This is a genomic window from Collimonas sp. (assembly GCF_035566375.1).
Lineage (GTDB): Bacteria > Pseudomonadota > Gammaproteobacteria > Burkholderiales > Burkholderiaceae_D > Collimonas.
Genome location: NZ_DATMRK010000012.1, coordinates 1 through 115,343, shown reverse-complemented (window position 1 = coordinate 115,343; position 115,343 = coordinate 1). Strand labels below are relative to the sequence as shown.

The 115,343-nt window shown below is 56.3% G+C and carries 74 protein-coding genes and 1 pseudogene (1 of these 75 running past the window's edge); 17 read left to right on the top strand and 58 right to left on the bottom strand.

Annotated features, from left to right (window positions below; all coding sequences use genetic code 11):
* From VNZ60_RS02975 to VNZ60_RS02945, 8 genes and pseudogenes are all read right to left on the bottom strand, one after another.
* Positions 1-320 carry the 5' end (the start) of a TolC family protein gene (locus VNZ60_RS02975; protein WP_325656935.1) on the bottom strand. It extends 919 nt beyond the left edge of the window, so only the first 320 of its 1,239 coding nucleotides appear in the window; the start codon lies at positions 318-320; its stop codon lies off the left edge, out of view.
* Positions 321-516: 196 nt separating this feature from the next.
* Entirely contained in the window at positions 517-1,860 is a 1,344-nt protein-coding gene (locus tag VNZ60_RS02970) for an HlyD family type I secretion periplasmic adaptor subunit (RefSeq protein WP_325656934.1), read from the bottom strand.
* Positions 1,857-4,055: a type I secretion system permease/ATPase gene (locus VNZ60_RS02965; protein WP_325656933.1), complete on the bottom strand. Its 2,199-nt coding sequence runs from the start codon at positions 4,053-4,055 to the stop codon at positions 1,857-1,859. Before VNZ60_RS02965 ends, VNZ60_RS02970 begins: the two co-directional genes overlap by 4 nt.
* A gap of 97 nt (positions 4,056-4,152) precedes the next feature.
* Positions 4,153-11,538 carry a hypothetical protein gene (locus VNZ60_RS02960; protein ID WP_325656932.1) on the bottom strand — a complete coding sequence of 2,462 codons (7,386 nt, stop codon included), beginning with the start codon at positions 11,536-11,538 and terminating at the stop codon, positions 4,153-4,155.
* 216 nt (positions 11,539-11,754) lie between these two features.
* Positions 11,755-11,943, bottom strand: a pseudogene (locus tag VNZ60_RS25230) (hypothetical protein); the annotation flags it as partial.
* 1,332 nt (positions 11,944-13,275) lie between these two features.
* Entirely contained in the window at positions 13,276-13,770 is a 495-nt protein-coding gene (locus VNZ60_RS02955; RefSeq protein ID WP_325656931.1) for a hypothetical protein, read from the bottom strand.
* Between the two features lie 88 nt (positions 13,771-13,858).
* Positions 13,859-14,332 carry a hypothetical protein gene (locus VNZ60_RS02950; protein WP_325656930.1) on the bottom strand — a complete coding sequence of 158 codons (474 nt, stop codon included), beginning with the start codon at positions 14,330-14,332 and terminating at the stop codon, positions 13,859-13,861.
* Positions 14,333-14,461: 129 nt separating this feature from the next.
* Positions 14,462-14,971 (bottom strand): hypothetical protein, encoded by a 510-nt coding sequence (locus VNZ60_RS02945; protein ID WP_325656929.1) that lies wholly within the window; start codon positions 14,969-14,971, stop codon positions 14,462-14,464.
* Positions 14,972-15,575: 604 nt separating this feature from the next.
* Here VNZ60_RS02945 and VNZ60_RS02940 point away from each other — a divergent pair.
* Positions 15,576-16,796, top strand: coding sequence for a glycosyltransferase family 4 protein (locus tag VNZ60_RS02940; protein ID WP_325656928.1), 1,221 nt, complete (start codon positions 15,576-15,578; stop codon positions 16,794-16,796).
* 160 nt (positions 16,797-16,956) lie between these two features.
* On the opposite strand, the gene VNZ60_RS02935 is transcribed toward VNZ60_RS02940, so the two are convergent.
* The 4 genes from VNZ60_RS02935 to VNZ60_RS02920 all read right to left on the bottom strand — a co-directional run bounded on the left by VNZ60_RS02935 (position 16,957) and on the right by VNZ60_RS02920 (position 28,620).
* Entirely contained in the window at positions 16,957-18,192 is a 1,236-nt protein-coding gene (locus VNZ60_RS02935; protein WP_325656927.1) for a glycosyltransferase, read from the bottom strand.
* Positions 18,189-18,434 (bottom strand): cysteine peptidase family C39 domain-containing protein, encoded by a 246-nt coding sequence (locus VNZ60_RS02930; protein ID WP_325657026.1) that lies wholly within the window; start codon positions 18,432-18,434, stop codon positions 18,189-18,191. Before VNZ60_RS02930 ends, VNZ60_RS02935 begins: the two co-directional genes overlap by 4 nt.
* A 128-nt stretch (positions 18,435-18,562) precedes the next feature.
* On the bottom strand, positions 18,563-27,916 hold the full coding sequence (locus VNZ60_RS02925) for a calcium-binding protein (protein WP_325656926.1): 9,354 nt from the start codon (positions 27,914-27,916) through the stop codon (positions 18,563-18,565).
* 140 nt (positions 27,917-28,056) lie between these two features.
* Positions 28,057-28,620 (bottom strand): hypothetical protein, encoded by a 564-nt coding sequence (locus VNZ60_RS02920; protein ID WP_325656925.1) that lies wholly within the window; start codon positions 28,618-28,620, stop codon positions 28,057-28,059.
* Positions 28,621-29,153: 533 nt separating this feature from the next.
* Between VNZ60_RS02920 and VNZ60_RS02915 the strand changes: the two genes are divergently transcribed.
* Positions 29,154-30,374, top strand: a complete 1,221-nt coding sequence (locus tag VNZ60_RS02915; protein ID WP_325656924.1) for a glycosyltransferase family 4 protein — start codon at positions 29,154-29,156, stop codon at positions 30,372-30,374.
* A 201-nt stretch (positions 30,375-30,575) separates the two neighbouring features.
* On the opposite strand, the gene VNZ60_RS02910 is transcribed toward VNZ60_RS02915, so the two are convergent.
* From VNZ60_RS02910 to VNZ60_RS02885, 6 genes are all read right to left on the bottom strand, one after another.
* Positions 30,576-40,970: a beta strand repeat-containing protein gene (locus VNZ60_RS02910; RefSeq protein WP_325656923.1), complete on the bottom strand. Its 10,395-nt coding sequence runs from the start codon at positions 40,968-40,970 to the stop codon at positions 30,576-30,578.
* 59 nt (positions 40,971-41,029) lie between these two features.
* Positions 41,030-41,680, bottom strand: coding sequence for an energy-coupling factor transporter transmembrane component T family protein (locus VNZ60_RS02905; RefSeq protein ID WP_325656922.1), 651 nt, complete (start codon positions 41,678-41,680; stop codon positions 41,030-41,032).
* A 29-nt stretch (positions 41,681-41,709) separates the two neighbouring features.
* The gene (locus VNZ60_RS02900) at positions 41,710-42,468 is read right to left on the bottom strand and encodes a hypothetical protein (RefSeq protein ID WP_325656921.1); all 759 of its coding nucleotides are present in this window, start codon (positions 42,466-42,468) and stop codon (positions 41,710-41,712) included.
* Positions 42,465-42,938 (bottom strand): GNAT family N-acetyltransferase, encoded by a 474-nt coding sequence (locus VNZ60_RS02895; protein WP_325656920.1) that lies wholly within the window; start codon positions 42,936-42,938, stop codon positions 42,465-42,467. The genes VNZ60_RS02900 and VNZ60_RS02895 overlap by 4 nt, the downstream gene beginning before the upstream one ends.
* A 12-nt stretch (positions 42,939-42,950) precedes the next feature.
* Positions 42,951-43,526, bottom strand: a complete 576-nt coding sequence (locus VNZ60_RS02890; RefSeq protein ID WP_325656919.1) for a DUF6817 domain-containing protein — start codon at positions 43,524-43,526, stop codon at positions 42,951-42,953.
* A gap of 64 nt (positions 43,527-43,590) precedes the next feature.
* Complete coding sequence (locus tag VNZ60_RS02885) at positions 43,591-44,334, bottom strand: 2OG-Fe(II) oxygenase (protein ID WP_325656918.1); 744 nt, start codon at positions 44,332-44,334, stop codon at positions 43,591-43,593.
* Positions 44,335-44,961: 627 nt separating this feature from the next.
* On the opposite strand from VNZ60_RS02885, the gene VNZ60_RS02880 reads away from it, so the two are divergent.
* The 4 genes from VNZ60_RS02880 to VNZ60_RS02865 all read left to right on the top strand — a co-directional run bounded on the left by VNZ60_RS02880 (position 44,962) and on the right by VNZ60_RS02865 (position 48,406).
* Entirely contained in the window at positions 44,962-45,489 is a 528-nt protein-coding gene (locus VNZ60_RS02880; protein ID WP_325656917.1) for a GNAT family N-acetyltransferase, read from the top strand.
* Positions 45,482-46,384: a LysR family transcriptional regulator gene (locus tag VNZ60_RS02875; protein ID WP_325656916.1), complete on the top strand. Its 903-nt coding sequence runs from the start codon at positions 45,482-45,484 to the stop codon at positions 46,382-46,384. The genes VNZ60_RS02880 and VNZ60_RS02875 overlap by 8 nt, the downstream gene beginning before the upstream one ends.
* A gap of 224 nt (positions 46,385-46,608) precedes the next feature.
* Entirely contained in the window at positions 46,609-46,956 is a 348-nt protein-coding gene (locus VNZ60_RS02870) for a zinc ribbon domain-containing protein YjdM (RefSeq protein WP_325656915.1), read from the top strand.
* A gap of 151 nt (positions 46,957-47,107) precedes the next feature.
* On the top strand, positions 47,108-48,406 hold the full coding sequence (locus VNZ60_RS02865) for a TAXI family TRAP transporter solute-binding subunit (RefSeq protein WP_325656914.1): 1,299 nt from the start codon (positions 47,108-47,110) through the stop codon (positions 48,404-48,406).
* A 27-nt stretch (positions 48,407-48,433) separates the two neighbouring features.
* Here VNZ60_RS02865 and VNZ60_RS02860 read toward each other — a convergent pair whose 3' ends face one another.
* Positions 48,434-49,462 carry an aldo/keto reductase gene (locus VNZ60_RS02860; protein ID WP_325656913.1) on the bottom strand — a complete coding sequence of 343 codons (1,029 nt, stop codon included), beginning with the start codon at positions 49,460-49,462 and terminating at the stop codon, positions 48,434-48,436.
* A gap of 281 nt (positions 49,463-49,743) precedes the next feature.
* On the opposite strand from VNZ60_RS02860, the gene VNZ60_RS02855 reads away from it, so the two are divergent.
* The gene (locus VNZ60_RS02855; protein WP_325656912.1) at positions 49,744-50,967 is read left to right on the top strand and encodes a hypothetical protein; all 1,224 of its coding nucleotides are present in this window, start codon (positions 49,744-49,746) and stop codon (positions 50,965-50,967) included.
* A gap of 25 nt (positions 50,968-50,992) precedes the next feature.
* On the opposite strand, the gene VNZ60_RS02850 is transcribed toward VNZ60_RS02855, so the two are convergent.
* From VNZ60_RS02850 to VNZ60_RS02840, 3 genes are all read right to left on the bottom strand, one after another.
* Complete coding sequence (locus tag VNZ60_RS02850; protein ID WP_325656911.1) at positions 50,993-51,286, bottom strand: hypothetical protein; 294 nt, start codon at positions 51,284-51,286, stop codon at positions 50,993-50,995.
* A 187-nt stretch (positions 51,287-51,473) separates the two neighbouring features.
* Positions 51,474-51,704 carry a hypothetical protein gene (locus VNZ60_RS02845; protein WP_325656910.1) on the bottom strand — a complete coding sequence of 77 codons (231 nt, stop codon included), beginning with the start codon at positions 51,702-51,704 and terminating at the stop codon, positions 51,474-51,476.
* Between the two features lie 233 nt (positions 51,705-51,937).
* Positions 51,938-52,705, bottom strand: coding sequence for an alpha/beta fold hydrolase (locus VNZ60_RS02840; protein WP_325656909.1), 768 nt, complete (start codon positions 52,703-52,705; stop codon positions 51,938-51,940).
* A 434-nt stretch (positions 52,706-53,139) separates the two neighbouring features.
* Between VNZ60_RS02840 and VNZ60_RS02835 the strand changes: the two genes are divergently transcribed.
* Positions 53,140-53,496, top strand: coding sequence for a hypothetical protein (locus tag VNZ60_RS02835; protein WP_325656908.1), 357 nt, complete (start codon positions 53,140-53,142; stop codon positions 53,494-53,496).
* A 34-nt stretch (positions 53,497-53,530) separates the two neighbouring features.
* Here the strand turns inward: VNZ60_RS02835 and VNZ60_RS02830 are convergent, their stop codons facing one another.
* The 12 genes from VNZ60_RS02830 to VNZ60_RS02775 all read right to left on the bottom strand — a co-directional run bounded on the left by VNZ60_RS02830 (position 53,531) and on the right by VNZ60_RS02775 (position 67,265).
* Entirely contained in the window at positions 53,531-54,193 is a 663-nt protein-coding gene (locus VNZ60_RS02830; RefSeq protein ID WP_325656907.1) for an energy transducer TonB, read from the bottom strand.
* Positions 54,194-54,375: 182 nt separating this feature from the next.
* Positions 54,376-54,705, bottom strand: coding sequence for a DHCW motif cupin fold protein (locus VNZ60_RS02825; RefSeq protein ID WP_325656906.1), 330 nt, complete (start codon positions 54,703-54,705; stop codon positions 54,376-54,378).
* A gap of 40 nt (positions 54,706-54,745) precedes the next feature.
* Positions 54,746-55,747, bottom strand: coding sequence for an XdhC family protein (locus VNZ60_RS02820; protein WP_325656905.1), 1,002 nt, complete (start codon positions 55,745-55,747; stop codon positions 54,746-54,748).
* Between the two features lie 108 nt (positions 55,748-55,855).
* The gene (locus VNZ60_RS02815) at positions 55,856-57,133 is read right to left on the bottom strand and encodes a c-type cytochrome (protein WP_325656904.1); all 1,278 of its coding nucleotides are present in this window, start codon (positions 57,131-57,133) and stop codon (positions 55,856-55,858) included.
* Positions 57,133-57,684 (bottom strand): (2Fe-2S)-binding protein, encoded by a 552-nt coding sequence (locus VNZ60_RS02810; RefSeq protein WP_325656903.1) that lies wholly within the window; start codon positions 57,682-57,684, stop codon positions 57,133-57,135. The genes VNZ60_RS02815 and VNZ60_RS02810 overlap by 1 nt, the downstream gene beginning before the upstream one ends.
* On the bottom strand, positions 57,681-60,509 hold the full coding sequence (locus VNZ60_RS02805) for a xanthine dehydrogenase family protein molybdopterin-binding subunit (protein WP_325656902.1): 2,829 nt from the start codon (positions 60,507-60,509) through the stop codon (positions 57,681-57,683). The genes VNZ60_RS02810 and VNZ60_RS02805 overlap by 4 nt, the downstream gene beginning before the upstream one ends.
* 262 nt (positions 60,510-60,771) lie before the next feature.
* Positions 60,772-61,623 carry an ABC transporter permease gene (locus VNZ60_RS02800; protein ID WP_325656901.1) on the bottom strand — a complete coding sequence of 284 codons (852 nt, stop codon included), beginning with the start codon at positions 61,621-61,623 and terminating at the stop codon, positions 60,772-60,774.
* Positions 61,624-61,911: 288 nt separating this feature from the next.
* A complete protein-coding gene (locus VNZ60_RS02795) occupies positions 61,912-62,721 on the bottom strand; it encodes an ABC transporter ATP-binding protein (protein ID WP_325656900.1) in 810 nt (269 codons plus the stop codon).
* Between the two features lie 141 nt (positions 62,722-62,862).
* Positions 62,863-63,900, bottom strand: coding sequence for an ABC transporter substrate-binding protein (locus tag VNZ60_RS02790; RefSeq protein WP_325656899.1), 1,038 nt, complete (start codon positions 63,898-63,900; stop codon positions 62,863-62,865).
* Between the two features lie 178 nt (positions 63,901-64,078).
* Positions 64,079-64,675 (bottom strand): recombination mediator RecR, encoded by a 597-nt coding sequence (gene recR, locus VNZ60_RS02785; RefSeq protein WP_325656898.1) that lies wholly within the window; start codon positions 64,673-64,675, stop codon positions 64,079-64,081.
* 55 nt (positions 64,676-64,730) lie between these two features.
* The gene (locus VNZ60_RS02780) at positions 64,731-65,051 is read right to left on the bottom strand and encodes a YbaB/EbfC family nucleoid-associated protein (RefSeq protein ID WP_014006791.1); all 321 of its coding nucleotides are present in this window, start codon (positions 65,049-65,051) and stop codon (positions 64,731-64,733) included.
* A 111-nt stretch (positions 65,052-65,162) separates the two neighbouring features.
* Positions 65,163-67,265 (bottom strand): DNA polymerase III subunit gamma/tau, encoded by a 2,103-nt coding sequence (locus VNZ60_RS02775; RefSeq protein ID WP_325656897.1) that lies wholly within the window; start codon positions 67,263-67,265, stop codon positions 65,163-65,165.
* A 278-nt stretch (positions 67,266-67,543) separates the two neighbouring features.
* Between VNZ60_RS02775 and VNZ60_RS02770 the strand changes: the two genes are divergently transcribed.
* The gene (locus VNZ60_RS02770; RefSeq protein WP_325656896.1) at positions 67,544-69,190 is read left to right on the top strand and encodes an isovaleryl-CoA dehydrogenase; all 1,647 of its coding nucleotides are present in this window, start codon (positions 67,544-67,546) and stop codon (positions 69,188-69,190) included.
* 114 nt (positions 69,191-69,304) lie between these two features.
* Here VNZ60_RS02770 and VNZ60_RS02765 read toward each other — a convergent pair whose 3' ends face one another.
* The 13 genes from VNZ60_RS02765 to VNZ60_RS02705 form a co-directional block, all read right to left on the bottom strand.
* Positions 69,305-71,731, bottom strand: a complete 2,427-nt coding sequence (locus tag VNZ60_RS02765; protein WP_325656895.1) for a penicillin-binding protein 1A — start codon at positions 71,729-71,731, stop codon at positions 69,305-69,307.
* Between the two features lie 127 nt (positions 71,732-71,858).
* Positions 71,859-72,662, bottom strand: a complete 804-nt coding sequence (locus VNZ60_RS02760) for an alpha/beta hydrolase (RefSeq protein ID WP_325656894.1) — start codon at positions 72,660-72,662, stop codon at positions 71,859-71,861.
* 188 nt (positions 72,663-72,850) lie between these two features.
* Complete coding sequence (locus VNZ60_RS02755) at positions 72,851-74,932, bottom strand: TonB-dependent receptor domain-containing protein (protein ID WP_325656893.1); 2,082 nt, start codon at positions 74,930-74,932, stop codon at positions 72,851-72,853.
* A 195-nt stretch (positions 74,933-75,127) separates the two neighbouring features.
* Positions 75,128-75,934: a 2,3-dihydro-2,3-dihydroxybenzoate dehydrogenase gene (locus VNZ60_RS02750; protein WP_325656892.1), complete on the bottom strand. Its 807-nt coding sequence runs from the start codon at positions 75,932-75,934 to the stop codon at positions 75,128-75,130.
* Positions 75,934-76,791 (bottom strand): ABC transporter ATP-binding protein, encoded by an 858-nt coding sequence (locus VNZ60_RS02745; RefSeq protein WP_325656891.1) that lies wholly within the window; start codon positions 76,789-76,791, stop codon positions 75,934-75,936. Before VNZ60_RS02745 ends, VNZ60_RS02750 begins: the two co-directional genes overlap by 1 nt.
* Positions 76,791-77,864, bottom strand: coding sequence for a FecCD family ABC transporter permease (locus VNZ60_RS02740; RefSeq protein ID WP_325656890.1), 1,074 nt, complete (start codon positions 77,862-77,864; stop codon positions 76,791-76,793). The genes VNZ60_RS02745 and VNZ60_RS02740 overlap by 1 nt, the downstream gene beginning before the upstream one ends.
* The gene (locus VNZ60_RS02735; protein WP_325656889.1) at positions 77,861-78,907 is read right to left on the bottom strand and encodes a FecCD family ABC transporter permease; all 1,047 of its coding nucleotides are present in this window, start codon (positions 78,905-78,907) and stop codon (positions 77,861-77,863) included. The genes VNZ60_RS02740 and VNZ60_RS02735 overlap by 4 nt, the downstream gene beginning before the upstream one ends.
* Positions 78,908-78,954: 47 nt before the next feature.
* Positions 78,955-79,830, bottom strand: a complete 876-nt coding sequence (locus VNZ60_RS02730) for an iron-siderophore ABC transporter substrate-binding protein (protein ID WP_325656888.1) — start codon at positions 79,828-79,830, stop codon at positions 78,955-78,957.
* 53 nt (positions 79,831-79,883) lie between these two features.
* Positions 79,884-80,771 carry a siderophore-interacting protein gene (locus VNZ60_RS02725; protein ID WP_325656887.1) on the bottom strand — a complete coding sequence of 296 codons (888 nt, stop codon included), beginning with the start codon at positions 80,769-80,771 and terminating at the stop codon, positions 79,884-79,886.
* Entirely contained in the window at positions 80,764-84,783 is a 4,020-nt protein-coding gene (locus VNZ60_RS02720; protein ID WP_325656886.1) for an amino acid adenylation domain-containing protein, read from the bottom strand. The genes VNZ60_RS02725 and VNZ60_RS02720 overlap by 8 nt, the downstream gene beginning before the upstream one ends.
* On the bottom strand, positions 84,784-85,668 hold the full coding sequence (locus tag VNZ60_RS02715) for an isochorismatase (RefSeq protein WP_325656885.1): 885 nt from the start codon (positions 85,666-85,668) through the stop codon (positions 84,784-84,786).
* Between the two features lie 231 nt (positions 85,669-85,899).
* Positions 85,900-87,615, bottom strand: a complete 1,716-nt coding sequence (locus VNZ60_RS02710) for a (2,3-dihydroxybenzoyl)adenylate synthase (protein ID WP_325656884.1) — start codon at positions 87,613-87,615, stop codon at positions 85,900-85,902.
* On the bottom strand, positions 87,612-88,856 hold the full coding sequence (locus tag VNZ60_RS02705) for an isochorismate synthase (protein WP_325656883.1): 1,245 nt from the start codon (positions 88,854-88,856) through the stop codon (positions 87,612-87,614). Before VNZ60_RS02705 ends, VNZ60_RS02710 begins: the two co-directional genes overlap by 4 nt.
* 317 nt (positions 88,857-89,173) lie before the next feature.
* Between VNZ60_RS02705 and VNZ60_RS02700 the strand changes: the two genes are divergently transcribed.
* Together VNZ60_RS02700 and VNZ60_RS02695 are read left to right on the top strand one after the other, a co-directional pair.
* On the top strand, positions 89,174-90,292 hold the full coding sequence (locus VNZ60_RS02700) for a 3-deoxy-7-phosphoheptulonate synthase (RefSeq protein WP_325656882.1): 1,119 nt from the start codon (positions 89,174-89,176) through the stop codon (positions 90,290-90,292).
* 7 nt (positions 90,293-90,299) lie between these two features.
* Positions 90,300-91,493 carry an MFS transporter gene (locus VNZ60_RS02695; RefSeq protein ID WP_325656881.1) on the top strand — a complete coding sequence of 398 codons (1,194 nt, stop codon included), beginning with the start codon at positions 90,300-90,302 and terminating at the stop codon, positions 91,491-91,493.
* A 13-nt stretch (positions 91,494-91,506) separates the two neighbouring features.
* Here the strand turns inward: VNZ60_RS02695 and VNZ60_RS02690 are convergent, their stop codons facing one another.
* From VNZ60_RS02690 to VNZ60_RS02660, 7 genes are all read right to left on the bottom strand, one after another.
* A complete protein-coding gene (locus VNZ60_RS02690; RefSeq protein WP_325656880.1) occupies positions 91,507-93,483 on the bottom strand; it encodes a DNA internalization-related competence protein ComEC/Rec2 in 1,977 nt (658 codons plus the stop codon).
* Between the two features lie 874 nt (positions 93,484-94,357).
* Positions 94,358-94,795, bottom strand: coding sequence for a hypothetical protein (locus tag VNZ60_RS02685; protein ID WP_325656879.1), 438 nt, complete (start codon positions 94,793-94,795; stop codon positions 94,358-94,360).
* Positions 94,779-96,422 (bottom strand): hypothetical protein, encoded by a 1,644-nt coding sequence (locus tag VNZ60_RS02680; RefSeq protein WP_325656878.1) that lies wholly within the window; start codon positions 96,420-96,422, stop codon positions 94,779-94,781. Before VNZ60_RS02680 ends, VNZ60_RS02685 begins: the two co-directional genes overlap by 17 nt.
* A 389-nt stretch (positions 96,423-96,811) precedes the next feature.
* Entirely contained in the window at positions 96,812-98,524 is a 1,713-nt protein-coding gene (locus VNZ60_RS02675) for a site-specific integrase (protein WP_325656877.1), read from the bottom strand.
* Positions 98,517-99,803: a site-specific integrase gene (locus VNZ60_RS02670; protein WP_325656876.1), complete on the bottom strand. Its 1,287-nt coding sequence runs from the start codon at positions 99,801-99,803 to the stop codon at positions 98,517-98,519. Before VNZ60_RS02670 ends, VNZ60_RS02675 begins: the two co-directional genes overlap by 8 nt.
* A 22-nt stretch (positions 99,804-99,825) precedes the next feature.
* The gene (locus VNZ60_RS02665) at positions 99,826-99,996 is read right to left on the bottom strand and encodes a hypothetical protein (RefSeq protein WP_325656875.1); all 171 of its coding nucleotides are present in this window, start codon (positions 99,994-99,996) and stop codon (positions 99,826-99,828) included.
* A 284-nt stretch (positions 99,997-100,280) separates the two neighbouring features.
* Complete coding sequence (locus VNZ60_RS02660) at positions 100,281-100,715, bottom strand: hypothetical protein (RefSeq protein WP_325656874.1); 435 nt, start codon at positions 100,713-100,715, stop codon at positions 100,281-100,283.
* 609 nt (positions 100,716-101,324) lie between these two features.
* On the opposite strand from VNZ60_RS02660, the gene VNZ60_RS02655 reads away from it, so the two are divergent.
* A complete protein-coding gene (locus tag VNZ60_RS02655) occupies positions 101,325-106,625 on the top strand; it encodes a P-loop NTPase family protein (protein ID WP_325656873.1) in 5,301 nt (1,766 codons plus the stop codon).
* Positions 106,626-106,869: 244 nt separating this feature from the next.
* Positions 106,870-107,565: a peptide arginase family protein gene (locus VNZ60_RS02650; protein WP_325656872.1), complete on the top strand. Its 696-nt coding sequence runs from the start codon at positions 106,870-106,872 to the stop codon at positions 107,563-107,565.
* Between the two features lie 188 nt (positions 107,566-107,753).
* Here the strand turns inward: VNZ60_RS02650 and VNZ60_RS02645 are convergent, their stop codons facing one another.
* The gene (locus tag VNZ60_RS02645; protein ID WP_325656871.1) at positions 107,754-107,978 is read right to left on the bottom strand and encodes a helix-turn-helix domain-containing protein; all 225 of its coding nucleotides are present in this window, start codon (positions 107,976-107,978) and stop codon (positions 107,754-107,756) included.
* A 340-nt stretch (positions 107,979-108,318) separates the two neighbouring features.
* Here VNZ60_RS02645 and VNZ60_RS02640 point away from each other — a divergent pair, with 340 nt between their 5' ends.
* On the top strand, positions 108,319-108,945 hold the full coding sequence (locus VNZ60_RS02640; protein WP_325656870.1) for a hypothetical protein: 627 nt from the start codon (positions 108,319-108,321) through the stop codon (positions 108,943-108,945).
* A 462-nt stretch (positions 108,946-109,407) separates the two neighbouring features.
* Here VNZ60_RS02640 and VNZ60_RS02635 read toward each other — a convergent pair whose 3' ends face one another.
* The 3 genes from VNZ60_RS02635 to VNZ60_RS02625 form a co-directional block, all read right to left on the bottom strand.
* On the bottom strand, positions 109,408-111,558 hold the full coding sequence (locus tag VNZ60_RS02635) for an SEC-C metal-binding domain-containing protein (RefSeq protein WP_325656869.1): 2,151 nt from the start codon (positions 111,556-111,558) through the stop codon (positions 109,408-109,410).
* Between the two features lie 281 nt (positions 111,559-111,839).
* Positions 111,840-112,325, bottom strand: a complete 486-nt coding sequence (locus VNZ60_RS02630) for a hypothetical protein (RefSeq protein ID WP_325656868.1) — start codon at positions 112,323-112,325, stop codon at positions 111,840-111,842.
* 283 nt (positions 112,326-112,608) lie between these two features.
* Positions 112,609-113,526, bottom strand: a complete 918-nt coding sequence (locus tag VNZ60_RS02625) for a LysR family transcriptional regulator (RefSeq protein WP_325656867.1) — start codon at positions 113,524-113,526, stop codon at positions 112,609-112,611.
* 127 nt (positions 113,527-113,653) lie between these two features.
* Between VNZ60_RS02625 and VNZ60_RS02620 the strand changes: the two genes are divergently transcribed.
* Genes VNZ60_RS02620 through VNZ60_RS02610 form a run of 3 tightly spaced genes read left to right on the top strand, consistent with a single transcriptional unit; the run spans position 113,654 to position 115,307 of the window.
* A complete protein-coding gene (locus VNZ60_RS02620) occupies positions 113,654-114,397 on the top strand; it encodes an SDR family NAD(P)-dependent oxidoreductase (protein WP_325656866.1) in 744 nt (247 codons plus the stop codon).
* Positions 114,398-114,438: 41 nt separating this feature from the next.
* A complete protein-coding gene (locus tag VNZ60_RS02615; RefSeq protein ID WP_325656865.1) occupies positions 114,439-114,660 on the top strand; it encodes a 4-oxalocrotonate tautomerase family protein in 222 nt (73 codons plus the stop codon).
* Positions 114,657-115,307 (top strand): DsbA family protein, encoded by a 651-nt coding sequence (locus VNZ60_RS02610; RefSeq protein ID WP_325656864.1) that lies wholly within the window; start codon positions 114,657-114,659, stop codon positions 115,305-115,307. Before VNZ60_RS02615 ends, VNZ60_RS02610 begins: the two co-directional genes overlap by 4 nt.
* Positions 115,308-115,343 lie beyond the last annotated feature (36 nt).

The window sequence follows — 115,343 nt, the reverse complement described above, 5'->3', positions numbered from 1 at the left end:
TGCAGGGTCGCGTCGTGACTGGCGAGGGCTGCGTTAAGCAGATCCGTCGCTGACCTGTTATTGGCCGCCCGTCCACCAAAATCAAACAAACGCCAGCTCACGCCAATGTTTTTTGAATTGTCGCGGACGGCAGTAGGCTGCAGCTTGGAACCAGGAAAGGTCGTACGGTCGTTGACGCGACTCAAACCGGCCGCGACCGTCGGCCAGTAGGTTGCCCTGGCTTCACCCAACGCGGCAGCCTGTACCTTAATCGCGGCCCAAGTGCTTTGCACTTGCGGATTGGCGCACAAGGCAATGTCGACAGCCTCCGCCAGCGCCAACGGCCGGTCTCTTAACTCCTGGCCGGCGCACTGTACCGGAGCACCGTCACCGGGCAAGGTCGCCCCAGTCACCAATTCCGGGGGGCGGGTCAGCAATGGGTCTTGAAGCAGGTTGCTATAGGTGATGGTTCGGCTTTGCCCCTGCACACTGCAACTGACACACCACAACAACAGAAGCAGGCCCAGACTTTTGTTTCTAGCGCTCATGCAAAGCCTCATGCTGATGCTGGACCAGGGGCGACAGTACGTATTCAATCACCCGCCGTGTACCGGTCTTGATTTCGGCATTGATCGACATGCCTGCAGACAAGGGCATATCGCGCCCTTCCACATCGATGCTCGATTTATCCAGCGTGATCTTGACGGCGTAGATCAAGCCCTTCTTTTCATCCTGGATGGCATCGCGCGACACATGAGTGACATGAGCCGGAATAGTGCCGTACTTGGTGTATTCGAATGCATCGATCTTCACTTGCGCGCTCTGGCCTTCCTGCACAAAGCCGACATCTTTATTCTCCAGAAATGCCTCGACTTCGACTTGCTTTTCCTGGGGAACAATCAGCATCAAGGGTTGGGCTGCCGGCACAGCGGCGCCCACGGTGTGCACCGTTAGTTGTTGTACCGTGCCATCCACCGGGGTGATCAGCTTTAACAACTTGCTATGCTCTCCCGCCCGTCGCTCGTCCTGGCGGCTGGCAGCACCTGTCTTGTCGCCATTGGTCAACGCGTCGTGCGCTTCTTTGCGGGTCTGGGCGATCAAGGCCTGCCGCTGATGGCTGGCGTCCGCCAGTTGCCCTGTCAGGTCAATGCGTGCTTGCTCTTTCTCCATCCAGGCGTGTTCGGAAACATCATGGTCGTGCGCCAGAATCTTGTAGTCGCTGGCACGCTGAGTAGCCAACGGCAAGTCCTGCGCATACTGCGCCATATCGCCATCCAGACGTGCCAGCTTGGCATGAAAGTCCTGCCACTGCCCCTCCAATTGGCGCTGAGCAGCTTGCCATTGCTCTGGACTGACGCCATCAACCTTGGGCATATGGGGAGCTTGCAAGCGGTCAACAGCCACAATCATGGCCTGTGAACGCGCTACCTCTAGCGCGGCCATTGCCGCGTCGCCTTGTGCCTTGTCATGCTCAGCGTCGGTGGCGCTGGCGTCCAATTCCATCAAGACCTCGCCGGCCTTGACTAATTGCCCTTCCTGCACATGCAAGGTGCGTACCACTGCGACATCTACCGAGGTGATGGTCTTGGTACGATTGGACGGCACGATCTTGCCGGTGGCCGTCACAATGATGTCGATCTTTCCCAGGATCGACCAGATGATGGCAATGGCGACCAAGGCCATCAAAATGCGCCCGGTCCAACGTGCCGTGGCTGACAGTGGCTTCTCTTGCAAGGAAAGCGCCGCAGGCAGGAACTCAGCTTCGTCCTCATTCAGCAAACCGCCGCCCATATTTTTACGCTCTTTCCAGGCATGCGCAAAGACAGCACGATAGTGTTGCCACAAGGCCGCCCACGCGGCCAAACGATGACGTGCGCTCACGCAGCTACCTCACTGACGTTATGGACTGCCGTCAGCATCGGCGTCGCCAACTGTGCCTGGCTACCCTGCTGCAATTGATACAGGTGGTGATAGATACCGTCTGGATTGCGCAGCAACTCATCGTGGCTACCAATCTCGGCAATTTGTCCACGTTCCATGACGACGATGCGATGGGCTTCGCGCACTGCTGACAGACGATGCGCAATGATGAGCACGGTGCGTCCTACACAAATGCTGCGCATGTTGTCCTGAATGATCTTTTCCGACTCGTAGTCGAGGGCGCTGGTCGCCTCGTCAAAGATCAAGATGCGCGGATTGGTGATCAGGGCGCGGGCAATGGCAATGCGTTGGCGTTGGCCGCCTGACAATCCCGTGCCGTGCTCGCCGACCTGGGTATCGTAGCCCTCGGAGAGTTCGCTGATGAACTCATGGGCGCCGGCCAGCTTGGCGGCCTGGATGATGGCTTCGATAGGCAATGCCGGATTAGATAGCGCGATGTTGTCTCGTATCGAGCGGTTAAAAAGATTGTTCTCTTGGAGTACCACGCCGATTTGATGTCGCAGCGAGGTGGTGTCGACGATGCCGATGTCCTGGCCATCGACCAGCACGCGCCCGCGATCTGGCACATACAAGCGTTGTACTAGTTTGGTGAGCGTGCTTTTACCGGAACCGGATCGGCCAACAATGCCGATGACTTCGCCTGGCTGTATCGCCAATTTCACTGTCCGCAGCACATCAGGAGTGTCGGGACGATAGCGAAACGATACCTGGTCGAATTCGATGGCGCCTTCAATTCTTGGGATCCGACTCTTCTGTCCGACGACTTCGGTACGGGTGTTCAAGATATCGCCCAACCGACTCATGGAAATACCCACTTGCTGAAAATCATTCCACAGTTGCGCCAAGCGCAGAATCGGTGACGAAACCTGCCCTGCCAACATGTTGAAGGCAACCAGTTCGCCGACCGTCATTTTGTTATCCACGACCAGGGTGGCACCTAACCACATGATGCCAGCTGTCACCAGTTTGCTCACCAGCGTCACGCCACCACTGGCAACCATCGCGATGTTATTGGTGGATAAGCCTGCGGCCACATAGGCGGCCAGTTGTTTTTCCCACTTGGCCTGCCAGCGTGGCTCCACCGCCATGGCTTTGACGGTGTCGATACCACTAATCGTTTCCACCAGAAAGGACTGATTTTCCGCGCTCTTATTGAATTTGTCGTTCAGACGCGCGCGCAAGATAGGCGTAAACACCAGCGACAGAATCAGGTACAGCGGAATCGAGGCCAATACGATCAGGGTCAGCCACACGCTGTACCACAGCATCACCGCCAAAAACACAACAGAGAAGAGCACGTCCAGTACGAGCGTCATCGCGTTGCCAGTCAGGAAGGAGCGAATATTCTCCAGTTCGCGGATGCGAGCAACTGAGTCGCCTACGCGACGTGCCTGAAAATAACTGATGGGGAGATGGAGCAGATGCCGAAACAAGCGTGCGCCCAACTCGACATCGATCTTGCTGCTGGTGTGAGAAAAGACATAGGTCCGCAGCGCCGTGAGCACAGCTTCAAACATCGTCGCGCAAATCAAACCTATGGCAATCACGTTCAAGGTTTTCATCGCATGATTGACCAATACCTTGTCCATCACCACCTGAAAGAACATGGGAGTGGCCAGGCCAATCAGTTGCAATACGAAAGAGATGAGTAGCACCTCTGTCAGGAGCTTGCGGTACTTGACCACGGCGGGAATAAACCAACTGAAATCAAAGCGTGCAATTTCTCCCGCGTAGCTGGCTTTGCTGGTGAAGAAAATGAGTTGGCCATTCCAGGTTGCCATAAAGTCGGCCATGGAAAGCACGACCGGCGGCTCGCCCGGGCGCTGGATCAGGACGCGAGGAGATTCCTTGTTGCTAGCATCTACGCGGGCGGCAATGAAGAAGCGGTCTTCATTATCAATCGCGATTGCCGGCAAAGGTGCCAGGGCCAAACGCTCTGGACTCTGCCGCACCAGTTTCGCCGACAGGCCTAACTGCTTGGCAGCAAGCAAGATCGTTTGAGCACTAAAGACTTGGCCGCCGTGCTCGTGGTGCAGTTGAGCGGCATCGGCGGCGACCCCGTGCAAGCTGGCCATCATCAGGAAAGTTTCCAGCCCACTATCGATATTTTCTTGGGTATTTCTTGGTTCGGTCATCAGAGTCTGCATGGGTTATGCCCACAACAATGCAGCCCCGTAAAGGGGCTGCATCACCGCGGGCGATTTTGCTATTTTTTCTTGTACTAAAACCTGATCAATGCCAGTTAGCCGCAATCACCGGTTGGAGTTGACTCTGGTAAGTATCCGGCAACACGGTGGCACCAGACGCCGGCGGATTGAATGACGCCATCGCGCTCACCAACGCATCAACGTTGCCGTCGGTCAGCGTCTTACCATCTGCGGCGACGATGGATTGCACATGGTTCGAAGAAGATCCATACCAGCCAGATACATCGAGCTGAAACGACGTGCCGATCACACCAATATCGAGATCATTGCCGGAACGCTGGAACCACAGCTGATCGCTATTGGCATTGGCAAACAGCAGTTCGCTTGTCCCTGCCGGAGATGCCACAACGGTCGCCTGTCCGGTGTTGGACAAGTCGCCAGCAGGAATTCCAATCACCACCGTGTCGACACCACCGCCCAGCTGAAGCGTATCAGTTCCATTGCCCAGGACGACCCGATCGATACCGCTGCCGAGCGTGACATTATTAGTGCCGCTACCCAGCGTAACCAAATCGTCACCGTTGCCAACCACGATTGAGCTGCCGCCGCTGCCGACTGTCACACTATCGGTACCGTCACCCAGCGTGACATTGTTGTGGGCGTGGTCGGCCACCACAGTCTGACCAGTCAAGACTCCAGTAGGCGAATAATTGTTGGTCGTGATATCGCCCTGACCATCGTTGGTATAGTCAGTAGCAAGGCTGCCATCTGATCTATAGCTTGTACCTCCGCTGGAGCCATCGATGTTGAATATATCCTCTCCATGGCTTCCGTCGGCATGACCCCAATCGCTGCTCAACTTAATGCCATTGGCGTCATAGTACACATCGAGGGAATTACCTTGTGCATCAAGGGTCCAGTCATAAGATCCCGTCGCACTGCCATCAGCTGCAAAATCCAGCTCAGCATAGTTGTTGCCTGAAGCATCTTGAGTGTAGGTGTAATAGCTACCGTCAGAGTTGTAGCTTATGCCGGTGCTGCTGCCGTCGGTGCTGAACGCGTCGGTGCCATGACTGCCGTCGGAGTTTGTCCAGCTATCGCTGATCATGCTGCCGTCGGTGCCGAACGCGTCGGTGCCGTGACTGCCGTCGGAGGTGGTCCAGCTATCGCTGATCTCCTTGCCGCGAACATCGAAGGTCGTCGTGAAGATGTTTCCCCTGACACCGTCAGCATAGTTGCTCGACGTGCCGTCGGCGTTCAACGTCGTACCTGAGCTGGAGCCGTTGGCGTTGTACGTGTCGCTGCCGGTCGAGCCATCGACTTTGCTCCAGCTATCGCTGATTTTGTTGCCATTGGCATCGAAGTTCGTCGTAGTAACGTCGTTCTTGCCGTCGTTGACAATGCTTCTTGACGTGCCGTCAGCGTTGAACGTGTCGCTGCCGGTCGAGCCATCGGCTTTGCCCCAGCTATCGCTGATCTTGTTGCCATTGGCATAGAAGTTCGTCGTGGTAACGTCGTTCTTGCCGTCGTTGACAATGCTGCTTGACGTGCCGTTGGCGTTGAACGTGTCGCTGCCGGTGGAGCCATCGGCTTTGCTCCAGCTATCGCTGATTTTGTTGCCCTTGGCATCGAAGTTAGTCGTAGTAACGTCGTTCTTGCCATCGTTGACAATGCTGCTTGACGTGCCGTCAGCGTTGAACGTGTCGCTGCCGGTGGAGCCATCGGCTTTGCTCCAGCTACCGCTGATCTTGGTCAAGTTCACCGTTGCCGGTTTGCTCCATACCTCGCCATTGAACGCGCTCACGCTGAAGTTGGCATGAAACCCAGCACTGGTGAACTGCAAGTTCTGCAATTGCGCTGCACTGACCAACTGGGTGTTGCCAACCGCGGGCTTGAAGTCAGAGCCACTGAGCCAGCCTCCATTCATCCCGCTAATTTTGTACCAAGTGACCGCATTGCCGCTGCTATCGGTCGCTGTGAACAGACTCGATGCTGCCACGGGTTGGCCGACATTCAGAATCGGGTCGGCTGACGTTACCGTCGTCGTGAACGGATTTTGCACCACGGTAGCGAGCTTGAGCAAATCGCCGCGCGTGAGCGTTTTCCCATCCGCGAACTGGAATTGTTCCACTCCGGCATTCGACGCGGTATCGTTCGGGCCGATCGTGTCGGGATAGACGATCAACACATTCGCCGTGCCGTAATTGAGCTGCAATACCTGGCTTCCCGGGTATTGCGGATCCGTGAACAAGCTGCAGCTCAGGTTGTCTAGCGTCACGCCGGGCGGCAACACTAGCGTATCGCTCGTTAATTTGCCGCCGTACATCACCGCCAGCGGGTCCGGGGATCCCGTGTCGTTAATGACGTCGGTGGCATCGCCCTGCAGGTTGACGTAATAAGTGTCGCCGCCGTTGCCGCCATCGATGAAATTAAAACCGGTGCCGGCCGAAATCACGTCGCTGGCATCGGTGCCGATCAGAGTGTCATTGCCGTTGCCGCCCTGGATGAAGGCGCCCAATCCCAGGCCCAAATTCAGATTGGGTGGAAGCCAGAGACCCGGAGTTGCGTCAAAGCTCGCCCAATCGGGGGCGGTATTGCTGGACGTGCCGAGATTGACATAATCGTTACCGTCGCCGGTGACGACGGTGCCGCGGAACGCGCTGCTGTAAGGACCATTCACATCCTGGCCGGTCGCCGCTGCAACGTTGATCGAGATATCGTCGTTGGTACCGGTAACGTTCTGGATCGTGAAGTTGCGCCCGACAGTCGCGGTATTGGTGGCAATCGTCTGGGTCTGGGTGACCACCCCGGTCTGGACGCGATGATAAGTTGCCGTGCCCGGCACATCGATCACCACGTCCGGGTTGAATACAACGTTACCGTTCTGGTCCGTTTTCGGCGGCATATCGACGACCGAGGCACCCGGCGGCAGCGGTACACCACTGGTACCCGGCGGCAAATGGATCGTGAACGTATAGTCGGCGCTGGCGTTGCCTTGCACCTCCTTGTACACCGGCAGCGTCGTAGTGACGGTGGTGTTGGTCTGACTGATGCTGCTCTGTTCGGACTCGGACGACGTCAGCGTGGTATTGCCATCGGCGCTCAGATCGACGCTCTTGACCCCGCCGAAGGTGTAGTCCGTGCTGTTGGCATTGCCGAATTGTTGGCCGATTCTCAGGTCAGGCAGCGTGCCGAGCGATTCACCGGCAGTGCCGCGCTTTTTAAGATCGGCGCCCAGCGCGTTGCCGAATGCCGCCCGCAAGGTGTCGATTTGGTCGTTATAAGTGCTACTGGCCTGGCTGGCCGCCACCCAGCTCGACAAGGATTGCGGCTGGTCATTCTCCGCCAGCAGCATCCACTGCGCCGGCTGTCCGTTCGGGCTGAAGAAGTTCTTGACGATGGCCGTGGTATCGCCACTTTGCGAGTTCAGGTACAAGTCGGTTCCGACCTGCACCGGCGTGAAATCGGCGAAGCTCATACCATGCGGCAGCCAGATCGCTTGCGCGCCGCTGACGTTGTCATTGCCGATCTCGGCGGTGGCGCCTTGCGTCAGCATATACGTATCGGCGCCGTGGCCGCCGTGCATCACGGTATAGCCAGTGCCGCCAACCAGCGAATCGTTGCCGTCCAGCGCCGCCAGCGTATCGTTGCCAGGGCCGCCGACCAGCAGGTCATAACCACCGCCGCCGATCAAGGATTCGTTACCGCTGCCGGCCAACAGGATTTGGTGTCCACCCATTTTGCTGATGGTGTCGTTACCGCCACCTCGAGTATTACCGGTACCGGGATGGACGCCGACGCCAGACACAGGCACCGCTGCCGCCGTCAATTGGTCCAGCGTCGCGCTGCTGCCATCGGCAAAGTTGACCGCCGTCATGTTCGACACCGCACCCCGTGCGATGGTCAGCACACTACTGCCGTCGGCGATCACGACATCGTCGTTGCTATTAAAGCTGACCGCCAAATCGCTCGCCGCGATGCCGCTGCCGAATTGCAAGGTGTCCAGGCCCTGGCTATCGGCAATCGTTGTCTGGCCGAAGCCTTGGTTGAAGACAAAGGTCGCATTGCCGGTGCCGCCGGTGAGGGTGGCATTGCCGGAACCTGCCACCATCACATCGCTACCGGAACCGCCGGCGATCACCGTGTTACCCGTGCCACCGATCATGGTGGTGGCGCCGCTACCGGCGATGAAGGTGTCATTGCCGCTGCCGCCCACCAGCGTATCGTTGGCAGTGCCGGCGATCAGGGTATCGTTGCCGCTATTGGCGGTGATCACGTCGGGCAATGCGTTGCCGGTGGCCGTCAGGTCGGCGCTGCCGGTCAGCGTCATGTTCTGTATGCCATTAGGCAAGGTGACACTCGTCGCCGAGGTGGCTGCGGTAATCCCGGTGGTCGCTTGCGCCAGCAATGTGCTGAGCGAGCCGCTGCTGCCGTCGGCAAAACTGATCTGGTCGAGCAAAGTGCTATTGGCGCCACCGCTTGCGCCGCTGCTTTTGCCTCCATTGATAATAACCGAGCCACCCTGATTATTTTGCAGCGTGACGATCAAGCTGCCGTCGGCGGCAGCCGCGGTGCTGGCACTCAAATTGGCGAGGCTGACCCCGGCCGCGAAGCTCAAGGTGTCCGCGCTGCTGCTTTTGTTGATGGTGGTCACGGTGCCAGCACCAGCGCTCACAACATATTGCGCCGATGCGCCGCCGCCGATCAAGGTGTCGTTGGCAGTTCCTGCAATCAACGTGTCGTTGCCGGCATTGGCCGTGATCACGTCGTTGACGTTGTTGCCGGTGCCACTCACATCGGCGGTGCCGGACAGCGTAAGGTTTTGTGTTGCGGGTGAACTACTCGTCGTATTCGCGAGCGTCCCATTCACCGACGAGTAGGTCGTGTTGCCCAGTGTGAATTGGGGCGACAGCAATTGCGACAAGCTGGCGACGGCGCCGTCGGCAAACGTCGCTGTGCTCAAGCCGCCTGGTGCGATAGTAACGGATCCGCCGCCGTTGAGCTTCAGGATCACGCCCGTGGTGCCGTCAGCATAGGTCCCCTGAGTCGCCGTGATATCCGCAATACCGATGCCGGCACCGAACTGCAAGGTGTCGCCGGCGCCGCTATTGGTAATACTCAGGCTGCCGCTAGCATTGTTGATTTGGTAGGTGGTGGGGCCGCTCCCGCCGAAAAAGGCATCCGTACCGGCGCCGGAAACCAGTGTGTCGTTACCGCTGCCTCCCGTGACCGAGGTGGCGTTGTCTGCGGTTCCGCCGTCGCCGGCGTAGATCATGTCGGCACCCGCCCCGCCGACCAGATTGTCGATACCAGCACCGCCGTAGATGGTCGTGTTGCCGGCCCCTGCGCTGACCTGGGTTGACATGCTGGCGTTGCCGCCGTCACCGGCGTACAGGACATTGGTTCCCGCACCACCGAAGATGTGGTCGACACCGGCACCGCCGTAGATGGTGGTGTCGCCGCTGCCAGCGTGCGCCTCGCTGTAATAGCCATTGCCACCGCCGTCGCCGACATAAATCACGTCCTTGCCATCGCCGCCGAACAGCACGTCGACGCCAGCACCGCCATGGATCGTGGTGTCGCCTTTACCAGCGACCACCTGGGTATAGTTGGTGCCTTGGCCACCGTCGCCGGCATACAGCACGTTGTTGCCCTTGCCACCCCAGATGCTGTCAACGCCGGTGCCGCCGTAGATCGTGGTGTCGCCGTCGCCGGCCTGCAGCGTGTCGTTACCGGCGCCGCCGAGCAGCGTATCCTTGCCCGTGCCGCCGATCAGCAGGTTGGCGCCGCTGCCGGCCTGCATATTTTCGTTGCCGGCGCCGCCGCGTAGCGTCTCCTGTCCAGCACCGCCGATCAGGGTGTCGTTGCCGCCTGAACCGTACACGACGCTGGCGCCGTCACCCGATTCGACATAGTTGTTGCCGGTTTCGCCGCTGGCCCAGGGATCGCCATAGGCGCCGGCGAAAATGGTGTCGTTGCCGCTGCCACCGATGATGTTGTTGTTGCCGCCCTGCCCCACTATCAGGGCATTGCCGCTACCGGCCACCACATTGTCGTCGCCAGCACCACCGCGCATCGTGAGTGTGCCGCTGCCTCCGAACACAGTACTGTTGCCCAGGCCGGAGTATATCCAGTCATTGCCACGGCTGGCATCGACGTAGTTATCGCCATTGGACAGCATCATAAAGTTGTTTCCGCTGCCGGCGTAGATCGTGTCATTGCCAATGCCTGAGATCGGGATCGTGGGTGTGGTGCCGGGACTAGCCGCCGGTTCCAGATATAACGAAGTAGCTTCACTAGTAGCAGCGGTCATGGCGGAACCTTCACCCTGAAACGTGACACCGGTTTCCTTGTTGGCGAGATTGACACCTTTGATCCAGCTATCGCTGGTCGGATTTATACCCCAGTTGGATGTGTTGTCGACCGGAATTTCGTGAGCGTTGCTGACGACGCCGTTGACGACGAAGTTAGTGCCGGCGCCCAGCACGATGGTGTTGTTACCCGAGCCGGTCAGAATCAGGTCGTTACCGTTACCGCCGACCAAGGTATTGTTGCCATCGCCTACCGCCAACAGGCTGCCTTGCTGACCGGTGGCGGTGCTGTTCTTAGATTGCGTTAGTGCGGTTTCGAGATCGACCTCGGTGTTGGCGTAGAGTTTGTTGTTGCCGTCGCCAGCTGATAGCAGGTCGTGGCCGCCGTTGCCGACGATGAGATTGTTGCCGTTGCCTGCGGTGACGAAGTCGTTAGCGCTACTTCCGGCGATATTGTTGTCGCCGCTCCCTGCGTTGGCGCCGCTTCCCGGTGCGACCAAGATAGGCTTGCCGTTGGCTTGCACTAGGTCGTTGGTCCCGTCCAGTGTGAAGAAGGTGGAGTTGATTGGGGGACTAGTGGGGTCGTTACCCCAGAAGGGGCCGTCAGTGCCGGTCAGGGCTGTTGTGTTCTTAGGGTCGGCATTTGATGTCCCATTGTAGGTAATGCTGAGCGTATTGCTTGCCGATGAACTCTCTGCTGCACCGTTCGCATCGACCAGTGTCGAGGTCAATTGCACCGCCGGTTTTTGCGATGGATCGCCGAGGTAAACCAAGCCGACCATGATATTGTCTTGACCGGCTGGGATGGTCAGCTTGACACTGCCGTTGCTGAAATCGAGCACGCCGGTGCCAGTATCGAGCTTGAATTGCGAGGCGTCGGCACCTGCCAGGGCCAGCGTTACAGTTTGCGGCTGATCGCTGACTGCCGAAACAAAGATCGTCATCCCTTGCGCGTCGCCTTGCGCTGCGACAGAGGTATTGACTGAACCGAAGTCCCCCGTGACGAATGGATCGTTCGTACCACCTGCTTCAACCGCCAACTGAGAGTTAAAGTGGATACCAAGAAAGCCAGTCCCTAGATGATTTTCTGCTTGGGCAAGGTTGAAATTTTCAATGACTAACTGATCACCGGAAGCCAAGGCACCATTGGTAATGGTCATTGTGCCGGTCTGCTGCAATACACCATTCGTTAGGCCAGGAACAAATGTGTAAGTTGTGCCATCACCGGCAGTCCACGTAAAGTTCACACCATTTCCGCTTGCGCCAGTCAGTCGCGTATCGCCAACAGAAATCGTTCCTACTCCACTACCGTCTATGATTGTGTCTTTGCCGACAGTAGCAGTTCCAGAATTATAAATTTCATATGTGTCATATGTTCCAGAAGCTGAAAGCGTGTCACCGGCGAACCCTGCTTGCAAATAATTTTGGCCTTTACCCCCCACCAAAGTATCGTTGCCAGCACCTGCAATCAACACATCATTGCCGTTTCCTCCCACCAAAGAATTATTTGTTCCACCCCCAATCATCACGTCGTTGCCGGATCTACTTTGCCCATCAGCCGACATTCCGTTTGTACTAGTCTGAACGTACCAGTTGTTGGCACTGTTGATAATGTTTGCTGCAGTAGAATAGTTACTGCCACCAAGAAGGCTGTCGACAGCGCTCTCAAGATTAGGTATAGCTCTAGATGTAAGCGACGTAGGGAGTGCAATATTACCCAAGTTAAAATTTACGCCACCATTGACGCTCGTAAGAAACTCAGCGAAAGAACCTCCTGGCTTGGCGTTTGAAAGAGAGTAATAATAATACTCAATTACGGAGGAAATGACTGCGTTTACCAAAGGAGAAGGAGCGACAGCTGATCCCTTGCTGATATGCGACAGATCGTCCGCAAATTGAATCACTGCGGCAGATGATTGATTATTCGAAGCAGCTGATGGGATACCATTCACCAGCAAGGACATAAAGTCATGGTTACTTGTTTGCAGGGACGCGGCATATAAACTTGGATCAAAGAGCGATGCTATGAGAGTGGGTAAATTGACGGTATCTTTTAAAAATTGATTTGAACCAGACTGCCTCGAAATCATGATGGCGGCATGCAGCAAAATCGAATGCAGTGTCACCGAACTGACGGCCCCACCTCCGCCAATTGACAATGGATTGTTTGTCCCATAGACGCTCAATGCTTTGCCTGCCCAGCCGAACAACTTATTTAACACCTCGCCTTGAACGTAGTAAGCAGTGACTTTAGATTCACGAGCAGCAACCACGGCAGCGTCATATATCGGCGAAATGCTGAGAGCAGAATTACCGATAAAATCTGGGTCTGAGATGTTAGCCGACGCTAACATTGCTGCGACAGCCCCAATGAAAATCGGATTTACCGCCGACGGTGCAAATGGCGCATCTGCAAAGATCGTCGTTGATTGGTTAAACCACACTCCCATGAGAGAAGCCAAGCCTGCTCCTAGCGAGTGCCCCGTGAAGGAAATCACGGTTCCCTTGGGAGCCGCCGCTTTAACTTGCTCATAATATGCGACCGCCTGAAGCAATTGCTGAGAGCCCAATCCAGATCCGAGCCCCAAGTCGGCAAGGCCATCGGACGCAGTTTGTCCTTTGTTTTGTCCCTCACCCGGGTCAGTGAGGAAATCTGTGCCCTCAAAAGCGATAACAATATTATCTCCGTTGCGAAACGAGCTTGCTGAAAATCCGCTACCGAAAGGATTGCTTGAAGTATCAGATACACTAGTGATAAATTTGGTCCATCCTGCAGGGAGATTAAGGCGATTTCCGCTCCCGCGATTATCGTTATACACTGCGGCTGACAAAAGCGCGTAATCTGCTGGAGTTACAAGTATTGCTGACATGCTCTATCCTGATCTACAACTAAAAGGTTAATAGAAATTACCCGTAGCATTTGCATCGATGCGTTTCTGCCACCATGAATATCCCCCCAGCGCATTTTTTTCCTTCTGCGCCAGTGTCACAAGTTTCGTGTGTGCAGGCGGAAGTCCCTCCAAGAGCATGTTGGCATCGTAAATTGCTACTGGGATTTCCGAAAACTGTAATCGTTTCCATTGACCGCCTCCCCAGATATAACCAAGATATGGCGGTCGAGGACTGCCAAGCTGCTCAAACTCACGTTGAGTAGGTGGCATCCCGACCACGTATAACTTTCCTTCGTAAATATTAAGTACCATAGGATCCAAATGTCCGTGCCATACAATCGGCTGAGGGCTTAACTCGGGAAGATTGATCGTAAGCCACGCCTCGCGAGCCATGCCGCCATCTACGTGCTTCTTTTGGGTAACTGTAATGACTCGCCCATCATTAAATTTCACTTCTTCCTGCCAAGTGACAAAATCGCTTGAACATGCATTGAGACTCATGAGGCCCCCTAGGATTAACATGCATTTTGATAGTATTTTTAACACAGCGCATTCCTTATTCTGAGGAAAATAGAACATCTTAAATTTGTCACTTACTAGAAACGGGAGCGTCCTGCTGTTTTGAGCCAAAAAGACGAATTACTTCAAATAACACGACCCCCAGAAATCCTGCACCGGATATCAAGTACAGAAATACTCCCGTTACAAAGAAGGCAATTCCGTTGTCACCAGGTTGACTAAAAATGGCAATTGCAATTGGTCTCAAAAACAGGATTGCTACCGAAGCCAGCGCTCCTAGCAGCATTAAAAAAATACTGAATAGGCGAAGCGCTTTGACAAATTTTCCGGTGACGATGGCGTCAAGCGCATCTGGATTGCGCACCACCACGAAAATTCGCCAAACAAAAATAGGGAGCCATAGAATGACCCCGCCAGGCAGCAATCCCCCACCAGTAACCAGTGCTGTCCAACCATTTGCGCCCTTCAGTCCAGATGGAAAAATTATCGCCACCAAGGTTAGGCAATATAGCCACTTGAGCGGCTTGCTAGCAGAGAGTTTCATTACTATCTTTCATTCTTTATGAAATATTTGAGGATAAGACACACGCCAGCCTGGACAGCGACCATTTTGTATATGGTCCGAATTCAAGATGGCCGTTGTAGTCATGTCATTCCTCTGGAGTACTGAGTATTATGGTTTGCTTTGATCTGGATAAAGCGTCGTGATTTTCTGGGATGCGTACATGCGCGGCCCAATCGGCGGTGTACCAGGAAGACGTTTTTCTGGCGCGATTAGGTATACGTACAACTGCGCTCCCTTGATCATGAAATAGACCGTTTGGTCATTCATATCGCGAGGCAAACTGCGATGTAGATCGACTTTGTCCTCATATACTTGTCCGTTGGTAGTACTGCGCCATTTCACATATAGAAAATCAATACGATATTGGAAATTACTCATACTCTGAAAATACATTCCCTTGCCTTCTTTAATGATCTGTTCGGGCGCTTGTGTAAAGTACTTATCGTTTCCATAGCGATAATTCAAGACAACTGCATCCTGCTGATCTTTTCCCATATCAAAACCGAAGGATGAATAAGAGCCTAATGTCAACGACGATGCACACGCTATGAGCGCGCTGCACATTGCAACAGCGAGTATCCATCGGACTAGTACTTGGTTTAGATGTTTCATATTCAATTTTTTCTCCTCTGTAATTCCGTTCGAAGTTGTTCTTGTTGTATTTCACCTGCCGCGCTCAACGCAGTTTGCCGCTTGCGTCGGCACCTTCTTCGGGTTACTGCCATTGCGGCGGTTCTGGCTCACCTCCGCCATTAATTCGTGTTCGAAGGAGATTTTTTAAAGTGGTAGAGATACACCGGCTCGAAACTAATGGGAGCCTTTGTACACAATTCAGACAACTGCACATCTCCGTTATTTTGATAGCTTCATCGAACATCAATATCTTCAGTTGTTTGAACAAGGCCTGGTGCACAAAATCTCAATTTTGCCAAATTACCTCATTGGCCAAAAACGTATGAGTCAAAGCAGATTGTTTGCCCCCCTCAGCAAGATCTGTTGAGACAAACTTTAATATTTGACAACGCATTATCATCATTAATAAATCAACTTACCAATATTCTAGAAAAATTCCATTTGTTTCCGCAGAAAAATTATACTTTGCCTTTTGCAAAGAAAAATAAATATCTTCTTGACGCTAAGCAATAGCTCAAAATAGAGACGAATTACTCATGATTAATATTTACCTGCCGTTTCAAGTCAAAAAAATCGGTGATCGACACGCATGAAAATTCTCTTCGTTCATCAAAATTTCCCTGGCCAATATCTCCACCTCGCCCGGCATCTGGGCGCCTCGCCAAACAACGAAGTCATCTTCATCACTCAACGCCAGGACGCGATGATTCCAGGCGTGAAGAAGATCATCTACAAACCGAAAAGGATTGTGACGCCAGGCATCCATCACTATCTGGGCGGCACAGAAGCCGGCATATTGAATGCGCAGGAGGTCGCGCGAATTGCCCTGGATTTGAAGGGATCCGGCTTCGTGCCAGATGTGATGCTAGGTCACAATGGCTGGGGTGAAATCTGGTATCTGAAAGATGTTTTTCCAAACACACCGCTGCTGGGTTATTTTGAATTTTTCTATCGCAGTCAAGGTGCCGATGTCGGTTTTGATCCGAAGGAACAGCTCACGCCCGATACGCGACCGCGATTGAGAACCAAGAATCTCGGTAATCTACTAGCGCTGGAAGCCGTTGACTGGGGACAATGTCCCACCCAGTGGCAAAGATCGGTTTATCCCTTACGGTACCAACCGATTCTAAGCGTGGCTCACGAAGGCATCAATACACAGGTAGTGGCACCGAATCATGCGGCACACTTTACGATCCCAGGTACGGACTTCACGCTGAAATATGGAGATGAAGTCGTCACTTACGTCGCACGTAACCTGGAGCCATACCGTGGCTTCCCCAGTTTCATGCGGAGTCTTCCTGCAATTTTGGATCGCCGTCCAAACGCACATGTATTAATTGTCGGTGGCGATGAAACCAGCTATGGACCGGGATTGCCCGACGGGCTCACGTTTCGACGGCGCTTGCTGGACGAATTGGGAGATGCTATCGATCTCCGGCGCGTGCATTTTCTTGGCAAAGTGCCGTATTCATCCTTTCTCACAATTCTGCAGATATCACGCACCCATGTCTATCTCACTTATCCGTTCGTCTTGTCGTGGTCAATGCTAGAGGCAATGTCAGCAGGATGTCTGGTGATTGGCTCCAGGACTCCACCCGTGGAGGAAGTCATTCAGGATGGCGCGAACGGCATACTCGTGGATTTCTTTTCTCCAAACGATATTGCGCAACGTGTCGTCGAAGCGCTTGAAGATGTCCGCAGACATGATGAGATCAGGCGCAACGCGCGTCGCACAATCGTCGACAGATACGATTTACGGACGATTTGTTTGCCGGCACAGTTGAGCTTGGTTGAAAAATTAGCGTTATAAATTGCAATGTGAAAAATATCTGACCTGCGTCATCCGAGGAGGCATCTTGTAGACCGACGCACCGAATTCATATAAAGAGATTGGACGACTAATCAACTGCAACCGTCAAAAGGCAATGCGTGGGTTATCTTCTGTATTTTCTCCGGGCATCCGCGTGCCTTTAAATAGCTGATCGCGCCGAGTCATTCGGCATATCGCGTCGCCCCGCGCAACTCAACAAAACCCCTTCCACCACATCTGTCACCGCATCCGCCCCGCGCTCCGCATCGAACCCTCGGTACTGATCCGAGAACGCTAGCGCACGCAATTTGTAGTGTGTGTCTGCTATCAATCGATTTAAGCAGATTCCTACACTCTCCACCGTCTGCGCACCACGCAGCACCAGCCCCGCGCCCCACTCCTCAATCCGTTTGGCTGCCGCCTGCGCTTCCACATAATGCGGCGCTAACAACTGCGGCACCCCAGCCAGCAGGAAATGCGCCACCGTCCCTTCCGCGCCATAACTGACGCACACATCCGCATCGGTCAAATACTGCAAATCGAGCGGTTTGGCGCTGAAGCGTATGCGCTCCTGAAACGGTGCCAGCCGCTCCGCCTTGAAGCCTGGCGCAAAACACACGACGGCAGCGCCGTTCGCCGCCAGGGCGTTCAAAATCATGTCCACGTTTTGCGTGTCGGGCCGCACGCAGGCGAAGATGCGCTGGCCGTTGCCTGGTGGCCATTCGATTTTTTCGCACGGCATTTTCCCTAACAACGGTCCGACATAGCGGCCGGTGCCACGCGCGCTGTAGTGGTCCAGCTCCTGAAAAGTGGCCAGCAGGCACGCTTCCACCTCGAACAATTCGCGCAGAGCCGCTAGCGGCGCCACCTGGTATGCGGCACACACAACGCCGGCGCTATCGAGTGCCAGCGCTTCTGATGCCTCGGCTTGCTGCTGCAACGCTGGTCCGTAGCCGGGGAACGCTGGTAACGGCGCGCTTGTTGGCGGCAGTTCGAAGCCATTGCCGATCATCACCACTGGCAGTCCCATGATGCGTGCCGCCAGGCGGGCAGTCGGCGCATAGTCGAGCACCACGATGTCGGGCTGGAACAAGCGGAACAAGTTGCACCAGGCATGTACCAAGCCCCACAAGGCATTGCGATCACTCCAGCCTTGCGACAACAAGATGTCGGCATAACCGCTCGGCTGGCGCCCCAGCGCGATTCCCTGAGGGAAATACGGCGCGGCGACGAAGGAAACACCGACCGGCCCGAACACGCTAGCCGCGGCCGGCACGTCGCGTACTGCGGCCAGCACGGCATGACCGCGTTCCTTCAGGCGTACCGCCACGGGCAGCAAGCGTCCGAGGTGTCCCAGATTCAAGCCCAGTTCCCACGCCAGCAAGATCCGACTCATGCCGCTCCGCTCTGGTTCGACTGGTGGCTATCATGCGGCTTAACTGCCGCCAACGATGCCAGAGCCAAACGCTCTGGGCTTTGCTGCACCAGTTTCGCCGACAGGCCTAACTGCTTGGCAGCGAGCAAGACGGATTGGGCGCTAAAAACTTGGCCGCCGTGTTCGTGACGCAGTTGAGCGGCATCGGCGGCGACCCCATGCAAGCTGGCCATCATCAGGAAAACCTCCAGGCCGCTATCGATATTTTCTTGAGGTTTCTCGGTTCAGTCATCAAAGTCTACTTGGGTTATGCCCACAGCAATACAGCCCCGTAAGGGGCTGCATCACCATCGGTGAATTTGTTTCTTTTTCTTGTACTAAGAAAGTCCGATCAATGCCAGTTAGCCGCAATCACCGGCCGAAGTTGATTTTGGTAAGCATCCGGCAACACGGTGGCACCAGACGCCGGCGGATTGAATGAAGCCATAGCACTCACCAATGCATCGACTTGACTGTCGATCAGTGTTTTACCGTCGGCCGCAACGATGGATTGCACATGGTTCGAGGAAGAGCCATACCAACTCGATACATCGAGCTGAAACGACGTACCGATCACACCGATATCGAGGTCATCGCCAGAACGTTGGAACCACAGTTGATCGCTATTGGCATTGGCAAACAGCAGTTCGCTAGTTCCCGTCGGCGACGCCACAACGGTTGCCTGACCGGTATCGGACAACTTACCGGCATTAGCGCCGATAACCACCGTGTCGACGCCACTACCCAACTGAAGCGTATCGACTCCATTGCCCAGCACGACCCGATCGGTGCCGCTGCCTAGGGTGACACTGTTAGAGCCGCTGCCTAGCGTTATCAAATCGTCGCCATTGCCCACCTGGATTGAGCTGCCGCCATTTCCGACTGTCACGCTATCGGTACCGTCGCCTAGCGTGACATTGTTGTAGCCGTGGTCGGCCACCACAGTCTGGCCGTTCAAGATACCAGAAGACGAATAATTGTTGGCCGTGATATCGCCCTGACCATCGTTGGTATATTCACTATAGCTGCCATCCGGGTTGTAGTTTGTGCCGCTGCTAGAGCCGTCGGCGTTGAATACATCCTGTCCCGAGCTTCCATCGGCATCATACCAATTGTCGCTCTGTTTATCGCCATTGGCGCCATAGTCCAGTTCAGCATAGCTGTTACCTGAAGCATCTTGAGTGTAGGTGTAATAGCTGCCGTCAGAGTTGTAACTTATGCCGCTGCTGCTGCCGTCGGCGTTGAACATGTCGGTACCGTGGCTGCCACCGGAATAGCTCCAGCTATCGCTGATCTTGCTGCCATTCGTATCGAAATTAGTCGTAGTGACATCGCCATGTCCATCAGCGGCGTAGCTGCTATAACTGCCATCAGCGCTCTTTGTTGTACCTGAGCTGGAACCGTCGGCGTGGAACGTATCGCTGCCGGTCGAGCCATCTGGCTTGGTCCAAATGTCGTCGGTTTTATTGCCGCTGGCATCGAAGCGCGCCGTTGTGACGTTGATGACATCACCGTGCGAGCCATAAGTCGTACTAATAATATCGTCGAGGATATGATTGACGTCATTGCGGCTATAAATATCGGTGCCGTGCGTGCCGTCCGCTTTCTGCCAGGAATCACCAGCTATATTCCCATTGACGTCGTACTTCACCGACCTAGCATTACCCAGCCCATCGTTGGTATAGGCGTTGCGGCTTCCATCCAAGTTGAAAGTGTCATTACCATATGTCCCGTCAGCTTTGGTCCAGCTATCGCTCACTTTATTGTTGATAACATCGTAATTTGTCGTGACAATATTTCCCATTCCGTCATTGGTATATTTGCTGTAACTCCCGTCGGTTCGATGCGTCGCCCCGCTGCTGGAGCCGTTGGCGTTGAAGACGTCCTGGCCCGATGTACCATCTGCTTTAAGCCAGCTATCACGGAGCTTGTTGCCGCTAGCATTGAAAAATGTTGTAGTGACGTCTCCCTGGGTATCAATGACATAACTGTTGTGACTGCCGTCTGCGGCGTAGCTTGTCCCTGCACCGGAACCATCGACGTTATGAGTGTCGGTGCCGTGCGTGCCGTCCGCATTTTGCCAAACATTATTCTGGTTGCCATTCACATCGTCGCTCAACGAAATGTTACCGAGCACAGTTGCATTAGCACGATAGGTCGTCAGCGTAGTCTTACCCTGTCCGTCATTGGCATAAGTGGTATAGCTGCCGTCGGCAAAAGTGATTTTGCCGACGGCCATCGGATTTTTGACAAGGATACTGTCGCCACGAGTGCCATAGGTAATCAACAGATCCGTTCCCTGAATTTTGAATTTCAGACTGGATGCGCTAATGCCGTTTTCGAATGCGATCACATCCGTGCCGGTGACAGCTCTTGTCTTGGCAGTTTCATCGATCGTATCTTGACCATCTCCAGATGAAAAATTAAACACGTCAATCCCGGCCCCTGCGATCAGCACGTCATTGCCTTGACCACCGACCAAGGTGTCATTGCCGTTGCCAGCATGGAGCCGGTCATTCACGCTGGTACCATTCAATATTTCATCGCTATTCGTGCCATAGATGTCAAAACCACCCGCCAGCAATTGGTTCAGGCTCAACGTCGTGCCATCGGCAAAACGAAAGGTCGAAACGCCGCTGCTACCAAGCACATTAGATGGGTCGAACCCGTCAATGTAAATCGTGTCTCCATTATTGCCTACCTTCAGTATCAGCGAGCCGAGATTGGATTCGAGATTGAGTGAAATCTGATCCGCCGTGATCCCTACGCCGAACTGAATCGTGCCTGTATCGCTGCTATCAGTGATATGGACGGCGCCAGCCCCGGCATTAAACCGATAGAGATCATTCCCGCTACCGCCGCCGATCAGGGTGTCATTTGCTCCCGCAATAAACGTATTCGCATAACCAGTCAGTCCATGAAGTGTTTGGTTGCCGGAGCTGCCATCTTGAATCAGGCCCTGCTGCGTCAGGAATTGCTCACTCCAATTCGTGCCGTCGGCGAAAGTCGCAACTGCTTTAATATACGCATTGGGATTGCCGTACCATGCGGTCAAGCGAACTGAATCGCCCGTGTTGCCAATGGAAAGAATGAGGTCTGTCCCGTCCCGTGCAATCGTCACAAGCGAAGGAGCGATGCCCCCAAACTGTATCTGTTTGGTCGGTTGATTGAGCACCTGTTCACCTGCACCGGATTGGAATACATAATCCTTCAATTGTGGATCGAACGAGGGAGCAAGTGGCGCCAGCGCGACGATGTCCGCCATGCTGATCTTGCTTCCGTCAGCGAAGTCAAACTCCGAGATACCGGACCCAATCGGGTCGTCGAAATGCGGGATTAACACCTCAACCACACCTGTCGTTCCCCAAGAAATATTGAGCGTGGCATGGGTCGAAACACTTCCGGTTCCTGACATGGATGCATTCGCTGTCCCCCAGGAAAACCGCAGATCGGACAAAGAAACGCCAGCATCGAAGACAAGCTTATGCACGGGAAGAAAATTTTGATAGGGTGCCAACGCCGGAAAATCGTTGGCGGAGAGAGCCACGACAGCCACATCGGCTGTCGCATAATAGTTCGACAATTGTAAATTAAGCGAATTGTCATTGAGCTGTACCAGAACAGGCAAAGGGGCAACATAGAGAGCCGAGCCGTCCTTCAGCGCTTGCTGCAAAGTTCTTCCCGTTCGGCTTAATTCTGCCTCCGCACCTTGCGCGTCATAGTAGCCATTTTCAACAAGGTCATACTTGCCCCCGTGCCGATAGCGATCCCGCCAACCGCTAACGCCCATTGATTGATAATAGGCATCCAGAAACGCCATCGAATTCCCATCTCCTCCAATCAGGTCGGCACCCGCTTTCATCGGATCGATCACAATCGCGGCGTTACTCGGTCCTGCGAAGATTTGATCGGAACCACTACCGGCGAGCATGGTGCTACCGCCAATAAGCAGGTCGTCGCCCAATCCCGCTATCAACGTCTCGCCGCCAATCATCGTGTCGTTACCAGCTCCGCCGTAGACAGTCTGCGCGTTGGAAACATAATTATTGCCCGTACTCAGGTAGACAAGGCCAGCGTCAAAGATCTGACTATTACCAGCGCCACCGACCACCATCGTCAGCGCATTGGCGTAAACCGTGTGATCACCCGCCCCTAGCTGTACCTCTTGAATCTTGTTGGTCTCCTGATTTTGAACGTACTGCGCAGCAACCGCCTGTGGCAATGTGCCGCTCGTTGATAAAATTCCCGGCGCGGTTAAGACAACTCCATTACTAACGCCATCATAAAAACTGGTCGTATAAGTATTGACGGATACCCACGAACGCCAACCGACGATGTTATTGGAATCGGACGCAGTGCTGCCGTAAATAGGGTCTGAACCCGACGTTTGGTTGGTGTAGCTCGACCCACGGTAAGGCATGACTGTGGCGCCCCATACCATTCCCAGCCACCTGGTTCCGATGTTTTGGCTCTGGCCCAATGAAGGATCTACAACGACCACCTGATCATCTGAGGTAGTAATTGCTGCATAGATTGCGGCTGAGTGGTCAACAATGCTCACACCGTAAGAGTAACTATCTACCGGATTCCAACTTGAGCTGACGGTCGTCCGCGTTCCTAGATACGTGTCGGTTATTACCTGGGAAGTACTATCGTCGCGAGCCGTCAGCCAGTCGTGGTTCGCGTAACCCGGCAATTGGTATGACTGGTACAGCGAACCATCCGCTTGCATAACATACCCGCGCTCAAGGTAGCTATTAATGAGTTGGCCCTTTGTTCCCGCGTAAAAAGCATTCCATAACTGTCCAATCTGATCGGTAGATGCTTGCGCAGTAGCATCCAACAGCGCCTGCGGTGTCGTGCTATCGCCGCTGGCGTTGTCGACGTTCCAGTTCTGCGAACCCAGGTAGTAATCCTGCAGACGCATGCTGGCGCCGCTACCGTGTAGATTAAGTAGCAGGTCGTTCCCAAGGCGTGTCGCCGACAGGTCGCTAAAGCCGACACCATCCTCCAATTTGATAGTGCCGCCCTGCGATGATGTATCGATGACGGTACTCTCCCCCATATCAAAACCCATGAGGAATGTGTCATGCCCCGCACCGCCGATCAGGGTGTCATGGCCGAATCCACCGAACAGCGTGTCGTTACCGTCATTAGCGGTGATGACGTTATCGAGCGCGTTGCCGGTCGCCGTCAGATCAGTCGTTCCAGTCAAAGTCAGGTTAGCCACATTGCTCGCTAACCCATAGCTCACCGACGAAACAACAGTATCAATCCCCTGATTTGGTTGACTGACGATGGTGTCGGCTGCATTGTTCACAACAAACGTGTCGTTGCCGATTCCGCCAATCAAAGTGGCAATGCCATTGCTGGCAATGAGTGTGTCATTACCATGGTTGGCCGTGATGACGTTGGCAAGATCGTTACCGGTCAGCGTCAGATCGGCGCTGCCGATACCGGTCAAATTTTGTACATTGCTCGGAGCAACATAGTTGACCGATGTCAGTACCGTATTTATCCCGCCAGCCTGCGCATTCACCACGTCAGCGACATTATTGATCACGAACGTGTCGTTGCCCGAGCCGCCCACCAGCGTTGCCACGCCGCTGCCTGCAATCAACGTGTCGTTGCCACTGTTGGCAGTGATGACGTCGTTCAGATCATTGCCGATCAGCGCCAGATCAGCGCTACCGATACCGGTCAGTTTATCGACATTGGCTGGCAAAACATAGCTCACCGTCGATTCTACGGTGTTGTTGGCACCAGCTTGCGCAACGATGGTGTCGGTGTTGGTATGTACCCTGAAGATGTTATTGCCGCTGCTACCTATCAGGGAATCATTGCCCACATAGGAAATTAAAGTGGCAGTGCCCGATCCAGCCTGCAGTGTTTGATTTTTCGACCAGCCGTAGAGAGTGTCGTTGCCGGCTCCGCCAACGAGTACATCGCCGTTCGTGGCGCTAAATATCAGATTTCCATTAACGCCCGGAAGATCGGTCGGATTACTATTGGCGAGTGCCATCAACTGCGCGAGCGTCGCCGTTGAACCATCCGCAAAAGAAAATTGATTGATGGCGCCATCAAGGCCGCCATCAATAGTGAGTTCGCCGCCGGCGCCATCGTCAATGATCAGGGCCGGACCGCCATCGCGGCCAAAACCGGCTGTAACGGTAAGATCCGAAACATGGATACCTGTCCCGAATCGCACGATATCGCTACCTGAACTACTTTGAATCTCGACATTGCCACTATCGGCGCCAATTTGATAGATATTTGAACCGCCCCCACCTTTGAGAAGATCGCTGCCGCTCCCTGCAATCAAGGTGTCGTTTCCACCACCGCCAACGAGGGTGTCAAATCCGCCGCCAACTAGATACGCACTGCTGGCTGCACTGGCGTCAATATTGGCGATACCATTTCCACCATAGACAGTCGTCGCACCGCTGCCTGCGATGATTTGAGTTGGAGCAGCGGTTGTACCGCCACCGCCGGCATAAATGACGTTCTTGCCTGAGCCACCGTTGATGATATCAAAACCGCTGCCGCCGGTGATGGTCGTGTCACCGCTACCCGCAAATACCTGAGTACGCTTATCTGCCGTACCACCGTCGCCGGCTTCAATAACCGTCGTACCCGTCCCACCATAAATGGTATCCACGCCGTTCCCACCGTAGATAAAATCGGTGCCCTGACCACCATAGATCGTAGTGTTACCGTCGCCAGCAACCAAAGTGTCACTGCCATCGATATAGTTCGTACCACTGTTACTATGGAGTTCGTTCTGACCGCTCCCACCTTCGATATATTCATTGCCGGAACCGCCATAGATGGTGGTTTTACCGCTACCACCTATCAAGGTATCGTTGCCACCAGCGCCGAAGACAATAGTATTGCCGGATCCCGCCTCGACATAATTGTTGCCGGCTTCCGAGCGGGCCCAATCCGCTCCGCTACGGCCGGCAAACAACCTGTCATTGCCGCTCCCCCCAATGAGCGTATTGTTGCCACTTCCGCCTTGTGCGCTGTCGTTACCCGATTCACAATCGATATAGTCGTCGCCGCCGCCACCGGAAAGGGTGACATTGCCTGTCCCACCGAAAATCGTGTCGTTGCCCATTCCGCCGAAGATACTGCTGTTGCCGCTACCGGCATCCACATAGTTGTTGCCGTTCGAAGTTTCAATCAAGTCGTTGCCGCTGCCGCCGAAGATTGTGGCGTTACCCAAGCCGGACGGCACACCGGTAGTGTCGACGTTACCTTCGTAATGAGGCGGTGCAGTGTAAGCTAGGGACGCAAACGAAACGTCATTGGGTTGAATCACGTTGTTTATGACAGCAACGCCCCAATCCAATTTGGCGTAACTAGCATACAGTCCACCCAGCACCGTATCGTTTCCGGGACCGCATACGATCACATTGTTACCCGCACCGGCGAAGATGGCATCATTGCCGTTGCCACCGACAACGGTATTGTTACCGTTGCCGACAGCAATCAGATCACCTTTCTGGCCCGTAGCGGTAGCTGTCTTTGCATTAGTAATGGCGGTAGCTAAATCGACTTGTGTACCTGCGTATACGCCGCTGTTGCCGTTGCCGGAAAAAATAATGTTCTGCTCGCCATTGCCGATTACGACGTTATTACCAGTTCCTCCCTCGATCACATTAGGGCCGGGGCCGGTGACGACCAGATCGTCTTTGTTGTCTCCCATGCCATAGACGTAGTCAACATCAGTTGCGGTTCCATAGTAGTGTCCGGAGTCCAATACACCGCTGACAGTGTTGGTGGAGTCTTTGGGCGCATGAGAGTTGTCATACGTGACGGTAAGCTTGTTGCTTACTGACGAATTATTGGATGAATTTGACGGATCTACCAAAGTCGAGGTGACTTGCACGGTCGAACTCTGTGTTATATCGCCGACATATGCCAAGCCTACGGTGACGCTGTCCTGCCCTGCCGGAATTGTAAGCGTGACCGTTCCGTTGCCAAATGAGAGCATATCTGCCCCGGTATTGACGGAGTATTTTGACGGATCTCCACCGGACAGAGCCAATGTCACTGTTTGGGCCGCAGTGCTTGTCGCCGAAGCATATATCGTCAGCGCTTGTATCGCACCTTGTGCCGTCACCGAAGCGTCGGTCGGGTTGTAGTTAAAAGGAGCACTGGCATTGCCGATTCCAGCAACAATTGCAGACTGCTCCCTTAAGTGAATACCCAGATAACCGTTCGTGCCCGTTTCTGCTTTATTGAGATCGAAATCGTCGATAACAATTTGACCGCCATTCGACCCAAGCAAGCCTAGGCTGATCGTCAATGTCCCGGTATTGCTACCTTTCGCATGTTCATTGAATTGATACAGGGTCTGACCGTCCAGATTATCAGTCCAGCTGAAATTCTGCCCTTTAACTGCGGTGGTGTGCGCACCAATCTGCTTGTCGTTGATCCACACCGTACCTTGGCCGCTGGTATCAAGGATATGATCCACGCCTGCACCTCGACCGACATACACAAACGTATCGTTACCGTTGGTATAACCTATCATCGTATCATTGCCGGTACCGCCAACCAAGGTTTCGTTACCGGAACCGGCAACGAGAGAAGCATTACCACTGCCGCCAATCAGAAGGTCACTACCCGCCCCGCCGATCAGCATGTCATTTCCGCCGCCCCCTATTAGCAAATTTGTAGCACCTTGCGCAAAGCTCCCAGTTTGGTATGGCCTGACATCGAGGATCTGGTCTGTATCACCTGCAGCGTAAATATTGGTAGAGTTAAAAGCAGACACAAGCAATGATTGAGTGATCTCAGAATCACCTAGATATTGTTGTTTCAAATAATCGAATAGTGGAGCTTCACCGTACCCAAGTTCGACAGTCAATGTATCGACTGAAGGCAGAGCAACTTGTGCAGTGAGAGTCGCTAGTGTTTGACCAATTGCGTGCATGTCAGCATTTGCAAGACCAATTTCTTGGGCGTGAGTTGTATCCCATTGCGCGTTCATGGCGTCACCACGATGACGCGTGTAGACCTTGAATACAGCAAGCGCGTCTTGCGCACTGATGTTGTTCTGATTTTGATAGAGACCGAAAAGGGCTGATTCTTCGTAACGGCGCTTGTACTGATTACCGCTGTTGTAACGCAATTGATACCATGCTTCGGCGCGTGCTTCAGCTGGATCGGATAGCTTAAGCGCTCTGAGCAATCCTGGGCCGATTAGTCCTTTAGGATTGCCGGGTGCATATTTGCTGTTGTATTCCAATGAGGCTAACACCGCACGTTCGAATGATGGAGCGACGATACCTGTAGCATTCTGAGCAGTCTTGTCCTTACCGTCCACAATTCCATTGAATACTTGGAGCATGGTACTGTCTGTCATTGCAAATGTTGACGTTCCGACGGTCTGTGCTAGAAGACTACTAAGAGCCCCGTCCCGTGCCTTTCCCGGTGCCATTGAGCGAATATTGGCTAAAGCTACCGAATCCCAAAGTGTATTAACCGCGCTCTGTTGGGTTGATGTAAGACCCATAGCGCTCATTACAGCAGCCCTGGTATTAGCATTCCCCGTATCAATATTGAATCCGATACCGATCGTGATGATTCCTACTTTATCGAAATAGGGGGTATAGACTATACCTTCAACTTGGCCAATCAAGGCAAACCGTAGAGCTTCGTAATTTGCTTGAGTCAGTACGGTTGGTGCAATAGACATAACTAGCTTCCCTTATTGTTATTCCGCATTTGAAGTATGGTGGGCGGCGATTTCACAAATCTGTAATCCGAAATAATCAGACTCCATTTGGACTAACGTGCATCTCAAAACACGATAGATGCCGATGAAAAATCCATCCATCACTTCCGACGATGATAATAAGGACGAGCAGCTTCAGGGAAACTAAGCCAACCTCGCGCAGAACAAAAATTCTCATGACAAATGGTCTCTGTACTCGGGTCAACATCGTATGTCGCCAAGTCTCCATGAATTTTAATTGTTACTCGGCAAATCGGACCATCGTTAACGGAATATCCATTTTCTCCAGACCGGACACTTGGGATAAAGCGCTCTGCATTTGCGGTAACTACGAGTGCTGCGCCGTTCCAACGTCCGACCCCTTGATACGCGCATCCATGTTCATTGATGGCACTGGTCGCTATGCTGACATCTGTAGTGGTAGTTGTTTTTTTCTGAATCTCGACGGTATCCCATTGAAAACCTTTGCACTCTTGGTGATCAACACTCCAGTGACACGTTGGTGATTTTTTTACATAAATGCCAACAATATTTGGAGGTATTTCAATTGTTCCTAAAGCTTCGCGTTGCTCCCCTCCCCCTGCGTTTGCATTCATGCTGGCTCCAAAAACCCATATCAATCCGATAAATTTAAGCACTGTCAACAAGCCATTTACTTTACTCACGCCACTCTCCTAGCCCGGTAGATTTGCTTTATTGCGCATCTATGGCAATTGGTTTATTAAATTGAGATTTGATTCACAGCGTCCCGATTAGCAGGCTGTTGCAAAAATCATTGCGTGCCTCAGCGCTCAGGTGTTCGTTTACTTTGTGTAATCGGGTAAATTGACTGTCAGCGACTCAACTCGTGCCGAAGGAAGTTGGCATCGACCATGCGCCACATTCGGGCGGTTGAAATTGATGCTGAAGTTGCGTGAAGATTCGACGGAGGACTCGTCCCAGGGTGCTCATACTTACCTCTTGCTTAAGTTTTAAAGCTACCTAACCGCGGGATGGAAGATGATGAGTAATGGCAATTAAATCATCTTAATTTTCGTTGCAAATATTCATCAATTTCCGTAAAGAATTATACTTCAGCTTTCCAAAAAATTATCACCCTCCATTTTCAATGGCTTTTTGCTATCAAATAGTGATAAATTGCATCACAGCTACACTCTGTAAGCAGCCGGCTCCTCGATACGTTCGCCAACCAGCCCTCATGAAAATTCTCTTCATTCACCAAAATTTCCCCGGCCAATATCTCCATCTCGCCCGGCATCTGGGCGCATCACCAAAGAACGAAGTCATCTTCATCACCCAACGCCAGGACGCGACGATTCCAGGCGTGAAGAAGATCGTCTACAAACCACAAAGGGCCGTGACACCCGGCATCCATCATTATCTGGGCGACACCGAAGCCGGCATATTGAATGCACAGGAGGTTGCACGGATTGCCCTGGATTTGAAGGCATCCGGCTTCGTCCCGGACGTGATGTTGGGTCACAATGGGTGGGGTGAAATCTGGTATCTGAAAGATGTTTTTCCGAACACGCCATTGTTGGGTTACTTTGAATTTTTCTATCGCAGCCAAGGCGCCGATGTCGGTTTTGATCCGAAGGAGCAGCTCACTCCTGATACATCACCGCGATTAAGGACCAAGAACGTCGGTAATCTGCTGGCGCTGGAAGCGGTTGACTGGGGTCAATGCCCCACCCAGTGGCAACGATCAGTCTATCCGTTACGTTATCAACCGATCCTGAGCGTAGTCCACGAGGGCATCGACACGCAAGTGGTAGCGCCCGATCATGCCGCGCACTTTGCCATTCCGGGAACGGACATCACCTTGAAATATGGTGATGAAGTCGTCACCTACGTCGCCCGCAACCTGGAGCCGTATCGCGGTTTTCCCAGTTTCATGCGCAGCCTTCCGACCATTCTGCAAAGCCGCCCCAAGGCGCATGTGCTGATAGTCGGCGGTGAGGAAACGAGCTATGGTCACCGATTACCAGCTGGCGAAACCTTTAGGCAACGCATGCTGGATGAATTGGGGGACGCCATCGATCTCAAGCGCGTGCATTTTTTGAACAAGGTGCCGTACTCAACCTTCCTCAAGATTCTGCAAATATCGCGAGCCCATGTCTATCTCACCTATCCGTTCGTCCTGTCCTGGTCGATGCTGGAGGCAATGTCAGCCGGATGCCTGGTGATTGGCTCCAGGACTCCGCCGGTGGAGGAAGTCATTCAGGATGGTATCAACGGCATACTCGTGGACTTCTTTTCTCCAGACGAGATTGCGCAACATGTGGTCGAGGCGCTTGAAGACGTACGCAAGCACGAAGAGCTCAGGCGCAACGCACGTCGCACGATTGTCCACAGATACGACTTGCGGACGATTTGTTTGCCGGCACAGTTGAGCTTGGTTGAAAAATTGGCTTTATGAATTGCAATGTGAAAAGCATCTGAACCACGCCACCCGAGGAGACATATTGCAGACCGACACATTGGCCTCTTATAAAAAATTAGACGGCTCATCAACTGCGATCGTCAAAAAGGCAATGCGTGGGTTACAACCACAGCAATGCAACCCCGCAAAGGGGTTGCATCACCATGAGCAACTTTACTATTTTTGTCACAAACCCACTCAACGCCAACTCGACGCCATGAGCGGCGCCAACGCTTTCTGCTCCTGTGCCGTGTAACTCACTTGAGCTGCGGTGGGTGGTGCAAAGGCCGCCATTGCTTGCACCAGCTGGTTAATGCCGGTACCGCTGATACTGAGACCATTGCTAGCCGTCAGTTGGCTGATCTGGCCGCTGTTCCAGTTATGCACCGTGATTTCCTCGGTACTACCCAGCACGTCGATGATGAGGTTATTGGCTTGCTTATGGAACCAAAGCTTGTCGTTGGCGCCGGTGGTAAGCGTCAGGTTATCTTGCGCCCCCTTGTTCCAGAGGCTGTACTGACCAGTGCCTAACGTGATCGCGTCCGTTCCGCCATGGGTGTAGAGAGTATCCGTGCCGTTACCCAAGTGAACAGTTTGTTTACCTGCGCCCAGACTTACAGAGTTGGCGCCGTTGCCCAGAGTGAGGTTGTCGGACCCATTGCCTACGGTGACCTGGTTGTTGCCACTGCCCAGGGTGACGGTATCCGAGCCGGAACCCAGAGCCACCGTGTTAGCGCCGTTACCACCCAGAACGGTGTTATTCCCGTCGCCCGCCGTGATGACGTTGGCACCGTTGCCCACCGTGATGCTGTCGTTACCCTCGTCGACATCGATGCTATTGCTGCCGTCCCCCACTTTGATGGTGTCGCCAGCGCCGACTTGATCTTCGGTGCTGACAACGTTGTTACCATTGCCGAGAGTGACAGTATCTTTGCCCGCCCCCATATAAAGCGTGTTGCTTGAGCCTGCAACATCCCGGCCAGTGACGCTATCGACGCCATCGCCAAGGCTCACCCAGTTGCTACCTGTGCCCAGATGAACCTGATCATTGCCCTGGCCTAGCGACACAGAGTTGTAGCCGTTACCCACCGTGACCTGATCATTACCATTGCCAGTATTGATGACGTTGTTGCCATCACCAGTGGTGATGGTGTCATGCGCGCCCGTCTGGTCATTGAGAGAAATCCGGTTGGCGCCGCTGCCCACGACAACCCGGTCATTCCCGCTGCCCAATTCAATCACGTTGTTGCCAGAACCCGCTGTGACGCTGTCGTTACCGTTACCTGCAACGATGGCGTTTTGACCGTTGCCAACAACAATGGTGTCTTGGCCATTCGCCAGATTGTTTTGATCCCAGCCTTCGCTGTACTGTTCGATCAGGTTGTTGCCATCGCCAGCATTAATGGTGTCAGTCCCAGCAGCAAAGTAAATTTGATTGCCTCCCTTGCCAACACTGATCTGGTCGTTGCCACTGCCGACCTGGATGGTGTTGTTACCGTCACCTGCCGCCACTACATCGGCTGCACCTGTCTGATCTCCAAGAAGTATCAGATTGGCGCCGCTACCCACGCTGACATTATCGTTACCGTTCCCGAGCTGGACCAGATTGTCCCCATTGCCGAGGCTGATGGTGTCGAGGCCATTACCGCCATAGACCGCATCGTCGCCGTTGCCGGCTGCGAAGTTGTAGCTGCCGTTGTCCAGATTAACCGAGTAGTCCCCATCGCCAGCGATAAACTGCCTGATACCCTGTGACGGGTTATTGTAGCCACCCACAATACGAACCGTTCCACCACCGTAGCCTTCGTTTATCAGCAGATCGCTGCCACTTTGACTGAAGCTTAAGCTACCCCAATTTACGGCCGGCGAGAAATACAGGCTGTCCGTGCCGCCATGATTGATGATGGTGTCATAGCCCGTGCCGACATGAATTGCATTGACGCCGGAGCCCGTTGTTATCTGGTTGGTCCCGTTGCCCACTGTCACGATGTTGTGGCCATTGGCCACCTGGATCCGGCTGTTGCCATTTCCTGTTGTGACGACATTGTTGCCGTTGGTGAGGTTGACCTGATCATTGCCGTTACCGAGAGTCACAGTGTTGGCTGAGCCCGCAGCATCATGCGCGATCACGTTGTCGGCGCCATTGCCCAGAGTTACGCTGTTGCTGCCGCTACCCAGGTTGACGGTATCCACGCCGCTGCCGCCGAAGATGGTGCTGGAGCCGTTACCTGTCGTGATGTTATCGTTGCCGCGGCTGACCGTGATTTGATTGACGCCGTTGCCGACATTAATGATGTCACTGACGCCGGCCACGTCTGCTGTGGTGACTTTGTTAGCACCGTTACCCAGTGAGACAGTATCCGCGCCGCTACCCAGGTTCACGGTATTCGATCCGTCGCCGCCATTGACCGTGTTGGCGCCGTTGCCACCGATGATCGTGTTGGCGCCATTGCCGACGACGATATTGTCGTTGCCTTGGCTGACGTGGATGATATTGTTCCCGTTACCTGCGTTGATGCTGTCAGCACCTCCCGCAATATCTGCCGTGGAGATTTTATTGTTGCCGTCGGTTACGGTGACCGTGTCTTTGCCACTACCCAGACTGATGGTATTGACCGATCCCACTGTGTCTTGAGCAACCACGTTGTCGGCGCCGTTTCCTAGTATCACGTTGTTGCTGCCAGTGCCCAGATTGACATGGTTATTGCCTTGGCCGCCGCTTGCTCCACCGCTGATGATGTTGGCGCCATTACCTAGTGTGAGCGTGTCGGCGCCGTTGCCGATGGTGACATTGTTGTTGCCATTACCCAGCTTGACGATATCGGCAGTACCTACGATATCGGCCATTGTGACCTGATTGTTGCCGTCGCCAATCGTAATGTGGTCATTACCGCTGCCCATTTGCACCACGTCATTGCCGTTGCCTAAGGAAATGGTGTCCTGTCCGTTGCCTGCATAGAGAACATCGGCGCCGTTGCCTGCTGCAAAATTGTAGTTGCCGTTGTCCAGACGAACCGTGTAATTCCCATCCCCGGCGATGAACTGACTGATTGCCGCGGAAAGATTGCTGTAACCATTAACGATCCGGACGCTGCCGCCCGTCGTACCCTCAGCGATAAGCAAATCGCTGCCGCTTTGACTGAAGGTCAGATTGTCCGCTGTCACAGTGGGTGAGAAGTACAGGCTGTCGGCACCGCCGTGATTGACGATGGTATCGTTGCCGATGCCGACGTGCAGTCCGTTAACCCCGCCACCAGTGATAATTTGATCGCTGCCATTGCCGACGGTGACGCTGTTATTGCCGCTACCTACCTGAATCTGACTATTGCCATTTCCCGTTGTTAGGGAGTTGTTGCCGTTGGCGAGGGTGACCTGATCATTGCCATTACCGAGATTCACCGTATTGACTGAACCCGCTGCATCATGCGCGATCACGTTGTCAGCGCCATTGCCCAGGACTACGTTGTTGCTACCCGTACCCAGGTTGATGATATCCGCCCCGTTACCGCCCGAGATAGCGTTGGAACCGTTACCCAGCGTGACTGTATCAGCCCCGTTGCCGAGGGTGACGGCATTTGATCCATTACCGGCATTGATCGTGTTGTTCCCATTGCCAACCGTGATGCTGTCGTTGCCTTGACCGACGTTGATGTTATTGCTGCCGTTGCCAACGCTGATAGTGTCTGCACCGCCTGCGGCATCGGCCGTCGAAACAAGATCATTACCGTTGGCCAGCGCAACGCTGTTATTGCCACTACCAAGAATCACCGTGTCAACCGAGCCTGCCGCATCTTGTCCTGTTACATGGTCGGCGCCGTTGCCGAGGGTTACGCTGTTGCTTCCTGTACCCAGATTGACGGTATCTGCTCCGCTACCACCATTGATCGTGTTAGCGCCGTTACCGGCTGTGATGTTGTCGCTGCCTTGACCAACGCTGATGTTATTAGTACCGTTACCAAGACTAATGTTGTTGGCGCCGCCTGCAGCATCGGCGGTGGAAACAACGTCATTGCCGTTGGCCAGCGCAACGCTGTCATTGCCGCTGCCAAGAATCACCGTGTCTATCGAACCCACGGCATCTTGAGCTGTTATGTGGTCGGCGCCGTTACCCAGGGTCACGCTATTACTGCCGCCCCCCAGATTGACGATATCCGCTCCATTGCCGCCATTGATCGTGTTGCCGCCGTTTCCAACCGCGATGTTGTCGTTACCTTGGCCCGCGTTGATGCTGTTGCTGCCATTGCCGACGCTGATGACATCCACTACGCCAGTCACATCGGCAGTTGTGACGCTATTGATGCCGTTGCCCAGTATGACCGTATCGTTCCCTGAGCCAAGAGTCACCGTGTTATTGCCATTGCCACCGTTGATAGCGTTCGCGCCATTGCCAGCCAGCACCGTGTTGGCGCCATTGCCCAGGTTCACTTTATTGGCATCGCTATTGGCGCCCAGGTTAATCAGATTGGCGCCGTCACCCAAGCTAATGTCTGCCGCACCGCTGGCGTTGCCGGTAATTTGCATGTTGCCATTACCACCAGTGACGGCGCTTTGACCACTTCCCAACAGCACGGTGTCTGCGCTGTTATTAAGCTGATAGTTATCGTTGCCGGCGCCACCGATCAAAGTCGCATTGCCACTGCCGGCCACCAGAGTGTCGTTGCCGGCATTAGCCTGGATGGCGCCAGCCAAGGCGTTGCCCGTCAGCGTAATGTCTGCGCCGCCTGTGCCGATGAGGCTTTGTACATTGGCTGCCGCCGTGTAACTGACGCTGGTCTGGATAATATTTGTATTGCCTGCAGCCAGAGCCTGCACCACATCATTGACGTTGTTCACCACAAAGGTATCGTTACCGTTTCCTCCTATCAAGGTAGCGATGCCGATGCCGGCGATCAACGTATCGTTAGCATTATTTGCGCGAATCGTCACACCGTCCTGAGTGCCGCCAGTCAGTGTCAAGGCGGCGTTGCCGGTGCCGACAAGGTTTTCGACATTTTGCGGCAGAGAGTAGTTGATGCTGGTCTTGACAGTGTCGCTGCCGCCATTGGCCGCCTCAACCACCACGGTACCGGCATTGCTCACGATATAAGTATCGTCGCCGCCACCACCGATGAGAGTGGCTGCACCGCCGCTATCGGCCAAGGTGTCGTTGCCCGCGCCGCCAATCAAAGTATCCGCGGCACCGTTGCCAATGAGCTGGTCGCCAGCGTCGTTAGCTCTCAATGTGAGTGCGGCAGTGCCCGTGCCCCACAGGATTTGCTGGTTCGCGCCCAGAGTCCAATTGACGCTGGATTTGACAGTGTTGACGCCTCCATGCTGAACCGTGATGGTGTCTGCTGCATTGGTGACCACAAAAGTGTTGCTGCCAGTACCCGCATACATGTCTGCGATGCCGCCACCATCATTGAAGCTGTTGTTGCCGTTACCAGCGAAGAGTTCATCATGGCCGATGCCGCCCAGCAGGGTATTGCTGCCATTGCCTGCGTGCAGAACACTGTTGCCACTGCCGGCATACAGCACGTTGTTGCCATTGCCCGCGAACAGGATGTTATTGCCGCTGCCACCGGAAACCAGATTATTGCCTTTGCCCGTCACCACGTATTTGTTACCCGCCCCTAACAAAATAGCGTTGTTGCCGTCCCCCACACCGATGATGTCGGTGCCGTCCCCGGACTGAATCGAATTGTTGCCGTTACCCGCCTGGATCAGATCGTTGCCGGCGCCAGTCACGATCATATTGTTGCCGTTGCCGGCTTTGACCGCATTGTCTCCGACGTTGCCCAGCACCAGATTATTGCCGTCTCCCACCGTGATGGGCCGCGCCGGATTGGCCTGAGCAAGTTGGGCGACACGATTTGTGCCATCGGAATTGGGCACCAGTACGTCCCGCGAGGTCGGCAGTGTTACGTCTTCCGCCTGTCCTGTCGTGCCATCAGTGCGCGTGAATGTGGTTGTACTGTTTTCGACCACCCCCTGATTGACAGAAAACTGCTTGGTTGCAGCCAGACTGATCGAAGTAATTCCCAGAGCATCCAAGCTCTGGAATTCCCCTGCCTCGCCAATGCCGTCGCTATTGGCGTCCACCCACACGCCAAGCTTGCTCCATAGCGCGTCGCTCTTATCAAGCACGCCATCATGGTTGCTGTCCAGAGCCGCAAGTCCCTGCAAGGCAGTTTGGGCGCCAGGCGAATAGAGATTGAAATCAATCTGGCTGCTATCGTGCACAATGCCGTCACCATACTTGTCAATTGCCAAGACGCCGTTGCCGCCGCTGAACCAAGCCGTGCGGTGCGCCCAGCCATCTGCCGCGTTGGTAAAAAACACGTTGGAGTCGTTGACTGATTTAAAGTGAAAACCGCTGCCTTTCAAATCCAGAATCACTGGATCACCGCCGCCACCTGCGCCATCCCCGCCACCTGCTCCATCCCCGGCACCTGCTCCATCCCCGGCACCCGCCCCGTCGGCTGCACCTGCACCGTCTGCACTGCCTGCACCGGCGCCGTCCGCACCACCCGTGCCTGCGCCATCCGCGCCAGAACCCGTTCCACCAGTACCACCTGTACCGTCAGCGCCAGAACCCGTTCCACCGGTACCACCAGTACCGGAGTCCGCACCTGTGCCTGGGCCCGAACTTCCATTGCCGTCGGTGCCACCACCAGTTGTTCCACCAGTTGGCATTGGCGGCAACGGAACATTGATCTGGATTTGATCGGTCTTGCCACTTGGGTCGCTTACCCGCACCACAAACGCGTCGGTTCCACCAATCGCTGCGGCATTGCTAAACGTCCAATGTCCGTTAGCGTCCACCGTCACGCTGCCGTCATGAGGCTGGCTGATTACGCTCCAGCTTAAGGCTGAGGCCGGATCGTCAGGATCTGTCGCTATGATGTTGCCAGAATAGGGATCCGTCTGCATCGTCACCGGTTGACTGCGATAAGCGTAACTACCATCCTCTGTTTGCCCCGCAAACCCATATCCCGGCTGGTACAACGGTGTCACACTGGTTGAACCACTACCGTCTGTAGCACTGGTAATCGAATAGCCATAAATTGGAATTTGCGTGTTCTGCTCACCGCTGATACGCGGCGCCTGGTCAATGTGATTCACCACTACCTGAACGTGCGCCGTTGCTTGTCCATAGACACCAGCATCTACCGTGTAATCAAATCCAGCATTGCCGCCGTAGTAATTCACATCTGGCGTAAAGCTCACGGTGCCTGCGCTGGCGTCATAGTTAACCGTGCCGTGCTGTGCGTTCTCAACCCCCTTCATGCTGATGAATGCATTAGGAGCATTACTCACATGTACTGTGTCCAGCAAACCTTGTATGTTGCTGCCGTTGCCATGCAACGCGACCGTCGCCGACAAGTTCTCGTCGATTGAGATACTCTCTTCGTTGGCTTGCAGGCTCGACAAGTCGTGCACTTGCGAGACGTATAAGGTGGTCTGACCGTTGGTGTTTGTAATCTGGATACCGTTGGTTGCAGGTGAGTAACTATTGCCACTGGTACTCGCTTGCAGAGTAAGTGTGCCCATCTGATGCACGCTGCCATCGGTCTTGGTATAAGTCCCCATTTTGTAATTGAGGCTGGAAATACCCAGATCGCCTAAGGTTTGCGTTTCCCCTTTCTCGATCTGACCATCGCCGTTGGCGTCCCGCCAGACTCTTAGCTGGCTGAATATCGGATCGCTGGCATTGATAACACCGCTGCCGTTAACGTCCCAGGTGGCCAGGCTAGCATCACCCCGAGCTTGCTCTGCCACCAGACTGTTGCTGAACATCTCCTCACCGTTGTCAATGGTGCCGTTGACATTCTTGTCTACCACCAAAAAACCGTCGGTGCTGTTGAGCCACGCTGTCTTCTTGAGGTATTGCGGCGCCGTTTTTCCCTGCAGCGTTGCATCCAGGTTGGCAGTGCCATCTACATTGAATACCACAGCGCTATTGGCAAGACTAGTAGTCCCCAGGCCGCCACCAAGATCGAGTCCTATCGGATTCCAATCCTCGGTGGTTGCGCCCGCAGCCAGCGGCTTGGCCAACTCCCCCAGATTTGCATCACGCTCCAGCTCGGAGAGGCCGGCGTTACTCATGTTGTTGGCGGCTTGCAGTTGGCTAGTCTTTACTTCCCACTCGGGTGCAATAGCGCCCCGGGCCAGGGCATTGTTGACGTAGTATGAACTTAGCGTTTCAAAGTATGCCGGATTGCTCACGTCAGCATTTATGGCCTGCCCGGTATCTGGATTAAAGGTCAGCCCGGGATTGAATTGCTGGCCGGTTGAGGCGTCGATGGTAGTGACCCTATATCCTGGGGCGCCGCCATTCGAGAGCCCCGCCGAAAATATCGTACTGTAGTTGATGCCACCCAAGCGCTCAGGAATCACGCCGATATGTAAATCCGGCTGAGCTAGCGCGTTGTATTGCGTCGTGACGCTTTGCAGACCGCCAATCAAGCTGTTGAGCACACCTGCTGCGGTCTGGTCTCCACCGCTGTCCCCGGTAGCCGCCACGTTGATGCTGCCGGTGGCCTGATCCCAGGACGCATTGGCGACGCCCCAAGGAGGAGGCGGGTCGCTGCCGAATACGCCATCAAATATCTCGCCCGCGACAAATCCGATAAAAGCACCGACGGGTCCCGCGATCGACCCCAGGTCGCTTAGTTCGGCTGCCACCACAATTCCTACGGCGTCACCCGCCGCCGCCGCCGTATTGCCGTGCACCAGATCGTTGACGAGACCAATATAGGGAACCACATTGCCCGTAGCTTGCGATGCCTCGACCAAACTGCCTAAGCCGTCCCCTGCTGCATTAATAGCATCCCCATACACCGTGGCGACATAGGTATTGGCCCCTTGCACAAATGCATTGGCGCCAGACATAGCCGCGCCGGTTACATCACCATTTTTCAATGAGCTCTCCAAGCCTTGCAAGCTTGTGAGCACTCCCAGCGCGCCACCGGCGATACCCAGTTCGGGCACGCTGCCGTTACTCAGATCATTCGCCAATCTCAGACCGCTGCTCACCGCCGGCAAGGTTTGATGGTTTTTAAGCGCGTTGACAAGCGCATTGGCATCGTTGAAGGCGCTGGCCGCATAGTTCAAATTGGCCAATGACTGCTGATTGACGACCGTTTGGGACACACCGTTGGCATCCGTGGTCTGTATCGTGATACTGCCTTGCGGGTCAGTTGCAGTGGCCGAACCAACTAGCGAGTCCTCATAACTACCATCGGTCGGATTCACCACTCGCATGCCGGTGGCCAGGATGGTAGTGCCGCTGCCGTCGGTATTTGTGATGTCGTAAGTGTTTGGAATGACTTGGCCGTATGTCGCGCTGCCTGGGGTGTTGTCGATATGTGGGGTAACGGTGCTAACGCTGGTAGGATTGCCGGAAGAGTCGTAGGTCGTGACGGTTTGAATATTCAGGTCACTTGCGTCACGATAGTCCACCCGCTTGCTGCCAGTTACCTGCCCGCTTATCAACGTGTTGGTGCTCAATTCCGATTGAACCGAGCCGTCAGGATTTAGACTTTTCTGAACAGTAGTCTGGCTTAGGTCCCTTTGAGTTTTTCCAGTTGTTGTTGATACAAGAATATTATTCTCATTGTATTTAGATACTTCCACCGCATCGTTGCCGATCGGTTCTATATAAGTGCGGTCAAGACGTTGTGATTGACCTGGCACACCTGACCAGTTGATCTGTTGAATTGCTCCTGTAGCGCTCCGCAATTGAATTTCGGTATAGCTGCCATCTCCATTTGGAGTCCACCAATCTTTGTCGTATCCATAGCCGGTATTAGAAGCCGGATTAGTCAATTCCTTATATTGCGCTCCGTTAGAATATGCTGTTACCGTCCAAGCACTATCTATCGTTTGAACACCGCCCGATCCCTGAGTCGCATTAATAAAATTTCCGGCAGCCCCAGCCAACCCATAGTAATCTGCAAACAATCCATTAAGCGAGGCAGATAACAACTGCCCAATTCCATTGGAAACGACAGGCGGCACATAAGGAATAACCGCGACGGGGGGAGAAAATGAATTGTTAAGGAACGCATTGAATCCAGCATTTATATTTGGAACATTACTTTTTGCATTATTATAAATACCGTCAGTATTTACGTTTTTATTACCAAACGAAGATACCGTATTTTGAAATCCACCACCAAGCAATGACTCTGTATTACTTAAACCAGCGGCCGCCGTAGCGAGTCCATAGTTAAAACTTCCTGCATCAGTAAAAGCGTGAACAAAATCCCCGTAATTTGTTGCGTTATATCCATTATATGTACGTTGCAAATCGTCCGGACTGCCAGGAAATGCTGTATGGAAATTATAATAAAATGCCGTGACAAGACTAGTAGCTCCCCCTATCCCAGACTCTGCGCCAGCTTGCTGAGCGTCTTGCCCAATTTGTGTATATTTAGCAATTGTTTTACTTGGATCATAATCGGCCGGGACAATATAAGGTTTGCCTCCCGCAGCAGGATTTGGATCAATGATGTAGTTTCCACCAGCATCTTTCAAATATTTCGCTGCAACCGGTGTTCCATTATTTGATAATACATTGAAATAATCCGGACCAAATTGACCGCTCATATTTTAATTCCTCTATAAATGCAAAATAAATTGTATTGAATGAATATATTATTCTCGACTTACGGACAAAAGTCGTCCGCAACGTAAAAATGGGATTTTAACTTTAGAATACTTCGCGAACATGAATTGGTCAGAGTGGGTTGCGATTCAGTTAGTGCAACATGATCAGTTTCATCATAGATAAGTTTATATTCATTTGCATTCAAAGCTCCCCACTTCCATTCCTTGTACTGAATGCCATTCTTCTTTAACTGTTCAACCTCTAAACTATAATTATTCTCTTCAAATAAGAAATGTACCCAGTGTTTGGTGTTGATTAATATTTCTCGAAAATGAATAAATGAAGGCAAACTTAGCATTAGAAAAAGAATTGCCGGAATAATATATGAAATACTTTTTCGCCATCGAGAAAAAAACAGAACAAATATTCCGTACAAACCGATAAGAAGAGCGCAGGCAACACCTATGAAAAAAATCAAATCCGTATAATTTGAATAGATCCATAGTGAGCCACAAAAGAAAAATCCCAAAATAACAATAGGAAAAATTGAGAAACGATCATTGTTTATCGTTGCTTGTTTTAACGAGATATTCATTTTTATAGAATCGCAATCGTTTTTCAAAAATAGGGAAATCGGGGTCGAATCTTGCAACAGCACGTCACAAGATTTATAACGCTCTTCATCAGTTGCGATTTTTTTATAGCGCAATTGTCCAAACGAATTGGTTCCCAGACTGGTTATCGCTTTTCCTCATGGTTGATAACAAGATCAGGCGACTGGCCCGCGTCCTGCAGCTTCGTCTGCAACACCACCCACGTCGTCACAATCCCATTACTCAGTGCATCCCCAAACTCAGGCTTCTCGCATTGCTGTGCACGCGCTTTAGGCTCTTCTGTACCCTGGCACAACATCACCTTTTCCGGCCCAAGTCTGACCTTGGCCTGCTGGTGATAAAAATATGCGAAGCCGCTATGGTTCTGCAGGTCTACCCATTGCTGCACCAGTTGCGGGTTAGCCTTGCCGTCGCTGTACTTGAGTATCCATTTCTTCAGCCCCGGCATTCTGGCTGTCAGCAGACGGCCATCATCTGCGTAGTTGCCGTGGAAGGCCACAAAGGTTTTTTCCAGCGGCTGGTCGTCGGAGAAACTACGATGAGTACCGCCCAAAAACATCCGCGAGCACGACGACATGCAATACCCGGAAAGCGCCGTATCGAGGCCATGTTCCCGAATCAATTCGCCCACCATATACCCCGCGTTTGCATCGCCGCCCTTGGAGTTTTTTAGTATTACCGTGGTAATGCCAGGATTTTTCTCGATGACATCTTCGAGCACGCGCGCCTCAATACCAACGACCGGGCCTGACAGCAGCACAAATGGCAGACGTACTTCGACTTCCATCGCGTTGGCAATAACTGCAAAACCAAAGAGCCCGACATTTGCCGCAATAAGGAAGCGCGTCATGCTCCACTCAAGGCTTTGTGAAAGTCGTTTCATTTTCTGTCCATCCACATCGCATGCACCCCGCCTACCGCCTTCAGGCCAAGCTTGGTAAGCAGCTTGCCGCTATAAACCTGCTCGGTACCAAAGCCGTTGGAGAGTAAAATTTCCGCTATTTCCCGGTTATCCGCCCATCGACGCAGACCTATCATCATCTTCATGGCGACAGGTGTCCCCCGTCGCTTAGGCGCAACATAGAAGTAATCGATGTGGGCTACAAAGTCGCTGCTGAATGGCAAAGACTGAGCATGTGCCAGCAACCCGCCAGTCAGACTGGCGCCGGGACTCGCGTCATCGCTTGCCACAATCACGCAATGCGATTTGTTGCTGATGACTGCCTCAAGATATTTCCATAGGCTGTTAGCATTGAACACCATCCAGGCGTAGCGGCTTTGCACATGCATCTGGCGCCCCAACTCAATCAGGGCGGGAATATCTGCCGCCTCGGCAAAACGTACATGACTCATTTCGGGAATCTTTCAGGAACCGGTGTTGGTTTTCTTCTGCGCTAACTGCACTGCCCACCCTTCGCGCAAGGCAGTCATCGCAGTGGCGCTCAAACTACCCTCTTGTTCTACGCCCAGGCAAAATAATTCGCGCAGACTGTGGCCCCAGGCGCCTTGCTCAATCAGATTCGCGCATTCAATTTCAGCCAGTGCCCGCCATTGCCTAGCCTCAGGCTTGACGTTTGAAGAAGCACTGTGTGGAATATGCAATTGACGCAATCCCGCAAAAATCGCTTGGGGGCGGTCTATCGTACAAAATTGCCATGCCAACAGCTCAGCATCTTGGCCGATGGCCGCTTGCAGCAAGGGACGATGCGCCGACGTCAAGCTCCGATGCGCAAAGGCGTTGGTGCCGTAGATGCTGTGAAACAATCCGCCCAAGCAAATCGATGGCGGATTGCCCCAGCTTTGCAGCAATTGGCAGGTTCCCAGCAAGTGATCAAACAAGTGGCGCCCGCTGTGTGGCGTTTGCATGGCGCCGCTTTGACGCAGCAGGTTCATCGCTTCTTCAGAAACGATGCCGGCGGCGCCCCGGAAAGGTATATTCACGACCCGTCCCCCCAGACACAGAGCGCTAAAGCTACCCCCATTAACGCGGCCGATAGCCGATAATTCATGCCTTGGCCTCACCGGCCTCTGCTTGCGTTGTATCGGTGTTCTTTATGTCCGAAGCAGCCAAAGCCTGGCGCTGTGTTTTGATCACAATGGATACGCGCAGCTCATTGCAGTCCCGGCTGGGCGCGCGGGCGCAGTGTGGAATGGCGCCATGAAAGGTGACTGCTCGCCCTGGGCGAGGAAACACACTGGTCAAGATGTCGCTTTCGTCACGGTTGTAAAACACCGTGTCGCCCGACCAGTTCTGATGCCAAACCGGGTGCGCGTAGTAGACGGTAGAGAAATAATTCTCGGTGTCAGCGTTATCCTGATGCACATAACCCTCGACACCGAAGGTATGGCTATTCATATACACTCGCACCGGTTCATGCCCCTTGAGCGGCCCTTGCTGAAGAATTTTAAAGAGTGCATAAATAGCCGAGAAAGCTGGCAGGCCTGCCAGCTCGGACTCACAGTTTGTACGAGTCTGGCTGTCGCCACCCGCCACATGAGCATGCCAATAACAATAGCGGTCGCGCCGATTGTTGGAGCGCCAGCCGTATTTCCAGATAGGCTGGCGGGTCAGCTCAGACAGAGCCTGTTGTAGCTGCAGGGGGACAAATTCGTCGGTGACCAACAAATTGCCCAGGTGGGTAGGGAATGCCTTGATTTGCACGGGACAGTCCTCAGCGCGGATAACTGATTGTTTTGAGTACGCCCGGAAACCGATCCGCCGAATCGAAGAATCGGTGGAACTTTTCACGAAATAAATCCTTCAAAGCAACTCTCCCCAGAGTGTTTTTTGTATTTGTGCTATCTGCCGCTTTTACCAAAGAAAAATTGGCCGATGCCGCCGTTCGCTGACTTAGCAGGCTTCCGCGTGCATTACATTTAAGAACTTTAGTAACTAAACAGACTACATTTGCAAAACAGCACGTAGTGTGCCGATGGAAACTTTTTGGAAACGAGAAAGTTACAATTATTTACAACTTTCCGCTTGGAAACATTAATAATTATTCAAATCAAAACAGTTCACTGCTCCGTTCGCTTTCGCTTTGGATGGGTACACGCAATCAGCGCAAGCAACAGTGAGCTTTCCCTGAAATTTCGCCTTCCATAGGTGACGCAAAATTAGCGTTCCATCGTTGCATGCCTAGCCCCACATGAATGAAAAAGCGAGACGCGCCTCTGGCTGATTGATATGTTTCTCCGTCTGGCGCTGCAGACTACGTGGGGACCGAGTTGCTACAAGGCGTGCTCGCCGGTCACAGGCTCATGTTTTACGCGAACACCTGTACGGAAAGACCTGGGCTCTGGCATCATCATGTGGACCTGCTCGCTTTGAGCATCGATGACACTCCCTTCTACAATTGATAGCCAAACAATCCAAGTGACCATACTAACCACCCAACGCCTACGCCTGGAACCGTTCAACGACTCGCACCTGGAAGGCCTCAATCTGGTCAACCGCGATCCGCAAGTAATGCGCTACATCACCGGCAAACCGGAAACCCTTGAAGACACGGCTGCGGCAATTACCCGCGTCAAAGCCCGTTGGGCTGAATGGGGGTTTTCATGGTGGAGTTTCATCGAACTCGATAGCGAAGAAATCATTGGCTCCGGCTGCGTTCAATATCTGGGCGGAGACACTGCCAATCCGCTGGAAATCGGCTGGCGCCTGCGGCAGGATAAATGGGGCCAAGGTTACGCTTCGGAGGCGGCGCGGCGGATGGCTGCTTTCGCGTTTGAGACGGTCGGCGGCGATCGCCTATGCGCGGTATGTCATCAGGAAAACGCCGGCTCGGCGCGCGTCATGCAACGCTTGGGCATGCAGTTTCAAGGCGTTGAAAGATGGTACGACATGGATGCTGCAGTCTATATGATGACCCGCAGCGAATGGGAACATCAGCGTGGATAGGCTTGAAGCATTACGCCTGTTCACCCACATCGTCGATCTGGGCAGTTTTACCAAGGCGGCAGGCGTGCTCGACATGCCACGCGCAACCGCCACCCATGCCATGAAGGAACTGGAGCAGCGGCTGGGAGCGCGACTGTTGGAACGCACTACGCGCAGCGTCAAGCCGACGCCGGACGGCCGTGCATTCTATGAGCGATGCTGCCGGATTCTGGCCGACGTGGAAGATGCCGAAGCTTCGCTCGACAGCAGCTCGGCCAATCCCAGCGGCGTGCTGCGCCTGGGCTTGCACGGCACCCACGCGACCCAGATCATCCTGCCGAGGCTGGCCGAATTCCGTCAGCGTTATCCACGCCTGAACATAGCTATCAGCAGCGGCGACCGCTTGGTCGACCTGGTCGGTGAAGGCATCGACTGCGTAGTGCGGGTCGGCGTGCCCAGGGATTCCTCGCTGGTTGCAAGACGGCTGGCCTCGCTGCCGGAAATCATCTGCGCCAGCCCGCAATACCTGGAGCGCTGGGGCACTCCCCTGCTCCCGGCTGATCTTGCCGCGCATCAGGCAGTCGGGTTTTTCAGCCGCGATCACAATACGCAATATCCCTTCACCTTCTTGCGAGACGGTCAAACCGAGCAATATAAAGCCGGCGGCTGGATCGCAGTCGACAGCGCCGACGCCTACACCCAATGCGCCCTGTTAGGATTCGGCCTGATCCAGGTGCCGCGCTTCCGGGTAGAAAAGTACTTGCAGACAGGCCAACTGGTAGCGGTGTTAAGCGATCAGATCTGCCCGGAGCTGCCGGTGCTGGCGCTGTACCCATCCCACCATCAGCTATCGCCCAGGGTCAAGGTGTTTGTCGAGTGGGTGACGCAGGTGTATGCCGAACATTTTGCCGGCTAGATCAGCTCATTGGATCAGCGCATTTAGCACACCAGGCGGAAAGCCATGCATAGCGGCGCGCCACAGCAGGCAAATATGGGACTACGATGCAGCCAAGCGAAGCAGCTAAACGATGCAAGCAGACGGAAATCCGGCGCCCAACAATATTTCAATCCTGACATCTACAGTCACGCAGTATACTGTCCCACTTTTACAGCTTCAGCCTTATTTAGAAAGACGACGTCATGAGCACCTTACCAGCATGCCCCAAATGCAACTCCGAATTTACCTACGAGGACGGCGGCCTCTACATCTGCCCGGAATGCGCCCATGAATGGTCGGCGCAGGCTGCCGCAGAATCAGCCACGGACGGCGCCAAGGTTTACCGCGACGCCGTCGGCAATGTCTTGCAGGATGGCGATACCGTCACCGTCATCAAGGATCTGAAATTGAAGGGCTCCGGCGGCGTGGTCAAGGTCGGCACCAAGGTCAAGAATATCCGCCTGGTCGACAGCGATCACGATATCGATTGCAAAATCGACGGCTTCGGCGCCATGAGCCTGAAATCGGAGTTCGTCAAGAAAGTGGTGTAAGCGGTGTAGTTGTGTGGGGAGCCATCGTCGTCAGACTCCCCGCCAGCAGTCCAACCGCCCGACAGCCTGGTTTCAAGTTGCCTGACTAAGCGCACCATCCCACACCATGCCCAGACAAAACCCAGCACTGCACCGCATCCAAAAAGCACCGATGACCGCACAACGCCTGCGGCTGCTGATCTTCGGCGCGATCGTGCTAATCGCAGCGCTGGGCTGGGCCCTGTTCATCATGCTGAAGCCAGCCATCCAGCGCACGATCGTGATTACCGCCGGCGCCGACAAGGGCATCTATAGCGGCTTTGCCGAGCGCTACGCGCCGCTCCTGAAGCGTGAAGGCATCACCCTGGATATCCGCCGCTCCTCAGGCTCGGTGGAAAATTATCAGCGGCTGACGGATCCGGAAAGCGAATACGAAGTCGGCTTCATCCAGTCCGGCACCACCGCCCCGACTGAAAACGACCACCTGCAAACCATCGCCGCCGTCTCGTATGAGCCGATCTGGGTGTTTTATCGCGGCGACACCGTCATCAACCGGCTGGCGCAATTGCGCGGCAAACGGATTTCCGTCGGCATTCCCGGCAGCGGGCTGCTGAAAGTTTCGCGGATTCTGCTCGGCCACAGCGGCATCAGCGGCGACAACGCCACACTGCTGGAAATGGATGCCTACAAGGCTTACCAGAATCTCGAAAACGGCCAGCTCGACGCCGCCTTTTTCATCGGCAGGCCCGATGCTCCCATGCAGCAAATGCTGCTCAACAGCGATCTGAAGCTGATGAGTTTTGCCCAGGCAGATGCGCTGGTGCTGAAATTCCCCTCGCTCTCCAAGATTATTTTTCCACGCGCCTCGACCAGCATCGCCAACGACCTGCCGCAAGCCGATGTCACCATGCTGGCCGCCACCGCGCTGCTGGTTTCCAAAGACACCCTGCATCCGGCCCTGGCTTACCTGTTGCTGGAAGCCGCCAACGCCGCCCACGCCCGCGAAGATTACTTCACGCCGCGCGGCGTGTTTCCCAACCTGAATACGGATGATTTCCCAATTTCCGACGAAAGCACCCGCTACTTCAAATCCGGCCGCCCTTTCCTGCAGCGTTACCTGCCGTTCTGGCTCGCCAGTTTCATCGAAAGACGCCTGCTGATCCTGCTGCCCTTCATGGCTTTATTGTTCGGGCTGCTGCAGGCACTGCCGCGCATGGTGGCGGCGCGTATGAGAAACCGGTTGGTGGTCTGGTATCGCGAAATCAAGTCGCTTGAAGATGAAATATGGGCTTGCAAGAAGCCCAGCAAGGAACAGATTGTGCAATGGCGCGACGACATCGAAAACATTGATGCGAACGCCAATCAGATACGGATTCCGCAGCGTTATTTTCAAGATGTTTATGCGCTCAAGCAGGCTATCCGGGTGGTGCGGGAAAGGATTGTTCAGGCGGCTCAGAAGCTTGAGCAATGATATGAGCCGCTCCCAGTTGCTGCCGGCTTAGCGCCCGAGTGCTTCCGCCGCCGGCTGGTCGGCCAGGTTGTCGATGAACCAGTTCGGATAGACCGGCGCCAGTGGCGTGGCGGCGTCCAGCTCGGCGACTTCTTCCTTGCTCAGCTGAATGCCGGCGGCGCCGAGGTTGTCTTCCAGCTGCGGCAGTTTCGAAGCGCCGATCAACACGCTGCTGACCGTATCCTTGGCCAACAGCCAGGCCAGGGCAACCTGCGCCACGCTGGCGTTGTGGCGGCGGGCGATGCCGCGCATCTGTTCGACCACCGCAAAACCATGTTCCTTGTCGAACGGCAGCAGGTCGAAGCCGGAGAAGCGGTTGTCGGGGCTGGACAAGGTTTGCCGGGTGTATTTGCCGCTCAGGAAACCCGAAGACAGCGGACTCCATACCGTCATGCCGAGGCCATAGCGGCGCATCATCGGCGCCACGTCGCGCTCGACATCGCGGCCAAGCAGCGAATAGTGCATCTGGCCGTGGGTGAACGGCGCCAGGCCGTTGGCTTTCTGGATTTCCAGCGCCGCCGCCACTTTCCAAGCCGACCAGTTGGAAAAGCCGATATAGCGCGCCTTGCCGGAGCGCACCACGGCGTCCAGCGCCCACAGTGTCTCTTCCAGCGGCGTGTGGGGGTCTTCCCGGTGGGCGATGTAGATATCGACCCAGTCGGTATTCAGGCGTTTCAGGCTCTGGTCGATCGACCACAGGATATGCCGCCGCGACAGCCCCGATTGCAGCAGTGCCGGCCCGGTGCGGAAGCCGACCTTGGTGGCGATCACGACGTCGTTGCGGCGCGTTTTCAGGGCTTGCCCGAGCAGGGTTTCCGATTCGCCGCCGGCATAGCCGTCGGCGGTGTCGAACAGATTGACGCCGGCGCTCAGGGCATGGCCGACCAGTTCGTCGGCCAGCTGCGCGCCCACCTTGTAGATGGCGCCGAGGTCTTTGTTGCCGGAAGTGAAAGTCATGGCGCCGAACGCCAGGCGGGAAATCAGCAGGCCGGTCTGGCCAAGCGTGGTGTATTGCAAGATGGGTCTCCTGACGGACGAATGAAGTGGGATGCGACAAACGGCAAGAAGAACAGGTTATGTATCTTCGGAGAAACTTTTTGAAATTGTACAATATTCCCGCCGGCGGTATCAACAGGCCGTTCATTGCGCACCTCCTTTTGAATCCTCGGTAAACTGCTTATTTAGGAGCGCCAGTCCGACATCGGCCTAGTCGTGCATCTGGAGGGACGGCCGGAACTTGATAATCTACCGGGGATGGATAAGCTGAATAGTAGTAGAACTGAAATTCTGCGAAACAAATGAAATCCATCCCAAAAGCAGCCTGTGCCGCAATTTTCCTTGCAGTATTAACAGGCTGCGCCTCCCCCAAGCTGACAGTTGACGACGGCCGAAAACTCGATGAAAAGCTATTGGTGGAAATGAAAACCTATGGCGCAGGCGCGGCAGCGATTCGACCGGCCATCATCAAGACGGCTGCTTTGAACGACAAAAATTGCAGCATTCAATTCGAGTTGCCGTTCGAAGTGCTGACGAGTTATGGCTTAAAAGACGATGTAAAAGTTGCCTGGGTACGTAGCTTGGGGGTGAACGAGAATTTATCGGTTATCGCCACCGACGGTTCCGCAAACATCTCTGTGGGCGATGTCGTCACGGAAGTCGATGGCTACAAGAACAGCAATACCCCCAAGATGCTCGATAAGTTGATGGAGCTGCGCGACAGTGGCCGGTCGTTCAAGCTGAAGTTCGCTGCGGGCAAAGAGTTGACCATTACGCCGATCACGGTATGTCGAGGGCATGTTCTTGTCGCGCCACCTTTTGCGGCGGCTACGCAAGACTACAATTGGACCGCCGTAGTGCATCCTCAGGAAGTGTTCCGGCAGCCGCTGACTCCGGACGAAGCCGCCTGGGTGGTGCTTTGGACGCAAGGACTGTCTGAGGAAGGCGGCGCCAGGATGAAGACATATTCCTATTTTGTCGGCGCCGCAAAATGGTTCGGTATCGCTGCTGGCGTTGCGACGGGTGGCGCAGCGCTTGCGGCCGGCGGCGCTGGTGCGGCGGCAGCCACTGGTCAATTCGCTGGTGGGGTTGTGGCAGGCAAAGCCGCTGCTGTAGCAACAGATGCTGCGACAACCAGAGGCTCGCTTTCCGGTATCAACGGTATTGCTGGCGGCGTATTCGATAAAGCAGACAAGTGGGCTTTTAAAAACATCAGGAAACTGGGCATGAATCCTCGGGCTGGATTGACGCTGCATGAAAAGATGGTACATGAAGGCGTCGTCGGCAACGCATTCGCGCTGGATAAGGAAAGATTGGCCAAGATGAAGGCTCTGATTGCTCAACTGCCGCAAGAGCCTCATGCTGTTCAGGCATCCTTGGCCGACACTGCTCATGCAGACACGGCCGTTACGCGTGCCGAGTCCTTGAAAACCGCTGCCCCAATTGCACCGGCCAACTCTGCGATTGCGCCCGCGGATGCGCGGTCGGTTGAAACGCTGGATGTGCGAGATGCGCCTGCTGAGTAATTGTCTTTGGGATTAACGAGGTGTTTTAAAGATTGAGAAAGTAAACTGGTGCAAGTGCTAAGAACGCGGCGCCTGCTTGCAGCGCCAGCACCAGTAACGCGTACCTGGGAGTCTGCGGCAGCCGCCTGATCGCGAAAAATGCCACGATCGGTAGCTGTGCCACCATGAGTAGCTGAAAGATATGGGCCGCAGCCCCCTCATCGGCCTCACGGACAGCGCCGGACATGACGACGTGACCAAGCACGACAGTGAGGGCAAGGAACGACATTGCCACCGGAAGAAAGGCGCTCGGCTGCTTAATGATGGTTGGAAAATTCATTAGATAAGTGCCCCTTTCGGATAACTCGATTTTCGCCGATTCCCAAAAAAAACAAAGCTTTTTTGCCCAAATCCGGAAGTCTCATTCTAATGGTACTCACGCGCACCGAAGGCCCATTATCGAGGAGCGAGAGCATTGCAGCGGCGCACGGCCGTAGAGATGCAAAGTGGAGGAATTAAACCCGGTGTCAAACCACCTTGTCAGTAATGCGAACGTGAGCATCGGTGATGTGGAAGCCATGCTTCTCGATGTCGTCCAGACACTCTCCCGAGTCAACGCCCGGAGTAGGTTTGTCTCGGCTCAGTTCTACCGGCTTAAATAAAACCCAGGGAGCGAACTGCGCAGACAGATTCGCCCCCGTCGCGTCTGCCGTAAAACCGAACACCCGACCGGGTCCCCGAAAAATATAGACAAGCATTGCATTCACTCCTGTGATGGAAAATCCCTTTGTCCGCTTTGGCATGGTGGTGGCTTCGGATCAATCCATGACGAAGGAAACACGGGCAGCCCACGTCGATGGGACAAAACCGCATAACGCTTCTTTTAGCGCCAACTGCTTTGACCACTCGATAGTAATCTGCGTTTTTCTCTCTGGCAACTAAGTTAATCCAGACATAATAATCTGGAACCAGTTAAATCGTCCTCAAAATCTTAACGACCCATGGAAGAGCCCTGTTCATAATTGGATAGCTGTCTCAATTCCTCGACGACCGTTGACCAAGCCTTACTAATCGGATCGATAAGTGCGAAATGCCCGATGTCTTTCAGTCGAACCAGGCGGGTCTTTGGATGGATGGCCAGGTAAGACTCTGAAATGACGAGCGGGACGGTAGCATCTTCTTCCCCATGTACGATAGTGACGGGCACCGCAGGTGAGTCCAGTTGGCATGAGTCGATATCGGAACGATCTATCGGCGCCGCGCCAAGAAAATCCACTACTGCGCCACTGCCGAGGTTTTGCTCGTGTGCGAGCCGGAGGTCCGCTATGGGTGCAAGCGCCAGTATCCCGTACAGACCAGGTCCTGTGTACGCTGCCGCAGCCCACAGAGCTAGATAACCTCCTGCGGAATTGCCGATCAAGATGATGCGGCCGTTGTGTTGCATCACCGCCGACGCGAGATCCTCGATAACGGTGGCAATATCATGCAGTGTTGAGTCGGGATCGCCCGGGATTCTCCGGTACTCCGCCGTGGCAACCGTCCAGCCCTCGGAAGCAAGCGCTGCTGCCATGGATGCGCTCTCTGCACGATCATACTTCGGTCGCCAGAACCCTCCATGCAGCAGCACCAGGAGAGGCCGGTGCGCAGCGCGGTGGCCGCCGAAGCGAATATCGACGACCTGATCACTTTCAGCACCGTATGCGAGAACCTGATCTGGTGAGGTTGCAGGCCGCGTCAGAATTGATAGATCTTCAGTCAAGGTGGTGCCTCTGCATGGTGGGTCACACAACGATGTGTCGGCGACGGGCGTTAGAAAGAATTGTCGTATGTTGCCATAAGGGGAAGTGGCATGACAACACGTAATTTGCCACCGCAGATAGCACAGGCTCCCATCACAGACATCACCGGAATCGTCCACTGAACGTCCTGTTTTTAGGCACTGTTTATAAGTCGCGTTCGCAATTTTACGACATCTTTATATACGTTCAACTAGACTGAATTCATCAGAGAAATCAATGAAGGCCGTGCCATATCATGCGTTGCGCTGGTGCACGTGGCGTGACGTCGGCGGCATGAAGTCAAAGATGACCGTGCGCGGCACAGACAACGTTCAATCGGAACCGGCGGATCCGGACTCGTGTTCCCGCACGCACTATCGAGACATCATTCATTGAGATCCAAAAGGAGAATGTCATGCGCATGGAAAAATGGGAAAACTTCTTCAGAATGCATCTGCCCTTCGTCAGCGCAACCGGGCCTGTCAAGACCGCAGTAGAGGCGCGCTTGCCTTACCGGGTGGTGACGCTATGCAGCATCGGCGACGCGGCACTGGTGGAGCAATTAATACGACAGCAGCTGCGCAATGCCCATGTAATCCAGTACCATCGCAGCAAGCCGATCGGCAAAGGCAATCTGACCAACATCACGATAGAAATACTGTGCTCGATCAGCGAGCGCGCCGACCTCGTGCAACTGGTCTCCCGGCTGGGGTTGGAAAAAAATGTGCGCAGCGTGCGCTGGGAGAGCATCCCGAACAAGTTGCTGGCATAGCGGCGGCTTCCTGCTTTGCGATGCCCATGTTCACTCACTCCAACTTCCACACATACTGCAGTCGCGTCGCGGACTGCACCGGCTGCCCATCCGCCATGGCCGGCGTAAAGTGACAAAGACTCCAAGCCTTCAGCGTCGCTCTATCCAGCTCTTTAAAGCCGCTGCTCTTTTCAATCACCGCATCCACCACCCTGCCGTCGGTGCCGATGATCAGCTTGACGTCCACGGTGCCCTGCTCCTCGTTGCGTAAAGAATTTCTCGGGTATTCCGGCTTTTCACAATTCCCGGCGACTCTCGCGCTGGTATGTGCCGGCGGTCCAGGCGCTTGCGTGGCGGCAGGCGACGGTTGCGCTACGGAGGTGGGCAGATCATTGGTCGGCGGCTTGACATTGCTGACGGCGGCAATCGTGTTTTCCTGCGGCTGCGGCTGCACCTTGACCTCTGGCGGCGGTACGTAAGGCGGTGGCGGTGCGGCTGTTTTCGGGGTTGGCGGCGCCGGTTTTTCTGGTGCGGGCGGCGGTGGCGGCGGAGGTATTTCGGCGACGATCGTGGCGATCACCGGCTCTTGAATGACATCAACGACTTTACGGGCCAAGCCAGTCACCAGTGCATACACGACCACCATATGCAAAAAGATTACCGCGCCGACACCGACCAGTTTCCTGCCGGGCCGGCTGCCATCCACTGTGAAATCCATTGAAGGACTCCGGTCTGTCAGACTGATTTCCCGCAATCCTGTTAGCGGCGGATCAACCACGTTTTAGCCGCCGGCATTCTGCGCCGACACGCCAATTTCTTATCGGATTGCTCACTTTCATACTAGCAGCTTAGCTGCAACAGTAAAGGCGCCCGACAAGAAATTGTTGCCGGATTGGACGCTCAGTCCACCACAAACAGTTTGGCGCCGGCCTCAGTAAAAGAGCGGTGCGGCTCGGCGCCGTCTGCAACCTGATAACTCATTCCAGCCTTCAACAGGAATTTACGGCCATCTTCGAGTTCGGTGTGCAATTCACCTTCAAGACAAAACAGGATATGCCCTTTGCTGCACCAGTGATCGGCCAGGTAACCCGGCGTGTATTCGACCATGCGCACGCGAATGCCGCCGAAATGGCGGCTGCGCCAATAGGCCATCCCTGTTTCGCCTTTGTGTTCGGTACGCTCAACCGCTTCCCAGTCGGTAGTGCCGAACGGGATATCCGCCATCTTCATGTTTTTCCTTTTATTTGTGCTTGGTTATTTATGCTGCAGTTCAAGGCCGCTCGACTAGCCGCAGATCATCGGTAGCGATGGCGCAGGCAGAGGGTGCTACCGTCACCCGCCCGCGATTACGCAGCATCACCAGTTCGGCCAGCACCGATACTGCAATCTCGGCCGGTGAGCGACTCAGGATAGACAAACCGATGGGCGCATGCAAGCCTTGGATTTGCGCGGGAGTCAGGTCCAGCATCAGCAGCCTTTCCTTGCGCGCCTCGCTGCTGGCCATCGAGCCGATGGCGCCGACATAAAAAGCATCGGTCTTGAGCGCCTCCATCAACGCCATGTCATCGATTTTCGGATCATGGCTGAGGGTGACGATCACTGTGCGGCGATCCGGCTTGAAGGCCAGCACCGCATCGTCCGGCATGCCGTCCAGCCAGGTGACGTCGCCGGCTTGCCAGTTGCGGCGCTGCTCTTCGCGCGGATCGTTGAGGTAGACCGAGAAATCCAGCGCCGGCGCCATCTGCGCCAGATATTCCGAAACCTGGCCGGCGCCAATGATCAGCAAGCGCCAGCGCGGGCCGAATACCTGCAGCAATTCCTGCTCATCGAAATGCAGGGCGAAATCGGCGTCGGTAGCTTCGATCCTGGCCTCGCCGCTGCGCATGTTCAGGCGCCGTTGTACCAGCTTGCGGCCGGCGACGGCGTCCAGCAGCGGCGTCAGCGCGGCGGCGTCATGCAAGGGTTCAATCACCAGTTCCAGCGTGCCGCCACAGGGCAAGCCGAAACGCTGCATCTGTTCGGCGCTGATACCGTAACGCACCAGCTCGATCCGCTCGGGAAAGGCGACGGCAAAGCGCTGCATCAAGTCATCCTCGATACAGCCGCCCGAGACCGAGCCGGTAAATGCGCCATCGTCAGTAATCGCAAACAGCGAACCAAGCGGGCGCGGGGCCGAACCCCAGTTGCGCACCACTGTAACCAGGGCCACCCGCCGCCCTTGCTGCAACCAGCTGACGGCGCTTTTTAGTACTTGATAATCGACTGCATTCATGACTTGTTTGATCCCCACCCGATCCATTTTTGGATTTTTATCAGTGTAATGAAAAACAGGATCAGCCGCTGACACGGCCGATCCTGTTCTGAAACCGCCTGGCGCAAGTTAATGCGCCGTTGTCAGCCGCAAGGCTTTGATCCGCTCTGGCGTGATATCGGCAGCTTGACCGCCCCAGGCGGCGCGCAGGAAATTGGACAGCTGCGCCAGTTCCTTGTCGCTCAGTTGACCGCTGAACCCTTGCATATCCTGCAGGCTTTCGGTGCCGGGGAATTTCTGCGCTTCAATCCCGTCCAGCATGGTCACGATCAGGTTATGCGGATCGGCGTTGCGCACCGTCGAATTGCCTTTCATTGCCACCGCCACATGCGGCTTGCCCTCGCCCTGGAAACCATGGCAACCGGCGCAGACTGCCGTGTACAGACGCTTGCCGGCGTCCAGCTCGGTGGCGTCGGCGCTGATGGCCTTGACTGGTTGCGGCGGCAACGGCTGGTCGCCCAACAGATAGGTGGTGACTGCGTTCAGATCGTCCTTGCTCAGGTATTGCGTGCTCAGATGCACCACCGGGAACATCTCGCCATAGGCCGATCCCTGGGGCGCGATGCCGGTAGCGAAGAAGGTCTGCAAATCCGCCGCAGTCCAGCCGACCGCAGCCAGACCGGCAGGCGTGATATTCGGCGCGGCAACCCGCCCGAGCGCGGCGCCGGCCAGCGGTTTGGACAAATCGAGTTGCCCGAAAACACCGCGTGGTGAATGGCATTCGGCGCAGTGGCCGAGCGCATTGGCCAGATACTGGCCGCGCAGCCAGCCGGCGGACTGACCGGCAGAAGCATCGCTCAGCGAATTCTTCAGGAACGGTACATTCCAGAACATCATGCCGAAGCGCATGTTGTACGGAAATTTCAAATCCGCTTCCTTGCTGGCAACCGCGACCGGCTTCTGCGCCATCAGGTAGGCGTAGATGGCGTCGCTGTCGGCGCGTGTCATCGAGCGATACGAGGTGTACGGCATGGCTGGGTACAAATGCTTGTCCGGCGTCACGCCGTCATGCAGCGCTTTGTAGAATTGATCCGCACTCCACTTGCCGATGCCGTGTTGTTTGTCCGGCGTGATGTTGGAGCCATAGAACTTGCCGAACGGCGAAGCCAGTTCGACCCCGCCGGCAAACGCAGCGCCGCTGGCGGTCGTATGGCAGGCGGCGCAATCGGCGGCCTTGGTCAGGTAACGGCCAAGGGCCAGCTGATCGGCGCTACCCGGCTTGGGCGTGCTTTGGCTGCTGGCTTGCGCGGCTTGGCTGCTGTCATCGCAAGCGCTCAGCAAAGCCGCCGCCAGCAGCGGCGCAGCCACGATGCACAATGCCTGGCGGAGATATCGGCGCTTAGTCATCACTTGGCGTCCTTTACCAGTCCCGGCGTCGCCAGCGCGACTTCCTTGACCGCCTCGAAGTAGCGTACATAACCGGTGCAACGGCAGATGTGATCGTTCAGTCCATTGGTGATGGTTTGATCGAGCTGGTCCTTGCTGACCGGCTGCCGTTTCAATTTCTCTAGCAACACCGTCGCCGCATTGACGAAACCCGGCGTGCAATAGCCGCACTGGAAACTGTAGTGTTCCAGGAATTTCTGCTGGATCGGCGACAACGCCACTACCTCGCCCTGCGCATTGCGCTGGGCGTGGCCTTCCACCGTGCGCACTTTCTTGCCTTCGAAAAAATGCGCGCCGGTGATGCAGGAGCGCACTTCTTCGCTAGTGCCGTCCGGTTTGTCGAGAATTACCACGCAGGCGCGGCAAACGCCCTGGCCGCAACCCAGGCGGGAGCCGGTCAGGTCCAGGTATTCATGCAGGAAATCGATCATCATGATGCCTTCCGGCACCGGCACCGGGCCGACCGGCTTGCCGTTGATATGCATGGTGATGGGGTGGATAGTCATGCTCATGCCAGAGCCTCCTGAATATTTTGTTGGGTCACCGGCAGATCGGTGAAACGATGGCCGATGGCGTGGGCGATGCCGTTGACGATGGCGCCGACCACCGGGATCATCACCACTTCGGCGATCCCTTTGGGCGGATCGGTCTCGGTCAGCGGCGGCAGCACCTCGCCGGTCTGGCTCCAGACCGCGACATCCTTGGCGCGCGGCAGCTGGTAGCGGTTGAAGTTCCAACTGCCGTTGCCGGGCCCGTCTTCATAGAGCGGCAGAAATTCATGCAAGGCGTGGCCGATACCCATCGCCAGGCCGCCTTGCAGCTGGCTGGAAACCAGTTGCGGCGATAGCTGATTGCCGCATTCCACGATCGAATGATGGCTCAGCAACTCAACCTTACCGCTGGCTTCATGCACCGCCAGTTCGACCAGCGTGCCGACCGCGCTGTAGTAAGTCACGGCAGCGTTGTTGCGCTGGGTCGGCGGGATGAATACCTTCTTGCGGTTGAGCACTTCGTAACCGCCGGCGGTGCTCATTTTGGCCTTGCGCGTCTGGTCCGCGCCTGCGCCATATTGCAGCGACAAGCCATCTAGCGGCACCCTGACCAGATTGCCGAGAATCTCGAATTCGGCTTCGGTCCATTGCCAGCGATTGAAGACGTGCACGGTGGCGCCGGTGACCAGTCCCAGCTCATGGGCTTTCTTCACCAGTTGCTCGTAGGGCAACGCTTGCAGGCCGGCGGCGGACAACTTGCCGTCGATCCAGCGTGCATCCTCTACCCGCACCACCAGCGGCGCGGCCTGGCCGCCGCCTATGCCCTGGCTCCAGATTGCCATCGCCGCCGGCCACAGGCCGTGCATGAAGACAATCCGCGCCGCTTCACGCGTGCTGTGGCTAAAGTAAAAAGCAGAATTGGTAGCGCTGGATGGCGAGAAATATCCCGGCGACCAGCGCGGATTGGCAGCCAGCTTGTCTTGCTCGGCCTGGCTCATGATGTAAGGATCGCCGCTGGTGATCACCGGCAGATCGGCCCAGTCGGTGACGGAGGTGCGCACTTCATGCGCCGGCTTGCCCAGCCATTTGGCGCAGGCGATGGCCTGCGAGGTCGACATGCCGGTGCCGATTTCGGCGCCGCTGTGCGACAGATGGATCTGGCCGTCGGCGCTGATTTCGACTTTGGCAAACGAGGCCTCGGCGCCGGTGCCGAAATCCTTCTGCACGCAGGCAAAGCCGACGCCATAGCGATAGCCGGGATGACCGATTTCGTACTCGGCTTTTTTCTTGGCGCGATTGATCCACAGAGGATGGTTCTTGGCTTTCTGCAACACTTCATCGACCCGGATCGCCCCGGCCGGAATCGCGCCCTGGGTATTTTTCATGCCGGAGCGCAGCGCATTCTTGAGGCGGAAATCGATGGCGTCGAGGCCGAGTTTTTCAGCCATTTCGTCGATCATCATTTCGGTCGCCGCCATGCTTTGCAGCGTGCCGTAGCCGCGCGCGGAACCGGCGTCAATCGCCCGACTGGCGATGGCGACAGCGGCCAGATCGTTTTTCGGGAAATAGTAAATCGATTGCGCTGCGGTTGCGCCCACCATCGCCACCGATGGCGAGAAATTGGCGCGGCCGCCGCCGTTGGCTTCGAACTCGCCCTTGAACGATTGCAGCAGACCGGTCTTGCGGTCGACCGCGATGCGGTAATGCATCTTGAAGGCGTGGCGCTTGATCGAGGTCTGGAATTGTTCGTAACGATCATTGGCCAGGCGCACCGGCTTGCCGTCGGCGTAAAGCGAGGTCAGCAGGCCGTAGAACGGGAAATTGTAGTGATCCTTGGAGCCGTAACCTACGGTATAGCAAGGATGCAGGAACAGTTGCTTGAGCGGGAACTTGCCCTTCTTCAGCATCTCGATGGCGCTCTCCACCACTTCGCCCGGCGACTGCGTCGGCACCACCATGTGCAGCGCCTGGCTGCTGCTGTCGTACCAGCAATTGGCGTTATCCGGCTCCAGCGCGGCGGTATCGATCGACTGCGTATTGTAGTTGCGTTCCATGACCAGCCAGTCGGCCGGCGGGTGATCCAGCTGTTCCTGGATCTGCGCCGCATAAAACATACCTTGCTCGCCCAGCTTGCCGTGTTCCTGGCCGTCCGGCCATACCGGCTGGTGCTTGCGCATCATGCTTGGGAACACCGGCGCATTCTTCAGGCTGGAGAAAACATCGTCGTCGAAGGAGGTGGCGCCGCCCACCCGCACGAAGCGGAAAGTGCCCCAGGGATCGCGCTCCAGCGGCCCGCTGACGGGGCCGTACTGGATCACTTCATCCTTGAATTGCAGCTTGTCTTTGGCAAAACGGAAGCGGGCGAAATCGTTATAGATCAGGATCGCTACCGCATGCCCCAGATAGGCAGCGGTCTTGCCGGCCGGCAGCAGCATGTCTTCGCCGTAAAATGCCGGGAAAGCCAGGCCGTCGCGCGCCAGATCGGCGGCAGTGACCACCCGGTCCGGTTTCAATTCGTCGCCGAGCAGGCTGAGGTCGAAGCCGAGGAAGTTGCGGTCGGCCTTGGTGGCTCGCAATATAAAGGCGTGCGCCTGCTGATTCGGCCAGTGCGGCATGTCACGAGCGCGGACGTCGCGTGCGAACACTTTTGCACCGGTCACCTTGGCAATGCCATCGATACGGAATTTGACCTGACCGTTGCTGCTGTCCCACTGGATAGGCGTCAGGATTTTTTCTTCAAACAGAGCGGCAAATGCTTTGCCGCCCATGGGCGCCACGTAAACCGCGACTCCAGCCACCACGCTGGCCTTCAAAAAACTGCGACGCGAAAGGTCGAGTTTTGTCATGTATTTCTCCTCAAAAACCAAGGAGCATCCCAACCGTCGTCGCTAGCGGTTGTTGCAGATGCTCATCGGATCCATCAAAAGCCCCTGCCGGGCATTCATCTGGGGGTCGGGATTGTAAGCTGTTACAGAATAAACAACATCACGGAAATGACATGGTGGGAATAATAAATTTAATAAGTCTGGCGCTTGCGTTCTTTGACAATTTGCTCCTTGAATGAATAAAAAGCAATCTCAAGGGATAGCAGCCGGCTCACCAGCCGACTCACAACCGCTCGGTCTCGCCGCTCTTCGGCTGCCACTTCATCAGGCGTTTTTCGATCATCCCCACTACCGTATCGAGCACCAGCGCAAACGCCGTCAGCACCAGAATCCCGGCGAACACGGTGTTGATGTCGAAGCTGCCTTCGGCTTGCAGGATCAGGTAACCGACGCCACGTGCCGAACCGAGGTATTCACCGACGATGACGCCGACGAAGGCCAGCCCGACCGAAGTATGCAAGCTGGAAAACACCCAGGAAGTGGCCGACGGCAGGTACACCGTGCGCAACAGCTGGCGCTGGTTGGCGCCCAACATGCGGGCGTTGGCCAGCACCACCGGACTGACTTCTTTCACGCCTTGATAGACGTTGAAGAACACGATGAAAAATACCAGCGTCACCGCCAGCGCCACCTTGGACCAGATGCCGAGCCCGAACCACATCGCAAAAATCGGCGCCAGGATCACTCGCGGCATGGCGTTCGAAGCCTTGATGTAGGGGTCCAGGATAGCCGAGGTCAGAGGCGACAAGGCCAGCCACAAACCGACGCCCAGGCCGAGCACCGTGCCGATGCCGAACGCCAGCATGGTTTCGGTCAGGGTCACCAGCAGGTGCGAATAAATCTCCGCCGGGAACGTCAGGGTGAACCAGGTATGGTCACCGAAGCCGACTTCCACCGCGCCGCTACCGACCGTAAACCATTGCCAGATCCGTTGCAGCACCTTGATCGGCTCGCCGAAGAAAAATGCGGTTTGCGGATTGCGCGTGGCCAGGTGCCAGATGGCGAAAAATATCAGCAGCACCAATACTTGATAGACGCGCAGATTCTTATAATTCGGCTTGATGACTTTCCACATGATCCTGTTTTATCCCTGTATTTTTCTGATGCCCGGTTTGCGCTTAACAAACGCAGCTAACTGGGGTCAGAGTGAACTTTCTGCGCGCTTTTTGCAGAAACTTCACTCTGACCCCACTTAGCGGGCTACGGAGTAGCTGCCTCATCGTTAAAAAGAACAAAACCACCCAGTGCGCCCTGTCTTTCTCCGAATCCGTCATGTGGGGTCAGAGTCAAGTTTCGCGATGAAACACTGCGAAAGTTGACTCTGACCCCAGATGACTAAGAGCGGCTGCCCACTGGCCGCCAATTAAGCAATTTTCTTTTGCTGCTGATAACCCTTCAGCACCTCATCGCGCAACACGCTCCAGATCTGCTGGTGCAATTCGACGAAGCGCGGCTCGTTGCGGATTTCCGCCACATCGCGCGGCCGCGGCAGGTCGATCACGAACTCACCGATCGGATGCGTGCCCGGCCCGGCCGACAGCACCACTACCCGGTCCGACATGGCGATCGCTTCGTCCAGATCGTGGGTAATGAACAGCACCGCCTTGCGCTTGGCGCTCCATAGCTCCAGCACCTCGTTTTCCATCAGTTGCCGGGTCTGGATATCCAATGCCGAAAACGGTTCATCCATCAGGATGATGTCGGGATCGAGAATCAAGGTCTGCGCCAGCGCCACGCGCTTGCGCATGCCGCCTGACAATTGATGCGGGTAACGATCGCCAAACCCTTGCAGGCCGACGCGCGCCAGCCATTCTTCGCCCAGCTGGCGCGCACGGGTTTCATCGGTCTCCCGATACTGCAAGCCGGCGATGACGTTTTGCAGCGCGCTGCGCCACGGCATCAGGGCTTCGGCCTGGAACATATAACCGGCGCGCCGATTGATGCCGAGCAGCGGCTCGCCAAATACCTTGACGCTGCCGGACGAGGGCTGCAGCAAACCCGCGCCTACATTCAGCAGGGTCGATTTGCCGCAGCCGGTGGGGCCGACCACGGAGACGAATTCGCCCGGCGCTATCGACAAGCTGGTGTCAGCCACTGCGGTGTAGCGCTGGGAACGGTCGTCTTTGGAGATGAAGGTACAACTGACGTTGTCGAGATGGAGAGCAGGAGTCATGGGAGTTGGAGTGGCTTGTTGCTGCTGCCGGGGTCGGGCCGCGGCCCGTCTGAATATGCGGGGACAGAGTATCCGGTCTTGATGACTGTCTTTACCCTGCCCCGTATTTTTCTCGGATTTTCCTCGTATTTTGCTCGTATATTATTTGTACTTCGCGTTGGCCTTCTTTACAAACTCATTGGTATAAGTTTGCGACAGATCGATATTCTTGCCGGCCAGCTCGGGATCGAATGCTTCCAATGTGCGCAGCGCGACTTTCGGACCAGCCTCAGGGATGGTGCCATCCGGCGACAACGCCTCGCGCACTTTATTGAAAGCTTCGAGATACAAGGCGCGGTCGCCTAGCTGATAGCTTTCCGGCACCACTTTGGCGATGTCCGACGGGCCGGCTTTCTGCAGCCATTTCAGCGCGCGCACCATGGCGTTGGTCAAGGCCTGGGTGGTATTCGGATATTTCTTGATGAAATCGGCGGAGGCGTACAGGGTCGCGGCCGGCATCGGGCCGCCGAATACGGCATTGGTGTCTTTCAATGTGCGCGTATCGGAGATGATCCTGATCTCGTTATTCTGCTGCATCATGGTGATCAGCGGATCGAGATTGACGATCACATCGATAGAACCGGAGCGCAGCGCCGACAACGCACCGGCCGAAGCGCCGACGCCGATGTACGACACATCGGTCGGCTTCAAACCGCCCTTGGCCAATACAAAATTGGCCATCATGCTGGTCGACGAACCCGGTGCGGTGACACCGATCTTCTTGCCTTTCAGATCGGCAATCGACTTGTAGTTAGGCATGGTCTTGTTGGATACGCCCATGACGATTTGCGGCGCCCGGCCTTGCAGCACAAACGCGGTGATGTGCTGATTCTTGGCCTGCATGCTAATGGTGTGCTCGAAGGCGCCGGAAACCACGTCAGCGCTGCCGCCGACCAACGCCTGCAACGCTTTGGCGCCGCCGGCGAAATCGGAAATCGTCACATCCAGGCCTTCATCCTTGAAATAACCGAGCTGCTCGGCAATCGTCAACGGCAGGTAATAAAACAGGTTCTTGCCACCCACCGCGATCGCCACTTTGGTCTTCTCTGGGGTCTGGGCAAACAACTTGCCGTTGAATGTCAGATAACCGGCCAGGAACAAACACAGGGCGATGCCAAACTGCTTCCAGCTGAACTTCATATTGTCTCCTCGTATATCCAGGGTTATTTCACTACTGTTGTTGTCAGCAATGCTTCTTTTTCTCTGCCATCTTGATGTGGCTGTTTGGAAACTGGGTTACTTACGGGTTCTATGATAATGCCGCCCGCATGAAAATTAACAGCTGGTAACTATTATATTTGTGGCATGGGTCATCTCGTCAGGTCGAACGTCGATCCAGCATCGCCCTTGCAATAGTGCCGGCGTCGACGTATTCCAGCTCGCCACCCACCGGCACGCCTCGCGCCAGGCGGCTCACTTGCAGGCCGCGGGCTTTCATGGTTTCGCTGATGTAGTGGGCGGTGGCTTCGCCTTCGTTGGTGAAATTGGTCGCCAGCACGACTTCCGTCACCACGCCATCGGTGGCGCGGCTGATCAGTTTGTCCAGCTGGATGTCTTTCGGGCCGATGCCGTCCAGCGGCGACAAACGCCCCATCAGGACAAAATACAAGCCCTTGAAAGTCAGGGTCTGCTCGATCATCAATTGGTCGGTGGGGGTTTCCACCACGCACAGCAAGCTCGGATCGCGCTCCGGATCGAGGCAGGTTTCGCATACCTCGTTCTCGGTGAAGGTATTGCACAGCGCGCAATGGCGGATCTGCTCGACCGCCTGGGTTAACGCCCGTCCCAGCAAGGCCGCACCGTCGCGGTCATGCTGCAGCAAGTGATAAGCCATGCGCTGTGCCGATTTGGGACCGACACCGGGCAGATGGCGCAAGGCTTCGGTGAGTAAGGTAAGACTGGAAGGAGTTTTCACGTCATGCCTTGAATCATGCTGCTATCGAAAATGCTGCAGTCGAAAATGCGGTTGATCAGAATGGCAGTTTGAAGCCGGCCGGCATGCCGGCAGTCAGGCCCGACATTTTTTCTGCCGACAGTGCTTCAGCTTTACGCACTGCATCGTTGAAGGCGGCAGCCACCAGATCTTCCAGCATGTCCTTGTCGTCAGCCAGCAAGGAAGCATCGATAGCGACCCGTTTGACGGCGTTTTTACAAGTCATCACGACCTTCACCAGGCCAGCGCCGGATTCGCCTTCGACTTCGATCAAGGCCAGTTGGTCTTGCATCTTTTTCATGTTGTCCTGCATAGCCTGGGCTTGTTTCATCAGCCCTGCCAGTTGGCCCTTCATCATGGTGCTTCTCCTATAAAAACAAGATAATTTATCTGGTGTTTCAAATGGCAGACAACGCTACTCTGATCCGCCTTGCTGCTTGCTGCGTTTTTTGCTACATTTTTTGCTACATCAGCCCAATGGTTTGATAGACCCCGGCACAATCGAAGCGCCGAACTCGCGCATCATGCTCTGAATAAAGGGATCGTTTTGCGCGGTCTGTTCGGCTAGGCGCTGGCGTTCTGCCTGCGCCGCCAGCATCTGCGCATTGGCCGTATGGCGGACCGGACCGAGTTCGGTTTCGACCTTGACCGGACGGCCGAAATGCTCGCTCAGCGCAGCCTCCAACTTATCAACACTGCCGGCCGAACGCAAGGTATCGAAAGGAATCCGCAGATGGAACTGCGCCGCTGCGCCGCTGCTGTCGGATTTGATCAGCTCGCTCTGCTGCGCCAGCTGATGCGCCACGCCGCGCACCGCCAGAGTGGACGCCAGCAACGGCCAGTTGCCGTCCCAGTTCAGATTCGGATCGGGCTGCAAGACCAGCGGCGGCAGCGGCTCTGGCGCAACTGCCGGCTGCGGCGCTACGGCTTCGGGGCGCACAGCCTGACGGCTGTTGTTGGCGGCAGGCGAGCGCTGCGGTGCAGATTGTGAATACGATTCAGTTTTTTTTTCAGCCGCCGAACTGGAAAATTCGGTATCCGGTAAATCCGTCGGCAGCGGAATCTCCTCTTCCCACGGCGGCACGGAAGAATTTTGCGGCGCTTGCTGTACATAAGCCGGCGCCGCAGGTTTGACTTCCACCGCGACTGCCTGAGTGGCTGGTGCTACCGGCGCCTGGCTGGGCTGCGGCCGCGCTGCCGCGCCACCCTTGCGGGAAGATGCGGCGCGCGCCGCTTCCAGCGCAGCTCTGGCCGGGCTCATGCCGCTGTTAGCGGGCGGCGCTACCGGCGCGCTGGTGCTGACCGGCGGCGGTGCACTGCTTAAACGCGCCGCAGCCGGCGCTGCTGCAGCCGGTGCTTGCGACGCGGCCGGACGAGGTGCCGGAGCCGACTGCGCTACCGCTGCCACCGGTCCAGCGCTAAGCTGAGGCCGCTGCCGGCTGACTGGCGGCGGCGTCACCGTGCTACCGTCGGCTTGCGGCCGGAACGCCAGCATGCGCAACAGGGTCATCGAGAAGCCGGCATATTCATCCGGCGCCAATCCCAATTCATTACGGCCGTGCACGGCGATCTGGTAAAACAGTTGTACTTCTTCGGCATCGAACAAGCCAGCCAGCCGGATCACGTCTTCGCGTTCCGGCAAATCGTCGGCCAGCGCCGCCGGCACGCTTTGCGCCAGCGCGACCCGGTGCAGCAAAGTGCCCAGGTCTTGCAGTGCAGCGCTATAGGACAGGCTGCGGCTAGCCATGTCGTCGGCCACCGCCAGCAAACCGGGACCATCTTTCAAGGCCAGCGCATCCAGCACGCGGATCAGGTAAGACTGGTCGAGCGCACCCAGCATGCCTTGTACCGCTTCCAAGGTGACTTTGCCGGCGGCGTAGGCAATCGCCTGATCGGTCAGCGACAGCGCATCGCGCATCGAACCGTGGGCGCCTTGCGCCAGCAAGCGTAAAGCCGGTGTTTCGAATTCGATCTGTTCCTGGCCCAGGATATTATCCAGATGGCTGATGATATGGCCGGGCGGCATCTGCTTCAGGTTGAACTGCAGGCAACGCGACAGCACCGTTACCGGGATTTTTTGCGGATCGGTGGTCGCCAGGATGAACTTGACATGTTCCGGCGGTTCTTCCAGCGTCTTCAGCATCGAGTTGAAGGCGTGGTTGGTCAGCATGTGCACTTCGTCGATCATGTAGACCTTGAAGCGTGCGTTCGACGGTGCATACACAGCTTGTTCCAGCAACTGCGCCATTTCATCGACGCCGCGATTCGAGGCCGCGTCCATCTCGATATAATCGACAAAACGCCCGGCGTCGATCGCCACGCAGGCTTCGCAGACGCCGCAGGGTGCTGCGGTAATGCCGCCGTTGCCGTCGACGCCGATGCAATTCAGCGATTTCGCCAGAATCCGCGACAAGGTGGTCTTGCCGACGCCGCGGGTGCCGGTGAACAGATAGGCGTGGTGCAAGCGCTGTTGCTCCAAGGCGTGCGTCAAGGCCCGTACGACGTGTTCCTGGCCGACCAGCGTATCGAAACTTCTGGGGCGATATTTACGGGCGAGAACTTGGTAGGACATAGGCGACGAATATGGGCTGCGGGTTGTTAAATACAAGCAGCATTTTACCTGACAGAAGAAGTTAACACGGTTTTAAAAAATTAAAGCGGGTTGGCTGCGCTCAGCGGCTGATTCAGCTTTGCCAGCTCGCGGCAATCCAACTCCGATTCAGGAACGAAGGGATTGAGTATAGTCTCTAAACAATTGCAAGACAGCAGCACCCGGAGCACCGGCGCAAGAGGTAAAGTCAGGAGATAAAGTCAAGCGATCCAGCCCAACAATAATCCAGGAGATCAATCATGCAAGGGCAAACCCATGAAGTGACCAATCAGGTGACTGAACTGTATGGCAACAATCTGTTCCTTGACGATGCCATCCTGCAAGCCGGGGTGCAGCGCTTGCAAGGGCAATGGCATGCCGACCAGCTGGCGCGCTACGGCGCTGAACTGGGCCGTAAGGAAACCTGGCAACTGGCTGAGCTGGCGAACCGCCATCCGCCCGAACTGAACACCTTCGATCGTCTCGGCAATCGTATCGACGTAGTCGATTTTCATCCCGCCTGGCATGCTTTGCTCGGCATGCTGCGGCGCGAAGGCCTGCACGCCCTGCCCTGGATCAAGCCGCACAGCGGCAGCCATGTGGCGCGCGCCGCCGGTTATTTCCTGCACGCCCAGGTCGAAGCCGGATCGCTCTGCCCGACCACCATGACCTTTGCCTCGATCCCGGTATTGCAGCAGGAACCGGCGCTGTTTGCCGCCTTGCAGGCCAAACTCTTGTCATGCGAGCATGACAGCCGCGATCTGCCGCTGGAACACAAGCACTCGATCCTGATCGGCATGGGCATGACGGAAAAACAAGGCGGCTCGGATGTGCGCAGCAATACTACGACGGCGACACCGCTGGAAGGCGGCGGCGGCCGTGGCGCCGGTTACCTGCTGACTGGTCATAAATGGTTTTTCTCGGCGCCGATGTGCGACGCCCACATGGTGCTGGCGCGCACCGAGATGGGCTTGAGCTGCTTCTTCGTACCGCGCTGGCAGCCGGACGGCAGTAAGAATCCGATACAGATACAGCGCTTGAAAGACAAGCTCGGCAACCGTTCCAACTCCAGCAGCGAAGTGGAGTTCCGCGACGCCTTCGGCATCATGGTTGGCGATGAAGGCCGCGGCATCCCGACGATTATCGAAATGGCCAACCACACCCGCCTCGATTGTGTCATCGGCGCCGCCGGCCTGATGCGCCAGGCACTGGTGCAAGCGCTGCACCACGCGCGCCACCGCAGCGCTTTCGGCCGTCACCTGGCAGAGCAGCCGCTGATGCAAAACGTGCTATCCGACCTGGCCCTGGAAAGCGAAGCAGCGACACTGCTGATGCTGCAACTGGCGAGCGCTTTCGACCAGCCCGACGATCCGCTGCAACGCGCCTGGCGCCGCATCGTCACACCCGCCGCCAAATTCTGGATTTGCAAGCGAGCGCTGGAATTCACCGGCGAATGCATGGAAGTCTGGGGCGGCAACGGCTATGTCGAAAGCGCTCCGATGGCGCGCTTTTACCGCGAAGCGCCGGTCAATTCGATCTGGGAAGGCTCCGGCAATGTGATGTGCCTGGATGTGCTGCGCGCAATTGAGCGCGAGCCAGCCAGCTTCGGCGCGCTGCTGGCGCAGTTGGGCGAGAGCGCCGGCGGCCACCCTGGCCTGCGCACCATGCTGGACGATTTAATGAAGGATCTGGCGGCTCCGGCCGAACAGCGCGAGATGCTGGGACGGCGTTTTGTACAGCGCCTGGTGCTGACGATTCAGGGCGCATTGATGTTGCAGCACGCGCCGACGGCCATCGCCGACGCCTTCATCGCCAGCCGCAGCGAGGCGATGGGTGGCAGAGTCTATGGAACCTTGGCGGCAGCGCATCTGCAGCAGCAGATTTTGCAGCGTACCTGGGCGCAGTAGGCCATGCTTCGCTACTTATTTCGCTACTTATTTCGCTAACTTATCGGCCTCAAAAAGAAAAACCGGCAATACCCTGAAGGAGTATTGCCGGCCAGCCTGCAAGCTGCTGCCGATTCAATGACCGCCAAACAACTTGAGAATATTCTGCTTCTCATCCTCTTGCGGGCTGGTTTCCGGTGTCGGTACAGGCATACCGTCCGGACCGATTTCGACAGGAGCGCCGTTACCTGCGCCCAATCCCAGCGAAGCGATGAAGCCATTGCCCGGCGTCATATTATCGAAGTAAAACTCATTGTTGATGGTGGTGACGCCATCCGGCATCGGCATTTGATATTGCGGCACGCCACGCAAGGCGCGCCCCATGTATTCGACCCAGATCGGCAACGCCAGTTGCGCACCGAACTCGCGGCTGCCCAGGCTCTTCGGCTGGTCGTAACCCATCCAGGCCACCGCCACCAGGCTGTTCTGATAACCGGCGAACCAGCCGTCAAAGGCGTCGTTGGTGGTGCCGGTCTTGCCGGCCAGGTCGGTCCGGTGCAATACATTGGTGCCGGCGCCGGTGCCGCGTTGCGCCACCGATTGCAGCAAGCTGGTCATGATGAAGCTGTTACGCGCATCCAGTACCCGCGTCGCATTCTGGCCGGCGATCTGCGGCTCGACCTTGGTCAGTACCGCGCGGCGTGAATCGGTCACTTGCGCAATCAGGTAGGGATTGACGCGATAACCGCCATTCGCCAGCACCGCATAGGCGCCGGCCAGTTGCAGCGGTGTGACCTGCCCTGCGCCCAAAGCCAGAGGCAGATACGGCGGGGTTTTGTCGACATCGAAACCGAAATGGCTGGTGACGAATTCCTGAGCGTATTTGACGCCGATCGCATCCAGCAAACGGATCGATATCAGATTCTTCGAGCGCTGCAAACCGGTGCGCAAGGGCATCGGGCCGTCGGGCTGATCGTCATCCTTCGGTTCCCAATTGCCCTGGCCGGGTGCGCCGGGGTAGGACACCGGGGCGTCGTTGACGATGGAAGCCGGTCCGAAACCTTTTTCCAGCGCCGCCGAATAAATGAAGGGCTTGAACGCCGAACCAGGCTGACGCCAGGCTTGGGTTACATGGTTGAATTTATTCTGGTTGAAATCAAAACCGCCTATCAAGGAACGGATGGCGCCGGTCTGCGGCGTCAGCGACACCATGGTGGCTTCGACTTGCGGCAGCTGGGTGATTTGCCAGCCTTTGGCGGTATTGATGACGCGTATCACCGAGCCTCTTTGAATCCGCAGATTCTTGCCGGCTTTCGAGCTCAGGGCTGAGGCCGCAAGGCGCAAGCCCTCGCCGCTGATGGTGACTGCGCTATCGTTGCGCAGCATCACTTGCACCTGCTTGGAGTCCGCGCTCAGTACCACGGCCGGTAAGATGTCGTCATTGTCCGGCTTATCCGCCAAGGCGTCTTCGATGGCTTGATCGCGCTCGTCGCCAGCGGCTGGCAATTCGATAGTCGCCTCCGGCCCGCGATAACCGTGGCGCCGGTCGTAATCCATCACACCCTTGCGGACTGCATCATACGCCGCCTGCTGGTCGGCGGCATTCAGCGTGGTGGTAACGCTCAAGCCGCGAGTATAGGTATCTTCCTTGAATTGCGCGTACAGCATCTGCCGCACCATTTCGATGGCGTACTCGGCGTGCACGCTGTAGTTATTACCCTTGGTCTTGACTTGAATATCTTCGGCCATGGCGTGATCGTATTGTTCCTGGCTGATGAACTTCAGATCGAGCATGCGTTTGAGGATATATTCCTGGCGGATTCTTGCGCGCTTTGGATTGACCACAGGGTTGTAGGCCGAAGGCGCTTTCGGCAAGCCGGCCAGCATCGCGGCTTGCGCCAACGTGATGTCCTTCAGGTCCTTGCCGAAATAGGTACGCGCGGCGGCGGCGAAACCAAACGAGCGCTGCCCCAGGTAAATCTGATTCATGTAGACCTCAAGAATCTGATCCTTGCTCAGCGCTGTCTCGATCTTATAGGCCAGCAGGATTTCATAGATCTTGCGGGTATAGGTTTTTTCGCTAGACAGGAAAACGTTACGGGCAACCTGCATGGTGATGGTGCTGGCCCCTTGCGAGGCGCCGCCATGCATGAGGTCGGTCAAGCCGGCACGCAAAATGCCGATGACATCAATGCCGCCATGCTGATAGAAACGCGCGTCTTCAATCGCCAGCACCGCATTCTTCATATCCGCCGGGATGTCGTCCAGCTTGACCAGGCTGCGCCGTTCCTCGCCAAACTCACCGATCAGGACATGGTCGGCGGTGTAAATGCGCAAAGGCACTTTGGGACGGTAGTCGGTAATCGCATCCAGGGGCGGCAGTTGCGGCGTCATGACTACCAGCGCGTATGTCAGCAACAAGCCGCCGATGACCAGGCCGGCCAGCAGCAGGCCACCAATGGTGAGCAACAGCGCGTGCGCTACGCCGCCCTTGGCGTTTTTCCCTGCCTGGCCAGAGCGGGAGTTCTGTGTATCTTGCTTGGATTTATTTGTTGATGACATAACAATATTCGAAGGAAATAGCCCTGTATCCTACAACATGCTGATGACAGGACCTCGAATGGCTACGAATTGTTACGAAGAATCGGTTACGAATCGGATACTCAAATGTACACACGTGTCGACTTGATCAATCAGTGCGGGAGGCCAACAGGGATCGAATCATCTGGCGCGTGGTGGCCGCAGCGATTTCCGGCGACTCCATCGGGAACAAGTGGCCGCCAGGAATCTGCTTGAAATATTTCCCGACCAGGCGCCTGGTCGCATCCAGCCCGGCTTGCCGGCATTCAACCGAGTCGACGCCGCCGACAAATCCGATGGGCACCGGGAAACCGCGTTTCAACAAATCGCCCATATTGTGCGGCAGGGTCCGGTAAACCGCTGTTTCGATATCGCGCCGGAAGCGCAGGACCATATTGCCCTGATCCTCTTCCAATCCGTAAGTAATATAGTCGCGCAATACTTCGGGCGCCCAGTTGGCAAACACCTGCTTGCCGGCGAAGTGCTGATAGGCGGCTTCTGCGCTCGGCCACAGGTTGCGCCGCTTGGCCGAAAACCTGGCTTGCGATACCCGCTTGTCCAGCCCCAGGGCCTTGGCGCCGCGCAACAGGCTGGCGCGCCAGCCAACTACTACCGGCGTGTCCAGCATCACCACGCAACTGACCAGGTCCGGACGCTGCTGCGCCGCCAGCAAGGCCAGGCCGCCGCCCATGGAATGGCCGACCAGGATCACCGGCCGGTCGTAACGCGCCGCCAGTTCATCGATCAATTCCTGCACCAGCGCCGGCCAGCCGTCGGTTACAGGGTATTTGGGATTGTGGGCGTGGATGTCGAGCGAGCGCACGTCGTAGTCGTGCCCCAGGAACTCAAGGAACTGCCGATAAGTCCCTGCAGGGAAACTGTTACCGTGGATAAAGTGCAAAATCGGGCGCATGGCATCAATCATAAATAAGACAGCGAAGCTGTTTCAACGGGTCATATTTAAAACCGAAAGCAGCGATGTTCCAAAGGGAATTTTAGAGCCGCGGCTCAGAACGAATGCCAAGGGCCATGCCGGATGCGCTATTGCGCAGGTGCGGAGAACATCTGCGCAATAGCTTCAGCGGCAAATATCAAAAGCGATCAGAAGCGTGCATTCAAGCCCAGCCACAGGCGGCGGCCTTCATCCACCAGCCAATTGCCGTTGATGGTGGCGCGCGGCCGACGGTCGACATCGACCACCTTGTCGGTCAGATTCAGCAGCGCCGCGTTCAGCGTCAGCATTTTATTGATGGCGTAAGATCCGCCCAGATCGAAGGTGGTAGTAGCCGGACGGCTGCGCACGCCGGCGCCGCCGTTACGATATGCAGCCCAGAACTGTTCGCTGACATAGTTGGCCCTGGCAAACGCCGAGACACCGTCGCGCGGCAGCCAGTCGAGTTTGAGATTGGCTGCGTGTTTCGGGGTTTTATCCAGCGGCTGCCCTTTCAAAGAACTGCCGTTGAACGCGGTTTCGCCATCGCTCTCGCGCTTCGAATCGGTATAGGTATAGTTGCCGGACAGCTTGAAGAGATTCGACAGAGGCACCGTCGCGCCGAGTTCGACACCGCGGATATTTACCTTGGCGATGTTGTTGTAGGTATATAAGGGAAGGCCGGTCAGAGCATCATTCCTGCCGGCAAAATCGCTGACGATCTTGTCTTTGAAATCGTTATTGAACACCGTCACGCTGCCGCTCAAGCCATCCGGCCCGTCGTAGCGCAAGCCGATTTCCTGATTGATGCTGGTTTCGGCTTTCAGGTCCGGATTGCCGTATAACACGCCTGGCATCGAAGTCGGGCCGCCGCTGGACATCACGTAACCAGCCGAACTCTGGCGCAGATTAGGCGCGCGAAAGGCTTTGGCGACGCCACCGCGCAAGGTCAGCGTCGGCGCCAATTGATAGACGGCGTAGACCCGAGGGTTGAAGTGCTGGCCGTATTTGTCGTCGTGGTCCAGACGCAAACCGCCGGTCAACGATAATTTGCTGGTGACGAAATATTCGTCTTCGGCGAACAGCGCCCACGACTTGCGCGTGATCGATCCCGGATTCGTGTAGTTGAGCGTGGTCCTGCCGATCCTGGTCGGACTCTCTGCGGCAGTACCGTCCAATTGATTATGCGTGTACTGGCCGCCCATCTTAAGGATGTTGCTGGTGAACGGCAAAGTCACTTGCGCATCGAGGATGGTGTTTGTGATTTTAGGGCTGGCGGCAGCGGCTTCAGGACCAAGCGGGCCGTCGGTCTTGCCGTTGAATTCGCCGATTTCCTGGTACAGGGCGAGGTCGGTAGTGCCGAAATTCCAGCGCCCGGTATGCGATGCAGCCCAATGGGTGCGGGTATCTTCGGAGATGGTCTGGCTATCGTCCGGCGCCAGCGATTTGCCGGGCGTATAAGTCCGCTTCAACTCTTCATGGCCGGCCTCCAGCGTAATGTCTTGATTGCTGGCCGGCTTGATGCCCAGTTTGGCGGTGATCGAACGGGTGTCGGTCTGGCTGATGCCATCCACCACTTTGTCCTCTTCGCGGGTGTTCAGATTGCCATATATCTGTAAGCCGACTACATCGTCCTTGATCGGCCCGGCCAGATAGAAGTCGCCCTGATATTCGTTACCCAGATTGGAGCGTTGCTGGGTAGTGGTACTGACATTCAGCGCCCCGCCCCAGGTCTTGGGAACTTTGCGGGTAATGATATTAATCACGCCGCCGATCGCATCCGAGCCGTATAAGGAAGACATCGGACCCCGCACCACTTCTATTCTTTCGATCGCAGCCAGCGGCGGGATCAGGCTCGACTGGATGCCGCCGGTGCCGCGCGAGCTGGTTTCGCGCGTGCCCTGGCGCTTGCCGTCGACCAGGATCAAGGTGTATTCACCGGGCATGCCACGGATCGAAATATCTTTGGAATTATTGTCGCCGCCGACAATGCTGACGCCCTCCAGATGGCTGACCGCGTCTTGCAGATTATTGAAGGGCTGCTTTTCCAGCTGTTCCCGGGTAATCACGCTGATGGTGGCCGGCGCATCCTTGATTTGCTGTTCATAACCGCTGGCGGTGACCACCACCTCTTTCAAAGTGGTCTCAGCATACGCCGAGCCGGCGCTGACAGTGCCGACAAATACACCGCCGCACAAAGCCGGCAAGGCGCGCACACAATGCGCGGTAAAACCAAGCAACTTCAAAGTCATGACGGACAACTCCCTTATATTTTTAATGAGCGTTTAACTTGATAACGTCTTTATTAATGCCACTTCTATCGGCACTTCCATTGTTGATAATGATTTTCATTATCATTTATATTTTAGTATTTTGACATGGAAAAATCCACAACACATTCACGCCAGCTGCGAATTTCTTTGATGGCTGGGTCTCTGGAGCTCGCCTTAAGCGCCGAGCGTGGCGCCGCCATCCACGCATAGCTCATGCATGGTGATATGCCGGGCGCGATCCGATGCCAGAAATATGACTGCATCAGCGATATCTTCAGCGTCGGCAATCCGGCCCAGCGGGATTCCCAGGCGATGCTGTTCCAGCGAGCCATCGATCACCGCCTGCTTATGTTCGGGACTGGTCCACAACTGGCGCTGCATGGCGGTATCGGTGGAGCCGGGCGACACCACATTGCAGCGTATGCCGTGCGCCGCCAGTTCCAACCCCAGGCAGCGGGTGAAATGCGCCGAAGCTGCCTTGGACGCCGCGTAAGCAGCCATCTGCTGGCGCGGCACGGCGGAGGCATTGGAGGCAACCGTCACGATCACACCGCGCCGGCGCGGCGTCATGCGGCGCGCCACCGCCCGGCACAGGCGAAACACGCCGCCGACATTGACGGCAAAGGTCTGCTCCCAATCGGCATCGCTGCAATCGAGCGCGGCGCCGAGGCGCAAGATGCCGGCGGCGTTGACCAGCACATCGATCGGCCCCAGCGCACTTTCAACCCGTTCCACAGCCACACCCACCGCCTCGCTGTTGGAAACGTCGAGTGCAATTCCAAGCGCGGCGTTGCCGATCCCATTCAATTCAGCGGCCAGCGCCACCACCGCGTCCGCCTGGAGATCGAGCAAAGCCAGTTTCGCACCTTGTCGCGCCAATGCCCGTGCGACGGCGGCGCCGATACCTTGCGCGGCCCCCGTTACTACCACTACCTTGTTTTGAAATTCCATATCACCCTTGTCCTCGTTTAAGTTATTCATCAGAGCTCGAACGCCAGCGCGCTGTATGCATCGGCTTCATTGGTTTGAGCCGCCATGCTGGAACTGGCCACCGGCACCACCACCGGCGCGCCATCGCCAGGCGCAGCCAGCACGTCCACGTCCAGTTGATACAGTTGCCGCAGCAACGCCGGGGTGACGATATCGCGCGGCGCACCGATCGCCAGCACACGGCCGTTGCGCATCGCTACCAGCGTGTCGGCATAACGGGCGGCAGCCATCAGGTCATGCAGCACCATCACCACGCTGCGCCCTGCTGCGGCCAACATCCGTATGCGTTTCAAGACGTCGACCTGATGGCCAAGATCGAGCATGCTGGTCGGCTCATCCAGCAACAGCAGCGGCGTCTCTTGCGCCAGTACCATCGCCAGCCAGCAGCGCTGGCGCTGGCCGCCGGACAGCTGATCCAGCCGCCGCCCGGCCAGCGCCAGCACGTCGGTCGCCTGCAGCGCGTTACGCACCGCCCTTTCATCGTCGGCCGACCATTGCTGCAACAGCCCTTGATGCGGATGACGGCCGTAACGCACCAGGCCGCTGACGCTGATGCCTTCCGGCGCTTGCGGCGCCTGCGGCAGCAAAGCCAGGCGCCGTGCGGCCTGTTGCGGACGCAGCTGCCACAGATCTGCGCCACCCAGCAGGACGCTGCCCTGGGCCGGCTTATGCAAGCGCGCCATGCAGCGCAACAGCGTCGATTTGCCGCAGCCGTTGGGGCCGACGATGACGGTGACCTTGCCTGGCGCAATGTTGAGGTTTATGCCGTGCAATACCGGCGTTTTTTGATGGCAGGCGTGCAGCCCCTGCACTACCAGCATCTGATTTTTATTAACTATTTCCTGCATTAGCTACCTCCCCTGCGCTCGCTCAACAGCAGCCATAACAAGAACGGCCCGCCGAGCAAATTACAAATCACGCCAACCGGCAATTCGGCCGCTGCCAGCAACACCCGTCCCAATGTATCGGCCGCAACCACCAGTGTCGCCCCCACCAGCGCGGCGCCGAGCAAAGCGATACGGCCGCCGCCGGCCAGCCGCTCGGCGACAAACGGCGCCGCCAGCGCCACGAAAGTAATCGGGCCGCAAACGCCGACCGCCAGGCCTGCCAGCAATACCGCGGTCAACAACGCCTGCCATTGGGTGCTGCGCACCGGCAAACCGAGTCCGCTGGCAATCTCCAGATCGAAACGCAGCAGGGCCAGACGGCGCGTGCTTAACAAGGTCAGCGGCAGCAACAGCAGCAAGCCCACCGCCAGCGGCAAGGCAGTGGCGTAAGAACGGCCGTTGAGACTGCCGATACTCCAGGCATACAGCGCGCTGGCGTGCATCAGTTCCTGGCGCGACAGCGCCAGCTCGGTCACCGCACGCAACAGGCTGGACAGGGCCAGGCCGACAATCAACAGGCGCTGTCCGCGCGACCCCAGGTTGCCGGCGGCGATCAGCAATAACACCACCGCGCCCAAAGCGCCGAGAGGCCCGACCCACCAAGGCCCGAACATGCCTGCCGCGCTGCTGATCAGCGCCACAAACACGCCCAGCGTGGCGCCATCGGCGACCCCCAGCAAATCAGGCGTCGCCAGCCGGTTGCGGGTCAAGGCTTGAATCAGGCAGCCGGCCAGGCCCAGCGCCGTCCCCGCCAGCAAACCGACCAGCACCCGCGGCAACCTGAACTCCAGCACCAGCAGTTGCATGCCCGGTGCGGCCTGGCCCTGCAATACGGCCAGCAATTGGCGCGGCGAGAGCCAGGTCGAACCGGCCAGCAAGGCCATGCCGACTGCAGCCGCCAGCAGCATGCTCAAGCCCAGCGTCACCCATAAGGAACGACGGGCGAACAGCAAGGAGAAGCGGCCACAGCGCAGCAGTCGCATGTCGGCATCGAGCACTTCCGTTTGCATGGTTTCCGGCAGTAAAGCACTCATAAGGCAGCACCGTTCTGCCATGCCCGCGAACGCGCCAGCCAGATCAGCAGCGGCGCACCGGCCAGAGCCGTCATCACGCTGATCGGCGTCTCGAAAGGCTGCACCGCCAGCCGTGCTGCAAGATCGGCGGCCAGCAGTAGGCCGGCTCCCAGCCAGGCCGCAACCAGCAACTGCGCGGCCAGACTGGTGTGCCGCAATAACGGCGTCAAGGCACGCGCCAGGAACGGCGCCAGCAAACCGAGGAAGCCGATCGGACCGGCCAGCGCTACCGCGCTGCCGGTTAGCAAAGTCACGCAGAACGCCACGGCTAGCCGCAATGGCAACGGCCGATGGCCCAGCGAACGGGCGATATCGTCGCCCAGTAGCAATGCCGACAAGGGGCGCGCCAGCAACAGCGCGCACACCAGGCCGACGATCACCACGGGCGCGGTCCACAGTGTCATGCCGGGTGTAACGCCAGCCAGGGAACCAAGCACCCAGAAACGGTATTGATCGTAGCCGGCAGGTTGCGATAACAGGATGGCGGAACTGACGCCGATGAAAGTCGCGCCCAGCGCAACGCCAGCCAGCACCAGACGCAGCGGTGCGGCAGCTTGCTGACCAAACTGGGCAACTGCTAACACGCAAGCATTACCCAGCATGGCGCCGAGCCCGGCCCATAACAGATAACCGGGCCCGTTCTCTGCCCCGGCCCAGGCGATGCCCACCACCACGCCCAGCGCCGCGCCGGCATTCACGCCGAGCAGACCCGGCTCAGCTAGCGGATTACGCGTCACGGTCTGCATCAGCATACCGGCCACGCCCAAGGCGCTGCCGACCAGCAAAGCCGCCACCATGCGCGGCAGGCGCAAGCTCAGCAACACGGTCTGCAATTGCGGATCGCTGCGCGCAACAGCTTCGCCTGATAAAAAAGCCAAGGCATCGGCCGCGCCAACCTGACCAGCGCCAATCAGTAACGACGTCACAGCCAGAACCGGCACCACCAATACCAACAAAGTAAACAACAGCCGCCGCAGCGCCGGGCGATAAGCATGATCAGACACAAGAACTCCGGGAAGGTATTGCAAAAACTGCTTGGATTTGTTCTGGATCAACCGCCGAGCATGGCCTTTTCCACGTCGTTCAAGATCGCCAATGCCGCCAGCGGGCCGCCTGGGCTGGTCCACAACGATCCATCCACCGCCACCATATGACCCTTTTGCACCGCGCCCAATTGGCGGAAGGCCGGGCTCTGACGTGCGGCGCTCAGCGCATCGTTAGCCTGGCTGGTGTTGAGCGTACCGACAAACAACCAGTCGGCGTCGATGCGCGACAAGGCTTCCAGGCTCAAGGGTGGCGAGTGCGCAACCCCGGCCTGCATTTGCGCCGCCGGCCGCCGCATTTTGAGATCGGCCAGCACCAGGCTGGCGAAGGCGTCTTTCAACATATACGAGGGCCCCTGCGGGTTCCAGCGCACCACGCTCACGGTGGCGTTGGCTTGCGCGCCCAACTTGCCGCGCAGCGTTTCGGCGCGCCGCCGATAGGCGCTTAGCAAGGCATCAGCCTGGGCCGGCCGCCCTACCACCTCGGCGATGCGGCGCAAGGCCAGCTGCCAATCCTCGCCTTGTTTGTAGCTGACCACGGTGGGCGCGATCTTGCTCAATTGCGCCAATAATTCAGGGTCGGGCAGGCTGCCGACAAGGATCAAATCCGGCTGCGCAGCGATCACCAGGTCCAGCACCGGGCTGCCAAAATTACCGACGCTGGCCAGGCCGCTAACCGCGTTGCCAAGATAGTGCGGCATGCCGCCCTGGCCGCGGCCATTGGTGGCGCCGACCGGCTTGATTTTCAGCGCCAGCAGGGAATCTAGGTCGATTTCGGATAAGGCCAGCACCCGCTGCGGTTGCACCGGCACCCGCACTGCCCTGCCTGCCGCATCGACAATGGCGCGCTCTGCGCTAAAGGCTGACACTGTAAAAAATGCCATTGATATAGCCAACAGCGCGAACAGCATCGCGCGGATAGATGAAAGCCGAATGGTCATGACAGAGTTTCCTTGATGGTGAAAGTAGTGGCGGCGCGCTCCTGCTGCGCGACTTGCCCCAGCTCAAACGCATCCATGATGCGATGCCGTTCGGCGTGGTAATCCTCTTCGGTATGCTCGTCTTTCCAGTACGGCACGGCATACATGGCGCGCCGTGGCACGCCGCGCTGCTTGAGCAGATACTCGCGCAAGGCCACCACCTGGGTGCTCTCGCCGGCCAGCGTCACCGACAGCCCGGTGGCTGGCAGGCTAAGGGCAGACACCTGATCCAGCAACAGCGTGCTGCTGCCGGCCGGTGCGCCATCGCGCGACAGCCAGCGCAGATCGACGCCAGGCGGATGACGCAAAGCTTGGATCTCGCCGTGGTCCGGCACCTCAATCAAGGCATGGCCACGGGCGCGTTCGGGCAAGGCGGCCAGCACCGCCGCCAGCACCGCAAATGCGCTTGGATCGCCCAGCAAAAGGAAATAGTCGGCGTCCGGCAAAAAGCGCGGCGGACCGCCCGGCCCGGCGACACCGATGGCGGCGCCGGGTCCGGCGTGCAAGGCCCAGCTTGAGGCCGGGCCATCGTCGCCATGCAAGACGAAATCGATATCCAGCTCGCCGGCTGCGGCGTCATAACGGCCAACCGTATAGGTGCGCGCAATCGGCCGGATATCGTCCGGCGGCCAGATTGGGCCGTCCGGGCCGAGCGTCGGCAGTACCGGTTCGATTTGACCGGGGCGCGGCAACAGCAGCTTGATATGCGCGCCGTCGCTGTCTGGCGGGAAGCCAGACAGCGCCTCGCCGGCCAGGGTGATACGGCGCATATGCGGCGTCAGTTGTTGCGTGCGCCGCACACGCAACAAGCGTGGCGGTGTGCGTGGTGTGGGTGTTTTACTCATGCGATTTCTCGGTAATGGACTCAAGACTCAGCCGCCTGGCCAGCTCGCGGCCGATATGCGCCAGGGGCGCCGGCTTGCTCATGCCGATATGCGTACTATCGACATCGACGCGCTCCATGCGGCCAAGCACATAAGGTTTCCAGCCTAGCCAGTCGGGTGCTTCGGGAGTACGGCGGGAGGCATGGAAAAACAGCAGATCGCCTTGATAAGGCTGATGCTGCAACTGGCGATACTGCAACATGCCGTGCAAGGCATTCTTCAGCAGCCGCGCCAGTTGCGTCTCATCGGCTGTCGCCAAGGTGCTGTCCGGCTGTTTGAAACGGGCCAACATGGCTTCATGCGACAACGGCTGGCCGTCGGCGTCCAGCGGCGAAGCTCCGATGACGTCGAGCAGGGTCAGCAGCGCGTCGCGTTCCTGCGGTTCGGGCTGGCCTTGCCAGATGTCGCTAGGATAGGCGTCCATCATCGCCAGCAAGGCTACCGTTTCACCGGCTTGTTGCAGCTTGACCGCCAACGCATGGGCGATGCCGCCGCCGGACGACCAGCCAAGCAAGCGATACGGCCCATGTGCTTGCACACTGCGCAGCAAAGCCAGATAGGCGCCCACCTGAGCGTCAACAGTGGCTGGTGCAGCGCCGCTGATGCCTATGGCCTGCAAACCGTAGATTGGGATATCCGGCAATTGCCTGGTAAGACCCAGATAACACCACGCCAGGCCTTCCGCCGGGTGCACGCAAAACAGCGCCGGTAGCGACGACGATGCAGGGCTGACGCCGCGCTGAATCACCAACAGGGGTGCGAATTCGGAATCAGCTGCGGCTGGCGGCGGTGGATGGCCGGCCAGACTGCTCAATGACTGAGCCAGCGCCGCCACCGTGCGATGACGGAACAAGGTCGATACCGCGATCTCGCGCTGCAGGGCAATACCGAGCCGGTTGGCTACCTGGATCGCCTGCAAGGATTTGCCGCCGAGGGCAAAAAAGTCATCGGCCGGACTTAAATCGCTCACGCCCAGCACCTCGCACCAGACTGTCATCACTGCTTGTTCCAGCTGGCTGGCGACAATCTTGGATCGATCCTCAACAACAGCTGGCGGCAAATCACGCAATGCCTTGCGATCTATTTTGCCATTGACATTGCGCGGCAATTTTGGCAACGCCAGATAACTGCCGGGAATCGCCACCGCAGGTAAATGCCGGGCCAGAAAATCGCGCCAGACGGCCGCCGTCGGCAAGCTCTGATCGGCGACCACGAAAGCTGCCAGGCGCTTGCTGTCGCCACCGTTCGCCAGCGGCTGCGCCACCACAGCGACTTCACGCACGCCGGGATACAACAGCATGGCGGCTTCAATTTCCAGCGGATCGATACGATGGCCGCTAAGTTTGAATTCGTCGTCCAGGCGGCCCAGATAGCGCAATTCGCCATCCTCACCCAGCAGCACGCGATCGCCAGTCCGATAGGCATGGCATGGCGACGACTGTCCTGGCACTCCATCCAGCGTCACAAAACGTTCTGCCGTCAATGCCGCGCGCCCCAGGTAACCACGCGCCAAAGCGCCGCCCATCAGGCATAACTCACCGGCCTCACCACACCTCACCGGACGCAGATCAGCATCGACCACGGCAATCGCTACACCCGCCAGCGGCCGCCCGATCGGCACCGTATCGCCATCGAAGGCAATCGCCCCGGGTCCGGCCAGCTCTGCCGTAGTGCAAATCACCGTGGCTTCGGTCGGACCATAGGTATTCAGCAACTGCACCTGCGGCGCGACTGCTGCACGCCAGCGCGCCACCCGTTCCGCCAACGCTGCCTCGCCGCCGATGATCAGCAGCCGCACGCTGTCCGGCAAGGCGGCTTCGTGCTGGCTGATGCAAAAGCTGAGTTCGTGCCAGAAAGCAGTCGGCAAATCCAACACGCTGATGCGCAGCCGTTGGCATGCCTGCAAAAAGCGCGGCAGCGATTCCAGCATCTCGTCGTTACGCAACACCAGGCTGGCGCCGGCGCATAAAGTCAGAAAGATTTCTTCCACGCTGGCGTCGAAGTGCAAGGGAGAAAATTGCAACACCCGGTCGCTGGCGCTAATCCGGTAGCGCGCCGTTGCGCCCGCCACAAAATGCGCCAGCGCAGCGCGACCGATCATGACGCCGTTCGGCCGGCCGGTGGAGCCGGAAGTGTAGATCACGTAAGCCAGGGCGTCCGCAGCCACGGCAACCGGCTCAAGCAACGGCGCGCCGCCCTGCCGGGTGTTGCTGGCGCTGTCTTCCAGGCACAGCAGCGGCGCTGCCCCGTTCACCTTGCCAGCGTGCCGGCGCAGACTCAGCACCAGCGCCGGCTGTGCATCTTCCAGCACCGCCGCGATGCGCAGCACGGGGCCGTCCGGATCGAGCGGCACATAGCCGCCGCCGGCCCACAGCACCGCCAGCATGGCCACCACGGTATGCGGCGCACGCGGCAGCAACAGCAGCACGCGGCTTTGCGGCAATACGCCATGTGCCAGCAAGACCGCAGCCAGCGCCTGTACTTGCGCCAGCAGTTCGGCATACGTCAGGGACACGCCATCCTGCGTCAGCGCGATCTGCTGTGGCGTATTGGCGGCGTGCCTGCGCAAAGCATCGAGCACCGCTTCCGGCGCGGCGGGCAGCCGGCCGCCGGACAACACGGCCGGCTGCGCGGGGATTGTGGCGGCGGTGCCGAGTAGCGAGGCTAACGACATAGCGACGTTGTGCGGCGCGTTCGCCAAAATATCCAAGGTCGCCAGCAAACTCCCATGCAAGGCACTCAACGTGGCGCTGTCGTAAGCATCGGGATTGGCTTCAAAATCCAGCCTGACGCCGTCGGCGCCGGGGGCAATCACAATCGACAGATCCTCGACCGGCCCGGCCGCGATCGGATGCGCAGTCGCCGCCAGCTGGCCAAACGCCAGCGGCCGGTCGAACGGCATCAGGTTGATCACCGCTCCGAACAGGCGGCGACTGCCGTCGCTCAGGCCGAGGTCGTGCTTGAGTTGTTCATAGCGATAACGCTGATGCGGCCGTATTGCGCGCAGTTCTGTCATCACCTGCTGCGCCAGATGGTTCAGGCCGGCCTGGCTGTCTATCTGCAACCGCAAGGGCACGATATTCATCGCCATGCATGGCACGCTTAGCGCCACCGAACCGAGCCGTCCCATCACCGGCAAGCCGAGCGTGATGTCGCTGGCGGCGCTTTTTTGTTGCAACCAGGCGGCGATAGCGGCAATCAGCCACGCCGTCCAGTCGACTCCGGCGGCGCTGGCTGCAAGCTGCCAACGCTGCAAGGCAGCTGCCGGCAACTTGCCGCGCTGGCGGCGCACGCCATGCGCCACCGGCATTGCCGGTCCCAGCAGCACAGGCGGCGGCGCATCTTTAAGACGCGCACGCCAGAATTCCCGATCCCGTTCATAGGCTGCGGAAGAAAGATAGAGTCGATCTTCGGCGACTACCGGCGCCAAAGCACTCGGCCGTGCCGGCGGCAAGCCGCTGCCGGCAATCCGCGCCGAATACAGATCGGCCACCCGCTGCGCAAGCAAGGCGTAGCCGAAACCATCCAGCGCTACGTGATGCACCCGCAAATACCACAGCGTGCGCTGCGCGCCAAGCTGCAATAGCGCGCTGGCAAACAAGGGGCCATGCGCAAGATCGGCGGTCTGTAGCAGGTCAGCCTGCATCCAGCGCTGCGCTGCTTCAAACGGCGCTGCCGCAGCGCTGAAATCCAGCCGCTGCAGCGTCCAGCCGGTATCGAGCGCGGGCGTTTGCCAGACACTTTTGCCATCGCTGGCATAACGCTGATGCAGAGCGTCACACTCTGCTACCGCCTGGCTCAGGGCCGCCTCGAACGCCGTCTGATCCAACACACCGCACAGCTTCACCGCCTCGGCGGTCCAGTAAGCCGGGCTGCCGGCATCGAGTTGCTGCCCCAGCCAGATACCGTATTGCGCCGCCGACAGCGGCAATAGTGAGGATTGCGCCAGCTCCTGCATCTGGGCGATTCCCATTCAATGGCTCCGTGACGCGGCGAGCAAACTCCACCAGTCCGCCAGCGTCGGCCGCTCGGCCAGATCGACGAAGGTAGCGCTCGCGCCGCCACGCCGCCAACGCTCGACCAGGCTCATCAAGCGGATCGAATCAAGGCCAAGGTGCAGCAAGTTATCGTCGGTCCGCAAATCTGCAGCCGGCATTTGCATCAATTGCGCCACCTCTGCCTGCAGCGCCGCCAGGCTGGCCGGCAGACTGACGGCGGCCGCCGGTTGCAAGGCGCTGACGACGTTATCCGTATGAGTGACCACGCCGCAGCGTTGCGACACATAGTCCAGCGCCATCGCATGCTGCCCGGCAGAAAAGTCAGCCAAAGCATCCCCCACCAGAAACGCCTGCACATCGTGCATGAAGGCGTCGGCGCTGGTCATCAGACAGCCGATGTGGGCGTAGACGCCGCACACAATCAATTGATCGCGGCCCTGCTCCTGCATGCGTTGCAACAGGTCGCTACGCACGAAAGCGCTGTAGCGCCATTTGGTCAGCACCGTGTCTTGTGCACGCGGCGCCAGGGCGGCAACCACTGGCGCCCGATGCGGTTGTGCGGTCAGCCCCGGCCCCCACCATGCCTGCAACAGACCGCGCTGTTCCGGCGCCTGCTGCGCCGGTTGTGCGGTATACACCACCGGCACGCCGGCAGCATCGCAAGCATCGCGCAGGCGTTGGACATGTTCAATCAAAGCGGGTATCGGCGCAGCCTGGACGTCGTAGAAATCGAGGAAATATTCTTGCATGTCGTGAATCAGCAGCACCGCGCGCGCAGGGTCTGGGATCCAGTCGACACGGTTGGTCGGCATGACGGCAGCCACTGGCATTGGATAAGAAGGGATTTTTGGAATGCTCATAAGGATAATTTCTGATGAATTAGGGTAAGTAAATTAAGTGCGTTAAAACTATCTCTGCAAACTCTGTCATGACAATGTCCTTGCCCGGTTCGCGCTTAACAAACGCAGCTAACTGGGGTCAGAGTCAAGTTTCGCGATAAAGCACTGCGAAAGTTGACTCTGACCCCAGATGACTATTGCCGTGGCCGCGTTTGCGGGAATGACGCGCAACGGGACTTATTCGAGGCCGCCTTAAGGGACATTTCTGGCGCCAGCCAACTGCTCTGCGATGCGTTCGCGCAGCACACGCTTGTTGACCTTGCCGACGCCGGTTTTAGGAAAACGATCGATGAACTCGATACGGTCCGGGATCTTGTATTGGGCGATACCGCGTTCGCGCAGGAAATTGTTCAGCTCCATTGCTCTTGGCACTACACCACGCGGTATCACGAAGGCGCAGCTGCGTTCGCCCAGATAGGCGTCCGGCATGGAAACCAGCGCCACGTCATGGACATTCGGATGCGCCAGCAAATGGTTTTCGACTTCATCGGCAGCCACCTTGTCGCCGCCGCGATTGATCTGATCCTTGGCTCGGCCCTCAACCACCAGATGGCCGGACGGCAGTTGCGATACCAGGTCGCCGGTGCGATAAAAACCATCGGCGGTGAAGGCGCGGGCGTTGTGTTCTTCGGCCTTGTAGTAACCGCGTATGGTGTACGGGCCGCGTGTCAGCAAGTGGCCGACCTCGCCAGGAATCACGTCACGATCTTCATCGTCCACCACGCGCACCTCGTCGGCGGCGGAAATGGCGCGGCCCTGCGTGCCAACCACCAGCTGCTGCGGATCGTCGTGACGGGTGTAGTTGACCAATCCCTCGGCCATGCCGAATACCTGCTGCAAAGCGCAACCCAGCACCGGCCGCACTCGTTGCGCCACTTCGGCGGTGAATTTCGCGCCGCCTACCTGCAGCAATTGCAGGCTGCTCAGGTCGTGACCGCCGCTGGCACGCTCATTGGCGCGCTCATTGGTCCGATTACTGACGGCGTCCAGCCACACCATCGCCAGCGGCGGCACCAGTGCCGTCAAGGTGACGCGCTCGGTTTCGATCAGCGGGAAGGCGTCGTCCGGGCTGGCGCGCCGCGTCATGACCACACAGCCGCCGGCATACAGCGCGCCGAAGCTGCCGGGCGAACTCAAGGTGAAATTGTGCGCGACCGGCAAAGCGCACAGGTAGATGCTGCCCGCTGTCAGGCCGCAGATTTCTGCACTGGCGCGGACGCTGTACAGGTAATCGTCCGGGGTGCGCGGAATCAACTTGGGCAAGCCGGTGCTGCCGCCTGAAAGCTGCACGAAGGCGACGTCGTCCGGACGCGGCTCGGCGAAGCTTTGCGGCTGATCATACAAACTATCCAGCGCGCAAAATTCCTCTGCTTGTCCGACTACGATGACGTGTTTCAGACTGGGCTGCCCGGCACGGACCTGGCGCGCCAGCTGGCGATAGTCGAAACCGCCGTCGAGATCGGCGATCACGTAAGCCGCAGCTTCGGTATGGGCGCAGAAATAACTGACTTCGGCGCGCCGGTGCGCCGGCAGCGCGAACACCGGTATTGCACCCAGGCGGAACAAGGCAAAACACACTGAGAAAAATTCGGCGATGTTGGGCAGTTGCACCACCACCCGATCGCGCGGGCGGATGCCGATTCGGGCAAAACCCGCGGCCAACCGGTCGCTGCGCTGGTCCAGCTCGGCATAAGTCCAGCGCCGGGCGCCGCATACCAACGCTAGCCGTGCCGGATATTGCTGTGCCCGCGCCCGCAGCATGGCGCCGAAAGTCTCGCCAGTCCAATAGCCGGCTGCGCGGTATGCTGCGGCGGCCTGCTGCGGCCAGGGCGTAAATCCGGGCAGGTAGCCTGGCTGATCGGCGCGACTGATTTTATCCTTCGCTTTATCCTTCGTTTTATTCTTCATGCCGCCGCCTCAGCCTGGTCTTCCAACATCAGTTCCAGATTCATCGCCGCCAGCATGGTGCGCAGCTTGCCCGAGGTTTCCAGCAATTCCAATTGCGGCTCGGAACCGGCCACGACGCCGGCGCCGGCGTACAGCGTCGCACTGTGAGCGCCGAGTTCGGCGCAGCGCAGCGTTACCGCCCACTCGCCATCGCCGTGGCTATCGCACCAGCCAACCAGGCCGGCGAAGTAACGGCGATCGAAGCCTTCCACATCGGCGATGAATTTGCGGGCGGCTGCGGTCGGATGGCCGCATACCGCCGGCGTCGGGTGCAGCGCCAATGCAACTTCCAGCGAAGTGGTGGCGAGATCGGCCAGCTCGCCGCGGATTTCCGTGCCCAGATGCCACATGGTCGGCGTCGCCAGCAAACTGGGGGCGCTCGGCACGCGCAAGGTTTTACAGTAGGGGCGCAAGGCGGCGGCAACCGCATCCACTACCAATGCATGCTCATGCAAATCCTTGGCGGAGCACAGCAAAGCATCTGCGCGACGGCGGTCTTCCACCGCATCGGCGCTGCGTGGAATCGATCCCGCCAGCGGATGGGAGACCAGTTCCTTGCCATAGCGTGCCAGCAGTAGCTCGGGGCTGGCGCCAATCAGGGTGCGCCGTTCAGATACCGCAGCAAGGCCGCTATCGGTAAGATCGATAGCAAACGTATAGCCGTGCAAATTGAGCGCCGCCAGGCGATGCAGCAAGGCCGGAACTTCGATCTGCGCGGCCAGGGTAAGCGAACGCGAGAGCACCGCCTTTTCGAATTCGCCATTGCGGATCTGCGCCAGCGCACTGCGCACATTGCTGCGATATGCCTCCGGTGCAGGTTGCATCAATGGCGCCGCCGACAAGCTCGCCTCCGCCGGTTTTGCGGCTGAATTCAGAGCCGCCACTGCGCTATCCACGCCGGTGCCGCTGATCAGTTGTCGCGGCATGAACAGGTGAGCCGGCGCCGAACTGGCGTCCATCCGGAATGGCAGCGCCCCTATCAGCACCGGCGCCGGCTGTCCTTCCAGTTCTGCATTCTTAAGATATTGCGCCGCCATGACGGCTAGCTGACTAGGGTCGCACGGTGGCAATACGGCTTTGATCCCCCGGGCTAGCAGGCTGCGCCTGGGTGAGGCGAAAAAGGTCGCGCCAGTTTGATATTGCTGAAGCAAATCTGTAGCGCTGGCTTGCTTCAAAAATGCATGGCGGAGTCTGTCGTTCACGGTGTTAGTCCTCGCAAAAATTCGGATAAGAATCGTGTGGTGGCGTGGCATTCCGCTAGCCGATTGAATGCTCCCTCAGCCGGACATCAAGGCGGATCGCGCCGATGCCAAGCCAGTCCAAGAAGTTGATGCAGATGGACATGGAGTGATTTATTGTAAATGCAAATGAGAATGATTAGCAATTGATTTATGTATGGAATGCAATTAATATCCATTCCAGCCATGAATTTCTCGCCGCTCTCGCCTCACCAAACGCCCGCATTCAAGGGCTGTTGAACACTCCTCTATCAACCTACCGAGACTCACCGAGCACGCCCATGAAAAGAGATCAACTTGTCGTCGATGAAGAAAATTTTTTAAACCTTGCCGGTATCGACCCCATGCCCTCGCCGGCCGAACTGAGGGTGCAGTTGCCGCTTAGCGCAACCGCCGCAGCAACCGTAGCCAACGGCCGCTCTGTAGTCAGGAATATTCTGGAACGGCGCGATCCGCGCCTGCTGGTGGTGGTCGGCCCCTGCTCGATCCACGATCCCGAAGCCGGCCTCGAATATGCCCGCCGCCTGCAACAACTGGCCGCCGAACTGGCCGACACGCTCTACATCGTGATGCGCGTGTATTTCGAAAAACCGCGCACCAGCGTCGGCTGGAAAGGTTTGATCAACGATCCCGGCATGGACCAGTCGTTCCGCATCGCCGATGGCATGCACCAGGCGCGCCGCTTCCTGCTGAAAGTCAACCAGCTCGGCTTGCCAGCCGCGGCCGAAGCGCTGGATCCGGTCTCACCGCATTACCTGGGCGAACTGATCAGCTGGGTCGCTATCGGCGCCCGCACCACTGAATCGCAAACCCACCGCGAGATGTCGTCCGGCTTGCCGATGCCGGTCGGTTTCAAGAACGGTACCGATGGCAGCGTCGAAACCGCGCTCAACGCCATCTTGTCGACCTCGCGCCCGCATGCCTTCCTCGGCATCGACAACGATGGCCGCGCCGCCATCATCCGCACCCGCGGCAACCCGCACAGCCACTTGGTATTGCGCGGCGGCAGCAACCGGCCCAACTACGATAGCGTCAGCGTCAGCCTGGCCGAGCAGGCGCTGGCCAAGGCGCAGCTGCCTGCCAACATCATCATCGACTGCGCGCACGGCAACTCTTACAAAAAGCACACTCTGCAAGCAGCCGTGATGAGCGACCTGGTGCATCAGATACGCCAAGGCAATCGCAGCATCCTCGGCAGCATGATCGAAAGTTTCCTGGAAGCCGGCAACCAGCCGATACCAGCCGACCTGTCGCAGCTGCGCTACGGCTGCTCGGTGACCGATCCGTGCGCCGACTGGGACACCACTGCCGCCATGTTGCGCGCTGCGGCAGACGGTTTACGCCATGTGCTGCCCGGCCGCATCGCCGGCGCCTCATCTACCGCACCTCATCTAACTTAAGGAAGCAATGAAACAGCTGTCCCCGACTCAGGCAATCATCATCGTTGCCGCCATCCAGTTCGTCTACATCCTCGATTTCATCATGCTGCTGCCGCTGGGGCCAGACCTGGCGCAAGCGCTAGCTTTCCCTAGCGACAAACTAGGCTGGCTGTCGGCTGCCTACACTGCGGCAGCGGTGGTCTCCGGCCTGCTTGCTGTGCGCCTGCTGGATAGCTTCGACCGCAGATCGGTACTGCTGCTGGCGTTCGGTGCAGTCGGCTTGTGCACGCTGGCGGCGACCTGCGCCAGCAGCCTGTGGACGCTGATGCTGGCGCGCGGCCTGACCGGACTCTGCGGCGGCCCCGCGATAGCGCTCGGGATGGCGATCATCATCGACAGCACACCGCCAGAACGGCGCGGGCGCGCCATCGGCAAGGTCATGCTGGGGTTTTCGATGGCGGTGATTGTCGGTGTGCCGCTGGCGCTTGAGCTGGCGCGCTGCGGTGGCTGGCGCATGCCGTTTTATGCGGTGGCCGGCCTCGCAGCCACGGTCTGGCTGCTGGCGGCATGGCGCTTGCCCAAGCTGCGCCAGCATCTCGATCAGCCGCGCAAGCAGCCGGTCAGCGCCCGCAGCCTGCTGGCCCAGCCTGCGGTACGCGCCGCTTGCCTGGTGCAGGCGCTCAGCCAATTCTCGGCTTTCCTGGTGATACCCCAATTCTCCGCCTACCTGTTGCTGAATCTCGGCTTCCCGCGTGAACGGCTGGGCATGCTGTATTTTGCTGGCGGCGTGACTGCGATGGTGACGGTGCAATTGCTCGGGCGGCTGGCCGATCGCGCCGGCCCGCTTCCTGCGGCAGCGATCGCATCGCTGGCCTTCTGCACCGGCCTCGCGCCATTTTTCGGCATAAGCACGCTACCGCTGCTACTGTTTTTTATCTTGTTCATGGCAGGCAACGCCGGCCGCAACGTCACCCTGGCGGCGCTTACCAGCCAAGTGCCTGGGCCGCACGAACGCGCTGGCTTTATGTCTTTGCAAAACATCGTGCAAGACCTGGCAATCACCGTCGCGGCGTTGACATCCAGCCTGATGCTGGGCGAAACCGCAGACGGCCGCTTGACTGGAATGAACATGATCGCGCTGCTATCGGCGGCGATGGCAATCGCCGTGTTATGCGCTTTACCGCGTTTGCATAAGCCGCTGGCACAGCTGGCGCCAAAATAAAACACCTGAACGCTCACCGGCCATACCAATAACGCCGGTGCTGATTCCTGTAAGTGTCGGTGCTAACGCTGTTACCAGGTTCATCGCCGAATTTCAACAGAATCGCACCGTCGCTGTCGTTACGAAAATTCTCTACGCCCAGAGCTTGATAACGCTCCAGCACCTGCTGCTTAGGATGACGGAAGCGATTGCGATAACCAACCTGGAACAGAGCAATTTGCGGCTCGACCTCTGCCAGGAACGCGGCAGTGGATGAAGTGCCGCTGCCATGATGCGGCGCTAACAGTACAGTTGCCTTCAATTGCCCGGAATGGCTGGCGATCAACTGTCTTTCCTGCGCCGCCTCGATATCCCCCGGCAGCAGAATTACGTGCTGTCCGTGCGTGATCTTGAGAGTGCAGCTGACTGTATTCGCTTTGGATTTTCCTGTTGCTGACGGCGCCGGATAATACGCAATATCCGGATATAGCATTTCAAATTTCATCGTGCCCCATTGCCAGGCTTGACCGTCGTGGCAACGCCGGTGATCGGTTGCTGCCCTGGCAATCGGATGATCCAGCGCTAGGGACGAATATACGGTGTCCACCTTGACGCTGTCCATGATAGCTAGCGCGCCGCCGGAATGATCGTTATCGGCGTGCGATACTACCATCGCATCTAATGCAACGATGCCGCGCGCGCGCAGATAAGGAATGATGACGCGGCTGCCGGCGTCCGATGTCGGCGAATAGTATGGTCCGCTGTCGTATAACAGACGATGATCGGAAGTCTCTATCAATACCGCCATTCCCTGGCCGACATCCAGCGCCGTCACCCACATTTCACCGGCGCCGGGGCGGCTGCCGCCGTCCAGCAGCAAAGGCAGCCAGCCGGCCAGCGCCAGCCAGCGCAACGGCCATCCGCGCGGCGCCAGCAACCATAGGGTGGCCAGCAGTGCCAGTGCAAAAGTCCATGCTTGCGGTGTCGCCGCCTGCCACACCGCAAACGGCAAAGCGCTGAGCCAGTTCAGAAAGTTCGCCAGCTGCTCCATCAACGCATGCGCGCCGCGCCACAGCCACGTCGAGAGCGGCGCCGGCAAAGCGCTGGCGATCAGCGTCAACGGCGTTACCACCAGGCCGATCAAGGGAATCGCCAGGGCGTTGGCAAGCGGGCCTATCAATGAAATCCGGCCAAATAGCAAGGCCGTCAGCGGCAGCAACCCGATGGTCACCGCGTATTGGGTAGCGCCGGCAGCTTTTAAACCTCTGCGCCAGCGCGCTAACAAAGTTTTCCCTTCGACCGCCATGCTTAGGCTGCGGCCGACATTGGTGTAAAGGATTACGCCGACGGCGCAGAAGGACAGCCAGAATCCCGGCCACAACAAGGCCCAGGGATCGATCAACAGAACCAGCGTCAGCGCTGCGCACAACACATGCGAAACACTGGCGATGCGTCCGCTCCACAAGGCCAGCGCGACGACCAGCAGCATATATAAGGTGCGCTGTGCCGGTATGCCGAATCCTGCCAGCGCGACGTAGCACAGCGCCGCCAGCGCACCACTCAAAGCAGCTGCTTTTTGCGTCGGCAGCAGCAAGGGCAAGGCCGCCCTGGTGAAAAAAGAACGACGCCACAACGCCGCCATGATGGCCGCGAACATGCCGGCAATCATGGTGATATGCAGGCCTGAAATAGCCACCAGGTGGCTGATGCCGGTGCGGTTGAATACTTCCCAGTCGGATTGATCGATGGCGTGCTGGTCGCCCACCGCCAGCGCCACCAGCACACCGGCATACCGATGCTCGGGCAAGGCTTGCAAGATCCGCTGGCGCAAGCGGCTGCGCAACACCTCGATCAGATTGCCGGGACTAAAGACAAACGCCTGCAGCTGCTGGTTCTTCAGACTCAGTTTCTGATCAGGACGCACATAACCGGTGGCGCGCAGATTACGCTCCAGCAACCATGCTTCGTAATCGAAGCCGTTCCACCGGCAAGTTGTATGGCCTGAACGCACACACTAAATGGTATGAAGTATGGACAACATAAATATCTTGAAAGCATCCCGGGCAAGGCCGTACATATTCGAACGGTATCAGATGATTGGAGCTGTGATATTCAAGGCGCAAAATATGTTTTTATTAATTCGCAAACAAAATTCACGCAGCCCTTTTTTTATAAGGCTGCGTTTTTTATTTTTGACACCTTTTTTATTGATTGCCATATATATTTTAAATAATGCGTACTTTTGAACAATGCCAACAAATGCCTCATCGTTATACTGTGCGCACCATTTTGCTAGCTTGGGGTGGGTGCTCTGGGATGATGGCGAGCAACGTCCGATATTCGAATCGATGGTCGACGACCTGGGGCTTGGCCTCGCTATCACAGTCCATAAAGCTCAAGGTTCGCAAGACGGTGGAAGGGCTACCTCGCGCGCCTGCAACGTGGGCTTGGACTCCTTAATGCGGCAGTGTGGCTGTTGGTACCGGTACAGGTGGAGGCCTGTGAACCGGCCACAGTGTAGCGGGGTATGGGCCGCAGGGCCCATGTATGCCAGTGAGATTGCACCCTGCTTGCACCGGTTCGCGCCCCTTAGCCTAGAATTCGCTCCGTACGACTTCGCGCCCTGGCAGACGTTTTTGTTTTATTCTTGGGTATTCGGAACGCTGTCTTCGCAATTCAAGACTTAGATCAAGGGATGAGGAATATACAACGATCGCGAAGAGACATTAGCCAGGATGGGCAATAAGAGCTACGAAAACTATCGCACGAGAAAACTCTGGGAGGACATCCGCCACCGAACGCTTGAGCGAGATGCTTTACGTGTCCGAGGTGCAACGGAAAGGCCGCGATTGTTCATCACAAGTCCTATTCGGAATCCACCCGCGCTATTTACCTGTTCTGTCGAACAGCTTTGTCATATTTGAAGGAGGTAGCTTTGCTTCCAACTCAGCGACTTTGTTCGCAAGCTCAACAATTTTTGCATTAGCACAATTTAATAGACTTGCGAGGTTGTCCCGCTGAATCGATGATTCGTCAATCCGATCCCGCAAACTGCGATTGCGCTTGCGGTGGGACAACATAGTCTGGCGAGCTGAGGCTGGGGCATCCTTCGTGTGCTTGGCAACATAAAGCTGTAATTCAGCGATAAGGCTAGGAAAGCGTGATTTTTTCAACGCGCTCGGATCAACCCCGGCCTCCCTGGCGACATTGTTTTGGCTAACCGGCGTACCTCTAGGCACTACCTGGGGTTCGCCTCTTCTCAGGCGATCATAAGCATCTCGAAATGAGGTCTCCGCTGATTGTTTCTTAGGTTCTTGTGACATTTTGATAGTTCTCCACAGATTTCTTTTGAGCGAGTAAGGATTCACGCAGCGGGCTGTCAATAGGTGCATGGGCCAGTCTCTCGTCGAGAATGCTGTCTAGCCCCTTGACCTTGGCCGAATTGTTCTTGTCGTAAAGGACGTCTGGGCATGGCGACTCTGAGTCTCCTCCGCCACAGTGCGCCACCGAGTCGATACCACCATACGGACAGGGTTCTCTATTCATACAATAGCCCAGCAAGATTTGTCTGCATGCAATTTGCCCTTTTTTTGCCAGTTCAGAAAGCGTCTTTGCGTCGCTTGGATCAATCAATCGCACTATTTCAAATTTGCGCTTATTTCCGTGGGGACTGATAAAACGGGCGGATAGAAGCCGCCCGAACTCCTTGCTTAACACTTCGTGCATGGTCCGCACATATAGTATGCGCGCCTGATCATTCAGGCGCAGACGGGAATATCCCTGCCCATAATAAAGGCTCATTGCCCTAGTCACATGTTTGAGCAGATATTGTAATGAGGCGTCCGAGATCAGCCCAGAGGCCTGCATGTTGACTGCGCCAGTGCGCCGCAGTTGATGCCAGGCAAGCGGCCAAACCTTACCAACAGAATACGTCTCAGGGTTCAGTGTCGGCGTAATGAGACGCGCCACTTGTAAATCCGCTTCGGTAATGCGCAGTTGGTCTACATCGAACAACTTGGGTGAGTGGTTAGTCAGCGCCATGCCATACGATGGCCGCCGAGGCGGAAGTTGAATGAGCTCTATTGAAGTGCTAATCCATGGCGCGACACATCGCTGAATTAAGTATGGGTTATGCACGTCCTCGGCTGTTATCTTTGCTTGAGGGTGTGCCTTGAGGCAGATCAATTGCAGGTGAGCGACGTAAGTCATGGCTTCAACAGCCACCTTAGCCGACGGCGAGGTTGGCCAGCGTGCATCGCCATCTTGCTTCGTTTTAGTCGTGGGACCACATAAGACGTAGATATCTCCAAAGCGCGGGTCGTGCTCAACCTTAAGGCAGTCCACTTTCAACTCCGACCCCTCCGAAACTCGCATCAGAGAGAAATTCAAAAGATATGCCAGGCCTACTTTGCTCACCAGACGAAAGTAGGTGGTCAAGCTTTGAACCTCCATAGATTGCGTTTCCCCATTTGAGGAGCCGACCCAACGCGCGAGGAGTTTATCGATACCAAACCGAGCGGCCGTCAGTTCGAAGCGGCCGTAGAATCTGAGGCCGCTCCTGCTGACCAAGTCTGCTGATTTTGAAAACGGGGATTTGTTGTCTTCCGTACTAATCAGAGCCGTTTTCAGTGAACCGAAGTTTATCGCGTAGGCATTGAGACAGAATTTGTAACAAGCTTCCACTTGTTCGCGGTGTGCCAAGAAATCGTCGAGACATTCGCGCAATCGTCCGACCTGATACATCCAAATCCGGGGTGGTATATATGCGGTTTGCTTCTGCTCATGGTCCGGCAGAGTCGTTTCCAGACGACACAATCCTTCCTTGTCAAGCAACGTAAAGCCAAGGGATTCCCTGTTCTGGTAGAGCTCGTGCAACATTATCAACACGCCGTCAGCAGAGGATGGAGCCAGCTCATTCGCAATTTGCTCCGCCACGGCTGGAAAACGCATTAGATCTGAGGCCAGAATGCGATTGTTTGAGCATAGGACAAATAAAGGTCTTATTTGTCCAAATTTTGTCGATAGCGTACCAGCGTTTCGTACCCCCCTCGGGCCCCATATCCACCAAGCCACTACTTGTCTTAGCAAGTTGGCATTGTGGACATCAACGGATGGCCCGCGCTTGGAGGGCCCATCCCCAAAATTTATAGATATAGCTTGTTTGGCCCAAGGGAAGAGTCGCCAAATTGAATCGCCATATCGGCTAACGACATTACCATGTGCATCAATCATCACCGGCCAGTCAGGGGTTGGCGGCCAGCTAAGTGGCCGAAAATTGGCCGCGCTTGGGGTCGCCAACGGAGATTCAATTGCAAGTCCAAAGTCTGCCAGAGTAACACTCACGATTGCAGCTCCCCTAGTAGTATGAAGCCGTCCCAAGCCGGGTGGTAGTCCCCTTCGGCGACGCGGGCAAGTGCTTCATGCACCCATAGCCCTCGTACTTCGTTGGATATCTTAAAAAACTTGAGTTTGGACGTCAGTCGATCAATCGCTGCAGCTGCAAACTGATCGGGGGCCTTCGCTTCACCTAACGCTGGCGGGCGGTAGTTAGCCAATTCAATCGATTTTAGATGACGAAAACTTGCTAACGACCAGACATGATCTTCGGTGTCAATGTCACGCTGATGGTCGCAAAATAGGCAACCTGCCGCACTCACGCAATCGGGTGGCGTTGCATCCTCTGGCATATCCACCATCGCACGCGGGGTCGGTGTAATACACGATCCTGGCCCGGGCGGAGAGATTGTTGGATCAGAGCGATTGTGAAAGCGTGCGATCTCAACCATCGCGACCTGCAGGTTGGGCTTCGCGTATGTCCTCAGCAACGTTTCTTGAGTGTGCTGTGCCATCTCAGCGGTCATCTCTACATCCTGCGATCGGCGCAACAGCCAATTTACTCTTGTATTACGCAATTCTCGTGGCCCGATAAATCGGATCGCTAGTTTTTTGCAAAGCGTCTTTAGTTGGTTAAGTGGTGGGGCTTTTTCTCCGAGCCCGCCCCTCATCCGTACAATCGGAAATAGCAGTCCGTCAGGATCTTTTGGGAACATAATGTTGCGCCACACAAGGTAGCGCTCAAAAAATACTTTATATTCGCCGTATATATCAAACTCCACTTCGCCGCCGCGACGGTCCTTGTAACGCCTCACCTGGTAACCGTCCAGATGACTCGTGTAGTGAAACCGACCATTTCTGGCACTGTGGGCTTGTGCAAAATTCATGCCCGTTTGGGAGACGAATATTTGTAACTCAGCCTCAATTCGAAGGTTGATAACTGGATGACGGGTGCGCAGTGATGTATCCGCTTCCCATGCCGCGCGACGCTCTCTTACGACGCTTGCTCGGTACAAGCTCTGCTCCTGCTTCAAATTCTCGATCGGTATCAAGGCCGACCATTCCTCCAGTATTTCACCGGTGCGCAAGGAAATTTTGATAGGAAGCGGGCCCCTTATTGATTCAAGGGACAGCGAATTGCAGACGTCCAACAACAAATGTCCAAACCTGAACGTCTCCTCCAGGTCCTGTTTGTCCTTCTGGATACTGCGCGCAGCTTTGCCACCCCGAGGTGCGCGAATGCGTGTTTCACGCATCAGCCCAATGCGCCGTTGCAGCACCGCATCTAGCAATCGGGCAATTTTCGTTGTTAGGCTATACAGCGACTCACCGGTCATGTTGCCCGCAACCCGTTGAAGTTGCAGCAAATGGTCCGACCAGCACTTGAAGCTATCCGCAATCTTGTGCATATTAAGTGCGTGCCCACCCTCATCGGCCCAGGCAAAAAGTCGACGAATACCCCTGATAAAAGTATATGCGGTATGGCGGCTTCCCCCGCCGACCAAATTTCCGTTGATTTCCTCGTGCAGCTTCTTGACCAGCTCCAGTCGCTCCATGATAGGTGGGCCGTAGTGCTCTCGCTCCAATAGAGTGATTACCTGTTTAATGGGGGCGCTAGCGCCCCCGCGATACAACAGAGGTCTGAGGTCCCAACGAGTCTCCCTCCTTCCGAATTTGACCGTCGGAAAAGTTAGATCAGGCAGTTGCAATTCAGGCATGGGACGACCTCGTGTTCTGATTTAGGACTCCCAAGAACGCCGCAGTGAAGTCATTGGCGAAAATCTCCTTGGCGGGTGTTTTCTCAACAAACTTGATGTATTTAAAGGTCGTCGCTTCGTGCTTATGCAGGAGAGCGTCGCGCACGAACGCAATCGCACTGATGTTATCTCCCACCTTGATTGCTAGTGTTGTCAACGCGGTGCCAAAGGTGCAGCGTGACTGATGAAAACGGAAGTTGCGCAAAACCTGCATTCCATGCGCTGTGCCCGCTCTCCTAAATCCGGTCATCTCGACATTTATTGCGCTGGATTTATCGGAGCCATTCCGGCTGTAAGGATTTCCAAAACGAGTCAAAAACAATAGATTGCGATGTTTTTGAGCGGCCTTCGCTTCCCTCTGCAATCGCCGCGGACTGTAAGCGTACTCCTTCAAAAAATCCAGAAGCTCGCGGGTAATCCATACCTGACCGGTCACCCCGAACTTGGTTGCGACTGGCGTTGAAGCCCCAGGCCCAACTGCAAGATGAAACATGCCGGGAATCGCGGGATCTGGCACGGCGTGTTCAAGTGATTTGATCTTTAAATCGCACAGCGTGCCCAGCCTCATGCCCGTAAAAAAACCAGCAGATAGAAGAAGAAAGAGTTCCTCGCTCGCATGATCCCTGGCAAACCGAAGGATTGCGTCGCGGTCCAGCGCTGACACAGGCAGTAGACCGTCTTCCAGGCGTTCGCCAGGGCGCGTACGGTTGGGAATGGAAAGGTCAGTTGTGATTCGCAGCATGGTTCGCTCAAATCCGACCGAATCAAAGTATTTGATATGAACCGGAATGTCCCGCCATAATTGGCTTTCCGGTTTAAAAAGCCCTTCGATTTGTACCCATCGATAAAAAGCGATGACATAGCGCATCCGAGCGCTCGCAGTAGAAGGAGAGAGATCACCATTTTTCATGGCCTCCTTCAGAAACCCTCGGTATTGGACAAGGCAGCGATCCGCCTTGGCTGCAGGGAACTCGAACCAGTGCATTTCCTTAGATTCCAAAAAACTGGCGTAATGAGCGACACCACGCAGATTGGTTTCTACCGTCTGTAGATCCACATCCCGGCTCCTAGCCCGCTCGCAAGCCCATAAATTTGCTTCTTGCCAGGGCTCCTGATTTCTCCAAAATATCTGCGGCAGTCTTTCGATGGCGCAAGCGTTATGGATCTGTGTGTATACCGCTTCACCATCGATCACTTCGCAGCGATGGTCTACGTGGTGGATATGTTCAAGGCGCGCCATAGTCGAGATATCTCACCCTTCCCTAAATTTTGAAGCTCAGGACAATGAAGTTCAAAATTTTGGTAATGCCCCGAGTAATACCGCCAGCTATGCCCACTTGGTCGCTAGGTCGATTGACCAAAGCAATCCGCTTGCCAATATTTTTGCAATTTCCCTGAACACCGATCTCTTTCGTTTTCTTTAAATCGCTCATCACTACCTCAATCAAAAGTGGCGCAAAGCGCCATAAAGATTTGTTTAAACAGGTTTATTGACGATTAGATTAGCGTAAAACGATGTCAAAAAATGATTTTTAACTAACGACAGAAATAACAGAATAATTGCTGGATACAATATAAACGATTGCAATTTGAAAGCTTCAGATGACGGAATATGACGCGTAACAGCACATCGAAAAAAATGCCCAACAGAGCTTATAAATAGAGCGAAGCGGCTTAGGCAGAATTGATAGCTGAGAATGCTTTTTATGTGAAACAATTATGATTCTTCTTCATCAAAAGAAATGAAATAAGCGATATACGATATTCCACGAATTCTGATTGTGCAGGAAAACAACAGCACACGATAGAGAACACATCTATTTCCAAATGCCAAAGAAAGTGGGGTGGAAATCGAATTAGGCACCAAAACGGGCTTGACGATATCGCTGACAAGAAAATCCGGAGCTTTACTCAATTCTTCGCCGAGATCGGCAATCGTCCAAGCATCAAAATATGTCTGATTCTTTTCGCATTGACAGCAAATTGTCTTGCCGTCTTCGCGGCCGATGACCACGTCATCAACTGGCGACGCTACCAAATCTACTTCGATCCATGAATAATCTGGATCCGACAATACGGCCAGCGTCCATTCAAAGGCGACCAGCGTCTGGTATTCGATTAATGTCCCGCTTTTGGCACTTGCTCTGCTCAAGAATGAAACACTTGAACAAAAACAAGCTGCCGGGACGTTGGAACGTGCGTTAGCTCAACAAAAGCGTTTTCGCATTACGAGGCGCTAGACCGTCTTAGAAATCGGCCCGCCCAAGTGCTGGTTAAAGGAACGCAAATTACCAACGATGCAGTATCGCTCGCAGCTAGCCGTAAGAAGGTCTGCATCAAAAATCGAGGCCGCAGTTTGACCATTTGATTGCTGCGATTACCGCAGCTGCTACCGAGCCGAAACAAGCACCTCAGAGCCGGACTGGTCGCCTCAACAAAGTCAAGCAGATCGCCGGAGATCTTGCCAAAATAATTGGATGCGGCGCTAGCGCGCGAAAATTCTCTGCTGATGCAGTTGTACGAAGCAAAAGAGAAATTGGCTCGGCTTGCCGGCGAAAAAAATACTGTCAATTCGAAGGGATTGATTGGGCACCCTTTCGGACATGATCAGCTTTGGCTTGTTACGAGTCTCGCGGTCAAATTACAGCAGAGGTGGCGTGCTTGTATCGAAGTCCTCGATGATACGTGTTCAATGTCTGAATATTCTTCGGTCAAATTTTCTCCTCGCCTCCGTTATTAATCTACGCGATATACTGCTGGGATGACGACCGACCACTCCGCCGATTCAACCGCCGCTGCCGACCAAGGAAACCAAGCGAGCGGCCCCGCCGCCGCGAGTCCCGAACTTACGGGCGGGGCGGGCTTTACCTTCGAGGATGGAGTGGCCGCAGTATATGCTGCGGCACTCCTTACCGAGACGACTGCGCCGGGTCTGCCAGGCAGGCAAGTGAGGTGCCTGTCCGTGCAACAGGGACCACTAGGGCAGCCGCTAGACGACGTGATAGTCCAGGGCACCGGAGTCGACGGCATCTCGATGCGCCTCAGTCTCCAGGTAAAACGCAAGTTGGTCATCAGCGGTGCCAGCAGCAACTCGGATTTCAGAGATGCAGTGTTGCGCGCGCACGCGACGGTAGTCGGAAGCGGGTTCAATGTTGGTCTGGATCGGGTAGGCGTCGTCACGGGCGAAATCTCCGACGCAAGCAAACGCGACTTCGAAACATTGTGCGAATGGGCACGGGCGGATGGCGATGCGACCGGGTTTCTGAACAAGTTGCGCACCGAAGGGGTTGCGGGAGAAAAGCAGACCCACTTCGATATTGTCAGGAACATACTTTCAGGCTCGCTTCCCGAAGCCGAACTCGATGCTGCCACCCACACCATGCTTTCGCATTTCGTTCTGATGCGGTTCGAGATGCTACATGAAGGGTCGGTGACGGAAGCACAAACCGTTACCAACCTCGCGAATCACCTTCATCCCTCCGAGCGTCTCCGTGTGGATGACCTCTGGCGCAGGCTCCTCGCGTTGGTCCGTGTCTCCGAAGGACACGCGGCATCATTCGACAGAAAGACGCTGGTCGCCAGATTGAACGGTGCATTTCGACTTTCAGGCGCGCCGTCCATGCAGACGGCGCTTTCTCGGATCGGAGAAGAGGCACGATTAACCGTGGCAGAAATCGGAAACGACATCAATGGTGTTAGCATTCCCCGGGCGCGATTCGTCCAAAGTTCGCGCACGGCCCTTACCCAACATCGCTTCGTTCAGATCGGCGGATTGCCCGGAACGGGCAAGTCCGTAGTGCTTCGAACCCTCGTCGAAGAGGCGCTCCTGAGTGGGCCAGTGCTGTTTCTCAAGGGTGACCGCCTAACTGGAACTACATGGCCCCAATATGCTACGGCTTCCGGTGTTGGAACTACGCCGCTAGAGGATCTCCTCGTCGAACTTGCTGCGACAGGTTCGCCCACAGTATTCGTCGATGGTCTCGACCGTATCGAAGTCCAATATCACGGAATACTTAAGGACATTTTCAACACCATAATAGACTCTCCACTCCTTTCGAACTGGCGAGTGGTAGCTTCGGTCAGGGACACCGGTATCGAACCAATGCGAACCTGGTTGCCGAATAGGCTCCTCGTCGATGGAGCTGCGGTTATTGATGTAACGGAATTCGACGATGCCGAGGCAGCGGTTCTGGCCACGAGTAAGCCAGCGTTGGCCCCGCTCCTTTTCGGAACAGAACAGGTCAAGACTATCGTGCGGCGGCCATTCTTTGCGGGCGTACTGAGTAGACGCAGCACATCCGACACAAGCGTTCCGAGTTCGGAGATAGAACTTTCCACCGCTTGGTGGACGGGTGGAGGATATGGCGCAGATGCGTCCCGTGCTGGATATCGACGCAATGCCCTAATCGAACTCGCGCGCTCCGGCGCTACAACATTGGGCAAACGAATCTCAGTGCTCGGGATTGACCCTCAAGCGTTGGTAGAGCTCGAAACCGACGGGATTATCAGACAGGTTAGAACCGGACATTCGGTCGAATTCGTACACGACATCTACTTCGAATGGGCCTTCCTTCAACTGTTGGTATCGCAGGGTGAACTGTGGCTCGACGTCATCCGCCAAGTTGGCGAACCACCCGTACTCGGCAGGGTCGTCGAACTCCTCTCTCAAAGCGAGCTTAAAGAGGGAACCGACTGGCAGAAGCACTTGGAACGATTAGAGGGTGCGACCGATATTAGGTCACAGTGGTTGCGGGCCTGGATGGTAGGCCCGTTCGGGCTACCGTCATTTCCAAGCTACGAAGCAACCTACAACACCGCTATGCTTGCCGGGGACGCGAAAAGGGTCGGCAAGCTTGTCGTCTGGTTTCAGGCGGAAAAGACCAAGGCGAATCCGAATGTGTTGGGACGTGTGCTTCCCGATCTCGATTTGGTCCAGCGCATTCTTCTTGCCGACTCAATGGCCTGGCCGTCAGACTTGCCCACATGGCGGCGTTTCTGCTCTTGGCTGATACGGCGGAATGGTGATGTCCCCGCCACGATCCGCCCCGACATCGTAGCCGTCTTTGAGGTTTGGCAGAACGCCGCGGCAGATTTAGTCAATCCCGTATCTGGTGCGATCATAGAGCTCGCCAAATTGTGGCTCATGAATATTGGGACACTCAGCAATGGTCTTGAGTTCAGGAGAGGCGAACTGGAGGAACTGATATTACGGTTGAGGGCTCTGCTCCTGCGGGCCGGTCGAGCCTATCCTACACCCGTGCGCGAACTCCTGTCGCATTTGATGGCGATGGAGCACATGCCACGGAATGCCATCAAACAGGTCATGACCTATGCTCCCATCATAAGCGAGGTGTGTCCGAACGAACTCACCGGCTTCGCATTACGCGTGATGATTCGCCCACTTCCCGAAGAGGTAGCGCGAAACTTATCTCGCACGTTCGGAACGGGGATCAGCAGCCATGACTGGCAATCCCTCTCCATCGATGACCAACACGGGTTCTTCCCAAGCGCTCCCACGCGCGAGCCATTTGCGTCGCTGTTTGCGCACGCGCCAGATGAGGCACGGCGGCTGGTGCGCCAACTTGCCAACCATGCCATCACCGCCTGGCGGCAGCTCCACATTTATGACTATCAGGAGCGCGGCACCCCGATTTCGCTTACGCTCAACTTCCCTTGGGGGCAGCAGACCTTCTGGGGCGGCGCACAGCAGTATGTCTGGTCACGCGGCACCTGGGGCTCGCATGTCGTAGGCTCGGGCCTCATGGCCCTCGAAGCGTGGGCGTTCAAGGAGGTCGAGAAGGGCCGCCCTGTAGATGATGTCGTCCGCGACGTGCTAGATGGACACGAGGGCGTTGCGGCTATCGGTGTAGCAGTCGCTGTCATGCTGGAGAACAAGCACTGTTCCATGACAACTCTTCCGTTGCTCACGAGCCAGCGGCTCTGGGAATGGGATATCCAACGTAACATGTCCGACTTAAGTCTCACGGAAAGTTTAATAGGATTCCAATCGAACGACAGACGTCACTACGATGCGGTTGTCGAAAGCAATAAGCGGGGTGGCCGTCAACTGGATGTGCGATGGTTGGCATCTGTGTGCGTAATCGGCGGTGGCGAATTGGGGGCTCTGGCTTCCGCTGTGATCGTGAAGTTTGCCGACGATCTGCCTTTCGACTACGTCGAACAACGAGAGAACCCAGGAACCGTCGAACATCTCCGCCGAACTGCAGAAATCTGGGCTGAGATGGGTAGGAACGCAAACTATCGAGCAACACCCACTGGGGATGGGGAGAGTGTAATCATCCAACTCGACAATCCGAAGGCACAAGGCCCCGATATCGACGCCATCAATCAACGACAAGCAGAGATGAACGAACATCTCACTTTACTGAATTTTGCAGAACGTTGCTTCAAGAGGGGCGCATCGGGAGACTCGTTGACATTCGAGCAGGTGATCGAGCGCGCCAGACGGTTGGACGAGTCGACTTTGTTTGAAAACGCGTTCGAGCATGCCAGCTCAAACAATCAACGACAGGGAGCCGTCGCAAGTGTGGCTGCAGTAGCACTTCGCTATGGGCGAGAACTTCCATCCACCGATATCGAGTGGGCCGTCGATGTTTGCCTACGAGCATGGAAGACGCCCGAATCCCAGGACGAGCTCTTTTTCAGCGGTTCGATCCTGATCTACCACCCCGTGCTCTATGCGAGTCGCGGACTTGCTACTCTTGTTCGACGCGATCCCGCACGCCGGGATGCTGTGGAAGCACTTATGCGTCTTGCGGCGCACCCGTATGAGCAAATCGTCATCGAGGCCCTGGGTGGGCTGATGGAACTCTGGGATCTGCTTCCAGAGGTAGCATGGAACGCGCTCGTGCTTGCCATCTCCCTGTCCATCGTCGAGCGATTTTCATACGACGACGTCACAACCGGACAGCGCGAAGAGCAAGCGCGGCGCCGCGTCAATGATACGGTTGGAGCGGCTTTAATTCGAAACAACAATCTGGAAGAGTCTCCCCAGCCGCTGCCAGGTATTCCGCCCGCGTGGGTTGCGGTTGCTAACGGGCCGATATTCAAAACAGGTCGACGAGGTAATGGAATACTGATTGAGTGGGAGCATTCCCCTATCGACCTTCAATGTCACCTACTCGCAAAAGTCTTAACCAGAATCCCAGTGCCGACGGTGATGGCGGATGAACCACAGCGCGACGCATTCTTGTCTTGGTGCGACGGTCTCGTCGAATGGACTATCGAACGGCTCTGTCCTTCGTGGTCGCGGGTGCCAGGCCAAGAACCATTCGACAGCGGGGCGTCCAACCTCTACGAGTGGCAGCGCGAGCTCTACCGATTCCTGGCTCAGGTATCACTGCATCTTGAGCCGGAGGAAGGATTCAGGAGATTCATAGAGCCAGCGACCCGGGCCGATGATGAGACCTTCGGCTCGCTCGCAGAATCATACGTCACATTCCTGACGTACATCATCATGGACGAGCCCGTGCTACCTCCCACCCCACTCGCCCTTTTGGAGCTTATCGTTCCAAGACTGCTCGCACATGAGGGATGGGAACGGGCCAAATGGAACGACGGTGAGCTCCACAATGCTGAACTTTCCCGCATGATCAGGGTGCTGTTCTTCGTCGATGTGGAGAAAGCGATGGGGGCCGCGCGTTTCGCGAACGGTGACTGGAACGACATTTCGAGCATCCATCGGGTCGTTGATCCCATCCTTGCAGCGCAAGGTCAGAACCCGTCAGTAACTTCGGCCTACCTAACCATGTGCGAACGTGCAGTCCAGTCTTATCCATTGGAACGGTTCGTTGCTCAGCTTCCGATGGTGTTCGGCGGCGGTGATGGCACGCCAATCGGATGGCGTGGAACCTCGATGTCCGCCCGACTCGCTGGGCTGATCCAACAATTCTCGGAAAAGACGCAGCCGCTATCGGCGGGGGCGGCCCGCACTCTGCTGCGCGCGCTGGATGCCCTTGTGGACATGGGCGACCGCCGAGCCGCGGCTATCCAGACCAGCGAAGTCTTCAAGGACGTTCGAACTGCTGGGGTGGTTGCTTAGCTGAATTGTCGTTTTTCTATACAGCTTGTATTCCAGAAATCCAGCTGGCCGGCAGCGACGGGGCAGGCAGGTCAGATGGACAAAATCTAGTTGTTTTATCTATTTTTCAGGACAGTGCGATGGACATCTGTATTTCGCAAATTGACTGATTTACTGGGCAGCGTGCGAAGCGCGAGCGGCACAAAAGTACCGGCTTGAACCAGCTCCAACTCGCTCAGGGTGTGCATTACAGCTAGGGGTAATCATGCATATTCTAGATTCAACTTTCTTCGAGGCGTTGCGTCCAGGGGAATCCTATATCGAACGCCTCCACGACCGCCTATGGTTGATGGATAATCATAAGTGGGCCTACTGGGTGTGGGAAAAACATCCCCGAATTGCCGGTCAGCGATACGGCTTGCTTCACTTTGACTATCACTTCGACGACGTAAATGACTTCTTCCAGAAACCCGACGAGATCACCTCTCTCCGGTCGGCCGGTCTCAATGCAATCCGCAGACGGATCGAGGAAAGCGACGGCATTCGGTACGATTCGTTTATAGCGCCGACGCTACTACGAGGAATTATCGACCACGTTCATTTCTTCTGCAAGCAAGAGTCCGACGAGGCTGAACGTGGTTTCGACTCGGACACGCTAGAAGAATGCAATGCACAGCAAAGCTTCTACAGCAACGTTGGCGAGGCCGCCCGAGCCGATGTTTCAAAGCCCTATTTCTTCGATCTGTGCCTAGACCTTTTCAACCGTGACGACGACATGATGTGGAAAGGAACGGTGTGGGACGAAGACGAGATTCGCGCCGCGTTAGCCACATGGCGGGAACTCATCAAAGGTGCCGAGATCGTCACTGTTTCGCTTTCATTCGGGTATTCCGGAACGGAGCAGCAGACGCGTCAGTTGGCCAATATTGTCCTGCCGACGCTGTTGAAAATTCTTGCATAGAGAACATGGCCTATGCGACATAAACCTCAAGCCGGCAAGTTACTCTCTACCAGTTGATCGTTAAATACAATTTGCTCGGTCGCTTTTTTGACTCGGACAGGCTCACTACAGCAATGCTTGCGCCCGGGCGATCAGTATATGACGTCGGAGAGGTTCGAATGCTTTGGCGAACGATAATTTTCGCCGGCTCACAGCTTAAAAAGATCGATGGGGTCGACACTCAATGCGATGGCCAATTTTTCAATATTGTCCAAAGAGATGTTTCCCACCCCACGCTCAATTTGACTCACATATGTTCGATGGAAACCCGCCAGTTCAGCAAGGTATTCCTGAGAAATTCCTTGCGAGTTGCGTAGGCTTTTGAGGTTTTTCGCAAACCTGTTGCGCAATGATTCTGATTTCGAAGTAGTCATATTGCGACTAGATTCCATCACTACCGCAAGTAAATCTACAGCGCATATATCTACCGTATTTACATATACTGTCTTTATATCTACAATGAGCCTTCGCTGAACCCTGGCGATACTTACTCTCGCGCTCAACGACAACAAGTCTCAAGAAATCTACATTGATCTTTTCTGATACGAGTCAGTGTTTTTGCGGGGAGGGAAATTCGTAGGCTGCGCCAATGAAAATTTGAATAGGTATCGCATTAGAAACTGATTACGACACATTTTCAATTCGTGGTTTATTGGCGACCGTATTCCTGCACACAGGCTGACTATAGGGCTTTCCCACATAAAGGAAATGAAGATGTTTAATGCATTTCGACGTAAAGTAGCCCCAACACTCTTTGGAAAAATTCTGACCAAGAAAATTATTGGGAAAATCGGCACCCTGTCGCCTTACAAAGAATTCGAGCAGGCCGTTGCATACGATTCCATCACGCTGATTGGTACTGCTCAAAATGGTGCTTCTGATGAACTTCAGTTACGCAATGTGCATATGCGCAGTGAGGGCAGCGCCTTAATTCAATCGCTTATCGGTCAAACAGTTGAATTGGCGATTGTCGAAAGTTTGACACTTAAGCCTGTCGTGGCCTTGTGCGCAATCAAGCAGGCAAGCGGCCGGATTGATAGCTTTCCAATTCGCGGGATCAAGTACTCGGCATTAAAAAATTCAAATGATTTTTTTATGCCATTGCTAATGAACTGGACATTAGCATCTCTCGCCATAGGTGCGATCGCATCAATCGCTTTCGTTGGATTTTGCGTCCTGTGGGCTGGACTGTTTAAATCACGCTTTAATATGGATGGAGCATTCAGTGGCATTTGGTGTGGCTCTTTTATTTTTTCTGCCTATGTGGCGTATAGCGAGTTACTTGGTTTCCCACTAAAGCTTCATCGGCAAATAATGAACGCGGATAAGATATTAAAATAACGTTCGTCACCCCCCCCATTCGAAAGTGGGGCTTTTTTGGTCAAATTCTTTAATCTGTTTTTCAATGATGCCAGCGTCGATGCGTGTTTTCATGAGCGTCCGCCATCGGTGCGTCCCAATACACGAAGAATAATTGTGGAAGGGTTTTCCAGGAGGCGGACTCCGCTTATGCGAAGCTCAAAGCAATCTTTGCCAGGTATTCCTCAATCGGAACCGCATTACGAAGTGCCATCAAGTCGTTAGCCACAAAACTAACCCTGCAATGCCGAGCACCAACTGACCGATCGCCAGATACTGCAATGAATGCTGTAGCGCGGGCGCCAACAGTGCGGTAGCTCAACATTCTTTCGTTCGGCTGCAATGAAGGACGTCAGGAGCTCGGAGGCGTTCTTAATCACACAGGGATTGTTAGAGATAGGTTATTAGAGTTCTAGAGCAGGTTGCCCGGACAAGCGCGCCGGACTAGTTCAAGCAGCACTTCTTGTATTTAAGCCCACTGCCGCAGTGGCACTGGTCGTTCCGACCGAGTTTCTGGCGGCCGACTTCTCGCAAATAGTGGGGAAAAGCATCCCGCACTTTAGACATTGGCTTCATGACGGCTGTGAGTCGCTCCATTTCTTCAGAGGCTTCCCATGGGAAGTCCAACGTGACGCCGAATTGGACTAGCCCAGCCGGGCTCACAGAGACACCAAACCACTGCGCCGCACGTTGCCAGTATTTGCGTTTCGCACAGTGTGTCTCCAACACTGCAATCGCTTCGGGGGATGGCGTTGGATTGCAATGGAAGCTGACCCCGCAAGGTTGTGTGCTCGATGCGAGCGTGACGTCGTGTCGCTTACCGTCGAGCTGTGCTTGTCGGGTGATGGACTCGAGTATGCGATGGACGTTCCTGCACGTATCTTCGTCCATTGAAAGCAAGTGAAAGCCGAGTTCGAGAGTTGCCGGGTTTGCCCTGCTTTCAATCCCTTTGATGAGACTCTCGTAGCGAGTTCCGCGCATCTTCGTGAGGATTCCCACCGGTGTATCGTCGCCAGGTTGGTTATCCCTGCGGACCATCATCGCTATATCCAGATCTTGAGCGACGGAGTCCTCGAGCATGACGCGGTCGTACTTCTCATCCAGCCAGAGGTTCTGTTTCAGGTGGTAGCCAAGCACGGTCAGCTCGTGCCCGCTCATCAGTTTGTCCAAGACAGCTACGCGCAACTTCACGTAGCCTAACAGTCGCAACGGCGTCGTCAGCATCTCCGTCAACGTGTCGAGAAGGAACACGTCCATTACGAACGGTGGTCGGATGACATCGGTAGTCTGGAATTTCAGCGACTGGTTTGCCTGAAAGGCCAGCGCTGGATAGTGTTCCGACACAAGACTGAACAGAAAGACATCTTTGATGCTCGGTGGAAGCTCGACTTCTTTCTCATTGTCGTCAATCAGTCGACATCCGCCGGCAAGCATCTCGTTCGCGCATGTCCAGCCTTGGTCGTACGCGTCTTGGATTGCAGCAGCAAAGTCAGCCTTCAGCTGGTTATCGTTCCCTTTGCGTGCGGCGATGGTCAACTTCTTCGCCTTCGCCTGCACAATAATGAGCCGGTCTCCGTAGATGACCAGAACATCCACCTCACCCACAATGTCTTTGCCGCGATGCAGGTTCACATTCGTATGGACATGCTCACGGCCAAAGACCCCGGCCAACCGGCGCGCAGCGAACTGCTCGGTGAAGGCACCGCGATGCTTGGCGGCTGTCGGGCGGTAGGTCTTGTCGTCCCACATCCAAAAGAACGGAGACTCGTATAGGGCCTCGTATATGGCGTAGTGGGAGAAAAGGAGCACGGTCCCGCGGTCGGTAGTTAGCAACGGCCGAGCGGCAACCTCATTGAAATCGCCCACCTCCTTGAACCCCGAGTTGTCCCCCGCGAAGAGGAATGCGCGGAAAAAGGCTTCGACCACCTCCTTCGCAACACCGCTATGAAAAGCCACCTCATCCAGTGAGAACTCAAATGCGGGCAACCAAGTGGCGGGAGGAACGTTGGCAGTCCGGGCGTCCGTGAGGAGTCGCGTGCCCTTCTCCTCCATCAAGGCGCACATTGTCTTTGCGATGATTCGCGCCTGGCCGGAGGTGAAGCCTTTGGTCTTAAGCATCCAACCGTCATCGGCCCCGTACTTTTCGGGCACAAGGTCTCTATACTGGAAGGCGTAGGCTGACTCGGTGCCATAGAAGATGGGCTCTCGCATTCCCGGTCCGCGCCACGGGTCAGGTGGCTCGGTGCCCGCCTTCACTGCCTCGAACATGGCAGCGAACATCGGGAAGGACATCGCTTCGTGCAACTCTCCCATAAGGGAATCAGTGCGTTTGACGTAGCCCTCGACCGCTTCACACGGCTGCGGAGATAAGTCCAACGGTTTTTTCACCATCAAGCCTATCAGCGTCGTCAATTCCGTCCGAATCAGCCGCTCTCTACTGAACAGCCGTTCCATGTCGGACGGCTTCAGCTTGCCCTTGATGTGAATGACGTTGTCGCGATTACAGATGTACGCTACCGCGTGAGCATATCCAGGCGATGCGGCTAGCATCGCTAGGTCCTCAAGAATTTGGGACTCTTCCCGCGGTTGCTCCATGGCTTCCCCTTTTAAGTTCGCAAGCCTCGTTTGCGAGGCCCTTTTCGCGCTGATTTTCGTCTTCGCTGCAAAAGGTCAATTTCGAGGACCATCGAAGTGACCAACGATTGACTTTCTGCGCGTCGACCCGGTCAATTGAACGACAGGTCTCGGTTCAAACTGTCGTTGAACGGCCGACCACCCACCGGCAGCCATCAGCCTGAAAACGGTCGTTCCAGCCTCCCCCGCTGATCGTCTGCTACTGGCCGATGGCGGTCCTATATCGCTGCATCGTCCATTTTTTATCGACTAAAACGCACATTCTCAAGAAGTTCATCAATCCATGAACTTTGTCCCCACCCCGCGTCCGCCTCCAAAGCTATGTCGATTCGACGGAGTTTGATTCTACCGATTTCCTCGTCAGTGACCGGAAAGAAGGCGTGTCCTGGTTTGCTATGCAAATAGAAATCACCGATCTTGATTGAGCAATTTTCACAGTGATTCATCCAGTATGTTTGGCCAGCCGTGCGGCTGTCGTCAGGAAAAAAATGCGGTGATAAACCTTTCAAATAGGTCTCAACTGCGTTGTTCACATCACTGATATTCGATAGCGAACAAGGGGTCGGTGCGGATGTATCGTCTTCGTCTTCAACCTCAACTTTCGCGCCATCTTCAACGTTAGGCAGCAAAATGGCGAAAACCTTCGTGTCAGAACTGCATGACCAACATTTTTCAACAGATTCAGCGAGCAAGAACCAAGGGGAACAAATAGTTTCGTCATCGATCATGGTCTGAAATACTCAATGGTGTTCTGCAATAAGGCGCAAGTAATTATTGGCCGTCGCGGGGCTTGGTGTCGGTTTTTTTTGGAGTATGGACTTGTGTTGCCATTGGTACAGTCTAACTCATTCGTCGTCATAACGATTATCGCCCAGCAAAGATTGCCGCCACAGCAGCTGTCCATCATGAATTCCATCAACGCGTTCATTGTTTCGAAATTCCCACTGTAAATAACGAAGCGCCATTTTTGCAGCGGGACAACAAGATCTGCGTGGCTAGGTTAGAGCGCTCTCAGGTATGTGGACTCAGCTTTTCGGTGAGGAAATTCACAAAGGTGCGCACACGCAGCGACAGGTGGCGCGCGTGGGGAAACAGCAGGATGAACGGCCGCGACGTGCCACCATGCCGCGGCAGCAATTCCACCAGTCCACCTTCGGCAAGGTCGCGTTCAACGATGAAACGATAGGTCTGCACGAGGCCCGCGCCGTTGCGCGCCAGTGTCACGATGCCTAGCACGTCCTCAGCACAGGTGTAGCCGCCCGAGGTCATTATGTCGACCTGCTTGCCGTCCAACAGAAACGGCCATGGAATCTTGCGCCCGGTACTAGGCAGGTCGAACTGGATGCATTCGTGCCGGTGCAGCTCGTCAAGCGATGCCGGCGTGCCCGCACGCTTCAGATAAGAAGGCGCGGCCACCAGCACCAGCTCGGCATCCTCCAGCTTGCGGGCGATGAGCGTGGAGTCAACCGGGTCGCGCCCACGAATCGCCATGTCGAAGCTTTCCTCCGAGAAGTCGATATTGCGATTGCTGACATGGACCTCGACCGTCACGTCCGGATACAGCTGGCGGAATTGCGGCAGCAAGGGCAGCAGGCGGTAGTGGCCATACGGCGTCGGGACGCTGATTCGTAGCGGCCCCGCAGGCGCCACCTGCGCACCGGTCACCTCGCGCTCGGCTTCCATCAGCTGCAACAGCGCCTGGCGACACTGCTCGTAGTAGCGCCGACCGCCGTCGGTCAGGCGGATCTGGCGGGTGGTGCGCACGAACAGGCGCACCCCTAGCCGCTCTTCCAGCCGGGCGATCGAACGGCTGACCGCCGCCGGCGTCACCCCGGCAAGATTGGCCGCCGCGGTAAAACTGCTCAGCTCGGCCGCCTGGCAAAACAATTCGATGCTTCCCAACTGCATTTCTTCGAAATTGCGCTTCATCGCCTCTCCTCCTTATTCCACTCGATATATTACATCACGTATCAAGTAATTTGCCATGAAGCATATTTATCTACACGAACGGCATAAGTACAGTGGAGTCCTCAACCAACCAAACAGGAGTATCACCATGAAATCGAACAAAACCGTCATCGTTACCGGCGCCTCGAGCGGCATCGGCTTTGCAGTCACCAAGGCCTACCTGGATCGTGGCTACAACGTGGTCGGCAACGCCCGCACCCTTGACCGCTTGGAAGCCGCAGCCGCCAAGCTCGGTAATCCGACCAACTTCCTGCCGGTGCCCGGCGACATTGCCTTGCCCGCCACTGCAGCCGTCCTGTTCGAGAAAGCCATCGCGGCCTTCGGCAAAGTGGACATCCTGATCAACAACGCCGGCATCTTCGTCGCCAAACCGCTGGCCGAATACAGCGAGGGCGAGATCGAAGCCGTGATCGACACGAACATCAAGGGCTTCCTCTATCCCTCGCAACAAGCGGCCGCACACATGGCCAAGAACAAGTCCGGCCACATCGTGACCATCACCGCCAGCCTAGCCATGCAGCCGTCTGCCAAAGTGTCGTCGATCATGGCGATCCTGGCCAAGGGCGGCCTGAACAGCGCCACGCGCGGCCTGGCGATCGAGCTGGCCGGCTCCGGCGTGCAAGTCAACGCGGTCGCGCCCGGCATCATCCTGACCCCGCTGCACGGCAACGCCGACGAAGGTACCAGGAACTTCCTGAAGACCCTGTCACCTTCCGGCAAGGTCGGCGACACGCAAGATATCGTCGATGCGGTGCTTTACATGACCGATTCGAAATTCACCAGCGGTACCGTGCTGCCTATCGATGGCGGCGCGACAGCCGGCAGCTGGTAAGCCGGCGCCAGTCACCATCAGTCACGACAAGGACTACTGCCATGCCATACGTAAATATCCGCGTTACCAAAGAAGGCGTCACTCCCGCGCAAAAGCTGGAGCTAATCGAGGGCGCCACCGACCTGCTCACGCGCGTGCTGAACAAGAACCCGGCGACCACCTTCGTCATCATCGACGAGGTCGAGACCGATAACTGGGGCCTGAATCGCGAGAACGTCACGACCCTGCGCGCCCGCGAGGCCAAGGCCAGGAGCAAGCCATGAAACTCATCTTTATCGGCGACCCGATGTGCTCGTGGTGCTATGGCTTCGGCAAGGAATTGACTGCCCTAACGGCGCGCCGCCCCGAACTGCCGCTCGAGATCATGGTTGGCGGCTTGCGCGCCGGCGCCACTGACGTCCTAGACGACAACGGCAAGCAATTCCGCCTCCTGCATTGGGCACGGGTGGAGGAAAGCAGCGGCCTGCCATTCAATCGCAAGGCGCTGCTGGCACGCGAAAATTTCGTCTACGACACCGAGCCGATTTGCCGCGCGGTGGTGACAGCACGCCAGCTTTTTCCTGAGGCGGACCAGTTGTCGGTGTTCCGTGCGCTGCAGCGGGCGTTCTATGTCGACGGCCTCGACACCACCGATGGCGCAGTGCTGGCCCAAGCCGCCGCCGCTGAATTGACGGAACAAGGATACGCGGCCGACGCCACCGTCTTCCACGCGGGTTGGTCGCAAAACGCCACGATCGTTGCCACGCTCGCCGAGTTTGCGCAGGTGCGGGCGATCGGAATCCGCAGCTTCCCGGCCTTGCTGCTTGAGGCCAACGGCCAGCGAATCGAAGTTAGCCCAGGCTACGCCCATGTAAGCCGGCTTGAGCGCCAGTTGGATGCAGCGCTGCGGTCACTGACGGCGGCGGCATGAGCAGCTTTTTTTCAGTCGTTTTGAAATTTCTTTCAA

Excerpts from the sequence above, each read along its gene's own strand:
- VNZ60_RS02965 (WP_325656933.1), bottom strand. The coding sequence starts at position 4,055 with ATGACCGAACCAAGAAATACCCAAGAAAATATCGATAGTGGGCTGGAA.
- VNZ60_RS02960 (WP_325656932.1), bottom strand. The coding sequence starts at position 11,538 with ATGACCATTACCAATGGTGCCTTGGCTTCCGGTGATCAGTTAGTCATT.
- VNZ60_RS02955 (WP_325656931.1), bottom strand. The coding sequence starts at position 13,770 with ATGAGTCTCAATGCATGTTCAAGCGATTTTGTCACTTGGCAGGAAGAA.
- VNZ60_RS02950 (WP_325656930.1), bottom strand. The coding sequence starts at position 14,332 with ATGAAACTCTCTGCTAGCAAGCCGCTCAAGTGGCTATATTGCCTAACC.
- VNZ60_RS02940 (WP_325656928.1), top strand. The coding sequence starts at position 15,576 with ATGAAAATTCTCTTCGTTCATCAAAATTTCCCTGGCCAATATCTCCAC.
- VNZ60_RS02935 (WP_325656927.1), bottom strand. The coding sequence starts at position 18,192 with ATGAGTCGGATCTTGCTGGCGTGGGAACTGGGCTTGAATCTGGGACAC.
- VNZ60_RS02925 (WP_325656926.1), bottom strand. The coding sequence starts at position 27,916 with ATGTCTATTGCACCAACCGTACTGACTCAAGCAAATTACGAAGCTCTA.
- VNZ60_RS02915 (WP_325656924.1), top strand. The coding sequence starts at position 29,154 with ATGAAAATTCTCTTCATTCACCAAAATTTCCCCGGCCAATATCTCCAT.
- VNZ60_RS02910 (WP_325656923.1), bottom strand. The coding sequence starts at position 40,970 with ATGAGCGGTCAATTTGGTCCGGATTATTTCAATGTATTATCAAATAAT.
- VNZ60_RS02900 (WP_325656921.1), bottom strand. The coding sequence starts at position 42,468 with ATGAAACGACTTTCACAAAGCCTTGAGTGGAGCATGACGCGCTTCCTT.
- VNZ60_RS02895 (WP_325656920.1), bottom strand. The coding sequence starts at position 42,938 with ATGAGTCATGTACGTTTTGCCGAGGCGGCAGATATTCCCGCCCTGATT.
- VNZ60_RS02870 (WP_325656915.1), top strand. The coding sequence starts at position 46,609 with ATGAGCACCTTACCAGCATGCCCCAAATGCAACTCCGAATTTACCTAC.
- VNZ60_RS02865 (WP_325656914.1), top strand. The coding sequence starts at position 47,108 with ATGACCGCACAACGCCTGCGGCTGCTGATCTTCGGCGCGATCGTGCTA.
- VNZ60_RS02855 (WP_325656912.1), top strand. The coding sequence starts at position 49,744 with ATGAAATCCATCCCAAAAGCAGCCTGTGCCGCAATTTTCCTTGCAGTA.
- VNZ60_RS02850 (WP_325656911.1), bottom strand. The coding sequence starts at position 51,286 with ATGAATTTTCCAACCATCATTAAGCAGCCGAGCGCCTTTCTTCCGGTG.
- VNZ60_RS02845 (WP_325656910.1), bottom strand. The coding sequence starts at position 51,704 with ATGCTTGTCTATATTTTTCGGGGACCCGGTCGGGTGTTCGGTTTTACG.
- VNZ60_RS02835 (WP_325656908.1), top strand. The coding sequence starts at position 53,140 with ATGCGCATGGAAAAATGGGAAAACTTCTTCAGAATGCATCTGCCCTTC.
- VNZ60_RS02830 (WP_325656907.1), bottom strand. The coding sequence starts at position 54,193 with ATGGATTTCACAGTGGATGGCAGCCGGCCCGGCAGGAAACTGGTCGGT.
- VNZ60_RS02825 (WP_325656906.1), bottom strand. The coding sequence starts at position 54,705 with ATGAAGATGGCGGATATCCCGTTCGGCACTACCGACTGGGAAGCGGTT.
- VNZ60_RS02820 (WP_325656905.1), bottom strand. The coding sequence starts at position 55,747 with ATGAATGCAGTCGATTATCAAGTACTAAAAAGCGCCGTCAGCTGGTTG.
- VNZ60_RS02815 (WP_325656904.1), bottom strand. The coding sequence starts at position 57,133 with ATGACTAAGCGCCGATATCTCCGCCAGGCATTGTGCATCGTGGCTGCG.
- VNZ60_RS02810 (WP_325656903.1), bottom strand. The coding sequence starts at position 57,684 with ATGAGCATGACTATCCACCCCATCACCATGCATATCAACGGCAAGCCG.
- VNZ60_RS02805 (WP_325656902.1), bottom strand. The coding sequence starts at position 60,509 with ATGACAAAACTCGACCTTTCGCGTCGCAGTTTTTTGAAGGCCAGCGTG.
- VNZ60_RS02800 (WP_325656901.1), bottom strand. The coding sequence starts at position 61,623 with ATGTGGAAAGTCATCAAGCCGAATTATAAGAATCTGCGCGTCTATCAA.
- VNZ60_RS02795 (WP_325656900.1), bottom strand. The coding sequence starts at position 62,721 with ATGACTCCTGCTCTCCATCTCGACAACGTCAGTTGTACCTTCATCTCC.
- VNZ60_RS02790 (WP_325656899.1), bottom strand. The coding sequence starts at position 63,900 with ATGAAGTTCAGCTGGAAGCAGTTTGGCATCGCCCTGTGTTTGTTCCTG.
- VNZ60_RS02780 (WP_014006791.1), bottom strand. The coding sequence starts at position 65,051 with ATGATGAAGGGCCAACTGGCAGGGCTGATGAAACAAGCCCAGGCTATG.
- VNZ60_RS02775 (WP_325656897.1), bottom strand. The coding sequence starts at position 67,265 with ATGTCCTACCAAGTTCTCGCCCGTAAATATCGCCCCAGAAGTTTCGAT.
- VNZ60_RS02770 (WP_325656896.1), top strand. The coding sequence starts at position 67,544 with ATGCAAGGGCAAACCCATGAAGTGACCAATCAGGTGACTGAACTGTAT.
- VNZ60_RS02765 (WP_325656895.1), bottom strand. The coding sequence starts at position 71,731 with ATGTCATCAACAAATAAATCCAAGCAAGATACACAGAACTCCCGCTCT.
- VNZ60_RS02760 (WP_325656894.1), bottom strand. The coding sequence starts at position 72,662 with ATGCGCCCGATTTTGCACTTTATCCACGGTAACAGTTTCCCTGCAGGG.
- VNZ60_RS02755 (WP_325656893.1), bottom strand. The coding sequence starts at position 74,932 with ATGACTTTGAAGTTGCTTGGTTTTACCGCGCATTGTGTGCGCGCCTTG.
- VNZ60_RS02750 (WP_325656892.1), bottom strand. The coding sequence starts at position 75,934 with ATGAATAACTTAAACGAGGACAAGGGTGATATGGAATTTCAAAACAAG.
- VNZ60_RS02745 (WP_325656891.1), bottom strand. The coding sequence starts at position 76,791 with ATGCAGGAAATAGTTAATAAAAATCAGATGCTGGTAGTGCAGGGGCTG.
- VNZ60_RS02740 (WP_325656890.1), bottom strand. The coding sequence starts at position 77,864 with ATGAGTGCTTTACTGCCGGAAACCATGCAAACGGAAGTGCTCGATGCC.
- VNZ60_RS02730 (WP_325656888.1), bottom strand. The coding sequence starts at position 79,830 with ATGGCATTTTTTACAGTGTCAGCCTTTAGCGCAGAGCGCGCCATTGTC.
- VNZ60_RS02725 (WP_325656887.1), bottom strand. The coding sequence starts at position 80,771 with ATGAGTAAAACACCCACACCACGCACACCGCCACGCTTGTTGCGTGTG.
- VNZ60_RS02720 (WP_325656886.1), bottom strand. The coding sequence starts at position 84,783 with ATGGGAATCGCCCAGATGCAGGAGCTGGCGCAATCCTCACTATTGCCG.
- VNZ60_RS02715 (WP_325656885.1), bottom strand. The coding sequence starts at position 85,668 with ATGAGCATTCCAAAAATCCCTTCTTATCCAATGCCAGTGGCTGCCGTC.
- VNZ60_RS02710 (WP_325656884.1), bottom strand. The coding sequence starts at position 87,615 with ATGAAGAATAAAACGAAGGATAAAGCGAAGGATAAAATCAGTCGCGCC.
- VNZ60_RS02700 (WP_325656882.1), top strand. The coding sequence starts at position 89,174 with ATGAAAAGAGATCAACTTGTCGTCGATGAAGAAAATTTTTTAAACCTT.
- VNZ60_RS02695 (WP_325656881.1), top strand. The coding sequence starts at position 90,300 with ATGAAACAGCTGTCCCCGACTCAGGCAATCATCATCGTTGCCGCCATC.
- VNZ60_RS02685 (WP_325656879.1), bottom strand. The coding sequence starts at position 94,795 with ATGTCACAAGAACCTAAGAAACAATCAGCGGAGACCTCATTTCGAGAT.
- VNZ60_RS02680 (WP_325656878.1), bottom strand. The coding sequence starts at position 96,422 with ATGCGTTTTCCAGCCGTGGCGGAGCAAATTGCGAATGAGCTGGCTCCA.
- VNZ60_RS02675 (WP_325656877.1), bottom strand. The coding sequence starts at position 98,524 with ATGCCTGAATTGCAACTGCCTGATCTAACTTTTCCGACGGTCAAATTC.
- VNZ60_RS02670 (WP_325656876.1), bottom strand. The coding sequence starts at position 99,803 with ATGGCGCGCCTTGAACATATCCACCACGTAGACCATCGCTGCGAAGTG.
- VNZ60_RS02665 (WP_325656875.1), bottom strand. The coding sequence starts at position 99,996 with ATGAGCGATTTAAAGAAAACGAAAGAGATCGGTGTTCAGGGAAATTGC.
- VNZ60_RS02655 (WP_325656873.1), top strand. The coding sequence starts at position 101,325 with ATGACGACCGACCACTCCGCCGATTCAACCGCCGCTGCCGACCAAGGA.
- VNZ60_RS02650 (WP_325656872.1), top strand. The coding sequence starts at position 106,870 with ATGCATATTCTAGATTCAACTTTCTTCGAGGCGTTGCGTCCAGGGGAA.
- VNZ60_RS02645 (WP_325656871.1), bottom strand. The coding sequence starts at position 107,978 with ATGACTACTTCGAAATCAGAATCATTGCGCAACAGGTTTGCGAAAAAC.
- VNZ60_RS02640 (WP_325656870.1), top strand. The coding sequence starts at position 108,319 with ATGTTTAATGCATTTCGACGTAAAGTAGCCCCAACACTCTTTGGAAAA.
- VNZ60_RS02635 (WP_325656869.1), bottom strand. The coding sequence starts at position 111,558 with ATGGAGCAACCGCGGGAAGAGTCCCAAATTCTTGAGGACCTAGCGATG.
- VNZ60_RS02630 (WP_325656868.1), bottom strand. The coding sequence starts at position 112,325 with ATGATCGATGACGAAACTATTTGTTCCCCTTGGTTCTTGCTCGCTGAA.
- VNZ60_RS02625 (WP_325656867.1), bottom strand. The coding sequence starts at position 113,526 with ATGAAGCGCAATTTCGAAGAAATGCAGTTGGGAAGCATCGAATTGTTT.
- VNZ60_RS02620 (WP_325656866.1), top strand. The coding sequence starts at position 113,654 with ATGAAATCGAACAAAACCGTCATCGTTACCGGCGCCTCGAGCGGCATC.
- VNZ60_RS02615 (WP_325656865.1), top strand. The coding sequence starts at position 114,439 with ATGCCATACGTAAATATCCGCGTTACCAAAGAAGGCGTCACTCCCGCG.
- VNZ60_RS02610 (WP_325656864.1), top strand. The coding sequence starts at position 114,657 with ATGAAACTCATCTTTATCGGCGACCCGATGTGCTCGTGGTGCTATGGC.